The 106,852-nt window shown below is 72.0% G+C and carries 88 protein-coding genes (1 of these 88 only partly in view); 50 read left to right on the forward strand and 38 right to left on the reverse strand.

Annotation, left to right across the window (positions count from 1 at the left end):
* On the reverse strand, positions 1–1,257 hold the 5' portion of the coding sequence (locus FRCN3DRAFT_RS0209845; RefSeq protein ID WP_007511490.1) for a magnesium chelatase ATPase subunit I. It extends 132 nt beyond the left edge of the window; the window shows 1,257 of its 1,389 coding nt (coding positions 1–1,257); it begins with the start codon at positions 1,255–1,257; its stop codon lies off the left edge, out of view.
* Positions 1,258–1,619: 362 nt separating this feature from the next.
* Complete coding sequence (greA, locus tag FRCN3DRAFT_RS0209850; protein WP_007511491.1) at positions 1,620–2,105, reverse strand: transcription elongation factor GreA; 486 nt, start codon at positions 2,103–2,105, stop codon at positions 1,620–1,622.
* Between the two features lie 719 nt (positions 2,106–2,824).
* Between greA and mca the strand changes: the two genes are divergently transcribed.
* The 3 genes from mca to FRCN3DRAFT_RS0209865 all read left to right on the forward strand — a co-directional run bounded on the left by mca (position 2,825) and on the right by FRCN3DRAFT_RS0209865 (position 7,312).
* Complete coding sequence (gene mca, locus FRCN3DRAFT_RS0209855) at positions 2,825–3,685, forward strand: mycothiol conjugate amidase Mca (RefSeq protein WP_051466765.1); 861 nt, start codon at positions 2,825–2,827, stop codon at positions 3,683–3,685.
* A 101-nt stretch (positions 3,686–3,786) separates the two neighbouring features.
* Entirely contained in the window at positions 3,787–4,065 is a 279-nt protein-coding gene (locus FRCN3DRAFT_RS43660; protein WP_007511495.1) for a hypothetical protein, read from the forward strand.
* A 247-nt stretch (positions 4,066–4,312) separates the two neighbouring features.
* On the forward strand, positions 4,313–7,312 hold the full coding sequence (locus tag FRCN3DRAFT_RS0209865; protein ID WP_007511497.1) for a leucine--tRNA ligase: 3,000 nt from the start codon (positions 4,313–4,315) through the stop codon (positions 7,310–7,312).
* 17 nt (positions 7,313–7,329) lie between these two features.
* On the opposite strand, the gene FRCN3DRAFT_RS0209870 is transcribed toward FRCN3DRAFT_RS0209865, so the two are convergent.
* From FRCN3DRAFT_RS0209870 to macS, 3 genes are read right to left on the reverse strand one after another with little or no spacing between them, the layout of a single operon-like run.
* Complete coding sequence (locus FRCN3DRAFT_RS0209870; protein WP_007511500.1) at positions 7,330–8,499, reverse strand: DUF3616 domain-containing protein; 1,170 nt, start codon at positions 8,497–8,499, stop codon at positions 7,330–7,332.
* Positions 8,486–9,235, reverse strand: a complete 750-nt coding sequence (locus FRCN3DRAFT_RS0209875) for a response regulator (RefSeq protein WP_007511502.1) — start codon at positions 9,233–9,235, stop codon at positions 8,486–8,488. The genes FRCN3DRAFT_RS0209870 and FRCN3DRAFT_RS0209875 overlap by 14 nt, the downstream gene beginning before the upstream one ends.
* On the reverse strand, positions 9,222–10,577 hold the full coding sequence (gene macS / locus FRCN3DRAFT_RS0209880; protein WP_007511503.1) for a MacS family sensor histidine kinase: 1,356 nt from the start codon (positions 10,575–10,577) through the stop codon (positions 9,222–9,224). The genes FRCN3DRAFT_RS0209875 and macS overlap by 14 nt, the downstream gene beginning before the upstream one ends.
* A 132-nt stretch (positions 10,578–10,709) precedes the next feature.
* Between macS and FRCN3DRAFT_RS0209885 the strand changes: the two genes are divergently transcribed.
* Positions 10,710–11,003, forward strand: a complete 294-nt coding sequence (locus FRCN3DRAFT_RS0209885; protein WP_007511505.1) for a YiaA/YiaB family inner membrane protein — start codon at positions 10,710–10,712, stop codon at positions 11,001–11,003.
* A gap of 136 nt (positions 11,004–11,139) precedes the next feature.
* Here the strand turns inward: FRCN3DRAFT_RS0209885 and arfB are convergent, their stop codons facing one another.
* Positions 11,140–11,610, reverse strand: coding sequence for an alternative ribosome rescue aminoacyl-tRNA hydrolase ArfB (arfB, locus tag FRCN3DRAFT_RS0209890; RefSeq protein WP_083401410.1), 471 nt, complete (start codon positions 11,608–11,610; stop codon positions 11,140–11,142).
* A gap of 258 nt (positions 11,611–11,868) precedes the next feature.
* Positions 11,869–13,692: a phosphoenolpyruvate carboxykinase (GTP) gene (locus FRCN3DRAFT_RS0209895; RefSeq protein WP_007511511.1), complete on the reverse strand. Its 1,824-nt coding sequence runs from the start codon at positions 13,690–13,692 to the stop codon at positions 11,869–11,871.
* A gap of 317 nt (positions 13,693–14,009) precedes the next feature.
* Between FRCN3DRAFT_RS0209895 and trhA the strand changes: the two genes are divergently transcribed.
* The 3 genes from trhA (at position 14,010) to phoH2 (ending at position 18,915) form a co-directional block, all read left to right on the forward strand.
* Entirely contained in the window at positions 14,010–14,735 is a 726-nt protein-coding gene (trhA, locus tag FRCN3DRAFT_RS52880; protein WP_198535957.1) for a PAQR family membrane homeostasis protein TrhA, read from the forward strand.
* A gap of 354 nt (positions 14,736–15,089) precedes the next feature.
* Positions 15,090–17,111 carry a thioredoxin domain-containing protein gene (locus tag FRCN3DRAFT_RS0209905; RefSeq protein WP_007511514.1) on the forward strand — a complete coding sequence of 674 codons (2,022 nt, stop codon included), beginning with the start codon at positions 15,090–15,092 and terminating at the stop codon, positions 17,109–17,111.
* A 511-nt stretch (positions 17,112–17,622) separates the two neighbouring features.
* Positions 17,623–18,915 (forward strand): RNA 5'-3' helicase PhoH2, encoded by a 1,293-nt coding sequence (gene phoH2 / locus FRCN3DRAFT_RS0209910; RefSeq protein WP_007511516.1) that lies wholly within the window; start codon positions 17,623–17,625, stop codon positions 18,913–18,915.
* A 192-nt stretch (positions 18,916–19,107) separates the two neighbouring features.
* Here phoH2 and FRCN3DRAFT_RS0209915 read toward each other — a convergent pair whose 3' ends face one another.
* The 5 genes from FRCN3DRAFT_RS0209915 to FRCN3DRAFT_RS43665 all read right to left on the reverse strand — a co-directional run bounded on the left by FRCN3DRAFT_RS0209915 (position 19,108) and on the right by FRCN3DRAFT_RS43665 (position 23,639).
* A complete protein-coding gene (locus FRCN3DRAFT_RS0209915) occupies positions 19,108–20,445 on the reverse strand; it encodes a hypothetical protein (RefSeq protein ID WP_007511519.1) in 1,338 nt (445 codons plus the stop codon).
* A complete protein-coding gene (locus FRCN3DRAFT_RS0209920) occupies positions 20,442–21,086 on the reverse strand; it encodes a SigE family RNA polymerase sigma factor (protein ID WP_007511521.1) in 645 nt (214 codons plus the stop codon). The genes FRCN3DRAFT_RS0209915 and FRCN3DRAFT_RS0209920 overlap by 4 nt, the downstream gene beginning before the upstream one ends.
* Positions 21,087–21,229: 143 nt before the next feature.
* On the reverse strand, positions 21,230–21,778 hold the full coding sequence (locus FRCN3DRAFT_RS0209925; protein ID WP_007511523.1) for a DUF1990 domain-containing protein: 549 nt from the start codon (positions 21,776–21,778) through the stop codon (positions 21,230–21,232).
* A complete protein-coding gene (locus FRCN3DRAFT_RS0209930; RefSeq protein WP_232793990.1) occupies positions 21,775–22,752 on the reverse strand; it encodes a YndJ family protein in 978 nt (325 codons plus the stop codon). The genes FRCN3DRAFT_RS0209925 and FRCN3DRAFT_RS0209930 overlap by 4 nt, the downstream gene beginning before the upstream one ends.
* Before the next feature lie 62 nt (positions 22,753–22,814).
* Complete coding sequence (locus tag FRCN3DRAFT_RS43665; protein ID WP_007511527.1) at positions 22,815–23,639, reverse strand: TetR/AcrR family transcriptional regulator; 825 nt, start codon at positions 23,637–23,639, stop codon at positions 22,815–22,817.
* A 152-nt stretch (positions 23,640–23,791) separates the two neighbouring features.
* Here FRCN3DRAFT_RS43665 and FRCN3DRAFT_RS0209940 point away from each other — a divergent pair, with 152 nt between their 5' ends.
* Entirely contained in the window at positions 23,792–26,041 is a 2,250-nt protein-coding gene (locus FRCN3DRAFT_RS0209940) for an arylsulfatase (protein ID WP_007511529.1), read from the forward strand.
* A gap of 84 nt (positions 26,042–26,125) precedes the next feature.
* On the opposite strand, the gene FRCN3DRAFT_RS0209945 is transcribed toward FRCN3DRAFT_RS0209940, so the two are convergent.
* Positions 26,126–26,938, reverse strand: a complete 813-nt coding sequence (locus tag FRCN3DRAFT_RS0209945; RefSeq protein ID WP_007511532.1) for an HAD-IIA family hydrolase — start codon at positions 26,936–26,938, stop codon at positions 26,126–26,128.
* 120 nt (positions 26,939–27,058) lie between these two features.
* Between FRCN3DRAFT_RS0209945 and FRCN3DRAFT_RS0209950 the strand changes: the two genes are divergently transcribed.
* Positions 27,059–27,823 carry a class II aldolase/adducin family protein gene (locus tag FRCN3DRAFT_RS0209950; RefSeq protein WP_106410171.1) on the forward strand — a complete coding sequence of 255 codons (765 nt, stop codon included), beginning with the start codon at positions 27,059–27,061 and terminating at the stop codon, positions 27,821–27,823.
* Positions 27,824–28,117: 294 nt separating this feature from the next.
* Positions 28,118–28,750: a hypothetical protein gene (locus FRCN3DRAFT_RS0209955; protein WP_007511537.1), complete on the forward strand. Its 633-nt coding sequence runs from the start codon at positions 28,118–28,120 to the stop codon at positions 28,748–28,750.
* A gap of 88 nt (positions 28,751–28,838) precedes the next feature.
* Here FRCN3DRAFT_RS0209955 and FRCN3DRAFT_RS43670 read toward each other — a convergent pair whose 3' ends face one another.
* Complete coding sequence (locus tag FRCN3DRAFT_RS43670) at positions 28,839–30,602, reverse strand: hypothetical protein (RefSeq protein WP_232793991.1); 1,764 nt, start codon at positions 30,600–30,602, stop codon at positions 28,839–28,841.
* A gap of 293 nt (positions 30,603–30,895) precedes the next feature.
* Here FRCN3DRAFT_RS43670 and ppk2 point away from each other — a divergent pair, with 293 nt between their 5' ends.
* The 6 genes from ppk2 to FRCN3DRAFT_RS43680 all read left to right on the forward strand — a co-directional run bounded on the left by ppk2 (position 30,896) and on the right by FRCN3DRAFT_RS43680 (position 36,382).
* Positions 30,896–31,753 (forward strand): polyphosphate kinase 2, encoded by an 858-nt coding sequence (gene ppk2 / locus FRCN3DRAFT_RS0209965; protein WP_007511541.1) that lies wholly within the window; start codon positions 30,896–30,898, stop codon positions 31,751–31,753.
* A gap of 86 nt (positions 31,754–31,839) precedes the next feature.
* Positions 31,840–32,511 (forward strand): adenylate kinase family protein, encoded by a 672-nt coding sequence (locus tag FRCN3DRAFT_RS0209970; RefSeq protein WP_007511543.1) that lies wholly within the window; start codon positions 31,840–31,842, stop codon positions 32,509–32,511.
* A gap of 182 nt (positions 32,512–32,693) precedes the next feature.
* Positions 32,694–33,245, forward strand: coding sequence for an NUDIX domain-containing protein (locus tag FRCN3DRAFT_RS0209975; protein WP_232793992.1), 552 nt, complete (start codon positions 32,694–32,696; stop codon positions 33,243–33,245).
* A gap of 59 nt (positions 33,246–33,304) precedes the next feature.
* Positions 33,305–33,850, forward strand: a complete 546-nt coding sequence (locus FRCN3DRAFT_RS43675; protein WP_007511547.1) for an SRPBCC family protein — start codon at positions 33,305–33,307, stop codon at positions 33,848–33,850.
* A 297-nt stretch (positions 33,851–34,147) separates the two neighbouring features.
* Complete coding sequence (locus FRCN3DRAFT_RS0209985) at positions 34,148–34,945, forward strand: serine hydrolase (protein WP_007511549.1); 798 nt, start codon at positions 34,148–34,150, stop codon at positions 34,943–34,945.
* Between the two features lie 210 nt (positions 34,946–35,155).
* Complete coding sequence (locus tag FRCN3DRAFT_RS43680; RefSeq protein ID WP_007511551.1) at positions 35,156–36,382, forward strand: serine hydrolase; 1,227 nt, start codon at positions 35,156–35,158, stop codon at positions 36,380–36,382.
* 45 nt (positions 36,383–36,427) lie between these two features.
* Here the strand turns inward: FRCN3DRAFT_RS43680 and sthA are convergent, their stop codons facing one another.
* On the reverse strand, positions 36,428–37,837 hold the full coding sequence (sthA, locus tag FRCN3DRAFT_RS0209995) for a Si-specific NAD(P)(+) transhydrogenase (protein ID WP_007511553.1): 1,410 nt from the start codon (positions 37,835–37,837) through the stop codon (positions 36,428–36,430).
* 312 nt (positions 37,838–38,149) lie between these two features.
* Positions 38,150–40,822 (reverse strand): non-ribosomal peptide synthetase, encoded by a 2,673-nt coding sequence (locus FRCN3DRAFT_RS0210000; RefSeq protein ID WP_007511555.1) that lies wholly within the window; start codon positions 40,820–40,822, stop codon positions 38,150–38,152.
* 474 nt (positions 40,823–41,296) lie between these two features.
* On the opposite strand from FRCN3DRAFT_RS0210000, the gene FRCN3DRAFT_RS0210005 reads away from it, so the two are divergent.
* Positions 41,297–42,043, forward strand: a complete 747-nt coding sequence (locus FRCN3DRAFT_RS0210005; RefSeq protein WP_007511558.1) for an O-methyltransferase — start codon at positions 41,297–41,299, stop codon at positions 42,041–42,043.
* A 209-nt stretch (positions 42,044–42,252) separates the two neighbouring features.
* Here FRCN3DRAFT_RS0210005 and glpX read toward each other — a convergent pair whose 3' ends face one another.
* Entirely contained in the window at positions 42,253–43,239 is a 987-nt protein-coding gene (glpX, locus tag FRCN3DRAFT_RS0210010; protein ID WP_007511560.1) for a class II fructose-bisphosphatase, read from the reverse strand.
* A gap of 328 nt (positions 43,240–43,567) precedes the next feature.
* Here glpX and FRCN3DRAFT_RS0210015 point away from each other — a divergent pair, with 328 nt between their 5' ends.
* Complete coding sequence (locus tag FRCN3DRAFT_RS0210015) at positions 43,568–44,152, forward strand: DUF4245 domain-containing protein (protein ID WP_083401415.1); 585 nt, start codon at positions 43,568–43,570, stop codon at positions 44,150–44,152.
* 79 nt (positions 44,153–44,231) lie between these two features.
* On the opposite strand, the gene FRCN3DRAFT_RS0210020 is transcribed toward FRCN3DRAFT_RS0210015, so the two are convergent.
* A complete protein-coding gene (locus FRCN3DRAFT_RS0210020; protein WP_007511564.1) occupies positions 44,232–44,492 on the reverse strand; it encodes an exodeoxyribonuclease VII small subunit in 261 nt (86 codons plus the stop codon).
* Positions 44,489–45,796: an exodeoxyribonuclease VII large subunit gene (gene xseA, locus FRCN3DRAFT_RS43685; protein ID WP_051466777.1), complete on the reverse strand. Its 1,308-nt coding sequence runs from the start codon at positions 45,794–45,796 to the stop codon at positions 44,489–44,491. Before xseA ends, FRCN3DRAFT_RS0210020 begins: the two co-directional genes overlap by 4 nt.
* 302 nt (positions 45,797–46,098) lie before the next feature.
* On the opposite strand from xseA, the gene FRCN3DRAFT_RS0210030 reads away from it, so the two are divergent.
* Positions 46,099–47,058, forward strand: a complete 960-nt coding sequence (locus FRCN3DRAFT_RS0210030) for a 4-hydroxy-3-methylbut-2-enyl diphosphate reductase (RefSeq protein WP_007511568.1) — start codon at positions 46,099–46,101, stop codon at positions 47,056–47,058.
* 188 nt (positions 47,059–47,246) lie between these two features.
* Here FRCN3DRAFT_RS0210030 and FRCN3DRAFT_RS49350 read toward each other — a convergent pair whose 3' ends face one another.
* The gene (locus FRCN3DRAFT_RS49350) at positions 47,247–48,695 is read right to left on the reverse strand and encodes a glycoside hydrolase family 16 protein (protein WP_232793993.1); all 1,449 of its coding nucleotides are present in this window, start codon (positions 48,693–48,695) and stop codon (positions 47,247–47,249) included.
* Positions 48,696–48,934: 239 nt separating this feature from the next.
* A complete protein-coding gene (locus FRCN3DRAFT_RS0210040; protein ID WP_007511572.1) occupies positions 48,935–51,166 on the reverse strand; it encodes a hypothetical protein in 2,232 nt (743 codons plus the stop codon).
* Between the two features lie 801 nt (positions 51,167–51,967).
* Between FRCN3DRAFT_RS0210040 and FRCN3DRAFT_RS0210045 the strand changes: the two genes are divergently transcribed.
* From FRCN3DRAFT_RS0210045 to FRCN3DRAFT_RS0210055, 3 genes are all read left to right on the forward strand, one after another.
* The gene (locus FRCN3DRAFT_RS0210045; RefSeq protein WP_007511574.1) at positions 51,968–53,359 is read left to right on the forward strand and encodes a class II fumarate hydratase; all 1,392 of its coding nucleotides are present in this window, start codon (positions 51,968–51,970) and stop codon (positions 53,357–53,359) included.
* A gap of 869 nt (positions 53,360–54,228) precedes the next feature.
* Positions 54,229–56,160 carry a lipopolysaccharide biosynthesis protein gene (locus FRCN3DRAFT_RS0210050; RefSeq protein WP_007511578.1) on the forward strand — a complete coding sequence of 644 codons (1,932 nt, stop codon included), beginning with the start codon at positions 54,229–54,231 and terminating at the stop codon, positions 56,158–56,160.
* Positions 56,157–57,095, forward strand: a complete 939-nt coding sequence (locus FRCN3DRAFT_RS0210055) for a beta-1,6-N-acetylglucosaminyltransferase (RefSeq protein ID WP_007511580.1) — start codon at positions 56,157–56,159, stop codon at positions 57,093–57,095. Before FRCN3DRAFT_RS0210050 ends, FRCN3DRAFT_RS0210055 begins: the two co-directional genes overlap by 4 nt.
* 126 nt (positions 57,096–57,221) lie before the next feature.
* Here the strand turns inward: FRCN3DRAFT_RS0210055 and FRCN3DRAFT_RS0210060 are convergent, their stop codons facing one another.
* From FRCN3DRAFT_RS0210060 to FRCN3DRAFT_RS0210075, 4 genes are all read right to left on the reverse strand, one after another.
* On the reverse strand, positions 57,222–58,250 hold the full coding sequence (locus FRCN3DRAFT_RS0210060; protein ID WP_007511582.1) for a glycosyltransferase family 2 protein: 1,029 nt from the start codon (positions 58,248–58,250) through the stop codon (positions 57,222–57,224).
* The gene (locus tag FRCN3DRAFT_RS43695; protein ID WP_007511584.1) at positions 58,247–59,158 is read right to left on the reverse strand and encodes a glycosyltransferase family 2 protein; all 912 of its coding nucleotides are present in this window, start codon (positions 59,156–59,158) and stop codon (positions 58,247–58,249) included. The genes FRCN3DRAFT_RS0210060 and FRCN3DRAFT_RS43695 overlap by 4 nt, the downstream gene beginning before the upstream one ends.
* Positions 59,159–60,148: 990 nt before the next feature.
* Positions 60,149–60,709 (reverse strand): DUF6542 domain-containing protein, encoded by a 561-nt coding sequence (locus FRCN3DRAFT_RS43700; RefSeq protein WP_007511586.1) that lies wholly within the window; start codon positions 60,707–60,709, stop codon positions 60,149–60,151.
* A 74-nt stretch (positions 60,710–60,783) separates the two neighbouring features.
* Complete coding sequence (locus FRCN3DRAFT_RS0210075; RefSeq protein ID WP_007511588.1) at positions 60,784–62,178, reverse strand: DNA recombination protein RmuC; 1,395 nt, start codon at positions 62,176–62,178, stop codon at positions 60,784–60,786.
* Between the two features lie 203 nt (positions 62,179–62,381).
* Here FRCN3DRAFT_RS0210075 and ychF point away from each other — a divergent pair, with 203 nt between their 5' ends.
* Positions 62,382–63,458 carry a redox-regulated ATPase YchF gene (ychF, locus tag FRCN3DRAFT_RS0210080; protein ID WP_027140429.1) on the forward strand — a complete coding sequence of 359 codons (1,077 nt, stop codon included), beginning with the start codon at positions 62,382–62,384 and terminating at the stop codon, positions 63,456–63,458.
* Between the two features lie 331 nt (positions 63,459–63,789).
* Complete coding sequence (locus FRCN3DRAFT_RS43705) at positions 63,790–65,067, forward strand: glycosyltransferase family 2 protein (RefSeq protein WP_007511592.1); 1,278 nt, start codon at positions 63,790–63,792, stop codon at positions 65,065–65,067.
* An 81-nt stretch (positions 65,068–65,148) separates the two neighbouring features.
* On the opposite strand, the gene FRCN3DRAFT_RS49355 is transcribed toward FRCN3DRAFT_RS43705, so the two are convergent.
* Positions 65,149–67,206 (reverse strand): FkbM family methyltransferase, encoded by a 2,058-nt coding sequence (locus FRCN3DRAFT_RS49355; RefSeq protein ID WP_051466212.1) that lies wholly within the window; start codon positions 67,204–67,206, stop codon positions 65,149–65,151.
* Between the two features lie 1,233 nt (positions 67,207–68,439).
* Here FRCN3DRAFT_RS49355 and FRCN3DRAFT_RS0210095 point away from each other — a divergent pair.
* Positions 68,440–69,216, forward strand: a complete 777-nt coding sequence (locus FRCN3DRAFT_RS0210095) for a polysaccharide deacetylase family protein (RefSeq protein ID WP_007511596.1) — start codon at positions 68,440–68,442, stop codon at positions 69,214–69,216.
* Here FRCN3DRAFT_RS0210095 and FRCN3DRAFT_RS0210100 read toward each other — a convergent pair.
* A complete protein-coding gene (locus FRCN3DRAFT_RS0210100) occupies positions 69,205–70,455 on the reverse strand; it encodes a heparan-alpha-glucosaminide N-acetyltransferase domain-containing protein (protein WP_007511599.1) in 1,251 nt (416 codons plus the stop codon). The two genes, FRCN3DRAFT_RS0210095 and FRCN3DRAFT_RS0210100, sit on opposite strands and share 12 nt — an antisense overlap.
* 132 nt (positions 70,456–70,587) lie before the next feature.
* Between FRCN3DRAFT_RS0210100 and FRCN3DRAFT_RS0210105 the strand changes: the two genes are divergently transcribed.
* From FRCN3DRAFT_RS0210105 to FRCN3DRAFT_RS56045, 8 genes are all read left to right on the forward strand, one after another.
* Complete coding sequence (locus FRCN3DRAFT_RS0210105) at positions 70,588–71,586, forward strand: ABC transporter ATP-binding protein (protein WP_007511602.1); 999 nt, start codon at positions 70,588–70,590, stop codon at positions 71,584–71,586.
* A gap of 35 nt (positions 71,587–71,621) precedes the next feature.
* Positions 71,622–72,863, forward strand: coding sequence for an ABC transporter permease (locus FRCN3DRAFT_RS0210110; RefSeq protein WP_007511604.1), 1,242 nt, complete (start codon positions 71,622–71,624; stop codon positions 72,861–72,863).
* On the forward strand, positions 72,860–74,113 hold the full coding sequence (locus FRCN3DRAFT_RS49360; protein ID WP_131803449.1) for an ABC transporter permease: 1,254 nt from the start codon (positions 72,860–72,862) through the stop codon (positions 74,111–74,113). Before FRCN3DRAFT_RS0210110 ends, FRCN3DRAFT_RS49360 begins: the two co-directional genes overlap by 4 nt.
* Positions 74,114–74,345: 232 nt before the next feature.
* Positions 74,346–74,804, forward strand: coding sequence for a (deoxy)nucleoside triphosphate pyrophosphohydrolase (locus FRCN3DRAFT_RS43720; protein WP_007511607.1), 459 nt, complete (start codon positions 74,346–74,348; stop codon positions 74,802–74,804).
* 405 nt (positions 74,805–75,209) lie between these two features.
* Positions 75,210–77,105, forward strand: a complete 1,896-nt coding sequence (gene typA / locus FRCN3DRAFT_RS0210125) for a translational GTPase TypA (protein ID WP_007511610.1) — start codon at positions 75,210–75,212, stop codon at positions 77,103–77,105.
* Positions 77,106–77,199: 94 nt separating this feature from the next.
* Positions 77,200–78,249: a UDP-glucose 4-epimerase GalE gene (gene galE / locus FRCN3DRAFT_RS0210130; protein ID WP_007511612.1), complete on the forward strand. Its 1,050-nt coding sequence runs from the start codon at positions 77,200–77,202 to the stop codon at positions 78,247–78,249.
* The gene (mshB, locus tag FRCN3DRAFT_RS0210135; protein WP_035924594.1) at positions 78,246–79,196 is read left to right on the forward strand and encodes an N-acetyl-1-D-myo-inositol-2-amino-2-deoxy-alpha-D-glucopyranoside deacetylase; all 951 of its coding nucleotides are present in this window, start codon (positions 78,246–78,248) and stop codon (positions 79,194–79,196) included. Before galE ends, mshB begins: the two co-directional genes overlap by 4 nt.
* Positions 79,197–79,316: 120 nt before the next feature.
* Positions 79,317–79,841 (forward strand): DUF6113 family protein, encoded by a 525-nt coding sequence (locus tag FRCN3DRAFT_RS56045; protein ID WP_027140435.1) that lies wholly within the window; start codon positions 79,317–79,319, stop codon positions 79,839–79,841.
* Between the two features lie 43 nt (positions 79,842–79,884).
* Here the strand turns inward: FRCN3DRAFT_RS56045 and FRCN3DRAFT_RS0210145 are convergent, their stop codons facing one another.
* Together FRCN3DRAFT_RS0210145 and FRCN3DRAFT_RS57620 are read right to left on the reverse strand one after the other, a co-directional pair.
* Entirely contained in the window at positions 79,885–80,763 is an 879-nt protein-coding gene (locus FRCN3DRAFT_RS0210145) for a transglutaminase family protein (protein WP_007511617.1), read from the reverse strand.
* Positions 80,760–81,257 (reverse strand): putative acetyltransferase, encoded by a 498-nt coding sequence (locus FRCN3DRAFT_RS57620; RefSeq protein WP_007511620.1) that lies wholly within the window; start codon positions 81,255–81,257, stop codon positions 80,760–80,762. The genes FRCN3DRAFT_RS0210145 and FRCN3DRAFT_RS57620 overlap by 4 nt, the downstream gene beginning before the upstream one ends.
* 3 nt (positions 81,258–81,260) lie before the next feature.
* Here FRCN3DRAFT_RS57620 and fdxA point away from each other — a divergent pair, with 3 nt between their 5' ends.
* The 6 genes from fdxA (at position 81,261) to FRCN3DRAFT_RS0210175 (ending at position 86,908) form a co-directional block, all read left to right on the forward strand.
* Complete coding sequence (fdxA, locus tag FRCN3DRAFT_RS0210150) at positions 81,261–81,584, forward strand: ferredoxin (protein ID WP_007511622.1); 324 nt, start codon at positions 81,261–81,263, stop codon at positions 81,582–81,584.
* Between the two features lie 32 nt (positions 81,585–81,616).
* Complete coding sequence (gene dapC, locus FRCN3DRAFT_RS43725; protein WP_007511624.1) at positions 81,617–83,170, forward strand: succinyldiaminopimelate transaminase; 1,554 nt, start codon at positions 81,617–81,619, stop codon at positions 83,168–83,170.
* Positions 83,171–83,305: 135 nt separating this feature from the next.
* Complete coding sequence (locus tag FRCN3DRAFT_RS0210160; RefSeq protein ID WP_007511626.1) at positions 83,306–84,145, forward strand: 2,3,4,5-tetrahydropyridine-2,6-dicarboxylate N-succinyltransferase; 840 nt, start codon at positions 83,306–83,308, stop codon at positions 84,143–84,145.
* Between the two features lie 26 nt (positions 84,146–84,171).
* Positions 84,172–85,242, forward strand: a complete 1,071-nt coding sequence (gene dapE / locus FRCN3DRAFT_RS0210165) for a succinyl-diaminopimelate desuccinylase (RefSeq protein ID WP_007511628.1) — start codon at positions 84,172–84,174, stop codon at positions 85,240–85,242.
* A 150-nt stretch (positions 85,243–85,392) separates the two neighbouring features.
* The gene (locus tag FRCN3DRAFT_RS0210170) at positions 85,393–86,289 is read left to right on the forward strand and encodes an LOG family protein (protein ID WP_232793994.1); all 897 of its coding nucleotides are present in this window, start codon (positions 85,393–85,395) and stop codon (positions 86,287–86,289) included.
* 13 nt (positions 86,290–86,302) lie between these two features.
* Positions 86,303–86,908, forward strand: coding sequence for an LOG family protein (locus FRCN3DRAFT_RS0210175; RefSeq protein WP_007511631.1), 606 nt, complete (start codon positions 86,303–86,305; stop codon positions 86,906–86,908).
* 3 nt (positions 86,909–86,911) lie between these two features.
* Here the strand turns inward: FRCN3DRAFT_RS0210175 and folP are convergent, their stop codons facing one another.
* A complete protein-coding gene (gene folP, locus FRCN3DRAFT_RS0210180; RefSeq protein WP_483414347.1) occupies positions 86,912–87,853 on the reverse strand; it encodes a dihydropteroate synthase in 942 nt (313 codons plus the stop codon).
* 37 nt (positions 87,854–87,890) lie between these two features.
* On the opposite strand from folP, the gene FRCN3DRAFT_RS43730 reads away from it, so the two are divergent.
* The 3 genes from FRCN3DRAFT_RS43730 (at position 87,891) to FRCN3DRAFT_RS0210195 (ending at position 90,815) form a co-directional block, all read left to right on the forward strand.
* Positions 87,891–88,280, forward strand: a complete 390-nt coding sequence (locus FRCN3DRAFT_RS43730; RefSeq protein ID WP_051466789.1) for a DivIVA domain-containing protein — start codon at positions 87,891–87,893, stop codon at positions 88,278–88,280.
* Between the two features lie 309 nt (positions 88,281–88,589).
* Complete coding sequence (locus tag FRCN3DRAFT_RS51230; protein WP_007511639.1) at positions 88,590–88,757, forward strand: DUF3117 domain-containing protein; 168 nt, start codon at positions 88,590–88,592, stop codon at positions 88,755–88,757.
* A gap of 300 nt (positions 88,758–89,057) precedes the next feature.
* Positions 89,058–90,815 carry a leucyl aminopeptidase family protein gene (locus FRCN3DRAFT_RS0210195; protein WP_007511640.1) on the forward strand — a complete coding sequence of 586 codons (1,758 nt, stop codon included), beginning with the start codon at positions 89,058–89,060 and terminating at the stop codon, positions 90,813–90,815.
* A gap of 81 nt (positions 90,816–90,896) precedes the next feature.
* Here the strand turns inward: FRCN3DRAFT_RS0210195 and FRCN3DRAFT_RS43735 are convergent, their stop codons facing one another.
* The 3 genes from FRCN3DRAFT_RS43735 to FRCN3DRAFT_RS0210210 all read right to left on the reverse strand — a co-directional run bounded on the left by FRCN3DRAFT_RS43735 (position 90,897) and on the right by FRCN3DRAFT_RS0210210 (position 93,183).
* Positions 90,897–91,307, reverse strand: coding sequence for a hypothetical protein (locus tag FRCN3DRAFT_RS43735; protein WP_106410424.1), 411 nt, complete (start codon positions 91,305–91,307; stop codon positions 90,897–90,899).
* Positions 91,308–91,443: 136 nt separating this feature from the next.
* Positions 91,444–92,199, reverse strand: a complete 756-nt coding sequence (locus FRCN3DRAFT_RS49365) for a hypothetical protein (protein WP_007511642.1) — start codon at positions 92,197–92,199, stop codon at positions 91,444–91,446.
* A 321-nt stretch (positions 92,200–92,520) separates the two neighbouring features.
* Positions 92,521–93,183: an O-methyltransferase gene (locus tag FRCN3DRAFT_RS0210210; protein ID WP_007511643.1), complete on the reverse strand. Its 663-nt coding sequence runs from the start codon at positions 93,181–93,183 to the stop codon at positions 92,521–92,523.
* Positions 93,184–93,385: 202 nt separating this feature from the next.
* Here FRCN3DRAFT_RS0210210 and sigE point away from each other — a divergent pair, with 202 nt between their 5' ends.
* The 4 genes from sigE (at position 93,386) to tatB (ending at position 97,871) form a co-directional block, all read left to right on the forward strand.
* Positions 93,386–94,198, forward strand: a complete 813-nt coding sequence (gene sigE / locus FRCN3DRAFT_RS0210215; RefSeq protein WP_007511644.1) for an RNA polymerase sigma factor SigE — start codon at positions 93,386–93,388, stop codon at positions 94,196–94,198.
* Positions 94,195–94,905 carry a hypothetical protein gene (locus tag FRCN3DRAFT_RS49370; protein ID WP_007511645.1) on the forward strand — a complete coding sequence of 237 codons (711 nt, stop codon included), beginning with the start codon at positions 94,195–94,197 and terminating at the stop codon, positions 94,903–94,905. Before sigE ends, FRCN3DRAFT_RS49370 begins: the two co-directional genes overlap by 4 nt.
* 1,253 nt (positions 94,906–96,158) lie before the next feature.
* Positions 96,159–97,340, forward strand: coding sequence for a S1C family serine protease (locus FRCN3DRAFT_RS43750; RefSeq protein WP_232793995.1), 1,182 nt, complete (start codon positions 96,159–96,161; stop codon positions 97,338–97,340).
* A 75-nt stretch (positions 97,341–97,415) separates the two neighbouring features.
* A complete protein-coding gene (gene tatB, locus FRCN3DRAFT_RS0210235; protein WP_007520108.1) occupies positions 97,416–97,871 on the forward strand; it encodes a Sec-independent protein translocase protein TatB in 456 nt (151 codons plus the stop codon).
* A gap of 86 nt (positions 97,872–97,957) precedes the next feature.
* Here the strand turns inward: tatB and FRCN3DRAFT_RS0210240 are convergent, their stop codons facing one another.
* The gene (locus FRCN3DRAFT_RS0210240) at positions 97,958–98,632 is read right to left on the reverse strand and encodes a MarR family transcriptional regulator (RefSeq protein ID WP_007520105.1); all 675 of its coding nucleotides are present in this window, start codon (positions 98,630–98,632) and stop codon (positions 97,958–97,960) included.
* A 157-nt stretch (positions 98,633–98,789) separates the two neighbouring features.
* On the opposite strand from FRCN3DRAFT_RS0210240, the gene FRCN3DRAFT_RS0210245 reads away from it, so the two are divergent.
* From FRCN3DRAFT_RS0210245 to FRCN3DRAFT_RS52885, 3 genes are all read left to right on the forward strand, one after another.
* A complete protein-coding gene (locus FRCN3DRAFT_RS0210245) occupies positions 98,790–99,956 on the forward strand; it encodes an Mrp/NBP35 family ATP-binding protein (RefSeq protein ID WP_007520102.1) in 1,167 nt (388 codons plus the stop codon).
* A gap of 150 nt (positions 99,957–100,106) precedes the next feature.
* Positions 100,107–100,976 carry a PHP domain-containing protein gene (locus FRCN3DRAFT_RS0210250; protein ID WP_027140441.1) on the forward strand — a complete coding sequence of 290 codons (870 nt, stop codon included), beginning with the start codon at positions 100,107–100,109 and terminating at the stop codon, positions 100,974–100,976.
* Between the two features lie 322 nt (positions 100,977–101,298).
* Entirely contained in the window at positions 101,299–102,120 is an 822-nt protein-coding gene (locus FRCN3DRAFT_RS52885) for an LppU/SCO3897 family protein (RefSeq protein ID WP_007520098.1), read from the forward strand.
* Between the two features lie 159 nt (positions 102,121–102,279).
* Here the strand turns inward: FRCN3DRAFT_RS52885 and FRCN3DRAFT_RS0210260 are convergent, their stop codons facing one another.
* The 4 genes from FRCN3DRAFT_RS0210260 to FRCN3DRAFT_RS0210275 form a co-directional block, all read right to left on the reverse strand.
* Complete coding sequence (locus tag FRCN3DRAFT_RS0210260) at positions 102,280–103,260, reverse strand: diacylglycerol/lipid kinase family protein (RefSeq protein ID WP_007520095.1); 981 nt, start codon at positions 103,258–103,260, stop codon at positions 102,280–102,282.
* Between the two features lie 130 nt (positions 103,261–103,390).
* Positions 103,391–104,152, reverse strand: a complete 762-nt coding sequence (locus tag FRCN3DRAFT_RS0210265) for a DUF6758 family protein (protein WP_342435289.1) — start codon at positions 104,150–104,152, stop codon at positions 103,391–103,393.
* 108 nt (positions 104,153–104,260) lie between these two features.
* Positions 104,261–104,800: a MaoC family dehydratase gene (locus tag FRCN3DRAFT_RS0210270; RefSeq protein WP_335341689.1), complete on the reverse strand. Its 540-nt coding sequence runs from the start codon at positions 104,798–104,800 to the stop codon at positions 104,261–104,263.
* A gap of 215 nt (positions 104,801–105,015) precedes the next feature.
* Positions 105,016–105,621, reverse strand: a complete 606-nt coding sequence (locus tag FRCN3DRAFT_RS0210275; RefSeq protein ID WP_035924600.1) for a suppressor of fused domain protein — start codon at positions 105,619–105,621, stop codon at positions 105,016–105,018.
* Positions 105,622–105,965: 344 nt separating this feature from the next.
* On the opposite strand from FRCN3DRAFT_RS0210275, the gene FRCN3DRAFT_RS50620 reads away from it, so the two are divergent.
* Positions 105,966–106,852, forward strand: an 887-nt coding sequence (locus FRCN3DRAFT_RS50620; RefSeq protein ID WP_198535958.1) for a TerD family protein, incomplete at its 3' end; no start/stop codon positions are given.

Consider the following 106,852-nt stretch of genomic DNA (forward strand, 5'->3'; position numbering starts at 1 on the left):
GGTGAGCATGCCGGCGAGCCCGGGGACCGGGCCGACCCGGCGCAGCAGCTCGGCGGCCGGGACCAGGTCGCCGGTCTCCACCGGGCCGTCCGCGTCGAAGCGCTTCTGCAGCCCGGCCAGGTCCGTGCCGGCGAGCCGGGCCCGGAACGTCTCGGCGATCGCCCGGCGCAGCAGGTGGGTGAGGATCTCGTCCTCCCTGCCCTCCTCGAGCGCCTCGAACTCGACCTTGCCGCGCACGGCCGGCACGATCGATCCGAGGTCGACGACCCGGGCCGTCGGGACGTCCTCGCCGGTCAGCGCCGCTCGCCGGACCGCGGAGGCGGCCACCGTCTCGGCGGCGGCGACGGCGAGCCGGGCCGACACGCCGGAGCGCTGGTCCACCTGGGGGGCGTCGCGGACCAGCCGGGTGAAGCGGGCGACGATCTCGATCAGGTGGTCGGGCAGCGCCGGCGCGCCCAGCGGGGAGCCCTCCCAGGCCAGCACCGCCTCCTGGCGGATGAGCCGCAGCTCGTCGTCGAGGCGCAGCGGGTAGTGGGTGCGCACCTCGGCGCCGAACCGGTCCTTGAGCGGGGTGATGATCCGGCCGCGGTTGGTGTAGTCCTCCGGGTTGGCGGAGGCGACCAGCAGCAGGTCCATGGGAAGCCGCAGCAGGTAGCCGCGGACCTGGATGTCGCGTTCCTCCAGCACGTTGAGCAGCGCCACCTGGATGCGCTCTGCCAGGTCAGGCAGCTCGTTGACGCTGAAGATGCCGCGGTTGCAACGGGGAACCAGGCCGTAGTGGACGGTCTCCGGGTCACCGAGGGTGCGACCCTCGGCGACCTTCACCGGGTCCACGTCGCCGATCAGGTCGCCGACGCTGGTGTCCGGGGTCGCGAGCTTCTCCCCGAACCGGTCGTCGCGGTGCCGCCACGCCACCGGCAGCTCGTCGCCCACCTCGGCGTGCAGCGCGCGGCAGCGCCCGCAGACGGGCGCGTACGGGTGATCGTTGATCTCGCAGCCGGCGACCACCGGCGACCACTCGTCGAGCAGGCCGACGAGCGTGCGGATGAGGCGGGTCTTGCCCTGGCCGCGCTCGCCCAGGAAGACGATGTCGTGGCCGGCCAGCAGCGCGCGCTCCACCTGGGGCAGCACCGTGTCGTCGAAGCCGACGATGCCGGGGAACCGGTTCTCACCGGCGGCCAGCCTGGTGAGCAGGTTGTCTCGTAGCTCGGTACGCACGGAGCGGTACACGTGCCCGGACGCGCGCAGGCCGCTCACGGTCGTGCCCGCTGGCGTCGAGCCCGCGGCTCCCGCCGGATCGACGGCAAAACTCGTACCGGATCGGCGAAGCCGATCCGGTACGCCGTCGACTCGGGAGGCCCGAGACGGGACGGCCGCCGACGACGAGGCGGTGGGACGGGGCGGGACCGGCAGATCTACCACCCCACCGACGCTACCGCCCGGCTACGGCTTCGCCAGCCCGGTTGCCAAACTCACCCCGAATCGGGTCCCCTCCGCGTGCCCGCTGATCAGGGCAGTTCCGGAAGGTTCGAGAGCTGAAAGCCCCTGCCGGCGGGGGGCAGTCACCGGCGCAGTCACCGGGGGAGGCCCCGGTGGCGCGACTACCCGACCGCCGCGGCTCAGCGGGCGTACGGGGCGACGGAGACGATCTCGACGGAGGCGCCCCGGCCGTTCGGGAGGGTGTAGTTGACCTTCTCGCCGGCCTTGTGGCCGTTCACCGCGCCGCCGAGCGGAGAGGCGGGGGAGAAGACCTCGATGGCCGCGCTGTGGTCCTCCCGGGAGCCGATGAGGAACCTCTCGGTGTCCTTCTCGCCGGGGAAGCGGACCTCGACGACCATGCCGGGCCCAGCCACGCCGGCGGTGCCCGCCGCCGGCTCGCCCACCTTGGCGTCCCGCAGCAGGTCGGTGAGCTGGCGGATGCGGGCCTCCTGCTTGCCCTGCTCCTCCTTGGCGGCGTGGTAGCCGCCGTTCTCCTTCAGGTCGCCCTCCTCGCGGGCGGCCTCGATCTTGTTGGCCAGCTCGGTGCGGCCGGTCGTGGTGAGGTAGTCGAGCTCGGAGCGAAGCCGGTCGTAAGCCTCCTGGGTGAGCCAGGTCTGCTGGGTCACGCGTCACGCTCCTCGTAGCAAAGCAAATACTCAGATTATCAGGAAGATCTAGAAACTCCGGACGACACACGACGCACGCCCATCCGGCGAAGGGCGGTGATCCGGCGGTCCTCGACGTCCTGGACCCCGTCGGTCACATCCCCAGGTCCGGAGACGCTGACACCGACGGTCACGCGGCGCCTGCCCTGTGTGCCAGGACGGACAACGCCGACGTCACGCCGCGCCGCGACCGCGCGCCCCCTCGTCGGACCTCACTGTCCCAGGGACGCGTGCGCGGACGGTGCATTGTGCCACGGCGTTCGGTGACTTTTCCATAACGAACGTGAACTTGGCCACGGTCGGGGTCCGGTCGGGGCCCGGTCGTGGCAGTGGGCGCCCCGGCCTGTCGGGCGTCTGGCGGCCCCCTCGCGTGGTTCCGGATCGGAGCCAGCCGCCTGATGGTCTCGCTGGTGGGAGTTCGTGGCCCTGGCCCTGGCGGGCCGGGTCCGGTCGCGGCCGCGGCGTGTCGCGGGCGGGTCGCGTGACGTCGGACACATTGACGTGCATGGCCTGGTGAGACGCCGTGGCGAGTCTGGCCTGTCGGGGGTATCAGCCACAATGGCCCTATGCCGGTGAACCCCGAGGCAGCCTCCGCTGGCAGCGGCTTCGCCGCCGAGCGCGCGGTCGCCGCCGAGCCCCTGTCCGAGCCCAAGGCCGCGTCGGGCCGCGGTCTTCGGCTGATGGCCATACACGCCCACCCCGACGACGAGTCCAGCAAGGGCGCCGCGACGATGGCGCGCTACGTGAGCGAGGGCATCGAGGTTCTCGTCGTCACCTGCACGGGCGGCGAGGCGGGCAGCGTGCTCAACCCGGCGCTGGACAAGCCCGAGATCGTCGAGCGGCTGTCCGACCTGCGCCGCGAGGAGATGGAGCGGGCGCGGGCCATCCTCGGCGTCCGGCAGACCTGGCTCGGCTTCGTCGACTCGGGCCTGCCGGAGGGCGACCCGCTGCCGCCGCTGCCGGCGGGCACGTTCGCCACGCTCGACCCGCGGGAGGCGGCCGCGCCGCTGGTCCGGCTGATCCGTGAGTTCCGGCCGCAGGTCATCACGACCTACGACGAGAACGGCGGCTACCCGCACCCCGACCACATCATGACCCACAAGATCAGCGCGGTGGCGTTCGAGGCGGCCGGCGACCCGGAGCGCTACCCGGAGCACGGCGTGGCCGCGGATCTTGAGCCGTGGCAGCCGCTGAAGCTCTACTACCACCTCACCTTCCACAAGGCGCGCATCCTGGCGCTGCACGAGGCGATGCAGACCCGTGGCCTCGAATCGCCCTACGGGGAGCGGCTGGAGAACTGGATCGACCGAGCCGAGGACAGCGCCCGGCTCACGACCAGCGTCGAGTGCGCCGACTACTTCGAGGTGCGTGACCGGGCGCTGCTGGCCCACGCCACCCAGGTCGACCCGAACGGCCCCTGGTTCCGGGTGCCGATGGACCTGCAGCGCGAGGCCTGGCCCACGGAGGACTACCAGCTCGCCCGTTCTCTCATCGAGGTCGGCACCCTCCCCGAGGACGACCTCTTCGCCGGCATCCGGTAGCTTCCCCGGCCTCCGCGAGGTCCGCGGGTCCGGCGGGAACCCCGGGGGCCCCGCCTGGCTGTGCGCCGAAGATGCGCTGGTGATGGGCGTAAGGTCAGGTTGTGAACCAGGTGCTTGCTGGGCCGGTGCTTGCGGCCGATGAGGTCAGCGGTGGGACAGCTGGGCTGCTCATCGTGGTCTTCCTTGTTGTGGCGGCTGGTTTGGTCTTCTACTTCATGTTCGGCAGCCTCAAGCGGCTGCGCAGCAACGTCGACCGGGGCGCCTTCGGGGCCGCGAGGGCCGGCGCTCCTTCGGCCGAGGGCGGCGCCGGCGACAAATCCGGGCAGGTCGCCGTTCCCCGCCAGGCCGACGGGTCCGCGGACACCGACCGCAACGCATAGAAACGGGCGCGCGGGTCACGCGCCCCCGCCGACCAGCGCCGTCGCCCGAACGCCGGAGCCGCCCGCTTGATCTGGCCGGTGGCGGATGCCGACGGCCGGCGCGCCGGCTGGAAATTCGGTCGCCCCGGTACGCTCGGACGGAGACGATCGACACTGTCCGCGCCCGCGGCCGCCTGATGTGGAGCCGCGTGATCACACGCGCGCGTGGATCGCGTGGATCATGACCCGCCGAGTGGATGCGACGAGAATGACCGACAACGCTCAGGACATCACGACCCCACCCGCCACCGCGGCGGCGGAGACCGAGCCGTCGTTCCGGTACGGCGCGCGGCTCGCGGGTGAGATCGAGAACCGGTGGCAGACCTGGTGGCGCGAGCGAGGCACGTTCGCGTCCCCGAACCCGGTCGGACCGCTGTCCGACGGGTTCGAGGAGGTCAAGGGGCTGACCCCGTTCTTCGTCCTGGACATGTTCCCGTACCCGAGCGGCGCGGGGCTGCACGTCGGCCACCCGCTGGGCTACATCGGCACCGACGTGTATGCGCGCTACCTGCGGATGACCGGGAAGCACGTGCTGCACACCTTCGGCTACGACGCCTTCGGGCTGCCCGCCGAGCAGTACGCCATCAACACCGGCCAGCACCCGCGGGTGACGACCGAGGCGAACATCCGGAACATGCGACGCCAGCTGGGCCGGCTGGGCCTGGGTCACGACACCCGCCGCGAGATCGCGACCACCGACGTCACGTACTACCGGTGGACGCAGTGGATCTTCAAGAAGATCTTCGACAGCTGGTACGACGAGCGCCTGGACCGGGCCCGCCCGATCGCCGAGCTGGTCGCCGAGTTCGAGGCGGGCACCCGCGTCCCGAGCCAGGAGACGAACCCGTCCGGCCTGCCCTGGGGCGAGCTGGACGCCACCGAGCGTCGCAGGGTCGTCGACGGCCACCGGCTGGCCTACCTGGCCGAGGGCCTGGTCAACTGGTGCCCCGGGCTGGGCACCGTGCTGGCCAACGAGGAGGTCACCGCCGAGGGCCGCAGCGACATCGGCAACTACCCGGTGTTCCGCCGCCCGCTGCGCCAGTGGACGCTGCGGATCACCGCCTACGCCGAACGGCTGATGGCCGACCTGGATCTGGTCGACTGGCCGGACTCGATCAAGCAGATGCAGCGCAACTGGATCGGCCCCTCCGATGGCGCCCACGTCACGTTCCCGGCCTGGATCGGCGGCCCCGACGACCCGCCCGGTCCCGCGCTGGCGGTAGAGGTGTACACCACCCGCCCGGACACCCTGCCCGGCGCGACGTTCATGGTGCTGGCGCCCGAGCACCCGCTGGTCGAGCACCTGACGGCCGCCGCCTGGCGCGACGGCACCCCGGACGGCTGGAAGTTCGAGGAAGCTCGCCCGGTCGACGTCGCCGAGGCCGAATGGACCCCCGCCGCCGCCGTCGCCGCCTACCGGGACTTCGCCGGCAAGCGCAGCGATCGCCAGCGCGGCGAGGAGGTCGACCGCACCGGCGTCTTCACCGGTGCCTACGCCCGCAACCCGATCACCGGGGTGGCCATCCCGATCTTCCTGGCGGACTATGTGCTGCTGGGTTACGGCACCGGCGCCGTCATGGCCGTCCCCGCACACGACCAGCGCGACTTCTCCTTCGCCCGCGAGTTCGGCCTGCCGACCCCACCGGTGCTGGCGCCCAGCGACGACTTCCTGGCCGAGCACGGCCTGTCCTCGAAAGACTCGGTCGACGTCTGGCCGGTGGCGTTCTCCGGCGAGGGCGAGTACCTGCCCGCCCCGCCCGGCGCCCCGGTGCTGACCGGCCTGTCCAAGGCCGACGCGGTGAAGACCACCGTCTCCTGGCTGGAGGACGCCGGCCGTGGCCGGGCCGCCCGGTCCTACCGGCTGCGCGACTGGCTGTTCTCCCGGCAGCGCTACTGGGGCGAGCCGTTCCCGATCGTCTACGACGAGACCGGCCTGCCGATCGCCGTGCCCGACGAGGCGCTGCCCGTCGAGCTGCCGGAGATGACGGACTTCCGGCCGACCCCGATGGCCGACGACGACGCGTCCGAGCCCGTGCCGCCGCTGGCCCGGGCCACCGACTGGACGACGGTGACGCTGGATCTGGGCGACGGGCCGCGCCAGTACCGGCGCGAGACGAACACGATGCCGCAGTGGGCCGGCTCCTGCTGGTACTACCTGCGTTACCTGGACCCGACGGACACGGAGCGGTTCGTCGACCCGGAGATCGAGCGCTACTGGATGCAGGCCGTCAGCGGGCCCGCGGGGGACGGCGGCGTCGACCTGTACGTCGGCGGTGTCGAGCACGCCGTGCTGCACCTGCTGTACGCCCGGTTCTGGCACAAGGTCCTGTACGACCTGGGCCTGGTGTCGACGAAGGAGCCGTTCAAGCGGCTGTTCAACCAGGGCTACATCCAGGCCGACGCGTTCCTGGACGCCCGCGGCATGTACGTGCCCGCGGTCGAGGTGACCACCGACTCCGGCGGCGCCCTGCGCTACCAGGGCGAACCCGTCACCCGACGGTCCGGGAAGATGGGCAAGAGCCTGAAGAACAGCGTGACGCCCGACGAGATGTACGACGCCTATGGCGCCGACACCCTGCGCGTCTACGAGATGGCGATGGGCCCGCTGGACGCCGACCGCCCCTGGCGGACCGATGACATCGTCGGCCCGCACCGGTTCCTGCAGCGGCTGTGGCGCAACCTGGTCGACGAGGCGACCGGCGAGGCCAGGGTGGTCGACGCGGAGCCGGACGACGAGGCGACCCGGACGCTGCACCGCACGATCCTGGCGGTGCGCGCCGACTACGCCGGGATGCGCTTCAACACCGCCGTCGCCCGGCTGATCGAGCTGACGAACTTCGTCAGCAAGCACTACAGCGACGCGAACCGGCCGCCGCGCGCGCTGGCCGAGGCGATGGTCCTGATGGTCGCCCCGCTGGCGCCGCACATCGCCGAGGAACTGTGGGCACGGCTGGGCCACGACGGATCACTGGTCCACGAGCCGTTCCCGGTGGGTGACGAGGCGCTGGCGGCCGAGTCGTCGGTGACGCTGCCGGTCCAGGTCAACGGCAAGGTCCGCTTCACCCTGTCCGTCCCCGCCGGCGCCGGCGAGGACGACATCCGGACCGCGCTGACCGCCCACGCCGACTACGCCAGGCACACCGACGGCAAGACGGTGAAGCGCCTGATCATCGTCCCCGGCCGCATCGTCAACATCGCCGTCGCCTGACCCGATCCGGCCGGCTGTCAGGAGCCGGGGAGGGGGATCCGGTCGAGAAGTACCTCATGGGGGCGGGGACGGCGGCGGGGGGACGGGCTGTCGTAGGCGACCAGGAGCGTCCCGTCGTCGCCGGGGGCGTGGGTGATGCCCTCCGCGTGATCGACGCCGTCCCCATAGGGAATGTCGAGGACCTTCTCGAGTTGGTTGCCGGTGACCACGACGCTGGCGCGCGCATGGGCCGCGCCGCGCCAACGGTAGACGCGGACCGGGCCGTCCAGGTCCATCGTCGGGCCGGCGAGGAGAAGAAGGTCGTCGCCGTGCGCCAGGAGGTCGCGGACGCCGAGACCGTCGAGATCGAGGAAGTGCTTGCGGTAGGGCACGCCGGTCGCGCGAGGCCGGCGGCCGTCGACGGGGGCGAGCAGCAGGTGCTGGCCAGGGCCGTCGACCAGGCGCAGTTCGAGGACGACGGCCCACCCGCGCAGCACCGGGCCGCGCAGGCCGACGTAGATCCTCTCGCCGGCGACGGCGAGGCCTTCGACGTCCAGGCCGTTGTCCTTGCTGGGGATCTTCAAGAAGCGGCCGAGATGCTCGTCGTCGGCGAGCGCCGTCGTCAGCCGGGTCCGCCTGCGCAGACCAAGCGCGGCGGCGGTGAGCCGGGTGCCTGGCCGGGTGGGGTCGGGCGCGGACGCGACGAGCGTCGGCAGGCCGCCGGCCGTCACCACGGGGATGCGCCCGATCAGGAAACGGTTGCGGTTCCTGGCGACCTTGGCGAGCCGGAGCAGGGCCTTCTCGGTGGCATGGCCCGGCTTCACCCGCCTGCGGGTCAGACTGTGCGAGCCGACGAACCAGAGGTAGCCGCCGGCTCGGTCGATGCCCTCGATGTCTATCTCCGGCACGACGCCGTCATCGCCCGGCCCCTCGGGTAGCGGCAGGAAGTCTCCGATCGGGAACGAGACATGGCCGCCGTAGGCGTCGCCGGCGGCGTCGAGCGTCACCCGCTCGATCGCGACCGTCTCGTCCGCGCCAAGCCAGAGGCAACGCCCCTCCGCCTTGAGGGTCGACAGCGACTCGGTGGCGTCGACGAGGTCGGCGGCGCGCCCGTCGGGCCTGACGGTGTCGTCCCCGGGACCGCCGAGCCGGACGACCACCGTGGCGATGCCCGTGGCTGGAGGCGATCGGCGGTCAGGAGGGGTCATCGTAGCCCTCCCGGACGGCAAAACGGGCCAGTTCCACCCGGTTGCGAAGTTGAAGCTTGCTGAGGACGTTGTGGACGTGATTCTGCACGGTGCGGGGGGAGACCCCGAGGCGGTCGGCGGCGTCCCTCGCGGTCAGGCCCTTGGCGACGAGACGCAGCACCTCGACCTCGCGGGCGGTCAGCCGGGGCGCGGCCGCCGACCTCCCGGGGGCGGGGCTCGGTTCCCTGGCGGCGCGGGACATCTCGCCGAGGACCAGCGCCGCGAGGCCCGCGCTGAAGACCGGTTCGCCCGCGGCCGTCCGGCGCACCGCGTCCACGAGCTCCTCGGGACGCGCCGACTTGACCAGGTAGCCCGACGCCCCGGACTTGACGGCCGTCAGGACGTCCGCCTGCTCGCCGGACGCGGAGACGACGAGCACCGACCCGCGAAACCCGGTCGCGCCGGCCTGCGCCCGCAGGCCACGGATCACCTCGACCCCGGAGCCGTCGGGCAGCGAGAGGTCCAGCACGACGATGTCCGGCCTGGTCGCCGCCACCACGCGCAGCGCCTGCGCGACCGACCCGGCGGTGCCGACCACCCGGAAGCCCGAGGCGTCGAGGTCCCGGCTCAGCGCGTCGCGCCACAGCGGGTGGTCGTCCACGACCACGATCCGCCGCGGCTGCTCTGGCGCGGCGTCGCCCGGCGGTCCCGACCCCGCGGGTGTCGCGCCAGATCCCGCCGGCTCATCGGGGGACACGCAGCTCGACCTCCGTTCCCTGGCCGGGGCGGCCGGACACCGCGACCTCGCCACCCAGGTCACGGATGCGCCCGCGGACGCTGACCGCGAGGCCAAGGCGCCCCTCGGCCGCCGCCTGCTCGGGCCGTCCCGGCGCGATACCGACACCATCGTCGCGAACCGTCACGGCGACCTCGTCACCATCGTCTTCCAGCAGCACCCAGGCCAACGCACCAGCCCCGGCATGCCGGGCGACGTTGTCCAGCGCCGCCCGCACCGCCGCGACGACCTCGGCGGCCCGGTCCGCCCGCAGGAGCACCGGGACCCCAGGAGTAGCGACCGTCACCACCAGCCGCCGGGCCGGTCGCCCGGTGGCTGGCTCACCGGTGGCGTGCGCCAGGGCCAGCAGCGCCTCCGCGAGGTCGGTGCCAGCGGCACCGCTCCGGCCCACCGGCCCGTTCGACCTGCCGGGACCTGCCAGGAGGACGGGCGCGGTGCCCTGGGCGGTCGTCGCCGGCCCGCCGGGGCCTGGAGTGCGCAACAGGTCGCGCAGCAGGGCCTCCTGCTCGGCGGCGAGCCTCGCCACCTCCGCTGTCGGCATTCCTCGTGGTGCCTCCCGGGCGATCAGCGCGAGGACCTGCAGCACGCCGTCGTGCACCCGGCGTGCCAGCCGCTCGCGCTCGGCGTCACCGGCGCGCGCCTCCAGCACGTCGGTGAGCGCCGCCTGGGCGCGCAGCGCCGTGCGGCTGAGGTGCCCGGCCACCGCGCCCGAGACGAGGAGCAGCATGCTCGTGCCCACCAGCGCGTCGGTCAGCATCCGCCACTCGGCGATGAAGATGGCCGACATCAGCAGCCCGCTCGCGATCCCGCCCGCCGCGCCCCAGAGCAGCGCGGCGCTGAACACACCGCTCGTCACCCACATCATCGGCAGGGCATGGCTCGCCCGCGGGCCGACGAGCTCGGCGCCGGCCACCAGGCCAGCGCAGACCGCTACGTCGGCGAGGACGAGGCCGTGCAGCAGGCGAGACCGGTTCCCTCGGTTGGCACGGGGCACCAGCACGGACAGCGCCGCCGACCAGCCGACCATCACACCCAGCAGGCCGACGCCCAGCGCCGGCCGGTAGGCGTCGTCGAGCCGCGCCGCCCCGGCGACGGCCGCATAGCCCAGCGACACCCACCGGAACACCGAGAGCGACCGCCACAGCGCGCCACGCACGCCATCCGGGCCACGACCGGTGATCACCACGCCCAGCTCGGTCAGCCGGGTGCTCGAAGCGTGGAAGGGCTGCCGCCCACCGGGTGCCGCTCCCAATACCGCGCCGTCGGCGCCGTCCGACACCGTGTCGTCGGCGCCGCCCGCCATTGTCGCGCTCCTGCCGCCAGACACGGCGCCAGTCTCGCAGAAGCGGTCAGAACGCACCTGAGCGTACTTACTCAGGACATCGTGTGTGCTCTGGCTCAGGTCGGCCGCCGCGTTCGTCCCGACACTGGCCGCATGACGAAACCACCGGCTTCGCGGACGACCACGTCATTCTTCGTGCAGTCCATCCTGTCCTTCGCCGTCTCGACCGTCTCGGTCCTGGTCGCCATCGCGTATCTGCCCGGCGACGCCTGGATGCGCGGGCTCCTGGGGCTCGGCCTGCTCTACGTCGTCACCTCGACGTTCACGCTCGCCAAGTGCGTGCGCGACCATCAGGAGACGGCCAGCGTGGTCAGCCGGGTGGACCAGGTCCGCCTCGAGCGCCTGCTCGCCGAGCACGACCCGTTCCGTACGACCTCCAACACGTGACGACCACCCGTCGGCCGCTCGGACACCCGGATGTCGGGATGTCCGGGCGGCCCGGTGTCTGAGCAGTCGATCTCCGAGCAACCGGGTGCCTGAACAGGCGGGTGTACGAGCGGTCGACGTCCTACCCGTCGACGTCCTACCCGTCGGCGTCGGAGGCGCCCGGCCGGCGGGTGCGCTTGGTCGCCGAGCGGCGGCGTTTGGTGTCCAGGCGGCGCTCGACGGAGCCCCTGCTGGGCTTGGTGGGGCGGCGGCGCCGGGGCGGCGGCGCGGTGGCGTCGTGGAGCAGCGAGACGAGCCGGTCGAGCGCCGCCTCGCGGTTGCGCAGCTGGGAGCGCTGCTCGGAGGACGTGACGACGAGATCACCGTCCACCAGGCGCCCGGCCAGGCGGGCAAGAGCTCGTTCGCGCAGCGGTTCGGGGATGGCACGCGAGCGAGCGACGTCGAAGCGGACCTCGGCCCGGCTGTCGGTGGTGTTCACTCCTTGGCCGCCGGGACCGGACGAGCGGGAGAACCGCCAGCGCAGCTCGGTCTCGGGCAACGCGAAGCCCGGGCGGACCGCGCGCGCGGCCCGCTCCTGGGGCACGCGTGCGACAGGCTCCTCGGGCATGAACCCATGGTGCCAGGATCCCCCGCCCGCCGGAACCGGATAAACCGGACGCCGGCCGAGGCGGCGAGCGAATCCGCCGGCGGTAGCTTGACGCTGTCTGTGCCCTGCCGTGGTTGTGAACCGGCCCGCTCGACGACCACCGGAGGGCGGAAACGGCGATCGCCCCCGCCGATGGGAGCAGCGGGGGCGATCGTCGGGCGCGAGCCGGATCGGGCGTAGGGCGGGTCGGCCTGGGTCAGGCGTCGGCCGGGGTGGTGGCTAGCTGCCCAGTCGCTCCACCAGGGCCTCGTGCTCGGCCCAGAGCTCGGCGGGGAGGCGGTCGCCGAAGGTGTCGTAGTGCTGCGGGATCAGGGCGGCCTCCTGCTTCCACACCTCGGTGTCGAGGGTGAGCAGGGCCGTGAGGTCGGTCTCGGAGACGTCCAGGCCTTCCGTGTCGAACGACTCCGTCGTCGGGTGGACGCCGAGCGCGGACTCGACGCCGTCCGCCTCGCCCTCCAGCCGGCCGACGATCCAGGCCAACACGCGGCTGTTCTCGCCGTAGCCCGGCCACAGGTACTTGCCCTCGGGGCTCTTGCGGAACCAGTTGACGTAGTAGATCCGCGGCAGCTTCGAGGCGTCAGCCTTCTGCCCGACCGAGAGCCAGTGGGCGAAGTAGTCGGCCATGTTGTAGCCGCAGAACGGCAGCATCGCGAACGGGTCGCGGCGCAGCTGGCCGATCGCGCCGGCCTGTGCCGCCGTCGTCTCCGAGGAGACGATCGAGCCGAAGAACACGCCGCGCCGCCAGTCGGGTGCCTCCGTCACCAGCGGCACCGCCGTGGCCCGGCGGCCGCCGAACAGGATCGCCGAGATCGGCACGCCGCGCGGGTCCTCCCACTCGTCGGCGATGGTCGGGCACTGGCCGGCGGGGACGGTGAACCGGGCGTTCGGGTGCGAGGCGGGCTCGGGCGAGTCCGGCGTCCAGTCGCGGCCCTTCCAGTCGATCAGGTGGGCGGGCTTGTCCTTGGTCAGTCCCTCCCACCAGACGTCGCCGTCGTCGGTGCGGGCGACGTTGGTGTAGACCGCGTTCCCCCACAGGGACGCGATCGCGTTCGGGTTGGTGTCGACACCGGTGCCGGGCGCGACGCCGAAGAAGCCTGCCTCCGGGTTGACGGCGTAGAGCCGGCCGTCCTCGCCGAAGCGCATCCAGGCGATGTCATCGCCGACCGTCTCGGCCTTCCAGCCGGGGATCGTCGGGATGAGCATCGCCAGGTTGGTCTTGCCGCACGCCGACGGGAAGGCCGCCGCGACGTAGCGAACCTGGCCCTTCGGGGAGGTGAGCTTGAGGATCAGCATGTGCTCGGCGAGCCAGCCCTCGTCCCGCGCCATCACCGAGGCGATCCGCAGCGCGTAGCACTTCTTGCCGAGCAGCGCGTTGCCGCCGTAGCCCGAGCCGTACGACCAGATCTCCCGGGTCTCCGGGTAGTGCACGATGTACTTCGTGGTGTTGCACGGCCACGGAACGTCTTCCTGTCCGGGCTCCAGCGGGGCACCAAGCGAGTGCACCGCCGGCACGAAGAAGCCGTCCTCACCTAGCTGCTCGAGTGCCGGGGCGCCCATGCGCGTCATCGTGCGCATCGAGATCGCCACATATGCAGAGTCGGTGATTTCGACGCCGAGAGCGGAGATACGCGATCCGAGTGGCCCCATGCAGAAGGGCACAACGTACATGGTGCGGCCTCGCATACACCCGCTGAACAAGCCGCGAAGTGTGCCGCGCATTTTCTCTGGCTCGACCCAGTTGTTTGTCGGACCGGCGTCCTCGCGATTCTCCGAACAGATGTATGTCCGGTCTTCGACGCGGGCGACATCGTTCGGGTCGGAGGCGGCGTAGAAGCTGTTGGGACGTTTCTCCTCGTTAAGCTTCACCAAGGTCCCGCGCTCGATGAGCAGGCTGGTGAGCCGGTCGAACTCCTCGGCGGAGCCGTCGCACCACTCCACCCGGTCCGGCTGAGTGAGTTCGGCGATCTCGCGCACCCAGGCGATCAACCTGGCGTGCTTGGTCGGGGCGGCATCCAGCCCGGGAATCTGTGCCGCGGTCGTCACAGCTCACACCTCCGCTCGCGTCGAACCTGCCGCGTTCTCGCCTCGGTATACAGGTGCAGCTTGCGCACCCGAACGACCTCGTGTACCGGCGGTCACAAACCAACGGCTACAGTGGAAGCCGCTACCCTGTGAAGTCTGTACTGGGGACGCTCGAGGCCGCGTTCAGGATCATTAGACTGTACCGCTCTTTCCATGCACAGTCGCGCGGTACGCCGGGGGGCGGAAACGTTGGATCCATCACGCATCGGGACGGGCTGGCCAGGCCCGGTGCGCCGGGGCGCACCGCCCTCGGGGGCGGGTGCGGTTATCGTTCTGGCGTGGTCACTCACGCAGCGACGCAGCCGACCGGGCCGGGACCTGACGGCAACCGCGCCGAGGACGGCGCCGACAAGCGGGCTCACCCGCGTGACCTGACGCGACCGCGCATGCGGGGATGGCTACATGCGGGCGCATTTCCGGTAAGTCTGGCGCTCGGCGTGGTGGCCGTGGCGCTGCCGACGACGCTCGGCGCCCGGCTCGCGGTCGGCGTTTACGCGATCAGCATCACCGCATTGTTCGGGACGAGTGCGCTCTACCACCGGACCATGTGGTCGACCTCACGGGCGCGCGCGCTGATGAAGCGGCTCGACCACTCGATGATCTTTGTTTTCATCGCGGGGACGTACACGCCCTTCGCGCTGCTGGCCATGCCCAGACACATAGCGCAGCCGATCCTGGCCGTCGTCTGGGGCGGGGCGGCGCTGGGCGTCGTCCTGCGCATGCTGTGGTTGCACTCACCGCGCTACCTGATCGTGCCCCTCTACATCGCGCTGGGCTGGGTCGCGGTCTTCGTCTTCCCGGAGGTCCTGCACACCGCCGGCGTCGCCACGCTGACCCTGCTCGTCGTCGGCGGCGCCTGCTACAGCGTCGGCGCGATCATCTACGCGCTGCGCCGCCCGAACCCGTCGCCGACGGTCTTCGGCTACCACGAGGTGTTCCACGCGTTCACCCTCGTCGCGGCTTGCTGCCACTACGTCGCGCTGATGCTCGCCATCTACCGCTAGGGCGCTCCCGTTGCTGGACGCTCCGCGCCCACAACCGGGCAGCGCCTCGGGGTTCCTGCCGGATCGGCGGAGCTTGCGGAGCCGATCTGGGAGGTCCGGGGCGCTGAGCGCCCTCTCCACGTGGTTCCGGGCCGAGGCATATGGCGGTGGCTGGGCTGGATCGGGGGCTGACGAGGTGGCCGGGTTGGCACTGCGCTGATGCGCCGTCACGATCTGTGGCTGGGTTGGGGGAACGCGTCACTAGAACGAGGTCCCACCCGACGACGTCGGCCTGGTCGGCCCGCGCGGCGGGCGGGAAGGCGTCGTTGGGCAATAGCGTCACAGACTGTGTCGTGACCGCGTTAAGGAGCTTCTGTGGCGAACAGGCTGGCTGACCAGACGTCCCCCTATCTGCTGCAGCATGCCGACAACCCGGTCGACTGGTGGCCGTGGGAGCCGGCGGCGTTCGCCGAGGCGGCCAGCCGGCAGGTTCCGGTCCTGCTCTCGGTCGGATATGCGTCCTGCCACTGGTGCCACGTCATGGCGCACGAGTCGTTCGAGGACGACACCACCGCGGCCTACATGAACGAGCATTTCGTCAATATCAAGGTCGACCGGGAGGAGCGCCCGGACGTCGACTCCGTCTACATGGACGTCACGATGGCGCTGACCGGGCACGGCGGCTGGCCGATGACGGTGTTCCTGACCCCGACGGGGGAGCCGTTCTTCGCCGGCACCTACTTTCCGCCTACCCCCCGGCCCGGGATGGGCTCGTTCCGCCAGGTCCTCTCGGCGGTGTCGTCCGCCTGGGACACCCGCCGCGAGGAGATCGAGTCCTCCGGCGCGGACATCGCCCGCAAGCTCGCGGAGGCCGCCGAGGCGCCCGTCGCCGGTGGCCGCGGCCCGGCCATCCGGCTGGACGGCGAGCTGCTCGACACCGCGGTCGACCAGCTCGCAGCCAGGTTCGACCCCCGTCACGGCGGATTCGGCGGCGCGCCGAAGTTCCCGCCGTCGATGGTCGCCGAGCTACTGCTGCGTCACCACGCCCGCACCGGGAACGAGCGCTCGCTCGGCATGGTCGCCCTCACCTGCGAACGGATGGCCCGCGGCGGGATCTACGACCAGCTCACCGGCGGATTCGCCCGCTACAGCGTCGACGCGACGTGGACGGTCCCGCACTTCGAGAAGATGCTCTACGACAACGCCCAGCTGCTGAGGGTCTACCTGCACCTGTGGCGGACGACCGGCGACGCGCTCGCCGCGCGGGTGGTCCGCGAGACGGCCGCCTTCCTGCTCACCGATCTGCGCACCCCGCAGGGCGGCTTCGCCTCAGCCCTGGACGCCGACGCGGTACCGCCCTCGGACTCGGACACGGATGGCCACCCCCACCAGCCGGTGGAGGGGGCGAGCTACGTGTGGACGCCCGGGCAGCTGGCCGACGCGCTCGGCCCGGATGACGCCGCCTGGGCGGCCAACCTGTTCGAGGTCACCGCGACAGGCACGTTCGAGCATGGGTCATCCGTGCTCGCGCTGCCGGCGGACCCCGACGACGCGGACCGGTTCGCCCGGGTCCGGGCCACGCTCGCGGCCACGAGAGCCGCCCGCCCGCAGCCGGCGCGCGACGACAAGGTGGTGGCGAGCTGGAACGGCCTGGCGGTCGCCGCGCTCGCCGAGGCGGGCGCGCTGTTCGAGGAGCCGGAGTGGGTGACGGCCGCCGAGCGAGCGGCGGTGTTGCTGCGCGACGTGCACCTCGTCGACGGCCGGCTGCGCCGCACCAGCAGGGACGGCCGGGTGGGTCCCAATGTGGGCGTGCTCGACGACTACGGCAACGTCGCCGACGGCTTTCTCGCGTTGCACCAGGTGACCGGAGCCGTCGAGTGGCTGGAGCTCGCGGGCCAGCTGCTCGACGTCGCCCGAGCCCGCTTCCGCGCCGCCGACGGCGGCTTCTACGACACCGCGGACGACGCGCCGACGCTGCTGCGCCGGCCCCGCGAGGTCTCCGACTCGGCGACCCCCTCGGGCCAGTCGGCGTTCGCCGGCGCGCTGCTCACCTACGCCGCGCTCACCGGCTCGGCGGGGCACCGCGAGGACGCCGAGGCCACGATCGGCCTGCTCGCCCCGTTGCTCGCCAGGGACGCCCGGTTCGCCGGGCACGCGGGCACCGTCGCGGAGGCGCTGCTCGCCGGCCCGCCCGAGGTCGCCGTCGTCGGCCGGCCCGACCTGGAACGGCTCGCCCGGCTTGGCACCACGCCCGGCACGGTCGTGGTGACGGCCGGACCGCTCACCGTCGACCGTCCCGAGCCCGGGGTCTACGTCTGCCGGCATTTCGTCTGCGAGCGACCCGCGCGCACGGCCGAAGAGGTCCGCCGCCTGCTCGGCGCGCGCCTGCCGGCCTGAGCCTCCGCGCGCCTCGCCGGTAGCTGTCCGTGACCGGCTTGGGCGGGGGGACCGATTGAGTGATGATCGTCTTCTGTTGGGTATGAGCGGAGGGTGATAGAGCGCGGCGTGAGTTCGTGCTGGACAGCGATCGCGGCGTGGCCGGGGGGTGACGGGTATCACGTAACGGCAGCGCCTTCGGCCGCATCGCGCAGGCGTCGACGCGGCGACGTCATGGCTCATGGCGAATGCGCAGGGTAACGGTTCGCGTCCGATGTCGGCGGTCATGGTGATGCCGTGGCATCTGCGTTACGGAAGGCGTCGATGTACTTTCGCGACGTGTTCGGCAAAGTTGGTCGCCAACGCTCCGACCTGCGGCTACCGTGATGCCCTGACGTCTCAAGTCGTGGTCCGGCATTGGGCTGGACCGCTGGGAGGCCCCTACGTGCCGCAGTCGCGACAACGCCAGGAGGCCGGGACCCGGCCCCCTGTGGGGCTCTTCCCGGACAACTCCTAGTAAGCGGGTGGGCGTGTGCCACGAACGCATGTCGTCGACACAAGCGTGCTGTTGTCTGACCCTCGCGCGCTGCTGCGATTCGCGGAGCACAACGTCGTGCTCCCCCTCGTTGTGATTGGGGAGCTGGAGGCCAAGCGAAACCACCCCGAACTGGGCTGGTTCGCCCGGGAGGCGCTGCGCATCCTGGACGACCTACGCATAAAGCACGGGAGGCTTGACCACCCGCTGCCGCTGGAGACCGGCGGCACCCTGCGAGTAGAACTCAACCACACTGACCCGACAGTGCTACCACCGGGGTTCCGGGTCGGTGACAACGACTCGCGCATCCTTTCCGTCGCGCTCAACCTGGCCGCGGACGGCGACGACGTCGTCCTCGTCACCAAGGACATGCCGCTTCGCGTCAAGGCCTCCGTCGTCGGCCTCGACGCCGAGGAGTACCGGGCGCTGCAGCCGGTCGACACCGGCTGGGGCGGAACGGCGGAGCTCGGGGTGAGCCAGGAGGACCTCGACCGGCTGTACGCGGGCGAGCACCTGACCCTCCCGGCCGCGGCCGAGCTGCCCTGCCACACCGGTCTGGTGCTGACCGCCGCCGGCGGCAGCGCGTCCGCGCTCGGCCGGGTCTGCCCGGACAAGTCGGTGAAGCTGGTGCGCGGCGACCGGGAGGCGTTCGGGCTGCACGGTCGCAGCGCCGAGCAGCGCGTCGCCCTCGACCTGCTGCTCGACCCGGAGATCGGGATCGTCTCGCTGGGCGGCCGGGCCGGCACCGGCAAGTCGGCGCTGGCACTGTGCGCCGGCCTCGAAGCGGTGATGGAGCGCCGCGCGCATCGCAAGGTCGTCGTCTTCCGCCCGCTCTACGCCGTCGGCGGTCAGGATCTCGGCTACCTGCCCGGCAGCGAGAACGAGAAGATGGCGCCCTGGGCGCAGGCGGTCTACGACACCCTCGGCGCACTGGTCTCCGAGGACGTCATCGACCACGTCGTCGAACGCGGAATGCTCGAGGTGCTGCCGCTGACGCACATCCGCGGCCGCTCGCTGCACGACTCGTTCGTGATCGTCGACGAGGCGCAGTCGCTGGAGCGCGGTGTGCTGCTGACCGTGCTCTCCCGACTGGGTGCCGGTTCCCGGGTGGTGCTCACGCACGACGTGGCGCAGCGCGACAACCTGCGCGTCGGCCGGCACGACGGCGTCGCGTCGGTGATCGAGACGCTCAAGGGCCACCCGCTGTTCGCGCACGTCACGCTGACCCGCTCCGAGCGCTCGCCCATCGCCGCACTGGTCACGACGATGCTGGAGGACCTCGTCCTATAAGGGCTCCATAGGAACTCCAGAGGAAAGGGACACCTCGCCTGACGGCTCGGTTCGGGCTCACGGCGCACGACGGGGTGGCGGATCACGGGACAGCCCTGATCCGTCACCCTGTTCCGTTCCGTCGCCTTGTTCCGCCGTGCCGGGGAACGGCTCACCCGGCCCATCGGCCACCTGGGTCCGGCCGGCCGATGGTCAGGACGGGCAGCGCAGGTCCGGCGCCCCGAGAGAGCCGATCAGATGGCAGTAGCTCGTCCGGCTGATCTGCCAGCCGTTGGCGGTGTGCACCGCCTCGCCGAAGGTGTCGTTGGGCGAGGACGGCGCCCCGCCGGGGACGGTGGGCATGGATGTCCCCTGGCCGAGCCGACTTGGCACCGTTGGGTCGGTGAACGAGACCAGGAGCCAGGCGGAGACCGCATCCGGGGCGACGGTGAGCATCTGATCGACCCGTACCGAGAGCGTGGCGGCGAGCCCCGGATGCCGAGCCGCGATCTCGTCGTGGAGCGCGGCCAACGCCGGGGCGTCCTGGACCGCTGCGGCCCACCGGCTGTCGGGGACACCGGGGGCGAAGGCGTCGTGGAACGCCGCGCGGACCGCCGCCGCCGTCGTGTCGTCCGGCGGCGCCGGTGGGGCCGGCCGCTGGCCGAGCGTGAGCCTCGCGGCGATCCGGGCGACGACGGCCGGGTCCACGGGGCTCGGCCCGGCGGCCTCGACAGCCAGCTCGGTGTGGTCCGGCGCCGTCCACAGCAGTGCGGTGCGGTAGCGGTGGTCGGCGGGGCCCGGCCGGCCGCCGGTGTCGGTGTCGGCGCTGGCCAGGACCGCGGGCTGGCCGGCGACGGTCGTCGCGGTGACGTCGACCTTCCCGACCGGCCCGAGGGATGGGTTGGTTAACTGCGCGGCGATGCCGGCGGTGTCCCGCGGGCTGTAGCGATCCCAGGTGGCGGTCACCCAGACCAGCGCCGGGGGGGCGAGCGCGGCGGCCGGGGCGGTGGACGCGGACCCGGCCACCGCGTCCAGGTTGGTGGCGCCGGGCAGGGCGAACTCGCTGATGTAGCTGAAGGGGCCGAACAGGTCGGCCGCCGCGGTCAGCAGGGGAAGGTCGTCGAGCTCGATGGCGAAGGCCAGGTTGTTGGGCGCGACCCCACGCGGGCCGGCGTAGACCCTCGCGTCGGCGTCGGCGCGATGGGTCATCCCGGTGGGAAGCCAGGTCACGGTCACACCGCCGTGGGTGTGGAGTCCCGCGCGCGCCGGCGGAGGGGCCGACGACGGGCTGGTCGCGGGGACGACGGTACTGGCGGACCCGCCGCCGAGCAGGCGCAGAGGAATGACGACGCCGGCGGCGACGAGGACGGCCACGAGGCCGGCGACGACCGAGATCCGGCGACGGCGGGCGCGGGCGTGGACACCGGCGGTGAACGCGGCTGGTTCGACGGCGCCACGGCGGGAGAGCGGGCCGCGCAGGGCGTGGATGCCGTTGGCCAGGTCCTCGTCGGTCGGGGGGTGATTGGCCGGGGTGTGGTCGGTGGCGGTCACCGCGCCTCCCCACGGGAGCGCCGGATCGCCGGGGCGGCAGCGGTGGTTTCCCCGGTCTCGTTGGTAAGGATGTCGGCCCGCGGGCCGTCGGTGGGCGCGGGAGCGGGTGCGCGGCCCGGTGGGGTGAAGCCGTGCAGATGGTGGCTGCCGCGCAGCTTCGCCAGGCCGCGGGACGTCTGGGAGCGGACCGTGCCGACGCTGCAGCCGAGGGTGGCGGCGACGTCGGCCTCGGGCAGATCGTCGAAGTACCGCAGCACCAGGACGGCCCGCTGCCTGGGGGGAAGGGTGCGTAGCGCCCGGATGAGAGCCTCGTGCGCGGCGAGCTGGTCTGCCGGATCCGCACCTTGGTCGGCGGGGTTGGCGGCCCAGTCGTCGTCGGCGAGCAGCGGCACCTCGCTGACCCGTGCCCGCAGCCGGCGCCATCGCGAGGTGGCCGCGTTGACCAGGGCGCGGCGGACGTAGGCCTCCGGCTTCGGGTCGTTCATCCGGCCCCAGTGCCGGTAGGTGCGCTCGAACGCGCCCTGCAGCAGGTCCTCACCCGCGGCCCAGTCACCGCCGACGAGCAGCACGGCGCTCAGTAGCAGCCGCTCGGCGCAGTCAGCGACGAACTGTTCAAAGCTGGCGTCACCATCGGCCCGCACGCTTTGTCTCCCTGGAAGTCCGGCATCGCCTTGTCTCATACGCATCCGGCCCTGCCGGCAATGCCTGGCGATTCCGTACGAGTGCCTTGAAGATCCCTGCGGCTGCCTGGTCAGCGGTCGATCTGCGCCGCGGCGCCCAGCCGTCAGCGCGTGGCGTCAGATAGGCGGCGGAGGGCCTTCGCGAACCGGGTGGCGAGGTAGCGCTGGAGCATCGGGCCGATCGGGCCCGCGAGGCGGGGGAGGAGTGTCGCCGGCCGGCTGAACGCCCTGATGGTCAGCCACACGACGTCGTCGCCGTCCCGGGTGAGCACGAACGATTCCTCGCCCGACTCGGGATGGCCCGGCAGCGTCCCGTAGGCGAAGCCGGCGCTGTCCGCGTCCGGCTGGTCGTCGGCCCAGACGACCCGGCAGGGAGCGCTGATCCGGAGCGGTCCGAGCCCTAGCCGTGAGGTGACCGCCACCCCTGGCGCGGCTCTCGGCGCGGAAGTGGGTACGCGCAGGCCCGCCGCCCGGTGCATCTGCCAGGTGAGCACCGCGTCGGCCGCCGCGCGGAAGCCGGCGGCACCGCTGGCGACGGGCACCTGGTGAAGCAGGTGATGGTAGGCGGCGGGAAGAGACGTGTTCCTGGTCGCGCCGACCTCGTTGTACGTGAAGGGGCGGGGGTCGTCGTCGGGCCGGTCGCCTGCCGTCATGGTCGTGCCTCCCTAGAAGTCGCCGGGGTAGAAGTCGCCAGGGTGGGGCGGTCGAGCCTGCGCCAGGCGAGCAGGGCGCAGACCGCGAAGCCGAGTGCGTTGGCGATGCCGTGGGTGGCGATCATCCAGGTGACCGAGAGGTGGGGGAGACCCGCCGCTCGCCCCACCGCCCAACTGAGCGCGAGCGCCATGCTGAGGGGGAGCACCGCGCACGAGACGGCCACCAGGCAGCGCGCCAGCCGGTCGCCGCGCGGACGGATCCGCCGCCAGGTGAGCCAGGCGGCCAGCCACAGGCCGACCGTCAGGATCACGGCGCCGGCGAGCTCGACCCAGTCGGAGAGGAAGAACCCGGCGAGGACGACCAGGGTGCCGGCGGGAACGGACCAGGCCGCGGCCCCAGCGCGTGGGTCACCGGGCAGGGCGCGACAGACGAGGGCGGCGATGAGTGCGGCGGCGAAGCCGGCGTAGTGAAAGTGCGCGACGGTGAGCGCGAGGACGGTCGGCGAGTATCCGAAGAGCGGATAGCCCGCGCCCGTGGCCACCAGCGCGCTGGACGCGATCACCGGTGCGACCAGCGCGCTCGCCATGGCCGCCCGGACCGGGGCGGGCAGCCGGCCACGGCGCGGGTCGTCGCGCCCGGCGTCTCCGGACTCGACCCGCGCGAATCCGGGCTCGACCCGCGTGAACTCGTCCGTCGCGCGTCCCGCGACCTCGGGCAGGGCAGCCAGCAGGGCAACGGTCCCGGCGGCGTAGACGCCGGCCAACGCGGCCGCCACCGGGCCGCGCGGGACGAGGAACGACACCGCGCCGGGCAGCGCGGCCAGCGGCCACAGGCGGCGCAGCGGGTCAAGGGTGCGCAGGTCGAGCAGCCCGAGCCCCCACGGCATGACGACGAGCATGCCGATCGCGATCAGCAGGGCGAGCAGGGTCGCGCCATATGGAGTCAGCCCCGTCGCCGGGGCCGCGGCTGACACGACTGGCGGGACTGACGACGCGGACACTCGCGGCAGCGCGGCGAAGGAGGTCGCCGTCCGCATCATCGGCGCGAGCCCGGCAGGCGCAGCTCGGACAGCAGCGCGTGGAGGTCGTCGGCGACGGAGCGCAGCACGGGCACCCTGGTCAGCGCGATCGACCGGGCGATCAACGGCGCGATCGCGTCCACCAGCCGGCGGGTGCGAACCTGGCCGGGCGAGGTGTCGTAGACCCAGAACAGGGTGATGCCGAGGTAGGCGAGCCAGAGCAGCTCCGGCAGGTCCGGCGCCAATGGGCCGCCCGGCGCCTTGGACCGCGCGGCGCCGGGACGATCGGCGGGGCCTTCGAGCACGTCCCGGAACAGCCCGATCGCGGCGTCCCTGGCCGCCGTCGACTCCTGGCTGAACGGGCTGGCCGCCGCGCCTGGCGGGATGGCCACCTTGATGAACGAGCCGGCGAAGGAGTGGTACCGCGTCATCTCGTCGATCCCCGCGTGGATCACGCGGCGCAGCCGGTCCGCGAGGTCCGGCGACCGCAACGCCTCGGCCGCTCGCCGCCGGTGCCCCGCCTGGATGGCGTCATAGAACTCCTGGACCAGGTGTTCCTTCGAGCCGAAGTAGTAATAGGCGTTGCCCAGCGAGACGCCGGCCGACTGGGCGATCCCGCGCATCGTGGTCCGCTCGTAGCCCTGGCCTCGGAAGGAGGCCAGGGCCGTTTCGAGGATCAACGCGCGGGTCGCGGCGCCCCTGCCGGGGGGTTGCGCCCGCCCCGCGTCCCCCCCGGCCCCCCCGCCCCTCGTGTCCTCGGCGCGCTCGCCGTCATGGTGGTCGCCGTCACTGTGGTCGCCGTCGTTCTGATCATGAAGCTTCGCGCTGTCGTCGCCAGCCACCGGACGCCTTCCGTGGGGGTCTGCGGAACCCGTCGGCATCGACGTTAGCCAGGAACTTGAACGTGTTCAACTCGCGCGCTGGGTGGTGCGTTGGTAGGAGGTTGGCTGCCGTCAGATTGATCCGGTCGGTCACAGCATGGAGGCTGACAGACATGCCGCCCTCGTCCCGGCCGCCGGCAGGCGCGCCGAACGTCGTCGTGATCCTTCTCGACGACCTCGGTTTCGCCCAGTTCGGCGCCTACGGCTCCGACATCGCCACACCGGCCGTGGACAGGCTCGCTGCGGCTGGGTTGCGCTACAACCGCTTCCATGTGACCGCGCTGTGCTCGCCCACCCGCGCCGCGCTGCTGACCGGCCGCAACCACCACGCGGTCGGCATGGGATTCCTCGCCGACCTGCCGACGACCGACCCCGGCTACACCGCCCGCATCCCCCGCTCGGCCGCGACCCTGCCGCGCCTGCTGCGCGACGCCGGCTACAACACGATGGCGGTCGGCAAGTGGCACCTCGTCCCGTCCGGGGAGCGCAGCTCGGCCGGCCCGTTCGACCGGTGGCCGCTGGGCCTCGGATTCGAGCGCTACTACGGCTTCCTGCGCGGCGACGCCAACCACTGGGCGCCAGAGCTGGTCCGCGACAACTCCTACGTCGAGCCGCCCGCCGGCCCGCGCGACGGCTACCACCTGACCGAGGACCTCGCCGACCAGGCGGTCCGGATGGTGGTGAACCAGCAGGAGTCGGCGCCGGGCAAGCCGTTCTTCCTCTACTTCGCCACCGGCGCGATGCATGCGCCGCACCACGTCGAGCGGTCCTGGGCTGACGCCTACGCCGGCCGTTTCGACCTCGGCTGGGACCGCTGGCGCGAGGAGGTCTTCGCCCGCCAGCTCTCCTCCGGGGTCGTTCCGGCGGGCACGACGCTCACCGAGCGGCCGTCCTGGGTTCCCGGCTGGGCGGACCTGAGCGCAGACCAGCGCCGGGTCTTCGCCCGCATGCACGAGGTGTACGCCGGGTTCCTCTCGCACACCGACGCGCAGATCGGGAAGGTCGTCGAAGCGCTCGAACGGCTCGGCGTGCTCGACAACACGCTGCTGTTCGTGATGTCCGACAACGGCGCGAGCGCCGAGGGCGGCGTGAGCGGCACGTCCAACGAGCACACCTTCACCCACCGGGTCGTCGACGACCTCACCGACAACCTCGCCCGGCTGGACGACTGGGGCGGCCGGCGCGGCTACCCGCACTACGCCTGGGGCTGGGCCTGGGCCGGCAACACGCCGTTCCGGCTGTGGAAGCGCTACACCTGGCTCGGTGGCACCCGGGTGCCGATGATCGTGCACTGGCCGGCCGGCATCGACGCCGGTGCCGTCCAGGCGGCGAGCGGCGTGCGCGGCCAGGTCGGCCACGCGATCGACGTCCTGCCGACGGTTCTCGACGCCTGCGGGATCGAGCTGCCCGATTCGGTCGACGGTGTGCGCCAGCAGCGGATCGCGGGCGCGAGCCTCCGGCCGACCTTCACCGACCCGGCGGCGCCGAGCCCGCGCACGACGCAGTACTTCGAGATGCTCGGCTCCCGTTCGATCATCGCCGACGGCTGGAAGGCGACCACCGACCACGTCTCGGAGGGGGTCATCGACGAGGAACGGCTGATGGAGGGCAGCCGGCACTTCGACGACGACCGCTGGTCCCTGTTCCGGCTGGCGGACGACTTCTCCGAGGCGCACGACGTAGCCGACGACCATCCCGAGGTGGTGGCGCGGTTGGAGCGGCAGTGGTACGTCGAGGCGGGCGCGAACAACGTGCTTCCGCTGTACGACGGCATGCTCAAACGGATCGCTACGCTCCTGCCCCGCGCCTACCCGCCGGCGCAGACCGTGGTGCTTCGACCGGAGGGCGGGCCGGTCTCGGACGACTCGCTGCCGCTGATGTTCGGCGGCGCCCGGATCATCGCCGACGTCGAGGTCCCGGACCCGGCGGAACGAGCCGCCGGGGTGCTGTTCGCCCTCGGCGACTGGACCGGTGGGTTCGCCGCCTACGTCGTGGACGGGACGCTGCGCGTCGCGGCGGCCATTCCCGGCGCGGACCTCGAGGTGGTGGCCGGCCGGCCGCTGCCCACCGGCCGGCACTGGGCCGGGCTGGTGCTGCGGCCCGAGCCGGCGGGCGGCCTGCACGTCGACGCCGTCGTCGACGGTGAGGCGGTCGGGACCATCCACGTCGACCACACGCTGCCGTTCGTCTGGCAGCACGGCGGCACGTCGATCACGCTCGGCGCCGATCGCGGCCTGCCGGTCAGCGAGGGCTACGACCCGCCGTTCCCGTGGACCGGCACGCTGCACCAGGTGCGGATCGACGCCGGCTCGCAGCTGCCGCCCGAGCGCGACTTCCTCCGGATGGCACTCCAGGTCGAGTGAGGCACCGGTAAGGCGTGGCCTGCCCGTTGCGAGCGGTGGCCGGGACGAAGCGCTGCCAGGACGAGGCGCTGCCGGGACGAAGCGCTACACCTGTTCGACGTCCTGCGTCAGGGTGCGGACGTCCTGGCCGACCTGGATGTCGGCGACGCTGCCGACGACGGCGGTCGGGCGGAAGGGGTAGCGCCCGATGTCGGCGCGGGCGGTGATGCCGGACAGGACCAGGACGGTGTCCATGCCGGCCTCGAGGCCCGCGATCACGTCGGTGTCCATCCGGTCGCCGATCATGACGGTGGTCTCGCTGTGCGCGGAGAGGCGGTTGAGACCGGTGCGCATCATCAGCGGGTTGGGCTTGCCCACGTAGTAGGGCTCGACACCGGACGCCTTGGTGATCATCGCCGCGACCGAGCCGGTCGCCGGCAGCAGGCCCTCGGTGGACGGGCCGGTCGGGTCGGGGTTCGTCGCGATGAACCGGGCACCGTCGCGGACCAGCCGGATCGCCTTGGTGATCGTCTCGAAGCTGTACGTCCGGGTCTCGCCGAGCACGAAGTAGTCGGGCGAGCGGTCGGTGAGGACGTACCCGATCTCGTGCAGCGCCGTCGTCAGCCCGGCCTCGCCGGCGACGTAGGCGGTCCCGCCGGGGCGCTGGGCGTCGAGGAACCTGGCGGTGGCCAGCGCCGACGTCCAGATCCGGTCGGCCGGGATGTCGAGGCCCGAGCCACGCAGCCGGGCCTGCAGGTCCCGGGCCGTGAACATCGAGTTGTTGGTCAGGACCAGGTAGCCGAGGCCCGCGGCCGTGATCGAGGCGAGGAACCGGTCCGCGCCCGGGACGAGTTGCGCCTCGTGCACGAGGACGCCGTCCATGTCGATGAGGTAGTTCTCAATGACCCGAGTGCCCACGACTCGGGGATTCTGCCGTCAGTGACCTGCGGATGCTCGCACCGGGTCGACAGGCACGTCACCAGTGCCTTTGGCCGATCCGGTGTCGGGCTCATGGAGGCCATGTGGTGCGCTAGTGGCATGGCTGACAACCTGATCTTCCGGCTGCCGCCGACGTTCGAGACCGTCGAGCAGGAGCGCCAGCACCGCAAGGAGCGGCTCGCCGCCGCCCTGCGGATATTCGGCTGGTTCGGCTTCGAGGAGGGCGTCGCGGGCCACATCTCCGCGCGCGACCCGGAGCTCACCGATCACTTCTGGGTCAACCCGTTCGGCGTCTCGTTCTCCCACATCCGGGTGAGCGACCTGATCCTGGTCAACCAGGCCGGTGAGACGATCGAGGGCCGCTACCCGGTGAACCCGGCCGCGTTCGCGATCCACTCCCAGATCCACCAGGCCCGGCCGGACGTCGTCGCCGCGGCGCACAGCCACTCGCCCCACGGCCGGGCGCTGTCCACCCTCGGCCAGCTGCTCGAGCCCATCACGCAGGACGCGTGCGCGTTCTACGAGGACCACGGCCTGTTCGAGGAGTTCGGCGGCGTCGTGCTCGACCTCGACGAGGGCAAGCGGATCGCGGCGGCGCTTGGTGGGCACAAGGCCGTCATCCTCGCCAACCACGGCTTGCTGACCGTGGGCGACTCGGTCGACACGGCCGCCTGGTGGTTCATCACGATGGAGCGTTCGGCGCAGGTGCAACTGCTGGCGAAGGCCGCGGGCACGGTGAAGCACATCGCCCACGACAACGCCCGGCTCACCCACGACCTCAACGGGAACCCGCTCACCGGCTGGCTGAACTTCCAGCCCCTGTGGGACCAGATCACCCGGCGCGAGCCCGACCTCCTCGACTAGCTCGGCCAACCACCGCCCACCGCCCCGGGCGGCTCATATCCACTCCGAACCAGGTGGTCCAACGGGATGTTCGTCCCACTGGAGTGCCACTTAACCCATGGTTCCTGGAACGTCGGCAAAACGCCCAGCGTGGGACGAGACGGCGCCTCGCGTGGCGGGACAACGTAGACCCGAGGCCGCGCGTCTGTCCTGAGGGTGGCCGACTCCTGGGCCCGCGCTGGCGCGGTCGAGGCATGGTCGCGACCCTCGGTGACGCCGGGGGGCACGGGGTGGGTCTGATCGCAAGGAGCCGGGGTGGCGGGGCGGCGCAAGGAGTACCGGACCTGGGACGAGCTCAGCGTCTCGGAACGGCGCCGGGGACTGACGATCCTGGCCGGGGCCGGAGTCGTGGCGGTGGGGGCCGTGGTCCTGGTCTACGGCGGTACCGGCGGCGGCGGTACGCCCGTCGGCGCCCCGCCCCCGGCGACGGTCGCCGCAGCGGCTGTCGAGTCCCCGGCCGACACCGGTCCCGACCTCGACGAGTGGTACGCCGCGATCGACGGCTACCGCAAGGACATCGGCCAGGCCGAGGCGGACGTCCGCACGGCGATCGCCCAGGCCAACGGGATGGCGCTCCAACCCGCGTGCGCCCTGCTGGAGACGCACGCGACCGCCGCCGACGGCGCCGGCGTCGCGGCGCCGGCCGGCGACGCGGGCCAGGCATGGACGGACGGCCTGCGCGCGTTCACGCGGGCCACACGATCCTGCGCGCAGCTCTTCGACGGCACCCAGGTACCCCCGTCCACCCTGCTGACCGAGACCAGCACCTCGCTGGACGCCGCCGACACGGCCTGGGCGCGGCTGTCATCGCCCGGCACCCGCGTCGCGGATGCCGCCGCCGGGTCGGGAGGCTCGCCCGCGCCGACCGCGTCCGCGGTCGCGGGCTGAGACCCGGCTCAGGGTCAGGACCAGGCCCAGGGCGCGCCCGCGGGCCAGCCCCGCTGGGGCCGGCCCGCGGGCGCGGACGAACGGAACGTCAGGGCGTTGTCGTCGGCGTCGGCGCTGCCGCTCGCGTCGCGTCGGTGGACCTCGGGGCGGACGGCTGGGTGGCGGTCGCCGACGGCGACTTCCCGGGCAGGTTCAACGGCATGCTCGGGGCGATCGTGACACCGGGCAGCAGCCCGGTGTCGGTCGCCGACGGCGTCGCGTTCGGGTCGGCGGACCCCGTCGGGGACGCGCTGGTCCGGATGATCGGTCCGTTCGCGCGGTCGAGCAGGGTCACGGCCGGGCTTGCCGACGTGAGCGTGGCCTTTACCGGCGCGAACAGGAATGACTCCTGCGGCTTGTAGTCGGCGTCCAGGAAGAACGCCCGCTCGATCGACTCGACCTGGACCGTCGCCCTGCTGTCCCGACCGGTGCCGACGACCCGGATCGCGCGAATCTGCTCGATGTCCTCGGCCACAGATCCCGGCGGCAGCTCGATCGCGGTCGCGGCCGGCTCGTCGCGCCGAAGCGACCACTTCGCCACCCCGAGGTCCGACCGGTAGATCGTCGGGTTGCCGGCCAGCTTGACGCCGACCGAAACCCCTACCCAGGCCGCGTCGGTGTTGGGTGTGCCCTGGGTGGACTTGCGCAGCACCAGGTAGAGGTAGGACCGCGGGTCACCGGCCGACTCGGTCGGGCTCGCGGACGGGTCGTCGATCGGGTCCTCGGCGGTCTTGCCCTCGCGGACGAGTTCCTGCGACATCATCCAGTAGGTCCACGGATTGCGGTCCATGATCCCTTCGGGCGCCTCGCTGCGCGGGTCGAGGCTGTCGAGCGCGGACAGCGAGAAGCGCATCTGCCCGTCCGTCTTCCCGCACACGTTGTTGGCGAGCCCGCAGATCTGGATGACGGGGTGCGCGCCCTCGTAGCCGCCGGTGAACGGGACGGTGGAGCCGTCCTGGCCCTGGACGGCGGCGCTTCCGGGGACGGCCTGGCCGGCGGCGTTGACCTCCACCTGGTAGACCCAGGCGATGTCGGTGCTGCGCCCCCACTGGGCGAGCGTCTCCGGGACGGAGGCGGCGCCGTCCTCGTTCGAGTAGATGACCGAGTAGCGGTAGATCTTGTTGCCGGTGCTCGGCGAGGTGGCCTCGGTGTGGAACGCGACCATCGGCGTGTCGGTCACCGCGCTCTGGAACGGCCCGTTGACGTCCGGCGTCACTCCCTGGCCGCTGCGCCCGTAGATGATGGGGGCGTACTGGGTGGCGGCGAAACCGGCGTCGGCGGCGGTGACGGTGCGGAACTTCAGGCCGGTGAGGTTGGCCGTGTGCGTGGCGGCCGGGGAACGGTCATCGGCGAACCTCACCTTCAGCGTGTGGCTGCCGGCTGGCACGTTGCCCAGGTCGAGGCTGCGGGGGATCGGGAACGACGCCGGGATGACGACGTCCGTCGTGTAGGTGTCGTCGACGTAGAGCGAGATGACCGCGGACTCGCCGCCGTTCGTCCCCCAGGATGCCTCCGGCGACGCCGTGCCCAGGTCGAGGATGACCTCGCCACCCGTCGAGGTGAACGGCGTCGACACCTCCTGGCCACGGGTAACGGTGAGGTTGAGCGGCCCCGTCGGCTTGTCCTTGCCCCCACCGCAGGCGACCGCGGTGGTCGCCAGCACCGCCGCCGCGACGCCGGCACCCAGCAGCCGCAGCGTGGCCCGGCCGCGGGCCGCGGGCCGGCCGGGACCCGTCTCGGTGGTCGCCGTCGCCTCCGGGGTCCCGGTCTGATCGCCGACGCCGATCAGGGAGGTGTGCGCTGTCCCGGTCACTGGCCTCGCCTCCGCCTCCGTGCTATTGCCGTCCTTCATCCTGGACTGTCCTGGTGTGGCGGGTTCAGGCGGCTCCCGCAGGTCTGACCTCATTGGTCGCGAACGTCGCCGGGGACACGTCTTTGGGGGTGGCCCGCCGCAGTGGGCGAACGTCGGAGTGACTTTCCGTGTTTGATCCGGTACTCAAAGGCTTGTTCGTCGGCGTCGCCGGATCGCCGATCGGCTCCGGCGTCCGGGTGCTACGAAGGTCGGGGTGCCGGGAGTCGGGGTGCCCGGGAGAGGGAGGGACGGGCGTGCGCGAGGATCGCGGTGCGGACAGCGCCAGTGCGGACAGGGCCAGTGCGGACAAGGCCGAGGCGGAACGGCCGGCCCGGTTGTCGAAGTCGGCCGCGGACTCCGAGCTGGAGCGGCTACAGGTCGAACTGGTTCGTATGCAGGAGTGGATCGTTCATTCCGGCATGCGTGTCGTCGTGGTCATGGAAGGCCGTGACACGGCCGGCAAGGGCGGCACGATCAAGCGCATCACCGAGCGGCTCAACCCGCGGCACTACCGGGTCGTCGCCCTGACGACCCCGACCGAACAAGAACGCACGCAGTGGTACTTCCAGCGGTATGTCGCGCATCTCCCGCCGGCCGGCGAGATCGTGTTCTTCGACCGAAGCTGGTACAACCGCGCCGGGGTAGAGCGCGTGATGGGCTTCTGTACCGACGCCGAGTACGACGAGTTCATGCGCACCTGCCCGCAGCTCGAACGGGCACTGACCCGCTCGGGGATCATCCTGCTGAAGTACTGGCTGTCGGTCAGCGACGAGGAGCAGGAACGCCGCTTCCACGCCAGGATGAAGGACCCGGGAAAGCGCTGGAAGCTGTCGGAGATGGACCTGCAGGCCCGGGCGCACTGGGTGGACTACGCCGAGGCGAAGGACGAGATGTTCGCCTATACCGACATCCGCGAGGCGCCGTGGTTCGTCGTCGACGCGGACGACAAGCGCTCCGCCCGGCTGAACCTCATCGCGCACCTGCTGTCCCAGGTTCCCTACCAGGAGGTCCCGCACCCGAAGGTCGCGCTGCCGCCGCGCCAGCAGCGCGCCTACAAGCGCCCGCCGATCGACAGCCAGACCTGGGTGCCACGCCGCTACGCGGTCGACTGACCGGGAGACCGGGCACCACGTCCATCGACCGGCGGCACCGGGGACAGCACCGGCCGGGACGGCGCCAGGCCAGGGAGGTGGCACGCGTGCGCAAGTACGTCATCATGGGCGTCCAGGGCAGCGGCAAGGGAACCCAGGCCCGGCTGCTCGCCGCCGACCTGGACCTCGTCCACATCAACGTCGGCGACATCTTCCGCTGGAACGTTCAGAACCACACCAAGATCGGTGCTCAGGTGCGCCGGGCGGTCGAGCGCGGTCACCTGGTCGAGGACGACCTGGTCGAGCGGGTGGTACGGGAACGGCTGGCCAACCACGACTGGAACTACGGCTTCGTCGTCGACGGCTTCCCCCGCAACGCCCGGCAGGCCGAGTTCTTCCTGGAGAGCTACGACCTCGACGGAGTCATCTACCTCGACCTTCCGGATGAGGAGGTCGTGCGCCGGGTGCTCGCCCGCCGGCTCTGCTCCCGTTGCGGCCTGGACTACAACCTGATCGCCAGCCGGCCGAGGCACGCCGGGGTGTGCGACGTGTGCGGCGGCGCGCTGGTGGGCCGGGCCGACGACAACCCGGAGGCGCTCGCCGTCCGGCTGCGCGAGTACCACGGCAAGACTCGGCCTGTCCTCGAGATCTTCCAGCGCAAGGAGTACGTCGCGGCGGTCGACGCCCGCCAGCCGGTGCCCGCCGTCCAGGCCGACATCCGCGGGCGGCTGCGCCTGCCGCCGGTCGGCGCTGCGCCGGTCGTCACGCCCAGTCGGTAGCGGTATAACCGTGCATTTGCACGCGCATTTTCCACGGAAAGCCGCTCGGCGGTTTTTGGCGGTATTTGGCCATTAGTGTCACGATTGGTGACGCGTAGAGTTATCGGACCTAGACCTTAAAGTTTGCCCAGGCTGCCCGGTCGTGTACATGGATGAGGCAATGCGGGGGTACGTTGCGTGGCGTGTCCGTGTCGAACAACGCAGTGGTCAGCACCGCGCTCGGCTACGTAGAGGCGAACCCCTCTGAGCTGGATACGGTTCGCGACCTCGTCATCCTGTCCCTGCTCGGCCCGCCGATCACCTTGCGCGGCACGCTCCCGGCGCACCTCGCGTGCCGGGCGGTCGTGCTGACGTCCGACCAGCATGTTTTGACGATTCGTGACGGGGAGCGGCCGGGATGGCAGTTCCCGGGCGGGCACGTCGAGGACGAGGACTGCTCGCTCCTTGGCTCGACGCTGCGCCAGTTGCGCGAGCTCACCGGCATCGATCCGAACGTGCTGCGCCCGGAGTCGGCGCTGCCCTGCGATCTCGAGGCGGTCCCCGTCGACACGGTGCCCGGGCTCGACGAGCCCGAGCACGTCCACTACGACTTTCGCTACCTGCTGCACCTGCCGTCCCAGGAGCTCGGCTTCGACGTAGCGGTGGACGTTCGGTGGGTTCCGGTGGACGAGCTTCCTGGAAGACTGGGCGCGAAGCTCCGGCGCAGCTCCCGGACGCCGGCCGCTCTGCGCTAGCCGCGCGGTTCCTGGCCGCGGCCGCTGGCGCTTGCCCGGCCGAGGCGGGAGGTTCAGGCATGGCGCGGGACGACGGTGGCGCGGGTAGTGGTGGCGGCCGCGCCGCGAACGGATTGCAGTCCTTCGAGCTGGTCGTCGAGTCCTCGGCGCCCGCCACGGCCGTCTTCGCGTTGCTCGCCGACGGCGCGAGCTGGTCGTCCTGGGGCGGCCTGCTCGTCCCGCGCTCCCGCTGGTACCGGACGGGCACGCCCGCGCCGGGCGGCGTAGGCGCGGTGCGGGAGCTGGGCATGCGCCCCGTCCTGTCCCGCGAGGAGATCGTCGAGTTCGTGCCGCCCCACCGCCTCGTCTACACGATCGTGTCCGGCATCCCGGTCCACGGCTACAAAGGGATCGTCGAGCTCGATCCACTGCCGGGCGGCGGCACCCGCATCAGCTGGCGAGCGACCTTCGTGCCGGCCTACCGCGGCACGGGCCCCCTGCTGAGGCTCTTCGCCCTCACCGCGGTCGGCTCGTTGGCGCGCCACCTCGCCAAGGCGGCGGCCGCCGGCCGCACCCCCGGCGTGCCGACGGCGGTGCCCGCTCCCGGGACGACCCCGGACCGCTGAGGGCGCCAGCCGTCCGGCACCGGAACATCGGGCGGCGACAGATCGGGCAATACCCGCGCGAGCTGCGCCCGGTGTGACGGAAATGATCCGGCCCGCTGCTTCCCGTCGTAATTTCCTCATATTGACAAAATATCGCCACGGAGCGTGAAGAATAGTTTCGACAACTTTTACGGCGGGCAATCTCAGTGCTAGGGCGCCGTATGTATACATGCGGTCATGGCGCTTTTTCGTGGTCGTTCCGTTCCTTCGTGCCGTCCGGGTGGTGCCTCGCGCCTCCAGGTGCGTCTAGCCGGTTTGGTGGGTGCTGGGATCATTGCCGTCGCCCTGGTCACGGCCGGTCCGGCCGCCAACGCGGCCTCGGCGTCGACGACGCCGTCGTTCACCTCCGCCCTGGCCGCGAAGTGGCGTTCCTACCTCGCGACCAGGCCGGGTTCCGTCAGCGTCGCCCTTTATGACCGGAGTACCGGTCGGACCATCTACGTGACCAAATCCGTCGGTAACGGATGGGAAACGGCGAGCACGGTAAAACTGGACATCCTTGCCCACCTGCTCTCGAGAACCGGGCAAAACGGAAATCTCACGGCCGCGCAGCTGAAGCTGGCCAGGCCGATGATCTCGGTCAGCGACAACGCGGCGGCCAGTTCCCTGTGGAACCAGGCCGGCGGGCAGAGCGGGATGGACGCCTTCTTCCGCGAGCTCGGGACGACCGCGACGGCAGCCGGCGCCGGCGGCAAGTGGGGCCTGACGAAGACGACGGCCCTGGACCAGCTCAAGGTCCTGCGCGCGGTCTCCTACCCGGGCGCCGTCCTGTCCAAGAACGCGCGAGCCACCGCCACCGGCCTGCTGAACACGGTCGTGCCAGCGCAGCGCTGGGGCCTGACCGCCGGCGTGCCGACCGGCGTCTCCGTCCAGGTCAAGAACGGCTGGCTGCCCTACGACGGCGGCTGGGTGGTCAACAGCCTCGCCCACGTCCACGGGGCAAACAAGGACTACGTCATGGCCGTCTACACACGCAACAGCGCGACAGAGCAGACAGGAATCAACACCATTGCCGGCCTGTCGCGCCTCGCCTGGTCGACCGTGCCGGCCGCCTGACCCCGGCCGTCGGCTGTGCCCACGCCATCTGGGCACGGCCGATCGTCCAAGACCGGGAAGAGTTGAAGAATTTGTAACTATCCGGAACATTGCGCGTAGTCCAGGATATGTACAAATTCGGTCATGGTTTCCGGCCGCTCGGCCCGCCGACCCCGCACGCGGCGGCGTTCTCGCGCGCGGCTGGCGAGCCTGACGGTCGCGGTGGGGGCTGTGGCGCTCGCGACCCTCGGTGGCCCGCCCTTCACGGCCGCCGCTACCGCCGCTACCGCCGCTACCGCCACCGCGACGGCGACGGCGACCGACGGTCGCGCCGTGTCGACGGCCGCGGCCGTCGTCGTCGATCGGGCGGTATCGGCGAGCCCGACCGACGTCGCCGGCGACTCCGCGCTCGTGGGAGTTCTCGGCATCGACTTCGTGGTCGCGGCGTCGGCTGGTACCAGTTCGGCTGGCCCGGGTTCGGCCGGCGTGACGCCGTCGGCTCCCATCGCCGCCGCGACCGCTCCGACCGCCACCGCCGCGACCGCCACCGCCGCGACCGGAACCGCCCCGCCCGGAACCGCCCCGCCCGCGACGACACCCGCGTCGGCGCCGCCAGCGGCGACCTGGGAACCGGCGCCGGCCGGGCCGACGCCGACGCCGTCGGCGACCGCGAGCGGGCCACCCACCACGGCCGATCCGGACTCGTCGTTCGCGCCGGTCCTCGCGGCCGAGTTCCGCTCCTACCTGGCCACGCGTCCCGGCGCCGTCAGCGTCGCCCTGTACGACCGGACCAGCGGGCTGACCGTGGACGTCACGAACTCCACCCGGACCGGGTGGGAGACCGCCAGTACGGTCAAGCTCGACATTCTCACGGCGCTGCTCACCAAGACCGGTGAAAGCGGTCAGCTACCGGCCTCGCAGCTGCGGCTCGCCAAGCCGATGATCTCGGTCAGCGACAACGCGTCGGCGAGCGCCCTCTGGCGCCAGGCCGGTAGCCAGAGTGGGATGAACGCCTTCTTCCGCGCGTTCGGAATGACCGCGACCACGGCCGGCGGGAGCGGGGCGTGGGGGCTCACCAAGACGACCGCCTATGACCAGCTCCGCGTCCTGCGAGCCGTCTCGTACCCGGGTTTGGGCCTGTCCGCCAATGCCATGGCAACCGCCACGAGCCTGCTGGGCACGGTGGTCGGGTCGCAGCGCTGGGGCCTGACCGCCGGCGTGCCGGCCGGTGTGTCAGTGGAAATCAAGAACGGCTGGCTGCCCTATGGCGGCGGCTGGGTGATCAACAGTCTCGCGCACGTGCACGGGGCCGGCAAGGACTACATCATGGCCGCCTACACCCGCGACAGCCGAACCATGGGCATCGGCGTCGAGACCATCTCGGGCCTGTCCCGTCTCGCCTGGCAGTACGTCCCGGCAGCCCCGGTCCTGGACCCGAACGCGCCGCCGGAGCCCTGACCGCGCCGGCTCGGTTCCGGCGGCGCGGCGGCGATCGCCCAGGCCTCAGCCGCTGAAGCGAGCGACGGCGCGCATCTTGTTCATGGCATCCAGCGCGGCGACCTTGTAGGACTCGGACAGCGTCGGGTAGTTGAAGACGCTGTCGACGAGGTAGTCGATGGTGCCGCCACAACCCATCAGGGTCTGGCCGATGTGCACGATCTCCGTGGCGCCGGTGCCGAAGACATGGACGCCGAGCAGCTTGTGGTCGTCCGGGCTGACCAGCAGCTTGAGCATGCCGTAGGAATCGCCGACGATCTGGCCGCGGGCGAGCTCGCGGTAACGGGCGATGCCGACCTCGAACGGGATCGAGCTTTCCGTCAGCTCATCCTCGGTCTTCCCGACGTAGGAGATCTCCGGGATCGTGTAGATCCCAATCGGCATCAGATCGGCGCGCAGCCCGTGTACCTCCTCGCCGCAGGCCGAGTAGGCGGCGAGCCTGCCCTGCTCCATCGACGTCGCCGCGAGTGCGGGGAAACCGATGACGTCGCCGACGGCGTAGATGTGGTCCGCCTCGGTGCGGAAGTCGCTGCCGACCTTGATGCGGCCGCGGTTGTCCGCGGCGAGCCCCGCCGCCTCGAGCGCGAGCGCGTCGGTCAGGCCCTGCCGGCCGGCGGAGTACATCACCGTGTCGGCCGGGATCTTCTTGCCGCTTTCCAACAGGGTGAGCGTGCCGCCGTTGTGCCGCTCGACGGACACCACGGCCTCGCGGAACCGGAACGTCACGGCCAGGTCGCGCAGGTGGTACTTCAGCGCCTCGACGATCTCGAGGTCGCAGAAGTCGAGCATCCGGTCGCGGCGTTCGACGACGGTCACCTTCGTTCCGAGCGCGGCGAACATCGAGGCGTACTCGATGCCGATGACGCCCGCGCCGACGACGACCATCGAGCCGGGAATGCGGTCGAGGTTCAGGATCTGGTCGCTGTCGACGACGGTGCGGCCGTCGAAGGCGACCGTCTCCGGCCGCGCCGGCCGGGTGCCGGTGGCAATGATGATCTTCTCGGCGGAGATCCGGCGCACCTCGAGGCCGTCCAGCCCGGTGACGGAGACCGTGTGCGGGTCGAGGAACTTCGCCATCCCGGTCACGACCGTGACGTGGTTGCGGGAGAGCTGGCTGCGGATGACGTCGATCTCGCGGCTGATCACATGCTGCGTGCGGGCCGACAGGTCACCGACGGTGATGTCGTCCTTGACCCGGTAGCTCTGCCCGTACATCTCGCGCTGTGAAAGACCGGTGAGGTAAAGGACGGCCTCGCGCAGCGTCTTCGACGGGATCGTGCCCGTGTTGATGCAGACGCCGCCGATCATGTCGCGCTTGTCGACGATCGCTACGCGCCGGCCAAGCTTCGCGGCGGCGATCGCGGCCTTCTGCCCGCCCGGCCCCGACCCGATGACCAGGACGTCGTAGTCGAACATTCGGGCTCCCCCTCAGCGACCCGCCCCGGGTCCGTGTCGGCCGGCCCGCGTGCGTGCGTGCTGAGAGTATCCAGACTGAACGGGAAATAAGGCCACAGTGCTGGGGTTGTTACCCGCATTTTTCCGTCGCGGTTCCGTCGGCGACACCAACGGTGGGCCGCCGCCGGAGCCCGTAGCCCGCCAGCATGAGCCGGCGGCCCCCTGCCGATGCCGACGGAGGCGGCACGGGCCCCCGGAGTGGGGCCGGTCAGCCAGGCCGGACCGGGTGAGGTGGCACCCGAGGCGCGGGCTGGCGCCGTCGCGGGCTCGAGATCACTGCCAGTCCGGCAGGTACCACGACGCCGAGGCCAACTCGTCGCGCAGACTCTCGGCCAACGCCGCCACATGCGGTTCCCGCAACATGGTGTCGTGCGTGCCGGGCATTCGGTGAACGGTGGTGTGGCCCCGCAGCAGGCGTCGCCAGGCTGCTTCGTCCGCCTGGCTGTCCTGCTCGGCCATGTACAGCACAGTTCTGCCGTCGTAGGGACGGATACGGTAAAACGACGTCAGCAGCTCACTCTGCTTGAAGAAGCGTCGGTATGGGCTTGTGCCGGTCCGGATGTATCCCGTCAGCGCCAGTTCCGTCAACCAGCGCGGGGTCCCGCGGGTCGGACGGTACCCAGACGGCACGAGCCGCGGCCGCCGCGATTCTCGCCGGGATTCCTCCTCTGGCCGGGAAACCTCCCCGGATATCGGCTCCGCGTCGAACAGCGGCACCTTGCCGCCCGAGGCCAGGAAGGGAAGCCTGGTGTCAACGATGGCCAAAAGGGCAACCAGCTCGCCGGCGGCCGTCAGTCGTTTCGCGATGTCGTAGGCGACGAGGCCGCCGAAGGAGAATCCCACTAGGTGATATGGCCCGCGGGGCTGGACACGGCGTAGGTCGGCCAAATGCCGACGGGCATGCTGTTGCACGCTCCAGTCGGCCCGCGCGCGTTCTTCCAGGCCCCTTGCCTGAAAGCCGACCACGGTGCGTACGCCATCCAGACGGCGAGCCAGACGGAGAAAGCTCAATGCCATGCCGCCGCCGCCGGCGAAGCAGAACAGCAGCGGCGCGGAGCCATTCCCGACCAGGCGGACACAGGTCGCGCCTGGCGTGGCCGTCGGTGAGCGGTTGATCTTTTCCGCGAGTGCCGCGACCGTCGGTGCCGCGGCCAGGACCGACGGGGGGAGGTCGACGCGGAGGTTCCTGTTGATCTCGAGGATCAGCTGCTGCGCCACCACCGAGTCGCCGCCGAGTTCACCGAACTCCTCGAAGACCCCGATGTCGTCCAGGCCCAGCACCTGCCGCCAGACCTCCAGGAGGAGCGCCTCCGGATCCGTCCGCGCACGGGTGCGGTCCGCGCCAGCCCGTTCTGGGATGTCGGGCAGCGCCCGCCGGTCGATCTTTCCCCGTTCGGTGCGGGGTAGCGCGTCGAGCAGCAGGATCCCCGTCGGGACCATCCAGGGCGGGAGCTTCTCGCGCAGATGGCGGCGGATGTCGGCGATGGTCGTGCTCGCCTCCGGAACGAGCTCGACATAGGCGCAGAGCCGGGGCTCGCCGGTCGAAGGCGACGGCCGGCCGGTGGCCACGGCGGCGCGGACATCCGGCAGAACCAGCAGGGTGGCCTCGACCTCGGCCGGTTCGACCAGATAGCCGCGAATCTTGACCGCGGCATCGGCCCGCCCGGCGAGCCGCAGAAAACCGTCGTCGTCGACCTTGCCCAGATCCCCGGTTCGGTAGAACCGGCGGCCGTCCGGGGAGGCGCCGAAGCGCTCGGCGGTTCGCTCGGGGTCACCCAGATATCCAGAAGCGAGGTAGTCGGAGACGATGACGACCTCGCCGGTCTGACCTGGGCCGAGCACGGTGCCGTCTTCGTCCCAGATCTGCGCCTCGCGGTCCGGGACCGGCCTTCCCGCGGGCAGGGCGCCAGGAGGCATCGGCGACGTCCTGCCATACACGTTGAAGGCCAGGCAGCCGATCTCGGAAGCTCCCGTCCAGTTGGCGAAGACGGCCTCGTCGCTGAGGCGCGGCCAGAGCGCGGCGACGTCCCTCCCGTTGACCGGTTCGGTTGACGTCGTCACCAGTCGCAGATGGTCGAGGACACGGCCAGGCGGCAGGTCGGCCAGCAGCCTGCTCAGCAGCGAAGGAGCCATGTGCAACGTCGTCGGCCGCCGCTCGGCGAGCCAGGTGAGCGTACCGGCGGTGCCCGCCGAGCGCGGGTCGAAAAGACAGAGGGTGGCCGCGCTGCACAGCGCCCACAGGACGACCTCGAAGCCGGCCGCGAACGAGTACGGCAGCAACAACGCGACCCGGTCCGCCGGTGTGAAACCCAGCGCGGCGCATCCGGACCACGCGTCGCACATCACCATGCGCTGGCCGCGGATGACGCCCTTCGGGGCACCGGTGGACCCGGAGGTGAAGAAGATGGCGACGGCGCGGTCGCCTACGGGCGGCGTCGGTCCGGCGTGCGGGCCGTCATGGGCCGGGAGCGCGGTGTTCTCGGCCGTGGCCAGGGCCTCCGCGAGGAGGGCGACCCGACCGTTCGTGCCGGCGGCCGCGCGCGCCGCGTCCGCGTGCCTGGCACTGGTGAACAGAAGCGGCGCCCCGCTGGCCGCGAGCATGCTGGCCAGCCGCGCGGCGGGCGCCGTCGGGTCGAACTGCGTGAACGGCCGGCCGGCCTTTATCGCCGCAAGAAGTACGACAATCCCGTCCACGTCCTGTCCGAACAGGGTCGCGATCGGTTCCGTACCGGTGCCGAGCTGGGCCGTGATGACGTGGGCGAGGACGGTCGACCGGCGGTCCAGCTCGGCGTAGGTGATGCTGGAGTCCGCTGAGACGACGGCCACGCGTTCCGCCGCGGCCGCCGCGACCTCACCCACCCGGATCGCCAGCGAGCTTTTCTCGTATGCCTTTCCAAAGGGCGGGACCGAGATTCCCCAGGACTCCGTCGAGGTGACCGCGGTCATCTGCGGGTGATCCCTCCTTGGCATTACGTCTCGCTGGTGAGAACTGCTCCAGCCCCGACCACCGCGAACACCACGGGCCGACCGGCGGGCGCTATGCGTCAACAACGCGATGTTGATTCCTGTGTTGCGGCGTGATGCCGCGACAGATGGCCACGCCGGCGGCAAGCGTGGCCGGTCGTGGCGATACGTTAGCGCGTTGCGCTAGCGGAGCATAGCAGGCGGAGTTGACGCGCTGCCTGGATCTCTCCGCTCCGCGGCGAGGCGTTAGTCGTGTCAGTCGCCTCGTAACTAGTCGGCGGGTACTGGTCGGTGTCGGCGGTAAAAAGGATGTTGCGTGGGTCCCGCGGGCGGGAACATCCGCCGCGGGGCTCAAGGACGTCCTTCGCGCTCGGAGCATCCAACGCTCCCGGCCGGTCGGCGGCGGTGGCACGCGTGCTAGCGTCCGTCCTAGGTCAGGACGCGGTTGGGGGACACATGGCCGACGAGAATGCTCGCGGGGTTCTGGGGGAACTTCCGCGCCGTGCTATTCGGCGGCTGCGAGGGAACGATTCCCCTGAGGCCAAGACCCACTTCGTATGGAAAAGGGTCGTGCGCTATGCGCGCGGCCACACGACCCGACGTGACCCGGTCCTCGCGGATCTGGCCGCCGCGACGCGCGAGCTCGACGGGCCGAAATGGCTTCCCATGATGGAGGTCCCCCACGAGCAGGGAGTCCTGCTGACGATCCTGGTGGCGGCCGCGGCGCCCGCGCAGGCCATCGAGATCGGTACCTTCACCGGTTACTCGGCGCTCTGTATCGCCCGGGGGCTGCCGCCCGGTGGGCGGCTGCTGTGTCTTGATGTCGAAGACAGCTATACCGCGGTCGCGCAGCGGCACTGGAAGGCGGCCGGCGTCGATGACCGGATCGAGCTGCGCATCGGGCGGGCCGTGGACAGCTTGGCCGAGCTCCCCGAGCAGCCGACCTTCGGGCTCGCGTTCGTCGATGCCGACAAGGAGTCCTACATAACCTATTGGGAGCAGCTCCTGCCGCGGATGCTTCCCGGCGGGTTGATCCTGATGGACAACGTGCTGTGGCATGGGCGGGTGGCCTATCCGTTCCTTCTCGGGAAGAAGGAGCGGAAGCTGCGCCGGTTCAACGACCACGTCGCGGCGGACCCCCGCGTCGAGCACGTGATGCTGACGGTGGGCGACGGCATGACGGTGGCGCGGGTCCTGTCGTGATCTTCTCCGGGACGGGTACCGCGTTCACCTGACCGCGCGGAGGCCGCGCTCCGGAGTGGCACCTGGCCGCCCGCCGGCCGCGCGGGCGGGCGCGGGCGGGCGCGGGCGGCGGGCACCGACCGGCCGCGTCACCGGGTCGCCGCCATGATCGCGGCGTGGACCCCGTGGGGCGGGCGCTCTGATCCGGGACCGAGTACGGCCGGAGATCGTCAGAACGGGACCGTCGAGTAGGCCTGCAGTTTCGTGAGCTGGTGCTGGCTGTCGACGCGGCGAATGGTGCCGCTGCGCGAACGCATGACCAGCGACGACGTGTTCGCGCCGCCCGGCCGGTAGCGCACCCCGGCAAGCAGCTCGCCGTCGGTGATGCCCGTCGCGACGAAGAACACGTTGTCGCTGTTCACCAGGTCCAGCGTGGTCAGCACGCGGGTGGTGTCATGGCCGGCGGCCTCGACCTTGCGCCGCTCGTCGTCGTCGCGCGGCCAGAGGCGGCCCTGGATCACGCCGCCGAGGCAGGTCACCGCGCAGGCGGTGATGATCCCCTCCGGCGTGCCGCCGATCCCGAGCAGCAGGTCGACGCCGGTGTCCGCGGAGGCGGCCATCACGGCGCCGGCGACGTCGCCGTCCGAGATCAGCTTGACGCGCGCACCCGTCGCCCGGATCTCGTCCACCAGCTGGGCGTGCCGTGGCCGGTCGAGCACGACGACGGTGACGTCGCGCGGGTGAATGCCCTTGGCCTTCGCCACCGCGCGGACGTTGTCGTCGACGGAGGCGTCGATGTCGACGACGGCGGCGGCCTCCGGGCCCGTCACGAGCTTGTCCATGTAGAAGCAGACACTCGCGTCGTACATCGTGCCGCGCTCGCTGACGGCCATCACCGAGACAGCGTTGTTCATGCCCTTGGCCGTCAGCGTGGTGCCGTCCACCGGGTCGACGGCGACGTCGCACTCCGGGCCCTCGCCCGAGCCGACCTCCTCGCCGTTGAACAGCATCGGGGCCTCGTCCTTCTCGCCCTCCCCGATGACGACGACGCCGCGCATCGAGACGGTGCCCACCAGCCGGCGCATCGCGTCGACGGCGGCGCCGTCGGCGCCGTTCTTGTCGCCGCGGCCCACCCAGCGGGCGGCGGCGAGCGCGGCGGCCTCGGTCACCCGGACCAGTTCTAGAGCCAGGTTGCGATCAGGTGCCTGACCCTGCACGGCAAGCGGTTCGGGGACTGCCCGGCTGTCATGTGCCACAGCTGAAGACTAGTTCGCCGGCCCGGCCGCCGCCTGCGGTTGTGACCGCCATCCGATCTCGCCGCAAGGCGCGACGGACCGCGGGCGCCGCGGTTACGGGTGGGCACGGACGGGTAAGGGCGCGGGCGGCCGTCATGCCCCCTCCGCACGGCGGCCGCCCACGCGTCACGTCCGACGCGCGCCTCGCCGGAAAGGTTGCGCCGACGTTTTCGTGTCGCGCGCCACGCTCCGCCCGCCCGCCCGCGCTCCCCCGGCCGTCCGCCGTTTCGCCGACCAGCATCATGGGAGGGTGGCACGCAAGCGTGGTCAGGAGACCATTCGGGACATGGCACTCTCGCTCGCCGTCGTCATGGCGGGCGTCTTCGCCTTCGCCTTCTTCGTCCTTCCGCGCGGCGACGACGAACAGGCGGTCAAGGTCGTCGACAATGCCGACGTCTCGGTCACCTCGTTCGCGCGGCAGGCCCCTTACCAGGTGCTCGCGCCGGCCGGCCTCGCCGATGACCTGTGGAAACCCACCTCCCTGCGAGTCCAGGCCCCCGGCGCGGTCAAGGGCGTCGACACCGGCCTCACCGTGCTGACCATCGGCTATGTGGTCGACCGCAAGGGCGACCGGACGTTCGCCCGCTACGAGGTGAGCAACGCGCCGGACGCCGTGCAGCGTCTGCTGGGCAACCGCCCGGTGACCGGCCGGCGCACGATCGCCGGTGCGACCTGGGACGAACGCCGCGCCGACGACGGCCACCTGGCCCTCACCCGCACGGCGGGCGGCTCGACCGTGATCATCGATGACGGCGACGGCTCCGGCGGCGCGAGCTCCGCGGACCTCGAGGCGCTCGCTGGTTCGGTGCGCCCGGTCTCGACGTCCGCCGCCTGACCCTCGACCGCTTGACCATCCGGCCGTGACCGCCCTGGACCGCGCCCGCCGGCCGGCGGGCGCGGTAGGTCAACCGCTGTCAGGGCGACGGGCGCCCCGGCCCTGGCTGGGGTTCGGCGGCGGCGATGCGGGCCCGGGCGCCGTCGAGCAGGGCCTGGCAGGTTCTGGCCAGTTCCTCGCCGCGTTCCCAGAGCGAGAGCGACTCCTCCAGGGTGACGCCGCCCGCCTCCAGCCTGCGCACGACGTCCTCCAGCTCCGCGCGGGAGTCCTCGAACGTGGGTCCGCCCCCGGCGGGCCTGCCGGGCCGCGCGGCGGCCTGCTCGGTGCTCGGCTCGGTCAAAGCGGGGCTCCTTGGGGTTCTCGGGCGGGGGTGGGTTGGCTGGAGGCGGGGCCGGCTGGGTCGGGGACGGCGGCCGGGTCGGGGACGGCGGCCGCTTTGGTGACGACCGCTTCGAACGAGCCCGCCGCGACCCGGATCCGGAGCGCCTGGTCCGCGGTGAGCGTCGCCGGGTCGCGGACGAGGGCACCGCTGGCCGCGTCCTGTACGAGCGCGTAGCCGCGATCGAGGGTCGCCGCCGGCGAGAGGGCGCGCAGGCGGGCGGTGGCGTGGACGACGTCGCGGCCCGCGACGTCGACGGCGTGCGTCACGCAGCGCCGCGCCCGCCGGGCGAGCGCGTCCACGGCCTCCGCCCGCCGATCCAGCTCCCGGTACGGCGCGGCGAGCACCGGACGGCCGCGCAGGTCGGCGAGCGCCCGATGTTCCCGCTCGATCCGCTGCTCGACCACCCGGCGGGCGCGGGCGCGCAGCTGCGCGACGATCGCCCCCTGTTCCGCGACGTCGGGCACCACCCGCTTGGCCGCGTCCGTCGGGGTCGAGGCGCGGACGTCGGCGACGTAGTCGAGCAGCGGGCTGTCCTGCTCGTGCCCGATCGCCGACACGACCGGGGTGCGCGCCGCGGCGACCGCGCGCAGCAGCGCCTCGTCGGAGAACGGCAGCAGGTCCTCCAGCGAGCCGCCACCCCGGGCGATCACGATGACCTGTACCTCCCGGTCGGCGTCGAGTTCGCGCAACGCGTCGATCACCTGGCCGGCGGCGAGCGGCCCCTGCACGGCGACCTCGCGGGTGACGATCCGCACCGCCGGCCAGCGCCGCCGGGCGTTCTCCACGACGTCGCGCTCGGCGGCACTCGCCCGCCCGGTGATCAGCCCGATCGCCGTCGGCAGGAACGGGAGCCGGCGTTTGCGGGAGGCGGCGAACAGGCCCTCGGCGGCGAGCAGCTGGCGCAGCGCCTCCAGCCGGGCAAGCAGCGCGCCCACGCCGACCGGCCTGATCTCGAAGACGTCGAGCGACAGCGTGCCCCGCCCGGCGAAGAACGACGGCTTGCCCCACACCACCACCCGCGCGCCGTCGACCAGCGCCGGCCCGACGGCGTCACACACCGCTCGCGCGCAGGTGACCTGCAGCGAGACGTCCGCGACCGGGTCGCGCAGGGTCAGGAACACCGTGTTCATCCCAGGCCGGCGGGAAATCTGGGTCACCTGCCCCTCCACCCAGACACGCCCGAGCCGTCCTATCCACTCACCGAGCGCGCGGGACACCGTCCGCACCGGCAGCGGCTGTTCGGGGCTCGATGTCAACGCCACGCCCGCACCGTAGGACATACCGACGGGCAGATCCCGGCCCTGTCCTCCCTGGCGCGTGGCCTTGGCACGGTTTTCCACCTGGTGACGGCGTGTTCCCGGGTATGCCTTGCTCATCACACTGCGGGCCCGCCGTGGCACGACGCGCCGTCGACCGGCCGACACCCCCATCCGGAACTCTTCGCGGTCCAGGCCGCTGACCAGGCACGACAGGTGGAAGCGCTGAGTAGGACGGAAGCCGGCAACGCGTGACGCACCGGCAGCCGGTCTTCCCGCCGGGCCCGTGCCGCGTAGACTGCCGAGACATGGGGCGGGTCCTGCTGGCCAAGCCGCGCGGCTACTGCGCCGGTGTCGATCGAGCGGTTCAGACCGTGGAGAAGGCACTGGAGCTGTACGGCGTTCCGGTATACGTGCGCAAGCAGATCGTGCACAACGCTCACGTCGTCAAGACGTTGGAGGCGAAAGGCGCGATCTTCGTTGAGGAGACGGAAGAGGTGCCGCACGGCGCTACCGTCGTGTTCTCCGCACACGGAGTAGCACCCACGGTGCACGAGGAGGCGACGGAGCGGAAGCTCCGCACGATCGACGCCACGTGCCCGCTGGTGACCAAGGTTCATCATGAGGCGCGCCGGTTTGCCCGTGAGGACTACGACATCCTGCTCATCGGCCACGAGGGCCATGAGGAAGTCGTGGGCACGACGGGCCAGGCGCCGGACCGGATCCACCTGGTGGACGGGCCCGAGGACGCAGCTGGGGTGGCGGTGCGTGACCCCAAGCGGGTTGCCTACCTCTCCCAGACGACGCTCTCGGTCGACGAGACCATGGAGACGGTCGACGCGCTGCGCGAGCGGTTCCCGCACCTGACGGGCCCGCCGAACTCCGACATCTGCTACGCGACCCAGAACCGTCAGGTGGCGGTCAAGGAGATCGCTCAGGCGGTCGACCTGATCCTGGTCGTCGGCTCGCCGAACTCGTCGAACTCGGTCCGCCTGGTCGAGGTCGCGCTCGACGCCGGTGCGCCGGCCGCGTACCTCGTCGACAACAGCGAGCAGGTGCAGGAGCAGTGGCTCGACGGTGTGGAGACCGTCGGCGTCACCAGTGGCGCCTCGGTGCCGGAGGAGCTCGTCACCGAGCTGATGGCCTGGCTCGCTGACCGCGGCTTCAACGACGTGGACGAGGTCACCTCCACCGAGGAGCACCTCCTTTTCGCCCTCCCGCCGGAGCTCCGCCGCGACATGCGCTCCAAGGAACGCGCCGCCGGCTGAGCCACCGGGGTGACGCTCGCCCACGCTCACTGAGCGTGGGCGCGCCGCGCCGGCTGTTCGTGTGCCTGGACTGGTGCTTGTCGGCCGGGGCCGCGGTCGGGAAGTGCTCCGACGCACCTGTGGCAAGGACCAAGCCTCGAACGGGATGAGTACGCGGTCTTCCGTTCAGGGCGGTCGCCCATCGAGCGCTAGAACGGCACGCCGCCCCGCCAGATCGATACGGGCCCGACAGTCATGGTCTGGGGAAAGGCCGTCGACGCGGGGTTACCGGCGCCGATGGCGATGTTCAGCACGAGGTACTGCGGCTTGCTGAACGGCCAGTCCCATCCCGAGGCCCGCGCGTCGTCGGCCCAGATCCGCATGTGTTCGCGCCGGTCGACGTAGAACCGCACGGTCTGGCCATCGAAATAGACCCCGTAGGTGTGGGGACGGGCACGTAGGTTCTTCCCCAGGTCGACGGAGCCGCCGGCGTCGCCCCAGCCGAACTCGGCTTCGGTCCGCGGGTCGGCCGCCATGGACATATGGGCCGCGCTGTGCACCCAGGTCGTGTCCTCGCCGACGACCTCCATCACGTTCAACTCGCCGGACCGCGGCCAGCCGACCTGTCGAATGTCGCCCCCTACGAGCCAGAACGCCGACCAGACGCCCGCCCCCACGGGCACGTCGATCGATGCCTCGACGTACGAGCCCGGCTGCACGGCGACCTTGCCCTCGGTGCTGAGCCGGGCGCTTGTGTAGTGACGCGGGATGCCGTCCGGGCCGGTGGCGTCCTCGCGGTACGCGGTGATCCGGAGATGGCCGGCGCCATCGACCTGGGCGTTGGCGGCGCTCGCGGTGTACGTCTGCAACTCGTTGTTGCCCCAGCCGTTGCCGCCGATCTCGTGGTTCCACTCGGCCGGGTTCGGCGACCTGCCCGCCGGGCCGGCAAAGGACACCACTCTGGTCGGCGGGCCGTTCACCCGCGCAGGCCCGGGCGCGGCCACCCGCCGGACGCTCGCGGCGGCAAGCTGGAAGTGGAAGGACCCGGTCGCGGGCAGGTCCACGTACAGGGATGTGCCGGAACCGCCGGGCGCCGTGCAGACAAACGTCCGGGACAGCAGGTGCCAGGAGCGGTCCGCGAAGCCGCCGTACTGGCTGACCTCCGTCGGCCGCTGCTGGTAGTGCCCGTCACCGAGCAGCATCCCGACCTTGCCACTCGCGGCGTCGGCGTCGCGAACCCACAGCTGCATCCGGTAGGTGCGACCGATCTGGAAGTACTCTTCGGGCGTCCGGAGCGAGATCAGCGCCCACGCCCACGTCCCGTTCCCGCCGCGACGGCTGACGTCCACCGCGGTCGTCCCACCGGCGGGTCCGCTGATCCCGGTGACGCGCCTGAGCTGGACGGGGCCGGAGTCGGACTCGGCGCGCCAGCCCGACAGGTCGGTGCTCGCGGACTCGTTGAGGACGGCGTTCTCGGCGAGCACCGAGGTGGCGGGCGTCGGACCCGGGCCCGACGTGTCGGGGGCGCCCGCCTCCTGGCCATTCGCGGCCGCCACCGCCGAGGCACCCCCCGACGGCGCGGCTTCGCTGGCCGGAGAGACGCGGGTGCTCCTGGGGGCGCGGGTGACCTGCACCAGGACGACGGCCGTGGCCGTCAAGACGACGGCGATGGTGAGCGCGACGACTCTGCGCCGCTGACCGCGTCGGCGCCGGGCGACGTGCCTCGGTGAGGCAGGCGCCCCCACGCTCGCGGACTCGGGCGGAAGGCCGCCAACCATGGATCCTCCCGCCATTGGCCTGGTACGCCGGAAATAGTAGATCTATCTGGCGGGGGCTATGTAGGTGGTCCCGGTTCGCCCGTGGTGTCGCGGTCAGGATCGGGATCGGTCCAGCGCGGTCATCCCGCCCGCGCCGCAAAGCGGTCCGGTTCGAACCGGAACAGCACCGTCCCGTCATCCTCGCGGGTGACAGACCAGTACGGGGAGGCGCGGAAGGCTTCGCGAAGGGCGGCGAAGCGGTCCGGCAGGTCGGTCCCGTAGGCCCAGCCATAGTCCGACGACACCGGCGACCACACGGCGTACAGCTCGTAGGGCCCCGGCGACTGGTTCTGGACATACGTGACGAACCGGGCGGTGAGGCTTGCCATCTTCGCCGAGCCAGTGAGATTTTCGTCCTCGGGGTCGGCCGGCGTCGGCAGGTCCTGGACTCGCAGGCCGGTCGGACTGCCCGAACTGCGGGCCGGGGAAACCGGCAGGTCGCCTGGCCCCAGGCTGAACATGAAGAACTTCTCCTCGGGGTGGGCCTCCCCGTACGCCTGGAAGTACCGGACCGTTCTCAGGTCCCCGCCACGAATGACGTTCACCGCGTCCAGCCCGAACGCGGCCACCAGGAACGTCGCGGTCAGCAGCGCGGACACGCCGAACCACGGCAACCGCCGGAGGCCGGCGCGGGATCGAGGGAAGACGCTGGCCCCGAGCAGCGCGAGCCAGGGTATGGCGAACAGCATCGCCCGGAAGATGCCTTCGTTGCCGTACGGGTTCACGGCGACGAGGACCAGGCCGACCGCCGGGCAGCATGCCTGCGCCCACGCGGCCAGGTCGCGCCGTCTGCGGACCAGCGTGACGAGGGCCGCCACGCCGAGTAGCAGAACCCCACCGCAGAGCGCCCGCACCGTCTCGCCGACGATGGGCAGCCGGGCGAGTCCCGTCATGTTCGTCGTCGAGGGCGGCTTGAAGTTCTGCGACTGCCCGATCTCGCCCAGGTTGATGAAGCCGCTGACCGCGTTCCAGTGAACGAGTGCCCACAGCACCGCCGGTCCCAGGAACAACGCCGGGATCCAGAACGGGCGCGCCTGGCGGAACACGACCAGCACGACCAGGACGCCACCGACCACGTAGGGGCTCAGCTGGTGGGTGACCGCCAGCAGGCAGCCGGCGGCGAGCAGGAGGCCGGCGCGCGTCCTGGAATGGCGCTTGGTGAGCGCGAGCCCGAACACGGCGAGCCCCACGACGAAGCCGACGGACTGGGGCGAGAAGTAGTCCGCGCCGATCGGGTCCGCGAGCACGGCCAGCGTGACCGCGACCCAGCAGTGGTAGGAATTGTCGAGCACCTTCCCGGCGAGATAGCGCAGGGCGGCCACTCGGAACACGCCCAGCAGGGACGGCCAGAACGTGGCGAGCCCGAGCGGGTCGCGGATCCCGGTGACGTCGCAGAGCCAGGCCATCGCCGCGAAGAAGCCGGACCAGTAGTTGTAGACGTCGACGCTTGAGTCGAGCCGGTGGATCGAGCGGATCTGCTGTACCAGGTCGATGTGCTTCTCGGCCGACTGCGAGCGGGGCCCGTCGTAGACGAGCGAGGGCGTGAGCGTCAACACCACCGTCAGCAGCAGCACGGCGATGGCCAGGTCGCGTTCGTTCTCTCCGGAATGAAGGACGATCGCTATCAGAATGAGGGCCAGGCCCACGAACCACAGCGGCCCGATCAGCGGAACAAAGCCGTAGAAACCGGGGTCCAGATGGCGATGGGTGAACGCGGAGACCACGCACAGCAGAGCTCCCGCCGTCGCGCAGAGCACCGGCCAGGACTGGCCTGTCGATCGGCCGCCCGGCCACTGCCGGCGTAGCCAGCCGCCGATGCCCTGTGGCCCCAGGTCGCGCATGGCCAGCCGGATGCCGGCCGCGTGCGCCGGAACGCTCGCGGCCGCGACGATGACGAAGGCGGCTATCGGGTGCCAGGCATGGGTCTCGACCATGGCGACGGACACGAATACCAGCACGCAGAACCCGGTGACCATCGTGAGGGTCATCCGCGTCGCCAGCCGGACGAACCGGTTGAACGCCCACGGCGCGGACCCGGGACCCAGCAGGCAGAATGCCAGCAGCGCCCCGAGCCGTGGGCCGTCGGCGCCAAGCGCCGCGGCGACGCTCCCCACCGCCAGCAAGGCCAGACTTCCGGCCGACAACGCCAGCCGGGCCGCGGCGGTGCCGGCCAGGACGGCGTCATCCGCGAGCCCGGCGGGCGCTGGAGGCGCGCCCCGGCGCCCGCCTCGCCGGATGGTGATAGTCGCTGGTTCCGTGTAGCGGCTTCGCGTGGGCGGCGGCGCGTCGCCGTCGCCCACGCGAAGCCGCATCGTCGGCTCCGCGTCAGTCGATGCGGCCCGCGGCGCCGGATCCTGTGCTTCCTTGGACCCCGCCCACCGCGGCCGCTCGGTCTGCCCTGCGCCGGTCGCCGACGCGGCGTCGTGGCGAAGACCGCCTCGAGCGCGCCACGGCGGAGGCGGAATCCGAGCTGGGCCGGCGTCTCCCGCCGTCACCGGCGGCCGACCGCGCCGACGGCCGCTGGAAAGGCATGTTCGACCACGCGCACCAGCGGTCCCCACGGCACGACCAACATTGTCCCCCCGATTGGCTCATGCTTGCGCGCCCGTTTCTGCCACGACCGTTTCGTTTGGGCGGCCACATAACGACGGTGCGTGACCGTCGCCACTCGTCCGAATCGGGATCCGGTGCTCGCGCTTGTCCCGCTCGCTATGTGTTCCATATCACGGCTACCGGCCAGATGGCGGCGGGGTCAGCGTAGCAGGGGCACTCTCGCGCTGGTCCCGTGACTAACCCGCCGAGGAAGGTGATCGGTCGCTCTTCTCGCCAGGCATCACCCGTCCGCACCGACTTTGACGCGTCGATGAATCCGGATTGAGGCGTTGGCGCCGGGGGGTGGGCCGGGACACCGGGCCCGCTGGCCGGCGAGCGCTACCACAGCGCGGGGCTGGATGGCGTGAGACTCGTTAGCCTGCGGAAGGGCGGGACGCCGGCCGGGGGCGTGGCGCGGCCGCCACCACAAAGGCGGCGGCACCACCCGCACATGACCGAAGATAGCCGGGGCAGTGTCGAGGACGACGACGGCCGGTTCAGGACGAGGGGTATCGAGCAGCATGACCGAGCAGGAGTACCGGATCGAGCACGACAGCATGGGGGACGTGCGGGTCCCGGCCAGCGCGAAGTGGCGGGCACAGACCCAGCGCGCGGTCGAGAACTTCCCGGTCTCCGGGCAGCGCATCTCCCGGGCGCACATCGCCGCCCTGGCTCGGATCAAAGCGGCCGCCGCGACGGTCAACGCCAAGCTCGGAGTGCTCGACGGCGAGATCGCCGAGGCAATCGCCTCCGCGGCCGCCGAGGTCGCCCGCGGCGACTGGGACGACCAGTTTCCGCTGGACGTGTTCCAGACCGGCTCCGGCACGTCGTCAAACATGAACACCAACGAGGTCATCGCGACGCTCGCCAGCGAGCGGCTCGGCCGCCCGGTGCACCCGAATGACCATGTGAACTGCTCCCAGTCGTCGAACGACGTGTTCCCGTCGTCGATCCACATCGCCGCGACCCAGGGCATCGTCGCCGAGCTGATCCCGGCGCTCGAGCATCTGGCGGCGTCGCTGTCGCGCAAGAGTGAGCAGTTCGCCGACGTGGTCAAGTCGGGGCGTACGCACCTGATGGACGCGACCCCGGTCACCCTGGGCCAGGAGTTCGGCGGCTACGCCGCGGCGGTACGCCTTGGCGTCGAGCGGCTGAACGCGGCGCTGCCCCGGATCGGCGAGCTGCCGCTGGGCGGAACCGCGGTCGGCACCGGGATCAACACCCCACCTGGCTTCTCCGCGACCGTCATCTCCGAACTGGCGGCCAGCACCGGACTGCCGCTCACCGAGGCGCGCGACCACTTCGAGGCGCAGGCCTCCCGGGACGGCCTGGTCGAGGCATCCGGCGTCCTGCGGGTTGTCGCGGTGTCGCTGTACAAGATCTCCAACGACCTGCGCTGGGCATCCTCCGGCCCGCGCGCGGGCCTCGGTGAGATCCACCTGCCTGACCTGCAGCCCGGCTCGTCGATCATGCCCGGCAAGGTCAACCCGGTCATCCCGGAGGCGGTCTGCCAGGTGGTCGCCCAGGTCGTCGGCAACGACGCCGCCGTGGCGTTCGGCGGCTCGGCCGGCAACTTCGAGCTGAACGTGATGCTCCCGGTGATCGCCCGCAACCTGCTGGAGTCGATCCACATCCTGTCGACGATCAGCCGCCTTTTCGCGGACCGCTGCATCGACGGCATCGAGGCTAACGTCGAGCGCTGCCGCCGGTACGCCGAGTCGTCACCGTCGGTCGTCACCCCGCTGAACAAGTACATCGGCTACGAGGAGGCCGCGAAGGTCGCCAAGCAGTCGCTCGCCGAGGAGAAGACCATCCGCGAGGTCGTGCTGGAGCGAGGCTACGTCGAGGCCGGCAAGCTCACCCTGGAGCAGCTCGACGCCGCCCTCGACGTTCTCTCCATGACCCACCCCTAGCGGCGTGCCGGCGGCGGCGCCCCCGGCCGGCGCCGCCGCTCTGGTTGATGCCACGCCAACGCCAGGACCGTTGGCGTGAATCGCTCACGTCCGCTGGCATTCTTGCCACGATGGGAGTCGGCGGATCTCGCCGGCTCAGCCCGATCTGTCGAGCCGTCGTCTGTCATGTCCGTGAAACAAGAGCGGTAACGGCTGTCACCTCTCGGGTGCCGTCAGCCGCCGTGCCCGTGAGCCGCGCCCAGCCGTCATCAGGTCCTCGGCCGGTTGGGGCGCGGCTCACCCAGTCCGCCCGCGTCATCAAGGTGGCCGACCTGCGCTGCTGCTAGACTGACCGCGCCGGCAGCCGGCTGGAATGCCGTAGGCCGGCGCGCGACGGTTGGGGGAGTTCGTCGAAATTCCAACACCACTTGACGTCGCCACGTCGCCACCGTCCGGCGCTCTCGTCGAGGGTAATTGGTCGGCGCGGAATGTGAATATGGGCCGTGTCGCATAGCCCGGCCGGCACGTAAGCGACGTCGGTGGGGATCCCGGCCGGGGTGACGCGCATTCATCCAGTCCCTCACCCTGCGTCGGCCGCTTGTCGGGCTGCCAGTAGTCGGGGGCGAAATGGTGTCGGTTCCGCCGCGCGGCGAGCCGCTGAAGAACGGATCGGCTCCGGGTCGGCGGTCGCGGGTTCCGCGGGCCCGCGGAACCCGCGGTGGCGTCGCCGCCGCCTCTGGCCCCGGCTGGCTCACTCGGCCGAAGAGGACCGCGAAGCCCGAGCCGGCTCGAATCCGCGGTTCTTGCCCGACCGTGTCTGGCCGCGCCGGCGCTGACCTGGCCCGCCAGGGCGCGTCCGCGCGCCTGGCGCCTGGCCAAGGACCGCGGCGATGAGTTCTGGCGCCTCGGACGAGACAGTCTGGCTCCGGTCGCTGCCAAGGTCCGAGCCGCTGATTCTCGGAGCGGCCGACGCGACCATGTGGCTGCGCTGGCAGCCGCCGACCCGGCCGGCCGCGACCGCGACCGCGCCCGCGGACGGGCCGCGGGCCGGTCGAGCCGGAGCGGAGCCCGACTCGTCCGTGCTGCTCGAGCCGCTGCGGGAGGTGGGCGCCGGCGCGGGCCCGCGGGGAGTACCGGAGCCGCGGCCCGCCGCGGAGGCATCGAGTTCGTCCGACGACGCCGTCGCGCGCGAGGTCTCGGGGATGTTCGGGCGCGACTCCCTCTACATGCTGCTGTGGGCCGTCCAGATCGTCGGCGCTGCCGGGGTGACTCCCTTCGTGACCCGGCTGATGGGAGCGGACGAGTTCGGCGCGGTGGCCGCGGCCAATGCCGTCATGCAGGTGCTGTTCCAGGTGGCCGGGCTTGGCCTGCAGACGGCGATCCAGTGGAAGTACGCGGATTCGGCGGCTGGCAGCTCGGACGGCCCGGCCGAGGCCCGCAGGCTGCTCACCTTGTGCATCCTTGCGGCGACGGCGATCACCTGGCTCGTCGACACGACCGGCCGGTGGTGGGCCCCGTCGCTGGGATTCGAGCACTACGGCGGGGCGCTGCGGCTGGCGGTCTTCTGGGCGGGCATCGCGGCCGTGACCAACGCCCAGCTGGCGCTGCTGCGCAGCCAGGACCGGCTCCTGGGCTTCGGGCTGGTGAGCATGCTGCAGTCGGTCGTCGCCGAGATGGCGAGCCTCGCGCTCGTCGCCGTGACGACGCCGACCGCGACGAGCTTCATTCGCGGTCAGCTTGTCTCGCAGATCGCCGCCACCGCGCTCGCCGTGTTCCTCGTGGTGCCGGGACGGCTGGGACCGCGGGACCGGCGCCTCGTGGGGGCGAGCCTGGCCTATGCGCTGCCGCTGGTGCCGGCGGTGCTCGCCACGCTCGTGCTGAACGCGGGCAACCGCTTCATCGTCCAGAGCCATCTGGGCCCCGCCGCCGTGGCTCGCTACCAGATCGCCTACAACATCGGGTCGCTGCCGACGCTGCTGCTGTCGGTGCTCAACTCGGCGTGGATGCCCCGCATCTTCGCGGTCTCCGACCCGGCCACTCGGGCGGCGGTGCTCGCGGCGAGCCGGGACGCCCTCTACCGGCTGCTGTCGCCCGTGCTCGTCGGGCTCGCGCTCGCGGCGCCCCTGCTGCTGCGCACCTGGGCGCCCGCGGGTTACGGCCCTGGGCAGTTGCTCGCCATCACCTCGATCGTGATCGTCTGCGCGGTGCCGGCGACCGCCAGCCTCGCGCCCACGCGGGCGCTCATGGCGGCGGGCGCGACCGTCAGCATCGCCGTCGGGACCGCCATCGCCGCCGCCGGCAACATCGCCCTCAGCCTCGTGCTGGTGCCGAGGCTCGGCCTGTCAGGCGGTGCGCTGGCGACCGGTGCCTCCTACTGCCTGTTGCATGGCTTCCTGCTGGCAAGGGCGCGGGTGGCCGCGCCCACTGCCCGCACGAGCCCGCTGATCCTCGTGGAGCTGGGCCTCGTCGTCGCGGCGGTGCTGGGGCTGAGTCTTGTCCCGGCCGACGGCCCGGTGGCATTCGCGGGTCGGGCGGTCGCGATGCTCGCCGCGCTCGCCTGGTTCGGCGTCATCTTCCGAATGATCGCCCGTGGAAAGGGCGCCGCTCGCCCGGCGGGCCGCCGCCGGGCGAGCGGCCCGCGTCGGCACGAGGCGCTCGAGGCGGCCCCGAGGGCACGCCACCGCGCCGACAGCCACTCGCGGCCGGTCCCGACGGCCGGACCGGCCGGGCTGCGTGCCGACCTACCCGAGCAACCCAGCCGGCGCTACGAGGAGGCGCCGACCATGCAGCTGTCGTGGCGTTCGCTTGGAGGATGGAGATGACCTTGCTCGCGGCGGTGGTCATGGCGCACACCGACCCGACCCACCTACGGCGGCTGGTCTTGGCGCTCGACGACGTGCCCATCTTCCTGCACTGCGACGCGCGTACGCCCGAGGCCACGTACCAGCGGATGACCAGCCGGCTACCCCTGCGGGTGACGCTCTGCGCACGCCAGCCGACGACGCTGTCGAGCTGGTCGCTGGTGGACGCGGAGCTGCGCGCGCTGCGCGTGGCGCTCGCCCGTACGTCAGCCAGGCATATCGCGGTCCTCTCCGGCGCCGACTATCCGTTGCTGGCAATGCCGGAGCTGGAGCGTGAGCTCTCCCGGTGGGACGGTTTCTCCTGGCTGTGGAACGTGCCGTTGCCATACCGGCCGTGGAGCACCCCGAGGCATCCCGACGGCGGCCTGTGGCGCCTGCGGCGGAGGTTCCTCACCTGGCGTAACCAGGTGATGTTCGTCAAGGACGTGCCGTTGCGCCTGCCGGTCAGCCGGTCGATTCCGGCTGACCTGGAGCCGCGGGCCGGCTCGCAGTGGAAGATCTACGCCCGTCACCACGCCGAGGCTCTTGTCCGGCTGATGGACGGGCGGCCGGACCTCGTCCGGTACTGGCGCGGCACGCTGGTTCCGGACGAGACCTTCGCCGCGTCGATGCTGGGCAGCCGCTCGCTGCTTGGCTCGGACGCGCTTCCGGCCTGCTACAGCCATCCCTGGCACATGGCGTGGCCGGCGGGTGGCGCGACGCATCCGGGCTGGCTGACGATGGCGCATTTCGACGACCTCGCGCGCGCTCAGAAGGAGCCCCCCGCCGATCCGGTGACCTCGTTCGCGGCTGTCGCCGGCGAACCGCGGGAGCACCGCAGGCTCTTCGCCAGAAAATTCGGTACGGCCGTGGACACAGACGTCCTCGACCGCATCGACGCCGAGCTGCGAGCCTGACCAGCCCCGGCGAGGGCCGAGGCCAGGCGCCGCCTGGACGGGTGCGGTCCCGGCGCGAGCTCCCGGGGTCCGCCTCAGGGACGACTGGAACTGTCGTGGTCGGCCCGGCCCACCGGCTCGGCGGCCTCATCGTCTCGGTGGCACGCCCCCGGGCCTGGGTGCCCTGGCATTCGGGGTGCTCAGGCCACCGGTGCGCAACGCGACCAGGCCGCGGGCGTATCCGGCTCCGGTGACCGCGACCCCCGCGAGCACCGCGGCCGCTTGTGGCCACCTGGCCCGCTCCCGAAGGCCCCGCGCGACGGCGCGGGGGAGGGTTCGCCGGACGTAGGCGCGTTCCGCCTCGAGCGCGGCGGTCGCGCCGACCAGGTTCGTCACGACGGCCTTCGAGATTCCTTCGGCGTAGCACCGCCGCTGGAAGTAGGCCCACTGGGCACGCGTCCCGGGAACCTTGTGGTAGACCACCGCATCCGGCACGTGCAGCACGGACGCTCCCGGCAGGGCCCGGCGCAGACGGATGTAGAACTCGGTCTCCTCGCAGCCGAGCGGTGTGTTGCCGACGCGCCCAATTCCGTCGGTGAACCCCCCGACCAGCGGAAAGAACTTGCGGCGGAACGACATCGCGGCACCTATGGGGTTGCGGATCTCGCTCACCGTCGTGGGCAAGCCCACGTAGCTGCATCCGACGACCCAGTCGAACTCCGGGGGAAACCAGCCGGGGCGCGTCGTCAGCCAGTCCGCCGCGACGGTCCCGCCGACACCGACCACATTGGGATCCACGTAGGGCGCCGTCAGTTTGGCGAGCCAGTCCGCGGCGGCGCGCGCGTCGTCGTCGAGAAACGCGACGATCTCGCCGGTCGCCCGCTCGACACCCGTGTTTCGGGCGCCAGAAAGTCCTCGCGAGTTCTCGTTGGCGACGACGATGACGTCCGGGAACGCTGCCCGGGCACGTCCCAGCAGCGCATTGTTGTAGTCGACGACGAGGATGATCTCGCTGGCCGGCGGATCCTGTGCCCTGATGCTGTCCAGCGCGGCGGTGATGTCGCCGAACCGGTCCTCGGTGTAGGCGCAGATGATGACGGACACAGCCGGCTGGTCAGGCTGACCGGTCGACGGCGTCGCGCGTCCGTCACTCGCGATGGCGTCGCCCGTGGTCATGCCGGCTCCACCCGCGGGACGCCCGAGGTGAGGGTTGTGTCCTCCCGCGGGCGTGTGATCGGCGCGGCTGGCGCGCGCGCCGTTGTGGCGGCGCCGAGCTGGGCGGGGTCCGTCGTCGCGTGCCGCGACAGGTCGAGGCGACGGCGCACCGCCTGCCTGTCGAGGGCGACCTGGCGGCGTAGCCGGCTCGGCATGGGCCGGAATGCCTCGGCGAAGATCGTCCTCAGCACACGCAGCCCGTCCGAGAGCGCGTTGAGGTTGGTCACGCCCATGAGCCGCGGGTGCTCGAAGCTGGCGACCTCGACAATCTTCAGGCCGCCGCGGGCTGCCCGGATGTTGATGAGGGTCTCCACCTCGAAGCCGTCACCCCACTGGGGTTCGTCGCCTCGTTGCCCCGGCTGCAGGTCGAGCACCGGCAGGCAGTAGGCCCAGAACGCGTTGTAGCCATAGCAGAGGTCGGTGAACCGATGCCGCAGCAGGATGTTGACCAGGGAGCTCAGGGCGAGGTTGCCGCGGCTGCGTAGCTTGGTGATATCGCTGCTCCCACCGCCCTCGATGAACCGGGAGCCCTTGGCGTAGTCGGCGCCGCCGAGCAGCGCCTGAACGAAGTCCTCGATCTCCGCGGGGTCGGCGGAGCCGTCGGCGTCCAGCATGACGATGATGTCGCCCGTCGCGGCCGCGAACCCGCTGGCCAGGGCGTTGCCCTTGCCCTTGCGCGTCTGGTGCACGACGACGCAGTCGGGCCGCATGGACTGGGCGACATCCTCCGTGCCGTCGGTCGATCGGCCGTCGACCAGGACGACCTCCGCGTCGGCGGGCAGAATCTTGAAGATATGTGGAAGGTTGCGGGCCTCATTCAGTGTCGGAATGACGATGCTGACTCTTGGCCGCGGTTCCCCTACAGTCAACTTCCGTCCCCCTGGGATGCCTGGGCGCCGCCTGGCAGGTAGGCGGCGCGGCGCGCTCGATGCGCCTCAGAGGTGGCCGCGGCCCAAGAACCCCAAAAGGAATCGGCGCGGTATGGCTCTGTTGTTGCCCGGGCTGTCGATGTGGACGCTCTGGGCGCTCGGCGGTGTTGTCGTTCGAAACGAGAAGTAATTGAATCCCGCGGGTCATGTGTACGCAATATGCGGGAAATTGATCGATACCGACGCGCCGCCGACCCCCGATTCCAGTGCCTTTCCGCGCTTGCATTCCCCCGTTGTCCGGTCAAGCAAGACCGTCTGCCCGACACGGTAGCACTCACCCTCCGGCAGGGTTCTCGCGCTACGTCGTGTACCACTTGTGCGTCTCGCCAGGTTCGAACAATGCGCCGGAGCGTGACTCGGCCACCGCGCGGCGTGACTGATTGCGGGTCGACGGGCGGAGGTATTCACCCTGGTTCGCCAATTAGGGCGACGTCGACCGGGGGCCGGGGAACGGCTAGCTGCTGTGGTCGGGGGGCTGTTTCACGCCGCTGGGCGTGTTGCCGGAACGCCGCCTGGGGCCCGGTACCGATGCGCGCCCCCCCATTCGCCGCACCGAGGGGACCGATATTGGGTCGGCTGGTGGAGTGTCCCGGGCGGTGTCGGGCGAAGAGGGGCCAGTGTCGATCGGGGGCGGCTCTGGCTCGGTTGTCCGGCGTCTGGCGCGTCGCGGTTGCGCGAGCGGTTCATCGTGTGGATATCTGTGCCAGAAATGCGAAAATCGGACGCAGCCGCAGATACCGCAGTCGTTTCCGGAGCGGTAATGGCGGTGAACCTGGCGCGTGTGGCCGCAGGTACAGGTTCGCAGCCAGCTCGGCATCCGGGCCGGCTGCGAAGCGCTCGCGGACATGATTCGTTGATAACACGACGGCAGGGGTGGAAAGTCTCAGTTTTTGAATCCCGCGTGTCGGATGTCCGACCGGACCGCCTGCGTCACGGTCGGGTGTCGCGGCGGGCGCGGTTCGCCATCGTCCGAGCCCGCTCGCGGCGGACCACTGTCGCCCGGCGGGCCCGGACCAGCGCGATGATGATCACCAATAGCTCGGCGATCAACAGGCTCGGCGCGCGCAGGATCAGTTCGGAACCGATGTCGATTGCCTTCGTCTTCAGCCCGCCGTCGCTGCCGGTCGCCGGATGCAGGAAGCCGACCCCGGTGGTGATCGCCGCATAGACCAGCGGCGGCATGATGGCGACTCCGACCAGATCGTCCACATGCGTGCGCAGCGTGCTCGCGACGCAGGCCACGACGAACAGGACGCCGAAGATCCAACCCAGGTGCCCGAAGACTGCCACGTCCGCGGCGGCGCCCGCGGCCCCGATGATCAGCACGATCAGCGAGGCTCCGAAGGCGGTAAGCCCGCGGCGGTTGTTGCTGATGACGGTCGTCGGTTGCAGGGTCGAACGGCGCCGTCCCGTGGGGGCACGGTCGGCCGGTCCGCGCGGCCGGTCGGTGCGACCTCGGGGGCCGGCGGGTTGCCTGTCGGGCAGACTCACGTGGGCAAGGTACCGCCCCAGGTTTAAGAATGCGTCAGCACGATACGTCGTGGCTGTACCGGTGGCCGATTCCTTCAGCTCTCCGTGTTCGCTCCGGCACCCGGTGGAGCCGCCTGAATGTCCGCTGTGTCGGGTGCCTCCATCGGCGGCCTGAAGGGCGAGGATGGCACCAGCTCCAGCTCTTCGAGGGGTTCTCGTCCATCAGGAACTGAGAGGAGCTCGACGGCCGTCAGCGGGCGGACACCTGCCTCCACTGGCTTGGGGCTGGGCAGTTCGTCCTCGACGACCTCCATCGCGGCCAGTCGGCGGGCCGACACCAGCACCCGGCCCTCCAGCGACCCCACGGCCGCGTTGTAGTCCTTGACCGCGCGTCCCAGGGAAGCGCCGAGCCGGTCGACGTGCTCGCCGAGCGTGCCGATCCGGGTATACAGCTCACGGCCAAGCTCGTAGACCTCCTTGGCCCGGGTTGTCAGCGCGTCCTGCGTCCAGGCGTAGGCGACGGTGCGCAGCAGCGCGATGAGCGTCGTCGGCGTGGCGAGCACCACGCCCCGGCCAGCCGCGTACTCGAGCAGGCCTGGGTCGTGGTCGAGCGCCGGTGCCAGGAACGCCTCCGCCGGGACGAACAGCACGACGAACTCGGGTGAGTCCATTCGGCGCCAGTAGGCCTTCGAGCCGAGCTGGTCCACGTGCGCGCGCAGGTGCCGGGCGTGCGCGGCCAGCCGCTCGGCCCGCACGGTCTCCTCGGCGGCTTCGGCGGCCTCGAGGAACGCGGCCATCGGGACCTTGGAGTCGACGACGATGCTGCGCCCGCCGACCAGGTGGACGACCATGTCCGGCCGCTGTACCGACTCTCCCTCCTCACCGGCGACCGTGTGCTGCTCCGTGAAGTCGCAGCGTGCCAGCATGCCGGCGACCTCGGCGACGCGGCGCAGCTGCAGCTCGCCCCAGGCGCCGCGCGCCTGCGGCTTGCGCAGCGCGGTCACCAGCTGCGAGGTCTGGGTGCGCAGGGCGTCGGAGGCCTCGCGGGTGGCCCGAACCTGCTCGACCAGCGTGGCGTAGGCCTCGATGCGCGCGGTTTCCAGATCGCGCAGTCGTTCCTCCATCCGGGTGAGCGTCTCGCGCAGCGGCGTCACCAGGTTCTCCACGGCGGCGCGCCGCATGTCGAGGTCGCCGCGCGCCCGAGCGCCCGCCTCGTCGAGGCGGGCGGCCGCGAGCTCCAGGAACTGTCGGCTAGCCCCTTCCAGCGCCCGCGCCGAGAGCGCCTGGAAGGTGTCGGTGAGGCGTCGCTGGCTCTGCTCGACGAGCGCGACGCGCTCGGCCGCCGACTTGCGCTCATAGTCCAGCGCGGTCCGCATGCCGGCGACGTCGGCGTTCGCCCGCTGGGCTCCGGCCTGCCTGCCCGCGAGGTAGCCCCCCGCGGCCCCGACCACCAGGCAGGCCAGCGCCAGCAGCACCCCCGACGCATCCATGACCACAGCCAACCACCCCGGTCCGACATTTGCCCTGACCCGAAGCCACGCAAGGAGCAGGGTTCCTGCCGGATCCGGGGTTCCTGCCCGATCGGCGGAGCCGATCGAGGAGGTCTGGGAGCTTGCGGAGCCGATCCGGCAGGTTAGGCGCACCGCCCGACAGGATCGGGGCGCTTCGCGCCCCGATCCGTAGACTCAAAGCCATGGGTCTGTCGATCGGCATCGTCGGGCTGCCCAACGTCGGTAAGTCGACGCTGTTCAACGCGTTGACCCGCAATGACGTGCTGGCGGCGAACTATCCCTTCGCGACGATCGAACCGAACGTCGGCGTCGTCGGCGTGCCCGACCCCCGGCTCGAGCGGCTCGGCAAGCTGTACAGCAGCCAGCGGATCGTGCCCGCCGCGGTGAGCTTCGTGGACATCGCCGGCCTGGTGCGGGGCGCCTCCGAGGGGCAGGGCCTCGGTAACAAGTTCCTCGCCAACATCCGTGAGTCGGACGCTGTGTGCCAGGTGGTCCGGGTGTTCTCCGACCCGGACGTGGTGCACGTCGACGGCCGGGTTGACCCGGCGGACGACATCGCCACCATCAACACCGAGCTGGTTCTCGCCGATCTGCAGACCATCGACAACCGCCTGCCCAAGCTGACGAAGGAAGCGAAGGTCGACAAGACCAAGCAGCCCATGCTTGCGGCCGCCGAGGCGGCCAGGGCCGTCCTCGACCAGGGCAGGCCCCTGTCCGCCGAGCCCTCGATCGACCGTGCGCTGCTGCGAGAGTTGTTCCTCCTGACCGCGAAGCCGTTCCTCTACGTCTTCAACGTCGACGAGGACGCCCTCGCCGACGATGCCAGGCGTAAGGAGCTCGCCGACCTCGTCGCGCCCGCGGACGCCGTCGTGCTGTGCGCCAAGGTCGAGGCCGAACTGCTGGAGCTGCCCGAGGAGGATGCCGCCGAGCTGCTCGCCTCGCTCGGGCAGAGCGAGAGCGGCCTCGCGGCGTTGGCCAGGATCGGCTTCCACACGCTCGGCCTGCAGACCTACCTGACCGCGGGCCCCAAGGAGGCGCGCGCCTGGACCATCAAGAAGGGCGCCACGGCTCCCGAGGCCGCGGGCGTCATCCACAGCGATTTCCAGCGTGGTTTCATCAAGGCGGAGATCGTTTCGTTCGGCGACCTGATGGCGGCGGGCTCGATGGTCGCGGCTCGCGCGGCCGGCAAGGTTCGCATGGAGGGCAAGGACTACGTCATGGCCGACGGCGACGTCGTCGACTTCCGTTTCAACGTCTGACCCTTCCTCGGGCCGGAATGCCGAGGCTGCGGTGCGCGCGTTGATGGCCTGAGCCCGGCGGCGGTGGGAGAGCCGTGGCGCTTGGCATTGCTCATGGAAATCAGCGGCGGCCGGACGCGGCCGCGGCGCGCAATGTGGTAACGCTGCAACGTGGTCGTTCTACTCGCGGTGCCCAGATGGCCTACGTCGGCGTTAGGCGGAAGGACCGGATGAGGGGGCCCGACGGGCCATACACCGCACCAGCGAATCCGTGCCTCCGCTCGGCGAGATACGGGCCCGTCCCCGCCTACCGCTTACGATCGCTACTAGTGTGAACATCGGGACTGCCAAGATGACTCGTGCGTACCCTGGCCCGCGGCGCTGGGACGCGCCGCCGAGGCTGACCGCGCCGACCGCCGTCATCGAGGTAGAACTCTCGGCCGAGGCGCCGCGGTTTCCGTCCGCCCGCGCGGTCCAGGCGCTCATCCGCCTTCACGGCCACCCGATGGGTATTCTGCGGCTCTCGGGCGCTGATATCGCCGGGGGTCTCGGGACGCTGCGCGAGAAGATAGAATATGATCTTGGTCCGGCCGTGCGGGAGCATCTCGCCGCGGACGGTGTCGCGGTACCTCCCGGCCCGTTGGCCGCCATTCTTCCCAGCTCGGACGCATGCCGTAGGACGGCGCCGAAGGATTTTGGGGTCAGCGTCGTCGTCAATGCGTGTGAAGCCTCGCCGGAGCTGGTGAGGGCCCTGGCCAGCATCCAGGCACAGACCAGGTTGCCCGACGAGCTGATAGTGGTCGACAACCGTCCCACGACCAGCGGGATACCCGGCCTGCTCAAGGAGCTGGAGCTCGGGTCCGTGACCTATGTACCCGAGCCCGTCAAAGGACTCGCTCGCGCCCGCAACACCGGCCTGGCCGTGGCGTCCGGCGAGCTGGTCGCTTTTACGGACGACGACGTCATCGCAGACCCGTCGTGGCTCGAGGTTCTTGTCTCCGGATTTGAGGACGAGAATGTGGCTGCCGTGACGGGGTTGATTCTTCCGGCGGAGCTCGAGACCGAGCCGCAGATCCTGTTCGAGGAGTTCGGCGGTTTCAACAAAGGTTATGAACGCCGGCGTTTCGACCTGCACCTGAACCGCCCCGAGAATCCGCTCTTCCCGTTCAGTGCGGGCATGTTCGGCAGCGGCGCGAACGCGGCCTTCAGAGCATCGCTGCTGCGGAGGCTCGGCGGGTTCGACGTGAGTCTCGGCACCGGCACGCCTTCGCGCGGGGGCGAGGATCTGGATATCTTCCTCACCGTCATCCAGGCGGGGGAGGCAATCGTCTACGAGCCCGGCGCCATCATGTGGCATTCGCACCACCGGGGATACCGGGACCTGCGCCGGCAGATGCACAACTACGGGGTGGGCCTCGGGGCGATGATGGCCAAGCGCGTCCTGACCAGTCGTGCCGAGCGGCGTGAGCTCCTACGGCTGGCTCCCGAGTGCGCGCGCTACCTGCTGGACCCGCGCAGCCCCAAGAACGAGAAGAAGAACCCTGCCTACCCCAGGTCGCTCACGCTGTTGGAGCTCGTCGGCGTCGTGCGCGGCCCGTTCGCCTACCTCGCCAGCAGGCGATCATCCTGATGCCGGCGCCGCGGCATTCATCCGTCGACCACCGGCGGGACCGCCGATCGCCGGCCCTGACCGGCGCCGTGTCAGCGCCGGTCAGGCCGCCCTGGTGAGGACGGCGACCTCGAACGTTCCCGCGCCGGCCTTCACCACGCCTGCCACCCGGAAGCTCGCGTGGTTCTTGGCCAAAGATTCCAGGAGCTCGGCGGTCGTGTAGTCGTCGTGGCATTCGACGACGATGTTGCGAACCCGCCCGATCCAGCTTTCGCAGGAGTCGAAGAGCTCGCGTTCGGCGCCCTCGATGTCACATTTGAGCAGGTCGATCTCGCGCTCGGCCCCGGCCTCGTCGAGGATCGACTCGAGGGTGCGCACCGGTGCCTCAAAGGACGTCGCGTCCGCTCGGCCTGCCTCCCCGGAGGTGAGCCGGAAGGCGTACTCGCCCTGCGACGTCGTCAACGTGGCCATCCGTTCCCACCCGCCCACACACACCTGGTGGACCGTGGCTGAGGCGCCGGCGAGATTGGCGCGGAGTACGGCGGCGTTGCCCGGCTCGGGTTCCACCGCGACGACGTGGGCGTCCGGCCACCGTGCGAGGAACCATCGCGCGGACAAGCCGATGTTCGCGCCGAGATCGACGATCAGCCGTGGGGATGGTCCGACCACGGCGGAGACGGAGTCGTAGTCCCCGCGCTGGAAGATCTCGCGGAAGACCTCGAAGTCGGTGGAGTGGGTACGCAGGTGCAGCGGACCGCGCAAGGACTTCATCCGCAGTCGGACGGTCGCCGGGCGCGGCACGACCAGTGGCTCGAAGCGGGTGCCCGCGGACCGGAGGCGGAGGAGCGCCACGAGGTCGGCGGGGCCGGTCAGGTCTCGGGTGACCTTGCCCCAGAACTGGGCCAGCCCGGCGAGCTCACGCAGCCGTCGCCCTGGAACGGGCCGCGCCCCGCCCGGCGGCGAACCGGAGGATGGCGTGGCGAGCGGCGGTCGTGATGACGATGCCGCTGTGTCGATCTGAGCCCACGTGCGCGGTGGGCGCTTCCGCCGGGCGCGGACGTACAGCACCGGGCCCACGACGAAACCGCTGAACTCGGCTCCGATGAGCCGCCACCTGGCGCTGTTCGCTGTCGGGCTGACCGCCTCCCGGGTGCTCGTGCTCACCTTCCGGGACATCCAGACTCCGCGGGGCACCAACAGCGCCACGTCGGCGCGGTGCTCCGGTATGTAGAGATGTTTCATCAGATACGCCGTCATACCGGTGCCGTAGTGGTACATCTGGCGGCGCAGCGACGAGAGGCTGCTGCGGTGGGTGTGCCACACGATGGCAGAGGGCTCGTAGGCCAGCCAGTGCCCGGCGAGGACGATCCGGGCGAAGGCGTCAAGGTCCTCGCCGCCGCCCGGAAGGGTGCCCGCGCCGAGGGCCTCGTCGAACCCGTCCAGCGCCCGCATCACCGAGGCGCGCACGGCGAAGTTGGCCCCAGTTCCGAAAATGCCCGAGGAATAGGGGTACGAGGGAATGCCCGGCGGGCGCTCGGTGAGGTGCCATAGACGGGGCCGGAAGCTGCCGGCCCAGTCGAGGCGCGCATCGAAATACCGTTCCGGCATGCTCTCCAGCGTCGCCGTCGGGACCAGACCGGTCACGCAGGCGACGTCTGGCCGGCGCTTGAACCCGCGTACCAGGCCCTGTATCCATTCCGGGTCGACCCGGGCGTCGTCGTCGGTGTAGGCGACGATCTCGGTCGTCGCCTCGAGCAGGCCGCGGTTGCGCGCGCACGAGAGGCCGGGACGGTCTTCTCGGACATATTGAAAGCGGGGGTCTGTGCCCACCTCGCGGTCGAAGACCTGTCGGGTGGTCTCATCCCGGGACGCGTTGTCCACGATCAGGAACCGGAGCGGCTGGTAGGTCAGCGTCGACAGGCTGTGCAGCGTCTCGCGCAGCTGAGGGCCGCGGTCGCGCGTGCAGACGATGACGGTGACTTCGGGGCCGCCGTCGACGAGGGACACACAGGTCGCCGGGCGGGCCGGCACCGCGAGGCTCGGCGGGCCGGCCCACTCGAGCCCGTCGGCGCGCAGGTGTTCCGCGATCAGGTCGCGGAACTCCTCCGTCGATCGCGCCTGGACCTCGCCGAGGTCCAGGGCCCCCTCCCGGAGCGGCACCTCGATGAACCCCAGCGGGTCGCCATGAAGACGGACGAGAACGCGGGCATCCGCGTACCGAACGCTCGTACCCTCGGGCTGGCGAGGGTCGGACAGCTCGAGCTGACAGCAAAGAGTCGGCTCGGGTTCCGCCAGGACATGTCCTGCCTGCCCAAGGCCGCGCGCGGCTCCCCGTAGCCCCATCAGTGCCCAAACCTCTCGTCAAGTAGCCGGCGAGTCATTGTCGTACCGTCCGCGAACGATCGACTTCCGGGCCGTGGCTGATGAAGCCGGACGACCGCGGTCGGAGGCGCTGGCGGCGACCCGTCAGAACCTCCGCGGCCCGATCGTCGTGGGCGACCCGCGACGACGACCGTGGCGGCGCGCCGCTCGCGCGCCGCCAAAGACGGAGCACGGCCAGCTCGGCCGACACCTTCGCTCCCCGTCGCTGGTAGCCGATTAAGCGGTCCGTTCCTGATTTTCGGGCGGCGTCGGGCAACTCACAGAGGGCCTAATGTTTGTCACCAAATGATGGCGTCGTCGCCACGTGACGTGACAGTCGCGTGCCGGCCGGCCTCTCGTGGTGATCGTGTTCGGGCCGCGCTTTCTCGGCTATTTTTGGCCGAGTGTAGCAGGCTGAGACGAACTCATCCCTTGGGGGCGGTCCGCTGGTGAGTTCTGAGGTGGCGTGTGATCCACGACCTTCGCCTTGCTCCACTTTGCGGATCGTCTCTGGCGAACTCATGTCGCGGATCAGGGCGGAGCGATGGCCATCAGCCGGTCCAAGGAGGTCGAGGACAATATTTGTCGAGGGCAATATTTACAGGCGAGTAGAAGTCTGGTGTCCTGGATGCCGGGGGGCGCCGCGTTGGTGCTCATGAAGCGCGGGCGTTGGTCGCCTTCTCGCGCCATAAAGTCGCCGAATTGTGCGTATCGCCGTCATGTAAACAAAGACTGGCCGGATCGGGCCGGGCGACGGTGGAGGAGGGAAGAAGAGCGCGGATGGTCGCCTGGTGAACCGCTGCTCGCCGCGTTGGCAAGACAAGTACGTCATCACGGCGCGGGACTGGTGGGCCTATTCCCGTGTCGGCCCTGTGCGCGCCTGGCGGGTGGAGTCCCCGCCGCCCTCCGGGTCGCCCGGGCGCCGGATAGGATCGAACCTGCTGGCATATCCGTCCTGGGCGTCGTCCCGCCATTCGGGGAAGGTAGTTGACCACCGCGGGAGTTCGTGGAGAGGGCCATCTTCCGGTCCTCATGTTCCACAGCATCGGGCGGGGAGCGAGTCCGGACTTCCAGCGCTGGCAGGTGGATCCGGGGCTGTTCAGGGAGCAGATCGACGCGCTGGCCGGGGCGGGGTACCGGCTTGTCGGGCTGTCCGAGGCTCTCGACGGCCCGGATGACCGGACGGTCGGGGTCACCTTCGACGACGCCTACAAGGATTTCGTCGAGGCCGCGGGAATCCTGCGCGCCGCGGGCTGTGGCGCCACGGTGTACGCACCGACGCGGTATGTCGGTGGCGAGGCGGCCTGGTTGCCGGGGCCCGACGCCCAGTTGCGGATCATGGACTGGTCGGAGCTGGCGGAGGTGGCGGCGGCGGGCATCGAGGTGGGCTCGCATGGGCACGCGCATCTCGAGATGGATGTCCTGCCGGCAGGTCGGATGCGTGGCGACATCGCGTTGAGCCGACGCATCCTGAGTGACAGCCTCGGGCTGACGATCCGCAGCTTCTGCTACCCGCACGGGTACAACTCGGCGGCGACCCGCGCCGCTGTCCGGGCCGCTGGCTTCGACTCGGCCTGTGAGGTCGGTTTCGGACTGCACACCAGGCAGGGGGACCGGTTCGCGGTCCGCCGCCTCATCGTCACCAACGACACCCGGCCGCAGGACATGGAAACTCTGGTGCGCCATGGGCAGGGCATCCCGGACTCGCCCGCGCGGCGGGCCGCCCGCATCCCGTGGCGCCTCTACCGTGCGGGGCGGTACTACGCACGCACGTCGGGCGGACGCCAGGTTCGGGCATCAGGCCGATGACGAGCGCGGCGGCGGTTGGTAGACGGCGCGGCGGGCCAGCGCCGAGATGACGGCCTCCAGCGGGCCGCGGCGGCCGGTCAGGCGCCACAGGGACGCGAGGACCAGCATGGGGATCACCTGCTGGAGGTACAGCCAGGCATAGCTGTCACCCCGTGGCAGCTCGGTCGAGAGCACCCACGCGTGCAGGGTGTACCAGGTCAGCGTCATCGAGCCCACCGCCGCCAGCGGCCAGATCACGACCGCCGCGGCCGCCCCGAGCCGGGCGACGAGCAGGGCGGCGCCGAGCAGCGCCACGGCCGTGCCGGTGGTGTGCAGCAGATCGAGCGGCGCGGACGCGTGCGGGGTGTCGACGGCGAGCCACCACCAGGACTGCGTGGGCGTGCTGCCGTACAGCCCGCCTTCGAGCAGGGACGGCACCTCGCCGGGCGCGATCGGGCCGACGCCCGGCAGGACCGAGTCCGCGGCCAGCAGCGCGTCGCGGCCGCCGAGCGGGCCGAGCAGCAGCCACGACAGTGATGAGGCCGCCACCGCCACCGCCGCGCCCGCGCCGAGCAGCAGGCCGGCGACCCGTGTCGAGCGCAGGTCGAGCCGGCCGACGAGCATGCCGGCACTGAGGTAGCCGATCCAGGCCAGCGCGGGGTAGTAGCCGGTCAGCAGGATCGTGAGGGTGAGCCGCCATGGCGAGACGACCAGGTCGTCGAAGGACGGGTTGCTCATCAGCGGTTCGGGCAGATGTGGCCGGACCAGCTGGCTCAGCAGCGGCTCGGCGAGCAGGGCGCTCGCCGCGACCACGGCGAGCACCCACCGGGGGGCGCGCAGCAGCGGCAGCGCCAACACGAAGAACACCGCGTAGTACGGCAGGATCACGGCGACCGGCGTGCCCGTCAGGCCGAGCATCAGGCCGATGGCGCCGATGCACACCGCCCGGACGAAGGTCGAGGTACGAGGGTGGGCGGCTCGGGAGGTCACCAGCGTGAGTGCCACGCCGGCGAGCACGGCGAACGCCGCGGCCGCCCTCCCGGCCGCCACCAGGTGCGCCGTGGTCAACCGGCCCTGGTCGTCGAACGGCGGTATGACGTGCGTCGCGACCATTCCCAGCAGCGCCGCGCCCCGCGCCGCGTCAACCCCGATGATCCGCCCCCGTGCCGCCGAGACCACGCTCGTCGTGGCGCTGGGCGTCGCGGCCGCGGGAACGGCGCTGGCGCCGCCCCCCGCGACCCGCTCGGGAAAGTCCGACATGCACCCAGCCTCTCAGCCCGCCAGCTGCTGTGACCATTGGCCACGGCCGTCCGGGTCTCGCGCGCAGCGAGTCTCCGACGACCGGCCTGAGATGCCAGCAATAGGACGATTGGGGGCGGTACTGTCCACGCCATGGGCCCGACGGCGCGGGGTGAGGCTGTTCGGCCGCCGGGGCGCACCGAACCGTCAGCTGACGGCGATGTTCTCGAGTGCGAAGGGCTCGTCCGGCGGTTCGGGGAGCGGACCGCTGTCGACCACGTAAGTCTGCGGATCGCGCCGGGCGAGACCTACGGGCTGATCGGGCCGAACGGCGCGGGCAAGACGACGACGATCTCGATGATCGCCGGGATCCTCGCCCCGGACGAGGGACGGATCGCCGTCGCCGGGCTGCCGATGACCACCCGGTCCGCGGCGGCGAAGGCGCTCGTCGGTCTCGTCCCGCAGGACGTCGCGCTCTACGAGGACCTGACCGTGCGGGAGAACCTGCGGTTCTTCGGCCGCCTGCAGCAGCTCCCGCGCCGCGAGCTTGCCGCTCGCATCGCCGAGGTGCTCGACGTCGTGGGCCTGGCCGACCGAGCAGGGGACCGGGTGTCGGAGTGCTCCGGCGGCATGAAGCGGCGGGCGAACATCGCCGTCGGCCTGCTGCACGAGCCCCGGCTGCTGATCCTCGACGAGCCGACGGTCGGCGTGGATCCACAGAGCCGCAACCAGATCCTGGAGAGCATCGGGGCGCTCGGCGTCGCCGGGATGTCGGTCCTCTACACCACGCACTACATGGAGGAGGCCGAACGGCTCTGCGACCGGGTCGGGATCATCGACGACGGCCGGATCGTCGCGGAGGGCACGCGCCGCGAGCTCATCGCCCGCATCGGCGAGCACGACCGGATCAACGTGGCCGCGACCGGCCCGCTCGACCGCTTCGCCGCGGCGGCGGCAGGCCTGTCCGGCGTGGTGAGCGCCGATGTGGTCGAGGGCGGCCTGACTGTGGCGGCGGCCTCCGCGGCCGCGGTGCTCGCGCCACTGGTCGCCGCCGGCGAGCGGGCGGGGGTCGCCATCGGCGCTGTCGAGGTGTCTGAGCCCGACCTGGAAACCGTCTTCCTGCACGTGACCGGCAAGACGCTGCGTGACTGAGGCGGACCTGTGACCGAGCCGGCCGAGGCCGCCGCGTGAGTGTCGCTGGCGGCCGGCCCCGGCCTGGGTGGGGCCAGCGGTGGCTCGGCCCGGTGCTGGTCATTGCCGCCACCGACCTGCGCCGCCGGCTGCGCAGCCGGTCGGCGATCATCAGCGGCATCGTCGGCCCGCTGGCCATGGCGAGTGTCTTCGGGCTGTTGCTGGGCGGGACGTCGGACGTGACGTTCACCATCGGGATAGCCGACGCCGACGGCTCGCCGGCCTCACGTGCCGTCGTCACCAGCCTGACCGCTTCCGGCGGGGACGGTGACGGCGGAACGGTCCGCTTCCGGTCGGTGGCTGTGCCAGCCGCCGAGCCCGCGGTCGACGACGGCGACCTGGACGCCGCGATCGTCCTGCCCGCCGGCCTGGGCGCGGCCCTGGGCTACGAGCGGCCGCCCGCGGCCGGCTCGCCGGCGCTCGCCGTGGCTGTGTTCGGTGACCCGTCCCGGCAGGTCGCGGCCCAGGTCGCGCGGGCGGTCGCGGACGGCGTGACGGCCGAGGCCAACTGGCGGGCGCTGGTCGCCGCCGGCCTGGCGAAGGCAGGCACGCCGCCGGCCGAGGCCTCGGAGCCGGCCGCCTCGCGCGGGGACGTCGAGGTGCTGGAGCTGGCACCGGTCGCCGCCGGCGGCGAGGGGCCCGACATCATCGCGTACTACGGCGCCGCGATGTCGATCCTCTTCCTGTTCTTTACGGTCGGCTTCGTCGCCCGATCGCTCGTCGGCGACCGGGATGAGGGCGTTCTTGGCCGGATCCTGGCGTCTCCGGTGCGGCCGGGCCAGCTGATCGCTGGTCGGGCGTTCTCGGTCGCCGTGCTCGGCGTCGCCAGCTTCGTCGTCGTCTGGCTGGTGACGACGCTGGCCTTCGACGCCCACTGGGGGCCGCCTGGCCCGGTCGCGGCCGTGGTCCTCGCCACGGTGCTGGCGGTGGCGGGTGTCGGGATGCTGGTCGCGTCGCTGGGCCGGACCGAGCGCCAGGCCGAGTCATACACCTCGCTGTGCGCGTTCGTGCTCGCGCTGCTCGGAGGCAACTTCGTCGGCCCTGGCGTCGGCCCGGACCTGCTGCGCCGGATCGCGATGTTCACTCCGAACGGGCAGTCGCTCACGGCGTTCGTCGACCTCGGCGCCGACGCGGCGCATCCAGGCGCGATTGCCCGCGCTATCGGCATCCTCGTCGCGATCGGCCTGGTCACCGGCGCGATCGGCGTGCTGCGGATCCATCGGGCGGTGACGCGGTGAGTGGTGACGTGGTGAGTGGTCGCGGGATGGGCGGTGGCGCGATGGGCGGTGGTGGTCGGCCGGCCGGGCCGGCCGCCGGGCGGGGCCGGTTGGCCGCGTTGTTCGCGTTCACGGCGGTGGTGCTGCGCATCCTGACCCGCGACCGGCTCGCCCTGTTCTTCCTGCTTGTCCTGCCCGTGGCCGTGATCACAGTGATCGGGGCGGCGTTCGGCGGCGCGGACCGGGCGTCGGTCGGGCTGGTGCGCCCTGGCGACGGGCAGGTCAGCCAGGCCGTCGAGAGGGCCTTGCGCGACGCGCCAGGGCTGCGGGTCCGCGGGCTCGCGAGCCAGGACGCGGCGACGGACGCGGTGCGTCGCGGCGACGTAGCGGCCGCGCTGGTGCTGCCGGCGACCCTGGACGCCGACGTGCTCGCCGGCCGGAGCGTGCGGGCGAGCGTCCTCACCGAGGCGACCAGCGGCGCGGGCGTGACCGCGCGCCTCGCGCTGGAGGGGGTCGTGAGCCGCGCGACCCTGCCCTTCGCGGCGGCGCGGACCGTCGCCGCCCAGGCGGGGGGCACCGTCGTGGCACGCGCGGACGCGCTCGCGGACGTGCCGCCGCCGCTGACCGTCCGCGTCACGGATGCTGGCGGCGGCCCGGCTGGCGCCTCGGCCAGCCGGTACTCGATGTTCGCCGCCCAGAACCTGGTGGTGTTCGTGTTCATCAACGCGATGGCCAGCGCCACGCTGATCGTCGCGGCCCGCAGGCAGGGCGTTCTGCGCCGGGCGCTGTCCACCCGGACCGGCCTGCCGTCGGTCCTCGGCGGCCTCGGCCTGGGATGGTTCGTGCTCACCCTGCTCCAGTCGGTGCTCATCCTGCTCACCGGCACGCTGCTGTTCGGGGTGCGCTGGGGGAATCCGGCGGCTGCCGCGCTGCTCGTGCTGTCCTTCGCCGGGGTCGGCTGCGGCGCGGGCCTGCTGGTCGGCGCGATCGGGCGTGATCCGGACAGGGTCGGGTCGATCACGCCCGTGGTCGGCATCGTGCTCGCCGCCCTCGGCGGCTGCATGGTCCCGCCGGAGTTCTTTCCACCGGTCATGACGACCATCGCCCACGCGACCCCGCACTACTGGGCGGTGACCGCCTGGGAGAGCGTCCTGTTCGACGGGGCTGGCGTCGCCGGCGTCGCCACCCACCTCGGGGTGCTCGCCGCCGCCGCCGTCGTGCTTGTCAGCCTTGCCGCTGGCCTGCTGCGTCGCGACCTCGCCCGCGGCTGAGCCCGCTGGGGTGGTTGCCGCGGTTGGGTCATTGGTCCGGTTGAGCGAGGGTCACTACCCGCAGTGTGCCGGCGATCTGGGAAAGTCACCAGGTATGGAACCCGACCCGGATGCCGGCCCCGCGCCGGATAGTGGGTTCCAGACGCGCCCCGCGCGGGGCGGGCGGTCGCCGCGCCGCGGCGCTCCGGTCCCGGCCGCTCCGGTCCCGGCCGCTCCGGTCCCGGCGGCACCGATGACCGGCGCGGCCTCTGAGGCCGCGGAGGCGCGCGTGGGCCGCGGCCGACTGGTGGTGGCGGTGGCGCTGTTGGATGGCGAGCGCCGGGTGCTGGCCGCGCGGCGGACCTCGCCGCCCGCCTACGCCGGGATGTGGGAGTTTCCCGGGGGCAAGGTCGAGCCGGGCGAGGAGGAGCTGGCTGCACTGGAGCGCGAGTGCCGCGAGGAGCTCGACGTCCAGATCGAGGCCGGCCCGGTGCTCGGCCAGGTCGAGCTCGCGAGCCCCGGCTGGCGCCTGCGGGTGTGGCTCGGTCGGATCCGCTCCGGCACGCCGCGCGCGGTCGAGGGCGGGGAGCTGCGCTGGCTGTCCGCCGCCCAGCTGGACGACGTCAGCTGGCTGCCGGCGGACCTGCCGCTCGTCGAGACCCTGCGCCGTCGCCTCCTCGACCCGAACCCGCTGGCGTTCCCCGCCGCCTGACCGGCCCACGCGCACGAGAGGCCGCCGCCGCTGCCGTCACCGCGCGCCTCCGATCGCGTCGGCTCGCATTCGCTTTTCCCAAGGACTCGCGTCGTACTGTTGTTGAAATCTCGTCGGCGGGTGGGTGTCCAGGCTCTCGCCGGGCGTAATGCCGCCGTGGGAGTCCGTACCATGGAAGGGACGCCCGAGGCCGGACCCGGGGTTCCTGCCGGATCGACGGAGCTTGCGGAGTCGATCTGGCAGGTCCGGGATCCGCCCGGGCTGTCGGCACGCCTGGCGGGCGCTGAACCGACGGACCATGACACGACGGACCGTGGTTGCGCGCCACCGTCATCGGATCCGGGCGTTCCTCGTAACGATCATCTCGGGGTCGAGCGCCCCCTGTCCGCCCCGGAGCCCACCACCGTGCTGACCAGCACCGAGCACACCAGCGCCACTCCCACCGGCGTCGTCCGCAGCCGCGGCGACCTTCGCAACATCGCGATCATCGCTCACGTCGACCATGGGAAGACCACCCTGGTCGACGCGATGCTGCGCCAGTCCGGCGCGTTCAGCGCGCACGCGAGCGAGGACCTCACCGACCGGGTCATGGACTCGATGGACCTCGAGCGCGAGAAGGGCATCACGATCCTCGCGAAGAACACCGCGGTCCGCTACGGCGACATCACCATCAACATCATCGACACCCCCGGCCACGCCGACTTCGGCGGCGAGGTCGAGCGGGGCCTGGCGATGGTGGACGGCGTGCTGCTGCTCGTGGACGCCAGCGAGGGCCCGCTGCCGCAGACCAGGTTCGTGCTGCGCAAGGCGCTCGCCGCCCGGCTGCCGGTGATCCTGGTCATCAACAAGGTCGACCGTTCCGACGCCCGGATCGCCGAGGTCGTCGACGAGACCTACGAGCTGTTCCTCGACCTCGACGCCGACGAGGAGCAGATCGACTTCCCGATCATCTACTGCAACGCCAAGGCCGGCCGGGCGTCGATCACCCGCCCCGCCGACGGTGACAGCCCGGACTCCCCGGACCTCAAGCCGCTGTTCGACCTGCTGGTGGAGACCATCCCGGCGCCCACCTATGTCGAGGACGCGCCGCTGCAGGCGCTGGTCACGAACCTGGACGCCTCGCCCTACCTGGGCCGGCTCGCGCTGTGCCGGGTGCACAACGGCACGATCCGCCGCGGCCAGCAGGTGATGCTCTGCCGCGCGAACGGGACCCAGGAGCGGGTCAAGATCAGCGAGATGCTGATGACCCAGGCCCTCGAGCGTTCCCCGGCGGAGCAGGCGGGCCCCGGCGACATCATCGCCATCGCCGGCATTCCCGACATCACCATCGGAGAGACGCTGGCGGACCCCGAGGACCCGCGCCCGCTGCCGATCATCACCGTCGACGAGCCGTCGATCAGCATGACCGTCGGCGTGAACACCTCGCCGCTGGCGGGCAAGTCCGGCAAGAAGCTCACCGCCCGCCTGGTCAAGGCGCGCCTGGAGGCGGAGCTCGTCGGCAACGTGTCGATCCGGGTGCTGCCGACGGAGCGGCCGGACACCTGGGAGGTACAGGGCCGTGGCGAGCTGCAGCTCGCCGTCCTGGTCGAGCTGATGCGCCGGGAGGACTTCGAGCTGACCGTCGGCAAGCCGCAGGTCGTCACCCGCGTGATCGACGGCAAGGTGCACGAGCCGGTCGAGCGGCTGACGATCGACGCGCCCGAGGAGTTCCTCGGTACCCTCACCCAGCTGCTCGCCCTGCGCAAGGGCCGGCTCGAGCAGATGATCAACCACGGCACCGGCTGGATCCGGCTGGAGTACCTGGTGCCCGCCCGCGGCCTGATCGGCTTCCGCACCGAGTTCCTCACCGAGACCCGGGGCACCGGCCTGCTGCACCACGTCTTCGAGGGCTACGAGCCCTGGTTCGGCGAGCTGCGCACCCGGGCGACCGGTTCGATGGTCGCCGACCGCTCCGGCCCGACGACCGCCTACGCCCTGTTCAACCTGCAGGAGCGCGGCACGATGTTCGTCCCACCGATGATCGACGTCTACGAAGGCATGATCGTCGGCGAGAACTCCCGGGCGGACGACATGGACGTCAACCCGACCAAGGAGAAGAAGCTCACCAACATGCGCTCGTCGACCGGCGACGAGCTGGTCCGGCTGACCCCGTACCGCCAGCTCACGCTGGAGCAGGCGCTGGAGTTCTGCCGCGAGGACGAGTGCGTCGAGGTCACCCCGGCGACGGTCAGGATCCGCAAGGTCGCGCTCGCCGCCCAGGACCGCGAGAAGCTCCGCTCTCGCCGCCGGGCGGCCGTCTAGGCCGGGCGCTCGATCGGTACGGTCGGGGTCGGACATCGACGCCGTCCGGTGCGCAACGACGCCGCCGGACTCCAGACCAGGGAGACGGTGGGCTGTGGGCGCGACGCCAGGTGAGACGGTGCTGGTGACGGGGGCGGCGGGGTTCATCGGGTCGCACACGTGCGTGGACCTGCTGACGGCCGGCTACCGGGTGATCGGGGTCGACAACTTCGTCAACAGCTCGGCGCGGGCCGTGGACCGGATCCGGGAGGTCGCCGGCCCGGCGGCAGGCGAGCTGGAGTTCGTCGAGGTGGATACCCGTGACGTCGCCGCCCTCGGGAAGGTGCTCTCCGCGACGCCGGTCGCGGCGGTCGTCCACTTCGCCGCGCTCAAGGCGGTCGGCGAGTCGGTGACGATGCCGGTCGAGTACTACGACACGAACATCAACGCGACGCTGCGGCTCGTCGAGGCGATGCGCGAGCACGGCCCCCGCCGGCTGATCTTCTCCTCGTCCTGCTCCATCCACGGCGACGTCGACGTCATCCCGATCCGAGAGGACGCGCCGGCCCGGCCCACGAACCCCTACGCGCGCACCAAGTGGATGTGCGAGCAGATCCTGGCCGACCTGTGCGTCGCCGAGCCGGACTGGCAGGTCACCGCGCTGCGCTACTTCAACCCGGTCGGAGCGCATCCGTCCGGGCTGCTCGGCGAGGATCCGCGCGGCGTCCCGAACAACCTGATGCCCTACCTGCAGCAGGTCGCGATCGGGCGGCGTGAGTTCCTGTCGGTGTTCGGCGACGACTACCCGACCCCGGACGGCACCGGCGTGCGCGACTACATCCATGTCATGGACCTCGCCGAGGGCCACCGGGCGGCGCTCGAGCACGCCGGCGCCGCCCCGGGCTTCCGGGCCGTCAACCTCGGCACCGGCACCGGGACGTCGGTGCGCCAGCTGCTGGACGCGTTCAGCGCCGCCTGCGGGCGGCAGCTGCCGTACAGGGTGGTCCCGCGCCGCGCCGGCGACGTGGCCGAGCTGGTCGCCGACCCGGCGCACGCCGCCGAGGTGCTCGGCTGGCGCGCCAGCCGCGGCCTGGCCCAGATGTGCCAGGACGCCTGGGAGTTCCAGCGGCGAAACCCTGGCGGCTACGACGGGGCCGCGGCATGAGCGAGGCACCTGTGGCCGCGCCGGCGGGGCTGCCGCCGCGCCGGGTGCTGTTCGTCCATGCCCATCCCGACGACGAGGTGATCGCTACCGGGATCACGATCGCCGCGTACGCCGCGCGCCTCGACACTCATGTGACCTTGGTCACTTGCACGCTTGGCGAGCTCGGCGAGGTGCTCGCCCCAGAGCTGGTGAACCTGCGCAGCGATCTCGGCGACCAGCTCGGCGGCTACCGGATCGGCGAGCTGGAGCGGGCCTGCGCCGCGCTGGGCCTCACGGACCACCGCTTTCTCGGCGGCGCCGGCCGGTTCCGCGACAGCGGGATGATGGGCACCCCCGGCAACGACGATCCGCGCTGTCTCTGGCAGGCCGACCTCACCGAGGCGACGGTCGAGCTGGTCAGGATCGTGCGGGAGGTGCGCCCCCAGGTGCTGGTCAGCTATGACGCCAACGGCGCCTATGGCCACCCCGACCACATCCGGGCGCACCAGATCACGGTCGCCGCGTTCACCGCTGCGGCCGATCCGGCCTTCGCTCCGGAGGCCGGATCGGCATGGGCGCCGTCGAAGCTGTATGAGACGGCGGTACCGAAGTCGTTCGTCGAGCGCGGCGTCGAGTACTTCGCCCAGGACGAGAACAGCCCGTTCCACGGCGCGCTGAGCGCCGACGACATCCCGATGGGGGTGCCGGACGAGCAGATCACGACCCGGGTCGAGGCGCCGACGTTCCTCGCGGCCAAGCTCGCCGCGATGCGGGCGCACCAGACCCAGATCGCCGTCGACGGGTTCTTCTTCGCGCTGGCCGACGGCGTCGGCCAGGAGGCGTTCGGGATCGACCACTACATCCTCACCCGCGGCGCCCTGAGCCACGACACCCTTGCGGCCGACGCCGACGCCGACGCGGCCGGTGCCGGTCAGGAGACCGACCTGTTCGCGGGCCTCGAGCTGTAGGCGGGGGCCCCGGGGTGTAGCCCCGGCGGGGCCGCACGGTGTGCCCTGGCGCGCCGTGGGGCCGTCGGGAGCCGGCGTCCGGCATCGGGGTGCACCGCGAGCCGGCGCTACTGTCGAGGTATGCCTCGTCCCAGCACAGGTCCGCGCCCGCCGACGCCCGGTGCGTCCGGCGCGGGTGGCGCGGGCCGGCTGGCCGACTCGGTGGCGGCGAGGGTGACGGGGCTGGGCACGTCGTCGGTCGACCAGCGCGCGGAGCCGTCCCGGCTCTTCCTCGGCTGCGCCTACGCGTTCGGCCTGCTCGCGGGGGTCGTCCTGGGTGTCTACGGGGTGGCCGCGGTGCCGGCTGGCCCGCGGCCGGGCGGCACGCTGCTGTCCCTTGGCCTGCTGCTCGTCGTCGTCGGCAACGTCGGGGTCCCGATCCTGGTGCGCTGGCTGACGGGGACGCGGCTGGGCGCGTGCATCATGCTGATCGGCTGGACGCCGGTCGTGCTCGCGCTGGGCTCCACGCGGGGCGAGGGCGACCTGATGCTGCGTGCCTCCTCCACCGCCTACCTGTTCATGGGCGTGGGCGTGGTGGCCCCCCTCCTGGTGGCCGTGCTGCGCCCCAGCCGCCGTGGCCTGACCGCCTTTCCGCCCATGCCCTAGCTGGTTCTCCGGGGAGCCCTGGGCTCCTGGGCGCAGCGGTTCCCTAGTTGAGGCGGGCTCGGGCGGAGATGGCCGCTGAGCGGGCCGCCGCGGCGGCGGTGGGTTCGGCGACCTCGACCGCGTCGGCGAAGGTGACCAGATCGTGCGCGCCGCTGAGGAACTCGCCGCGACGGATCAACAGCTCGCCGCGTTCCCGGCGCAGGCTGGCCGGGTGGTGGGGGAGCAGCAGCGACAGCTCGACGGCCCAGAGCCGGGTCGCGGTGGCGTCCGTGCGGGCGGCCAGTACCCGGATGTTGCCGAGCACCCGGGCGAGCAGGTCCTCGAAGCTCATCGGCGCGAGCTGCGCGCGGCTGAACGGGACCCCGGCGGCTCGGACCCGGGCCGCCGCGTCGTGGACGGTGATCCGCCGGCCGCCGGCGAACGGGTCGACGAGGACGTTCTCCCTAGGGGTGCCGAGCGCGACCACCACGTGGCCGGGCAGCCCGACCGGGTAGGCCGGCACGCCGAGCCGGGAGGCGACATCGAGCCAGATGACCGAGAGCACGATCGGCAGGCCGTGCCGGCGGCGCAGCACCGATGGCAGCAGGGAGGCCCGCAGGTCGTCGTAGTCGCTGCTGAGGCCGGCGAAACCGGCCCGCTGGCCCAGCGCCTCGTGCAACGCCTCGGCGACGTCCATCGGGTCCGGGCCGCCGCCCAGCTCTCCAGCGGAGCCGCCAGGGGTGGCGCCGGAGGCCGTGGCGCGAGTGGTCTTGGCGGCGAGCACCGGGCGTGCCTCGTCGGCGAGGCGGTCCAGCGCGCCGAGCAGATCGGCCGCCTCCGCGTCCGGCTCGGCCTCGGCGGCGATCAGCTGGCAGGCGAGCGCGAGGTCGATCGGTGTCCGGCGCACGACATCTGCGAACCGGGCTCGGCTGCGGGCGCTCATGGGCGGGCCTCCACATCCTGGGCGTCCGGATCCTGGGCGTCCGGGCCGGGGGTCGCTCCCTGGTCGGTTCCCGCGACCGGCGGAGTCCGCGTTGGTCGCTCGAAACCGTCCGCTGACCTACCCTGGCGCTGACCTACCGGCAGACCTCCCAGTTCGGCGATCTGGGAGGGGCTCTGCCGTCGATCGGGCCGTGACCTGCGGATAGGCGGCGGAGGAATGACCTTGGCCGCTACGAGCTCGCCTTCAGGAACTCTGATGATCTCGCCGTTCGCGTGCACGACGGTCAGGACCCCGGCTGTCCATGCCTGGAGGGTTCCGATAACGTCCGTCAGCGGCACCGGCCCCGCGATGCGGCGCCGGATCACGACCCGCGCGCCGATGTCGGCCCGAGTGATGCGGACGACATACACGACTAGCGAACGCCCTTGCTGTCGACACGGAACGGTCGAGGTCGATACTAAGGACTCAGTCGCCCGTGAGCCGAGGAGGAACATCCGGTGACCTACGTCATCGCCGAGCCCTGTGTCGATGTCAAGGACAGGGCTTGCATCGAGGAGTGCCCGGTCGACTGCATCTACGAAGGCGGTCGGATGCTCTACATCCAGCCTGACGAGTGCGTCGACTGCGGTGCATGTGAACCCGTCTGCCCGGTTGAGGCCATCTACTACGAAGACGATGTGCCCGACCAGTGGAAGCCGTACACCGACATCAACGCCAACTTCTTCGAGGAACTGGGTTCGCCCGGGGGCGCGTCGAAGGTCGGTGCGTTGGACCACGACCCGCCTGTTGTCGCCGCGTTGGCGCCGCAGGGTGAGCACTGAGCGGGGAAGCGGGGGCGCCGGGATCCTCCCGAATGCCACATCCCGCCGCGGTCTTCGGCCGGCGAGCCCGGTCGAAGGTCCGGCTGCCTGACTTCCCGTGGGATCTCCTTGCCCAGTACAAGGAGAAGGCCAGCCAGCACCCGTACGGGCTGGTCGACCTGTCCGTCGGGACTCCGGTCGACCCGGTGCCGGCGGTGGTCCAGCAGGCGCTGGCCGCCGCCGCGGACTCGCCGGGGTACCCACTGACGTGGGGCACCCCGCGGCTGCGCGACGCGGCGGCGGGTTGGCTGGCCCGGCGGCTCGGGGTGCTCGTCGACCCGTCGGCGGTGCTGCCGGTGATCGGGACCAAGGAGCTGGTCGCCCAGCTCCCGGGCCAGCTTGGCCTGGGGCCTGGAGACCGGGTCTGGGTGCCGACACCGGCCTACCCGACGTACGAGGTCGGGGCGCTGCTCGCCCGTTGCGAACCCGTCTACGGGCCGGCGGACGGCGTGGCGCTGGTCTGGTTGAACTCCCCGTCCAACCCGACCGGCCGCTGCCTGGGCATCGACGAGATGCGGGCGGTGGTCGCGTGGGCGCGGGAGCGCGGCGCGATCGTCGCGAGCGACGAGTGCTACATCGAGCTCGGCTGGGAGTCCCGCGCCGTCTCGGTGCTGCACCCGGACGTCTGCGGCGGCTCGCACGAGGGCCTGCTCGCGGTGCACTCGCTGTCGAAGCGGTCGAACCTGGCCGGCTACCGCGCCGGGTTCGTCACCGGTGACCCGGCGCTGGTCCGCGAGCTGCTCGAGCTGCGCAAGCACGCCGGTCTCATGCTGCCGGACCCGGTTCAGGCCGCGATGACGGCGGCGCTCGCCGACGACATGCACGTGGCCGACCAGCGGGCCCGGTACGTCAACCGGCGTACCGTCCTCGGCGCCGCGCTGGCGGTCGCCGGGTTCACGATCGAGCACAGCGAGGCCGGCCTGTACCTCTGGGCCACCCGCGGCGAGGACGCCTGGGCGACCGTCGACGCCCTCGCCAGCGTCGGCGTGCTCGTGGCGCCCGGCACGTTCTACGGCGAGGCCGGTCGCCACCATGTCCGGGTCGCGCTGACCGCGCCGGACGCCCAGGTCGCGACGGTGCCTGAGCGGATGGCCATGCTGCCGCCACCACGGCAGTCCGGCCCGCCGACGGGCGGTCTGCGTACCGGGGGGTACGCGTACCCGCCCGCCGGGCAGGCGTCGCCGGCCAACCAGCAGCAGCAACAGCAGCCGGGCCACTCCGGGGCGTTCGGCTCGGGCTCGCCCGGGCCGGTACCGGCGTCCGGCCGCGGGTACGGCGCTCCCGGATCCGGTCCGCCCCGGCCGGGATATGCCCAACCTGGCCAACCGGCCGGATACGGCCAGCGGGGATACCCGGACCAGGGATACCCGGACCAGGGTCGCTCGGCCTTCGACCAGCGGGCCGACGGCCAGCAGCCGGGGAACCAGCAGCCGGGGAACCGGCAGGCCTCACCGGTGTTCGACAACATCGCCGGTCTCGCCGACACCTACGGGAACCCGTCAGCTCCCGACCCCACCTGGCCGGCGGAGCCACCCGACATCCGCTGAGGACGGACCTTCTCGGCAGCAGCCGCGTGATCACCTGGTGATCACGCGGCTGCCGGCTTTTCGGCGGGATCTTCGGCCGGATGCCTTCGACCTCCTCGGCCTGCTCCCGCGGCCAGGCCGATTAGGGTCGGTCGGGTGAGCACCTCTGAATCCTTCGCCTCTCCGCTTGACCCGGTCGTCGACGAGCTCTGGGAGCGCCGGGCGGAGCTGAACCCGGGCGACGCCGACGCCCGCAAGGCCGTGGTCGCGGCCGTCGACGCCATCGACGCGGGCGAGGCCCGGGTCGCCCAGATCGCGGCCAGCGGCGCGATCGTCGTCGACGAGCGGGCCAAGCGGGCCATCCTGTTGTCCTTCAAGGTGCTGCCGATGGTCGAGTCCGCGGCCGGCGCCTTCCAGTACCACGACCGGGTGCCGCTCAAGACCCGGTTCGACGGCGTCCGCGTCGTCCCGGGCGCGATCGTCCGCTGGGGCGCCCACATCGCGCCCGGCGCCGTGCTCATGCCGAGCTACACCAACATCGGCGGCTACGTCGACTCCGGCACCCTCGTGGACACCTGGGCGACCGTCGGCTCGTGCGCGCAGGTCGGCCGCAACGTCCACCTCTCCGGCGGGGTCGGCCTCGGCGGCGTGCTCGAACCGCCGAACGCCGTGCCGGTCGTCGTCGAGGACGACGCGTTCATCGGCAGCCGGTGCATGGTCGTCGAGGGCGCGCGGGTCCGCCGGGGCGCGAAGCTCGGCGCCGGCGCCATCCTGACCTCCTCGACGCATGTGTTCGACGCCACCACCGGCGAGGAGTACCCGCGCGGCGAGATCCCGGAGCGGGCGGTGGCGGTCGGCTCTAGCAAGATGAAGAGCTTCCCCGGCGGCGAGTTCGCGATGCCGTGCATCCTCGTGCTGCGCGTCCTCGCCGAGGGCGAGATCCACGACAAGCTGGCCCTCAACGACGTCCTGCGCGAGCACGGCGTCGCCACCTGACCGGAGACCCTGGCTAGGGTGCGGCCATGGAGCTGGACATCGCGGCGCCGCCCGGGGAGCTGACCAGGGCGCTGGTGGACGTCGAGTCGGTGAGCGGCGGCGAGGGGCCGCTCGCGGACGCGGTCGAGAAGGCGCTGGCCGGCCTGCCCGGCCTGAGCGTCGACCGGGACGGCGACGCGGTCGTGGCGCGCACCCGTCTCGGCCGGCCCAGCCGGGTGGTGCTCGCCGGCCATCTGGACACGGTCCCGGTCGCCGAGAACCTGCCGGCCCGTCTCGACGGTGGCCGGCTCTTCGGCTGCGGCACGTCCGACATGAAGGCGGGCGTCGCCGTGATGCTGCACCTGGCCGCCACCGTGCCGCCGGCCAGCCTGGCGCACGACCTGACCTGGGTGTTCTACGACAACGAGGAGGTCGCGGCGGCCCACAACGGGCTGCGCCGGCTCGCCGCGGCGCATCGCGACTGGCTGGACGGCGACCTCGCGGTCCTCATGGAGCCGACCGCCGGCGAGATCGAGGCGGGCTGCCAGGGCACGCTGCGGGTGGTGGCGGCCCTGCCGGGCCGCCGCGCCCACTCGGCCAGGTCCTGGCTTGGCGACAACGCCATCCACCGCGCGGGCGACCTGCTCTCCCGGCTCGCCGCGTACGAGCCCCGCGCGGTGGTCCTGGACGGATGCGAGTACCGGGAGGGCCTGTCCGCCGTGCGCATCTCGGGCGGGGTGGCCGGCAACGTCATCCCGGACCGGTGCGAGGTGACGATCAATTTCCGGTTCGCGCCGGACCGGGACGAGGCCGGTGCCCTCGCGCACGTCCGCGAGGTGCTCACCGGGTACGAGCTGGAGCTGACCGACAGCGTGGGCGGAGCGCCCCCCGGCCTGGCCGCGCCGGCGGCGGCCGCCTTCGTGGCGGCCACCGGACGCACCCCGCGGGCGAAGTACGGCTGGACGGACGTCGCCCGCTTCGCGGCCCTTGGCATCCCGGCCGTGAACTACGGTCCCGGGGATCCCAACCTCGCCCACACCCGCGACGAGTACGTGGAGCTTGCGCTGGTCGACGAGGCCGAGCGCGTCCTGCGGGCCTACCTCACCGCTGGCGCGTGACCGGCGGGATTGGCGGTGGGGCCGCGGTGGCTGGCCTCGGAGCGGGCCGCCCCCGGTGACGCCGATTTATGTGATCTATCTCATATGTCAAACCTGCGCCGTGCTGACCGGCCCCGCGGGTCCAGTATGCGCGTGGCCTATGGTTCCGGGGTGACACCCTTCCAGCCCGGTGAGCCGGCCGCGCCGCCCCACACCGCGGACGTGCTCGGCACGCCCGTACCCGCGGGGCGCAGCCAGGGCGAGCCCGACACGGACCGCCAGTCGTCACCGCCGCCGGAACAGCGGCGTGGCGCGCAGATAGCCCGGCGCGGTCAGGTCCGCCACTCCACCGCCGATCAACGGCTGCTGGCGAACCAGGACTCCGGTGACTTCGTCCACTCCGACCCGTGGCGGGTGCTGCGCATCCAGAGCGAGTTCGTCGAGGGCTTCGGCCTGCTCGCCGACCTCCCGCGGGCAGTGACCGTGTTCGGCTCGGCCCGGGTGCCGCGCGACCACCCCGACTACGCCGTGGGCCGCCGGCTCGGTGGCGCCCTCGCCGACGCCGGTTTCGCCGTGATCACCGGTGGCGGCCCCGGCGCGATGGAGGCCGTCAACCGGGGCGCGCAGGAGGCCGGCGGCCTGTCCGTCGGGCTCGGCATCGAGCTGCCGTTCGAGCAGCGGCTCAACGACTGGGTCGACCTCGGGGTCAGCTTCCGCTACTTCTTCGTCCGCAAGACGATGTTCGTGAAGTACGGCGAGGCGTTCGTCTGCCTGCCGGGCGGCTTCGGCACGCTCGACGAGCTCTTCGAGGCGCTCACCCTGGTACAGACCGGCAAGGTGACCCGGTTCCCCGTGGTGCTGCTGGGCACCGACTACTGGCGTGGCCTGCTGGACTGGCTGCGGTCGACGGTCGGGGCGACCGGACGGATCAAGGAGACCGACCTGGACCTGGTCTCGCTCACCGACGACGTCGATGAGGCGGTCCGGCTGGTCGTCGAGGGCACGGCGTCCCCGGGTGGGATGCGGCCCACGCCCCCGGCGAACGGCCAGGGCCGGGTAGCCCTATGAGGCTGTGTGCCCTGTGAGACTCTGCGTCTTCTGCTCGTCGTCCGAGCGGATCGACCCCGGCTACGTGCTGCTCGCGGCGCAGGTCGGCTCGGAGCTGGCCGCCCGGGGCCACGACCTGGTCTCCGGCGGCGGCTCGATCTCCTGCATGGGGGCGGTCGCGCGCGGCGCCCGCGCCGGCGGCGCGCACACCCTCGGGGTGATCCCGCGCAAGCTGCTGGAGCTGGAGGTCTCGGACACCGACGCCGACGAGCTGATCATCACCGAGACCATGCGGGAACGTAAGGCGATCATGGATGGCCGGGCGGACGCCTTCCTCGCGCTGCCCGGCGGTCTCGGCACGCTCGAGGAGCTGTTCGAGGTGTGGGTCGCCGCGATGCTCGGCATGCACGCCAAGCCGATCGTCGTGTGCGACCCCGACGGGGTCTTCGCCCACCTGCACACGCTGGTCGACGGCCTCGTCGACCGCGGCTTCGTCCGCCCCGACGCCCGTAGCCTGCTGCGCTGGGCCACGACCGTCACCGAGGCGCTCGACTTCCTGGAAGCCGCCGTCGAGGCCCACCACACCGCCGTACCCACGCCCGACGAGGCCATCGAGGCCTCCGCCCCTCCGGTCGACTAGGGCTCAGACCACGCCGCGGCGGGCGACGGCCAGGTCGGCGTCGCCGCGGATCGCCGCCACCATGCGCAGGACGCGACGGGTCGCTCCCACCTGGTGGGCCCGGAAGACGCGGGCGCCCAGCCAGGCGCTGACGGCGGTAGCCGCGAGGGTGCCCTCGAGGCGTTCCTCGACGATCGTGTCGAGCACCTCACCGACGAAGTCCTTGTTCGACATCGCCATCAGCACCGGCCATCCGGTGGCGACCAGCTCATCGGTCCGCTTGGTCGCCTCCAGCGAATGCCGGCTGTTCTTACCGAAGTCGTGCCCCGGATCGATGATCACCGCATCCGGACGTACCCCGACCGCGACGGCACGCTCGGCGAGCGCGCGGGTAGTGGCCACGATGTCCGCGACGACGTCCGGATAGCTCAGCCGGTGCGGGCGGGTCCGCGGCGGCAGGTGGCCGGCGTGTGTGCAGACCAGGCCCACGCCGCCCTCCGCCGCGACCTCGGCGAGCTCCGGCTCCACCCCGCCCCAGGCGTCGTTCAGCAGGTCCGCTCCCTCGCCGACCACCACGCGGCCGACCTCGGCCCGCCAGGTGTCCACGCTGATCACCGCGTCCGGGTGGGCGGCGCGCACCCGGGCGACGAACCCGCCGATGCGGCGCAGCTCCTCGGCCGGGCTGACCTCGCCGCCGGGGGCGGCCTTGACCGCGCCGATGTCGATGATCCCCGCGCCCTCGGCGATCGCCCGGTCGACGGCGGCCAGGGCCTCCGCCTCGCCGTAGGTGGCGCCGCGGTCGAAGAACGAGTCCGGCGTCCGGTTCACGATCGCCATGACGACCGTCTCGGTCGGCCCGAACACCCGGGTCCCGAGCCGCAGCGGCCCTGGCCGCCGTTCGGGACCCGCTGCCGCCTGGATGGCGGCCTGGGGCGGACCTGCGGGCGCGGCGACGTCACGAGACACCCCCCGAGCCTGCCAGACCGCCCGCTACGATCGGGGTGTGGTACTCGTCATCGAGGTCCTCGTGATCGCCGTGGTGGTCTTCGCGGTCGCGGCGCTCGCTGTCGGCTGGTTCGATCGGATGGCGCCCGCGCCGCCCGACGCCGTGCCGACCGGCCTGCCCGCGACCGGCCCCGTCGGCGCGCAGGAGGTCGCCGACGTCCGGCTCAACCTCGCCTTCCGCGGCTACCGGATGGCCGAGGTGGACGCGCTGCTCGCCAGGCTCGCCGGCGAGCTGGCCTGGCGGGACGAGGAGCTGGCTCGCCGCGACGAGGAGCTGGTCCGGCTGGCCACGTTCGCGCATACGGACCTGCCGACGGCTGCGCCGGCGGCGGGCACGACGTCCACGGAGACCTACTCGCCGACCGGCTCGCAGCCCCCGCTGGTCTAGCCGACCCGCATGCTCGCCTGAGCCGCCCCAGGCGCCTGTTTGATGCGCCTACCAGTCCGCCGATCTACCCTCAAACCGGGCATCCGTTACATACCGTTCGACCCCGGCCTACGCCTGAGCCGCAGTTGATCTATCTTCGCCCTGCCGCGTCACCGGACCTACCAGTCGGCGTCGGGTCTGACCTGGCAGATCGGTGGGGAGGCTGCGTCGACCGTTGTGGCTCTGCGGAGGGCCGTGTTTCGGTTTGCTGCCCCGGCTACGGGATAATCGTCGGCAGACGTACGTCCGACGGCAGGAAGAGGTGCACCGATGGCGGCCATGAAGCCGCGGACGGGTGACGGTCCGCTCGAGGTCACCAAGGAGGGGCGGGGGATCGTGATGCGTGTCCCGCTCGAGGGTGGCGGCCGGCTCGTCGTCGAGCTCACCGCCGACGAGGCGAGCGCGCTAGGCGACGCTCTCAAGACCGCGGTCGGGTAAGCGGGGGCGGTTGGCCCCGCTCGTCGCCCCCGCCAGGGCGGTGGCTTCCGCGGGCTCGTGTCGGTGCCCGTCGGCGAGCTTCCTCTGGACTACACCTCGGCGTCCGAACCGCCTGGACGTCGAGCTTCGCTCTGCCTCGGGGGTCGACGCCTCGGAGGTCGACGCCGGCGGATGTCGACGCCTCAGGGGTTGACGGCGATGAGCGGGGTAGAGCCGTCTCGGTCCGTGATAGCTGATCGCGATCAGGGAAGTGTGACTATCTCCATCCGTGATGGTGACCTGGGGCGCTGGAGCGTCCCGGTGGTCACCCTACGACCCGGCGGGCTGGCCGCGCCGGATTCGTCCGCGCTCGCAGTGGTCGTGCTGTCGTCCGGGGAGGCGGCTTCCGACGGCCGGGACGGCTCGGGCATGGCCGGCCCGGCCGCGGAGACCTACCGGGTCAGCCCGATGGCGAGCTCGGCCTGCGCCGAGCTCGGCATCGATCTCGACTCGCTGCTGACCACGCACGCCTTCGGCGGCGACGCCGGCTCGGTTCTGGTCGTTCCACTGGCCCGCGCCGAGTCTCCGACCCGACTTCTCCTGGTGGGCGCCGGCCTCGGCGGCGACGCCGACTGGCGTTCGGCCGGCGCGGCGCTCGCTCGCCGGGCCAGCGCCGGCGACCGGGTCGCCTTCGTCGCGGACCCGGACCCGGTGGCGCTCGCCGCGTTCACCGAGGGCCTGGCGCTGGCCTCCTACCGGCAGCCTCGCGGCCCGGGGAAGGCAGTGGTCGAGCCCGGCGCCTCGGCCGACGTCGAGGCTGGCGACCTCGCGGCCGGACAGACCGACCTGCCGGGCGACGAACGCGCCACCGACGCCGCGGACGCCGAGACCCAGACCGATGAGCTCTCGCCGGCGCGGGATCCGGCCACGCCGGCGGCGGCGGCGGAGCGCGGGCACGGCATCGACGAGGTCATCGTCTGGACGTCGCGCGCGCTGACACCGACGGAGCTGGCGGAGGCCACCGAGGCGGTCCGGCGAGCCGGTGTCCTCGCCAGGGCCGTGCTGACCGCTCGGGATCTCATCAACGTCCCGAGCCTGGTGAAGTCGCCGGAGTGGCTCGCCACCCGGGCCGCGGACGCGGCGCGCGCCGCTGGGCTGGAAGCGTCGGTGCTGGACGTCCGCGAGCTCGAGGCCGGTGGTTTCGGCGGGTTGGTCGCGGTCGGCGCGGGATCGGTGCGTCCGCCCTACCTGGTCGAGCTGCGCTACGAGGGGCCGCCGGCCGGTGATGGCGCCGAGCTGGGACATCGCGTCCTGGTCGGTAAGGGGATCACGTTCGACTCCGGTGGGCTCTCGCTCAAGCCGCCGGGGTCGATGGCCGCGATGAAGACGGACATGTCGGGCGCGGCCGCCGTTCTCGCCACCATGGTCGCGCTGCCGGAGCTTGGCGCGCCCGGCCGGGTCACCGGGCTGCTCTGCATAGCGGAGAACATGATCGGAGCCACGGCGATGCGCCCCGGTGACGTCATCACCTGCTGGGGCGGGCGGACGGTGGAGGTCCTCAACACCGATGCCGAAGGCAGGCTGGTGCTCGCCGACGGACTGGCATACGCGGCCGCCGAGCTCGGCGCGGACGTGCTGGTGGACCTCGCCACCCTGACCGGGGCGGTCTCGATCGCGCTCGGCCGTCGCACGGCCGGCCTGTTCGCGTCCGATGACGCGCTCGCGGGCGACCTCGCCACGGCGGCCGCGGCGGCCGGCGAGCGGGTCTGGCGGCTTCCGTTGGTCGAGGAGTACCGGCCGGCGCTGGAGTCGCCGGTCGCCGATCTCGCGAACATGGGCCGCGCGCTGGACGTGGGCGGCGGGTCGATCACGGCGGCGCTGTTCCTGCGCGAGTTCACCGACGGGCTGCCGTGGGCGCACCTGGACATCGCCGGCACCGCCCGGGCCGACTCCGACGACGCCGAGATCACCCGGGGCGGCACCGGCTGGGGCGTCCGTACCCTCCTGCGCTGGCTCACCACAGCCGGACCGTCGGCGGCCGCGGACTCCTCGGCCCCGGCCGGCGTCCTGGCCTCCTGACCGTCCTGGCCTCCTGACGCTCGGCCGGCGACGTCGTCCGTGGTCCTTCCTGGCCGGCGGCCCCGGCCCCAGGTCCAGGCGCTACCCGACGGCCTCGGGGCCGGACGCGCGGCCCGCGTCGAGTCCCCGTTCGGCCGGCTGGGGGGTGCGGCGCAGCCGTTCGCGCGCCCAGCGCAGGCTGTCGTGCTCGCCGACCCTCTCGCGCCAGCCGGCCAGTGCCTCCTCGACGCTCGCCAGGTCGGCCACGGCCAGGATTTCCACCTTCATCTCGTCGACGTCGGCCTGGTGGACGTTGTAGTGGTCGAAGACCGCGGCCAGCAGGCCGCCGCCCGGGTGGGGCTCGCGCACGGAGTAGATCTCGCCCGTCAGCGCGACCCAGCTCAGCCGGTAGGTCGACGACGGGTCAGTGTGGTCGGTCCACCCTTCACCGAACGAGATCTCTTCGGACTCTTGCCGGCGCGGGTCAGCCGTATAGAACTCATGGACGTTCACACGGGTGCGGTTCCCCACGGAAGCCGCCGGCAATCTGCCCCGTTGGTCCCCCTTCGCCATGCCGGATGGATGGGAAGGACGGCGGGACCGGCGGTCTCGGCGGATCGCTGGAGCTGATCGGGCGGGTCCGGATGGGTCAGCCGGCCGTCGCGGTGCCGAGAGGAACCGTGCCGACGGGCGCCGCTCCGGCCGGCGCGGCGAGCGCGGCGAGCGCGTCCCGGTAGCCGTTCGCGTCCGTCTCGGCGAGATAGCGCGACACCCGGAGCACCACGCCGCCCTGCTGGAAGTCGGACTCCTGGAGCAGCTGGCTCGAGGCGCTGGCCGTCCGCAGCCGCTGGACCCGGGAGCTCGCGGCGGCCTGATCGGCGAAGACCTCGATGCTGCCACCCTGGTCGACGGGGTCCTTGCTGGTGACGCCCGCCGGGTTGACGCCGGTCCTGGTGTCCAGGAAAGCGATCTTGCTGCTGTAGCCGCCCGGCTTGCCGAGCAGCTGGTTCGGGTCGCTCGACGCGTCGTAGACGATCGTGGTGTGCAGCGGGATGCCGGCGCCGAGCAGCCGGATGGCCACCTGTTCGGCGGTCAGCCCGGTCAGCCGGTCGGCCGCGGCGGAGGCACTGGCGGTCGGCGTGGCGGTGCCGGGGGTGCCGTCCTTCCCCGTCGTCACCCGGTTGAGGGTGAAGCCGATGAGCCCGGCGATGACGGCGACGCCGACCAGGAACGCGGCAAGCGAATTGTTGCTGCCCTGGTCACGGCCACCCCCGACGAAGGGCGGCCGACGCCGACGTGGTGGGCGACCGTGCCCCCTGGCGTCCTCGCCGGATCCGATTCGCCGATCCGGCGGATCCGGGTGCTCACCGCCGGAAGCGCCGTCACCGAACCGATTGCCCGACATGATCCTTCCCCCAGGTGCCGGCTTTATCCCGCGATGTGCGGTCGCCACCATCCGACACTAGTTCGCCGTCGCTTGCGCCTTGAACAGGGCCCCGCTAACGCCGGGGCCTGCGCCGCAGGTCTGTCGGAATGCCGACACGCTTACCGCGCCTTCAGGTGGCCGTAAGCCAACGGGAGTGAGCTGGAGAACGTGACAGTACCGCCACCAACCCGCGGGCCAGGACCTGCTGGCAAGCCTCCCCGGCCGCCGACCCGCCGCATGCATGGTGCGGGCTGGGCGGGAACCCCGTCGCCGATCCGGCGGGAACCCCGCGGACCTCGGCTACCCGACGGGCGAGGACTTCGCGACCGCGGCCACCAGCAGGCCGTCACCCGCGTTCAGCAACATCGGAGTGAGTCGGGCGTCGTCGCGGACCGCGGTCGCGAGCTCCCGGATGGCCATGATCTCCGGGTTGCGAACCGCCGGGTCGGCGGCGAGGCCGTCGAGAAGGATGCCCGCGAACACGACCACACCGCCCGGCCGCAGCAGTCGCAGCGCCTGGGTCAGGTACTCGGTGCCCTCTCGGCGGTCCGCGTCGCAGAACACCAGGTCGTAGGCGCCGTCGGTGAGCCGGGGCAGGACGTCCAGCGCCCGGCCGGTGATCAGACGGCTGCGGTTGGACGCCATTCCGGCGTCCGCGTAGGTCCGCCTGGCCAGTCGGAGGTGCTCGGCCTCCACGTCGATGGTGGTCAGCGTGCCGTCGGAGCGCATCCCGCGCAGCAGCCAGGTGCCCGAGACGCCAGTCCCGGTCCCTATCTCGACGACGGCACGCGCGCCAACGGACGCGGCGAGGAAACGCAGCACCGCGCCGGCACCGGGACTGACCGGGAGAATCCCGACCTCCTCGGCACGTGCGCGGGCAGCACGAAGGACGGGGTCTTCCAACAGGAAGCCCTCGGCGAAGGCGGCGGCTCGATCGGGTGCGCCGATGTCGGTGTCCGGCATGACATACAGAGCCTACGGGAACGGCGTACGACAGCGGCGCGTTGCTCCGGTCATCGAAGTTCGTGTCGAGCCATGTCGCACTCTGTTGCAGCCTTGTCCTGGCAGATCGAGAGGAGAAGGGCTCGTGTCCGCAGCGGGAATTACCGCGCCATGGCCCGCCCGTCGAGTACGGTCGTCGTTCAAAGTCGACCGAGAGGCAGCCGTGAACGGACCGGACGCCAAGCCGTCCGTCCCGACGGCCCCGCCGGCCTCGGTGGCCGTGGCCGCCCCCACGGCTGAGGTGGCCTGGGTGCCGCCGTCCTGGGAAGACGTGGTCAAGGAGCACGGCAACCGGGTCTACCGCCTCGCCTACCGGCTCACCGGCAACGCGCACGACGCGGAGGACCTGACTCAGGACGTCTTCGTCCGGGTCTTCCGCTCGCTCGCCGACTACACCCCTGGCACCTTCGAGGGCTGGCTGCACCGGATCACCACCAACCTGTTCCTCGACCGGATGCGCCGCCAGCAGAAGATCCGCTTCGACGCGCTCCCGGAGGACACCGAGCGGCTGGCCGGCCGCGAGGCGAGCCCGGAGGCGGTCTACGCCGAGACGCACCTGGACGCCGACATCGAGGCCGCGCTCGCCGCGCTGCCGCCGGACTTCCGGGCGGCCGTGGTGCTCTGCGACATCGAGCAGCTCTCCTACGAGGAGATCGCGCAGACGCTGGGCGTGAAGCTCGGCACCGTGCGCAGCCGGATCTCACGGGGCCGCGCGATGCTGCGCGCCGCGCTGGCGGACCGCGCCCCGCGCGAGTCGCGCCCAGGCGTGCCGGCGCAGGCTGTGGCCGCCGAGGCGTCCGCGGTGCTGCCCGCCGTGACGGCCGCGGCTGACGCGCTCCCGCCGGCCTCACCTCGGCCGTCGGATGAGGCCGCTGGGTCGCGGGAGGGGGGAACGCGGCCGCGTGGCCGCCGACGTCGCGCGACTGCGAGCGTGGGCGGTGCCGAGATCGGCGCTGTGCGGGAGAGGCGGGCGTGACGCCGCACCTCGGCGAGCGGCTCTGCCCGCTCGTGGACGGCCAGCTCTGCCACGACGAGCGTGACCGGGCGCTGGCGCACCTGGCGCACTGCGCGGCCTGCCGTGCGGAGGTCGCGGAGTACCGGCGGATGAAGCAGCGGCTGTCCGGCCTGTTGGCCCCGTCACTACCTGCTGGCCTGGCCGACCGGCTGGTCGGCCTCGGCGGGACGGACCGGGACCCGCTGGAGCCAATCGGCACCACGCGCGGCCTCGGCGGGGCGGTCCATCGTCCTGGGCTGGCGAGGCATGGCGGCGCGAGCAGGCGGGGCGCGGCGCACCCGCGCCTGCCGCTGGCCGCGCCGACCGGCCTGGCCGCCGTCGGGCGGTCGCCGCGGGGACGGTTGGTGGCGCCGCCCGGACGGGTGGAACTGGCGGCCGTCGCGCTCGACCTGACGCGGCCGCGGTCCGCCCGCGGCGAGAACGGCACGCGGATCCGCCGCCTGGAAGAAGGCCGGGTCGGCCGCGGCCAGGCGAGAGTGCGCCGGACCCTGGTCGGGTCCGCGGCCCTGATGCTGTTGACGGTGACGGGAGTCACCGTGGGGGATCAGCCGACCGTCGCGCGTGGGAACACCATCCGTCCGTCCGCTCCCGCTACCCAACTACCTGTGGTCAACAGGGGCGGAACCACTCCACTGGTCTCATCGGTCTCGTTCGCCACCCGAGGCTGAGCCGCCGCGGAATTCGGCTACCAAGGCCACCGCACGGCGCAGCTGGGTCACGTTGCGCCCTCCAGGTCGTGAATCGGCTACCTGATGTGGGTTGTCTGTCCATGCGCTGTGGGTAAGTTCACCAACAGGCTCTACCGTGTATTCCGCGCATGTCGCCCTGGGCAGGCGGGCCCAGGGGCTCGGGTTCCTTCCGAGTGGCATGGGCGTGATCGGAGGGCCCGTGGGCGTGACCGACGGCGGCGAGTCTCTGCGTCGCGACACCGCTGCGACGAGCGCCGTGGGCCGGGTCGCGCTGGAACGGGCGCAGGCTCCCGCGGATGCCGTCCGTCCCGCTGACCTGGGCGGTGGCCGGGACGCGGGCACCGATCGGTCATCCGACGCGCGAGCGTTGTCACGTGCCTCCGCCGCCGCGCCGGCCGTCAAGGAGTCCCCGGCCGATCACGGGTCCCCTTCCGAACCGGCGGGGCGGGCCGGGTCCCCCGCGTCGAAGACCGACGCGCCGGAATCCGCTCGGCCCGAGCAGGACTCGGACCCGCCGGACTCGGCGGACTCGGCGGGTGCCGCGCCGGCTGCCCGAGCCGCTCCGGCCCGCGGGCCGGAGCGACCCGGCTGGTGGCGCACCCGGGCCGACGAACCGGTGCCCGACACGCGGGACGACGCCGAGGAGACGCCGTCCGCGGTTGACCGGGCGAAGCCCACCACCGCGCCCGCGGCCGCGCCGGCTCCCGCCTCGAAGCCGCGCCCGCCCGCGTCGCGTCCGCCCGGTGACTTCCGCCGCGCGCCATCCACCTCCTCGGCGCCGTCGGCGGATGCCGCGGACCTGGACCTCGCGGGCAAGGACCGTCGCGAGCCGACGGCCCGTCCTGATGGCGCGCCGTCAGCAAGGTCCTCGGCCCCACGGCCGCCGGTGGCGCCTCCGTCCGAGCGGCGGTCACCGTCCCAGCCGCCACCGTCCCAGCCGCCACCGTCCCAGCCTCACTCGCCACGGCCGCGGTCGGCGTCAGCCCGCGCCCGACCAGGCGCCACCGTCGCAGCGCGCGCCGGCCTCTGCGGGCAGCCAGCCGGCGGCGCCGGCGCGGCCCGGGACGCCCGCCACGCCGGGCGCCCCGCGGCCCGGTCGTCCCGCTCATCACCACCGGCGTACCTCGTCGTCGGAGCAGGCACCGGCGACGGCCGCGCCCTCGAGACCCGCCCCCTCGGCGCCGAGGGCCGCCGCGGCCGGAGGGCAGCGCGGCGAGCAGGTGACGCCAGCCGTGCCGCGCCACCCGGCCGAGCAGGAGCGCCCCGACGGCGAGGCCGGCCGGCGGCGGTTCGGCGGCCGCGCGCTCGCGGTGGTCGCGCTCGTCGCCGGCGTGGTCGGCGGCGTCGTGGGCGGGGTGTGCGTCGCCTGGCTCGCCCCCGACGACGCTGGTTCCGACGGCGGTCCTGTCACCGCCGGCACCGGGATGGTGGTCGGCACGGACGCGCCGGCCGCAGGGGCGCCGGGATCGGTCGCCGACGCGGCTGCGCGGGCGCTGCCATCCGTGGTCACGGTCGAGGTGCGAGGCCAGCAGGGCAGCACCGGATCCGGAGTGATCATCCGTCCGGACGGCTACATCCTCACCAACGTCCACGTCATCGCGGCGGCGGCGAACGGCGGTGGCGAGATCGTCGTCACCCGCTACCAGGACGTCACCCAGATCCCCGCGCAGCTCGTCGGTCAGGACCCGAAGACCGACCTGGCCGTGCTCCGGATCGACGCGGGCGGGCAGCTGCCGGCGGCGACGCTCGGCCGTTCCAGCTCGCTGCGGGTGGGTACCCCGGTCATCGCCATCGGCGCGCCGCTAGGCCTGTCCGGCAGCGTGTCCACCGGGATCGTCAGCGCCCTCGATCGCAGCCCGTCCGAGCCGTCGACCGCGGGCGGGGGATCGGCGCTGCTGACCGGGGCGATCCAGACCGACGCGGCGATCAATCCGGGAAGCTCGGGCGGCGCGCTGGTTGACGGCAACGGACAGGTCGTCGGCATCAACACCGCCATCGGGTCGGTTCCCGGGGCGCCGGCCGGCGACGAGGGCCAGACCGGCAACATCGGCGTCGGCTTCGCCATCCCGATCGACTACGCGCGTTCGATCGCCGACGAGATCATCCAGACCGGTCACGCGACCCACCCCTACCTCGGCATCTCGGCCACCACCGTCACCCAGACGGACGCGGCGGCCACCGGGCGCGCGCCCGGGGCGCTGATCCGCGACGTCGACCCGAGCGGCCCGGCGGCCGCCGCCGGCCTGCGGGTCGGTGACGTCGTGACGAGGATCGACGACGCGGCGGTCTCCGGGGCGAACCAGCTCCTGGAGACGGCCCGGCGCCACCACGTCGGCGACCGGGTGACGGTGCAGTACCAGCGTGCCGGCCGCGACGCCACCGCCCAGGTGACCCTGACCGAGCAGAAGAACTAGGCCCGTCGCCGCTGGATACCTGCTTGTCACTCCAGAGTCCTACGCGGGCGAGTCTGGCGGAGGTACGCTCTGGCCGTGTTCAACGGGCTCGGATGGGGAGAAATCGCTGTCCTGCTCTTGCTCGGACTGTTCGTCTTCGGTCCGGACAAGCTTCCCCGGGTCGCCCGGGACGCAGGCAGGATGCTGCGACAGCTGCGGCAGATGGCGAACGGTGTTCGTGATGATCTGCGCTCCGAGCTCGGTCCCGAGATCGCCGATCTCGACATCCGTGACCTGCACCCGAAGACGTTCGTCCGCAAGCACCTGCTCGAGGACGGCGACGAGGACCTGTTCCCGACCTACCGGAACAAGCAGGGCAAGATCGACCTCTTCGGCGACGAGCCCTCGGAGAAGCCGTCGCTGACCAAGGACCGGGTGCCCGGCGGTGCCCCGGCCGCGCCTGGCAAACCCGCGAAGCCGGTGGACGCCAAGGCCACCCGGGTCCAGACCTCGGCGGACGCCGTGACCCCCTGGGACACCGACGCCACCTGATCCTCCGTCTTCCGGAAGCTCTGGCTTTCGGACGCGCGTCGCGGCGCCGTCGTCGAGGCGGTCGGTTCGCTGCTCCTGAGGCGGCGCTAAGCGCCGCAGGAGCCGGAATCGGTGGCCGGGGAGGCCAGCCGGCCGAGCAGGTCCCCGAGAAGCTCCAGCTCCTCGGGGGAGTAGTGGGACAGGACGTGACGGGCGACGCCGCGCAGGTGGGTGCCGGAGGCGTCCCGCAGCCGCGCCAGACCGGCCGGCGTGAGCACCGCCAGCGTCCCGCGCAGGTCGGACGGGCAGGACCTGCGCTCTACCAGTCCCTCGCGCACCAGGCGGTCGACGAGTCTCGTCAACCCGCTGCGGGACAGCAGCACCGCGTCGGCGAGCTCGCTCATCCGCAGCGCGCCGTCCGGCGCCTCGGTCAGCTGGACCAGCACGTCGTAGGAGGCGAGCGGCAGGTGGTGCGTCTCCTCGAGCTCGGCCTCGAGCACCCGGGTGACCTGCGCGTGCGCGCGCAGCAGACCTCGCCAGGCGCGCATCCCGCGTGCGTCGACCCGTTCGGCCGCCGGGTCCGCCGAACCACACCCCGGCTCGACCGTCCCGGCCACGACCGTGCCAGCCACGACCGTGCCGGGTAGGTCCGTCTCGGGTGGGGCCGGCAACGTGGCCCGAGGTTCGGCGGGCGTCGCCTCGCCGCTCGCGGCATCCGGCCGAGCGAAACCCAGCCCCGAGGGAGATCCGTCTCCCTCGACGGGCGACGCTTGCAAACTCACTGGATCAGCCTACGTCGATGGCGGGGCAGGTGCTTAGGGCACGTTGGGCGGGGCCAGCCGGCCGCCGCGCGGGCTATGGTGGAACTCCGTCCAGTTCAGGTCCACACACTGCCGGTACCTGCCGCTTCGCGGCGGTAGCCAGACGGCTGAGGTTTCGTTGCCAGCTCCTACTCTTACCTCTGACGCGGTCCAGACGGCGCTCGCGACCGTCCTCGACCCCGAGATCGGCCGGCCGATCACCGAGCTCGACATGGTCGAGGCCATCCAGATCCGCGGCGACGGCTCGGTGGACGTGGTGGTCCTTCTCACCGTGTCGGGCTGCCCGATGCGCGAGGAGATCATCACCAGGGTCGACCGCGCGGTCAGCGCCATCGAGGGTGTCACCGGCGTCCGCGTCGCGCTGTCCGTGATGACGCCGGAACAGCGGTCCGCCCTGCACGAAAAGCTGCGCGGCGGCGTGGCCCCGAAGGTGATCCCATTCGCCCAGGCGGGCTCGCTCACCCGGGTCTACGGGGTGGCGAGCGGCAAGGGCGGCGTGGGCAAGTCGTCGGTCACCGTCAACCTCGCCACGGCGATGGCCCAGTCGGGCTTGAAGGTCGGTGTTCTCGACGCCGACATCTACGGGCATTCGGTGCCGCGAATGTTCGGTATCGAGCGCGGGCCCACGCAGGTCGATAAGATGATCATGCCGCCGCAGGCGTATGGCGTTCGCGTGATCTCCACGGGCATGTTCACTCGGGGAAACCAGCCGGTCACTTGGCGTGGTCCGATGCTGCACCGGGCGCTGGAGCAGTTCCTTTCCGACGTGTTCTGGGGCGACCTGGACGTGTTGCTGCTCGACCTGCCACCCGGCACCGGCGACATCGCGATCTCGCTGGCCCAGCTGGTGCCGTCGTCCGAACTGCTGATCGTCACCACCCCGCAGGTGGCCGCGACCGAGGTGGCCGAGCGGGCCGGCACGATCGCCGCCCAGACCAGGCAGAACGTGGTCGGCGTCGTGGAGAACATGGCCTACCTGAGCTGTCCGCACTGCGACGAGCGGATCGACCTGTTCGGCGCCGGTGGCGGCGCCGCCGTCGCCGAGCGGCTCACCAAGGTGCTCGGCCACGACGTGCCGCTGCTGGCGCAGATCCCGATCGACGTCCGGCTGCGGGAGGGTGGCGACGCCGGCGTCCCGCTGGTCGTCGCCGACCCCGACTGCGAGGCCAGCAAGCAGCTGCGGTCGACTGCCGATCGGCTCGGCTACCGTTCCCGTGGCCTCGCCGGCCGTTCGCTCAACCTCTCGCCCGCCCGGGGCCTGGGCGCGCCCAAGCACGCGCACTGACCCGCGGGTCGAGCACAACAGTGGGTGGGTTCCCGCACGTCCTGACGTGCGGGAACCCACCCACTGCCGGTTCCCGGAACATCATGGGGGGCCGGGGCGCTGGGGTGAGGACAGGGCGGGCCCGCGCCCGCCGGATCTGGGGAGGTCGCGCTGGCCGGGATCGATCTGCACACCCACTCGACGGCGTCCGACGGGGTGCTCGCGCCCGCGGCGCTGGTGGCGGCGGCAGCCGGCGCGGGACTGTCGACGATCGCGCTCACCGATCATGACACCACGGCCGGGATGGCGGCGGCGGAGGCCGCGCTCCTGCCGGGCATGACGCTGGTGCCCGGGGCCGAGATCTCGTGCGAGGTCCGGGTCGCCGAGGACCGTGTGATCAGCCTGCACGTGCTCGCCTACCTGTTCGACCCCGACGAGCCCGAATTCGCCGCCGCCCGCGCCCACCTGCGCGACGACCGCGAGACGCGCGCCCGGCGGATGGTCGAGATGCTCGCCGCCGACGGCCACCCGGTGACCTGGGAGCGGATCGGGGAGCTGGCCGGCGGCACGGTCGGCCGGCCGCACATCGCCGCCGCGCTCCTGGAGGCCGGGGTGATCTCCCATCTCGACGAGGCCTTCACCTCGGACTGGATTGGTGGCCGCAAAAGCCGGTACTGGGTCGGCAAGGCCCAGCCGGACGTCGCCGAGGCGCTGCGGCTGATCCACCGGGCCGGCGGGGTAAGCGTGTTCGCCCATCCGTTCGCCGCGGCCCGAGGCCCGGTCGTCGGGCCGGAGGTGATCGAGGAGATGGCCAGGCTCGGTCTCGTTGGCGTCGAGGTCGACCACCCGGACCATCCGCCGGCCGCCCGGGCCCGGCTGCGCGCGCTGGCCGCTGACCTCGGCCTGCTCGCGACCGGCTCCAGCGACTTCCACGGCACCAGGGAAGGCCTGGGCCGCGGCATCGGCGCGAACGGCACCGACCCGGCCGTCCTCGCCGCCCTCGTCGACCGCGCCACCGGAGACACCCCCCGCATTCGCTAGTGCCGCGTCCGACAGCATCCGCCCAGCGCCCCGCCGCGCCGGCCCCGCCCCGCCCGGCACCGCCGGCGGTCGGTTGACCGCCGGCTGGGCCGCGGCGGGTACGTCTGGAAGCCCGCCGACGGGCACGGCCCGACCGCGGCGGTCACCAACGGGTGGTGATCGCCGGCCTCGTCCCGGGGGGCGAGGCGGCGTGATCCCTGGCTGAGGCGGCAATAACTCGGCTGGCGACGGGCCTCTTGGGCTGGTTGCTGCCGGTGAGCGGGGCTTGTCGGTTTAGTGATACCTTTTGCGCCGCTCCGCCCGACACGGTGAAGGGTTTGCGGTGACCGATTCCACTGGCGCGGCTCCCGGCGGCTTCCCGCCTGGCTATGGGCCGCCCGGCAACGGGCCGGCCGGATCGGGCCAGCCTCCCGGTTATGGGCCGCCCCCCGGTTATGGGCCGCCTGCCGGCTATGGGCCCCCTGGCTATCTCGCCCCCACCCCGCAGGGCCAGGCGCCGGGCCAGCAGCCGATGCCGGGACCTGGGCCGTACGGCCCGCCGCCGGGGCCGGTCTGCCGCATCTGCGGCGGCGGGCCCGCGGTCGCCGCGACCATCCGCGGCCATAGAGGCTTCATCATCGTCATGCGGTTCCTGAAGACGCCGGGACCGTTCTGCCGGACGTGCGGCACCGCGGTTGTTCGTGACATGTCGGCGAAGACTCTGCTCCTTGGCTGGTGGGGCATCGTCTCGCTCTTCGCCACGCCGGTCACGCTGATCATCAACCTGGTGCAGTGGCAGAAGATCAAAAAACTTCCGCCCCGGCTGCCGTACGGCCCAGGGCAACCGTTGGACCCCGGTAAGCCACTGCTGCGCCGCCCTGCCGCCCTGGGACTGCTCGTTCCGGCGGCGGTGATCCTCCTGATCATCATCGGCGCCGTCGCGAGCCGCAGCGATCCCAGCAACGCCTCGGTCGGCGACTGCATTCACCAGACGGGATCGACAAGCGCCAAGATCGTCGGTTGCTCCTCGGATGACGCCGAGTACATCGTGCTCGACCGGGTCAAGTCGGAGAGCCTCTGCGCTCTTGTCCCGGGAGTGGAGGCGACGTACAGCGAGATCGGGGGCAGCAGCGACTTCGTGCTCTGCCTGGGTGACGTTCCCTGATGTTCCCGCGCGCTGGCCGCCGCACCACCTCTCCCCGCCGCGCCGGCGCCTCGGGAGCCGGCGCTTTCCGCGGATCTCGCGCACAGGGAAGCCCGCCAGCTTCCTGAAGTCCGCCGGCCTGCCGCCGGGCGGGCCGGCGGCCAGCGCCCGGCGAACTGGTCAGTCGGCGGGCGGGGCGAGGAGACGCAGGGCGCCGGGGCGGATGACGATCTCGGTCGGGAGGTCCGCTACCGGGTCGCCGTCGGCGTAGACCTGGAACGGGCGGTCGGCGTCGACGGTGAGGCGGCGCGCCCGGAGCACGGTCACGTGCTTCGTGTCGACGTGGGTGCCCTTGAAGACCTTGTGGAAGAGCAACAGCAGGGTGAGCCGGCCCATGCGGTGCAGGAACACCACATCCAGCAGCCCGTCGGCGATGTCCGCGCCCGGGGCGTAGCGCATCCCACCGCCGTAGTACTGCGCGTTCGCCGCGGCGACCGACCATCCGACGACCTCGCGCGGCTCGCCGTCGTCGAGCCGGACGGTGAAACGCGCCGGCCGCCACGGTACGAGGGCCCGCATCGTCGAGTACGTGTAGACACTCTGACCACGCAGGAGCCGGGTCCTGTTGGCGATGACCTGGACATCCGAGTCGAAGCCCAGGCTCGCGATGCCGATGAACGGCGTGCCGTTCGCCTCCGGCAGGTCGACCCGGCGCTCCACCGCGCCCGCGAGGGCGCTGGCGGCGGCCACCGGGTCGCGGGGGATCCCGAGGCCTCGGGCGAAGTCGTTGCCCCGCCCGCCGGGCAGCACGGCAAGCAGGCCCCCGGCCTTCGCGGTGGCCCCCGCCACCCGTCCGACCAGCCCATCTCCGCCGAGCGCCACCGCGACCCGGCCCGAGCCGGCCGCCGCGGCGGCGAGCTCGTCCGCGTGGGCGATGTCACGGGTCCTCGCCACCTCGACCTCGGCCGCCCAGCCGCGCAGCGCCGCCGTGACGTCCTCGAGCACCCGCCCGGCTCGCCCTCCGCCGGCGCTCGGGTTGACGATGACGCAGAGTCGGTCACGCGCGACCGGTACCGTGGCGAACTCCGCCGACGCGGCCTCGCGCTCCGGGATCGACGGGATCGCCGGGCTCGCTGGAGCCTGGGGGGCGGTTTTGGTCATGGCGGCCGGTGCTCTTTCGCTCGGGGGCGCGTCCGGACCGGGCCTGCGGGCCCTCCGGGTGTGCAGAGCCTACGAGCGGACGCGGCGCGGCGGGAACCCCGGCGCGTCACCCGGCGGAAACCCCGGTGCGTCAGTGGCCGTCGCCCTCGGCGGAGTCCGGGCTCTCGAGCCCCGGCATCGGCGAGTTGAGCCGATCGGTCTGGGCACCGAAGAGCAGGCGGTCGGCAAGCGCCGCCTGGTCGCGCAGGTCCTCCAGGACCAGGTGCTCCATCAGCAGGAGGGCGGCATCCGCGGGCCACAGCAACAGCCACAGCCACACCCCGCCGGCCTCGCCGATGAACGCCGCGCGGTCGTGCGGGCATCCCACCGGCCACAGCGCGGTCGGATGCCCCGCCGCCTCGACCTTCGCCTCGGGCAGGGTGTCCAACTGCGCGGGGTCGGGCCCGGTGATTCCCGCGAGCCGGGCGCCCAGCCCCGTGCCGGGCGACTCGGCGACCAGCACCATGTCCGCCGGGCCGCCGACCGGCGACGGCCCGGCCGTCGCCAGCGCCACCGCCCGCGCGCCCGCGCGGTCGTCGCCGGCCCAGCCGATCCCACCTACATACCAGTGGACCGGCATCGGCGACGGTACCCAGATGGGTACCGTCGCCGTATCAGCGAGCTGGCGCAGTGCGTGCTCCGGTGCGGCGGTCGCCTGATGCCAGGGGAAGACGTCGCCGTGCTGTTCGCACCTCCACTGGTCGCTCCATAGGTCGGGCGGCCGTAGCCCACCCAGGCAGCGGGGACAGGTGGGTGCGCTCGTCACCTGGCTCCTCCCGAGCTCCTGGACCACCTCGCGGGCGGTCCGTTCCACCGCGTCCAGGGGACGCATCGCCGTGCGGACCGCAGCCAACGGCCAAATGTGGGTCCGCGCACGAAGTGTGCCCAGCCACGCGCTGACAAACCCGGCGCGCGGTCATGACGGGAGGAGCTGGGAGGACTGGCCTGGATGGGGTGAAGGTCAGGACTCGGCCGGGACCGGGCGACCGGGCTGCTCGCCGCCCCTGGCCACTCCGTAGGACTGCTTCGGAACCATCACCTTGCGCCGATAGACGCACACCACGACGCCGTCCTGGTTGTAGCCGCGGGTCTGGACGGTGACGATGCCACGGTCGTCCTTGCTCTTGGACTCGACCTTGTCGAGCACCGTCGACTCGCCGTAGATGGTGTCGCCGTGGAACACCGGCTTCACATGGCGCAGCGACTCGACCTCGAGGTTCGCGATGGCCTTGCCGGACACGTCCGCCACCGACATGCCGAGCAACAGCGAGTAGACATAGTTGCCGACCACGACGTTCCGCTTGAACTGGGTGGTCTCCTCGGCGTAATGCGCGTCGATGTGCAGCGGGTGGTGATTCATGGTGAGCAGGCAGAACAGATGGTCGTCGTACTCGGTGATCGTCTTTCCTGGCCAGTGCTTGTAGACGGCACCAACCTCGAACTCCTCGTAGTAACGGCCGAACTGCATCGTGCCCTCCCGTGACCTGGCGCATGGCGGAATGTCCCGCCCGGCGGGGATTCTGGCTTCGGCGAACCGCCGACCGCCCGGTTCCAGGGAGCGTAGGCGCGACTACCGGCGTCGCGCAGGCGGTCGCGAGCACCGTCACTTACCGGCGGCCCGGGCGCCTTCCCACCGACCGACGGACCCGGAAGGCAAAGGCCGGCCGCAAGCCAGGCACCGGGACGGAAGCCAGGTGTCAGGCCACGAGCCAGGCGTCAGATACGAAGGCCCCGCCGACGGGGATCGCGCAGGTCCATCTCCTCGGCGAGCCAGCGCTCCCGCAACGCCGCCGCACCATGGACCCGTTTGTAGGCCGATTCGTTCGGCGTCATCGGAAAGACCGGCAGAAACCGCACCGGCGCCGGAGTTCCGGCCGGACCCGCGCCACGATGCCCGGCCAGCTCGGCGAGCGGCAGATCCGGCACCAGGCCGCCCGGCTCGCCGACGAGCACCCCGTGAAACGGAGCGTCATCCCAGAGCGGCTCGCCCAGGTCCAGGCCGGCACCCGCGGCCACCGGGACACCCTCGACCGCGGGAATCGCGGCCAGCACCGCCAGCCGGCGCGCGACGCTGTCGCGCGGAGCCCGCAGCGACAGCACGAGCTCCACCCGCGGACCGGCCGGGTCCCGGATCGCCGCCGCCGGGTCACCCATCGGCTCGGCCGACATGCCCACCGTCGCGTACCGGAAGAAGCTGTCCGGATGCGGGCCGAACCGCAGCACGTCGATCGGCTCGGCGCCCAGGAAGGTGATCCCCGCGCGGCCACTGATCGGACCGAACTCGCCTACCAGGTGTCGCTCGACCGCGACGCGCACATCCACAACGCCCGATCGTAAGGTCGCCCCGCCCACGGCAGCCCCGCCGTGGGCGGCAGCCCACCCTGGCAACCCCGCCCTCGCGGCCCGTCCGCCTTGGCGGCCTGCCCGCCTCGGCGGCCTGGCCGGCCCGCCGGGGTGGTGAGCACCGTAACGTCGCATGGGGAGAGCGCCATGATGTAGTAGAGGCCGTTCGCGGTGCGTACGCCCCCGGAGTCGGGGATTTGCTGGCGCCGGGGATGTCCCTGCGCAGGCTCTATCTGGAACGATCGGGACCGGTGGCCACGCCCGCCCGGCAGCAGCCGGGTGAAAGCCGGGGCGAACCGGGCCGGCTGAGTACGGGAGGAACCATGGCTGGTGTGTTGAGCAAGGGGGCGAACGCGCCGCTGCCGACGCCGGACGTGCGGGTGGAGGTTTCCTCGTCGACGCCGCTCGACATCGCCGCGCTGTTGGTGACGCCGACGGGCAAGGTCCGTTCGGACGCCGACTTCGTCTTCTACAACCAGCCCAACGGCCCGGGCGTGCGGTTGACGCCGCCCTCGTCGCTGGAGTTCTCGCTGGCGGCCGTCCCGCCGGACATCGACAAGGTGGTCGTCACCGGAAGCCTCGACGGTTCGGGACCCGCGACGTTCGCCGCCGTCCGCGGGCTGACCGTCACCGTGCGGGACAGCCGGGGCGGCGCGGAGATCACCCGGTTCGCGCCGGAGGGCCTGGGTGCCGAGACCGCGCTGATCATGGTCGAGCTGTATCGCCGGGCGGGTGCCTGGAAGGTGCGCGCCGTCGGCCAGGGCTACGCCGCGGGGCTCGCCGGCATCGCCACCGACTTCGGCATCGCTGTCGACGAGCCCGGTCCGGCGGCCGCACAGCCCGCCCCCGCCGCGCGACCGGCTTCGCCCAGCCCGCGGCCGAACGCGGCCGGGCCGTCCGGCGGATGGCCGGCGCAGAACGAGGAGATGTTCGAGGCACCGACCCAGCTGGTGCGCCCGGAGGCGGCCGCGGCCCCCACCCCCCAGCCGCCGCAGGCCCCGCCGCGGCCGGGGCCGACGCCGCCGCCCGGCCAGCCCTGGGGCGCGCCGCCCCCCGGCGGTCAGCCGGGACACGGGCAGCAGCCGTGGGGCCCGCCGCCGCCCGCGCCGGGCCAGCCCCAGCAGTGGGGACCGCCGCCTGGCGGGTGGGCGCCCCCGGCCGGGCCGCCGTCGGCCCCCCAGCAGTGGGGCGCGCCGCAGGGGCCGCCGCC

It is taken from the genome of Pseudofrankia saprophytica (assembly GCF_000235425.2).
Taxonomy (GTDB): domain Bacteria; phylum Actinomycetota; class Actinomycetes; order Frankiales; family Frankiaceae; genus Pseudofrankia; species Pseudofrankia saprophytica.

Coding starts and splice junctions, on each gene's coding strand:
- mca (WP_051466765.1), top strand. CDS start 2,825: ATGGCCATACACGCCCACCCCGACGACGAGTCCAGCAAGGGCGCCGCG.
- FRCN3DRAFT_RS0209865 (WP_007511497.1), top strand. CDS start 4,313: ATGACCGACAACGCTCAGGACATCACGACCCCACCCGCCACCGCGGCG.
- FRCN3DRAFT_RS0209870 (WP_007511500.1), bottom strand. CDS start 8,499: ATGACCCCTCCTGACCGCCGATCGCCTCCAGCCACGGGCATCGCCACG.
- macS (WP_007511503.1), bottom strand. CDS start 10,577: ATGGCGGGCGGCGCCGACGACACGGTGTCGGACGGCGCCGACGGCGCG.
- FRCN3DRAFT_RS0209885 (WP_007511505.1), top strand. CDS start 10,710: ATGACGAAACCACCGGCTTCGCGGACGACCACGTCATTCTTCGTGCAG.
- arfB (WP_083401410.1), bottom strand. CDS start 11,610: ATGCCCGAGGAGCCTGTCGCACGCGTGCCCCAGGAGCGGGCCGCGCGC.
- FRCN3DRAFT_RS0209925 (WP_007511523.1), bottom strand. CDS start 21,778: ATGACGGCAGGCGACCGGCCCGACGACGACCCCCGCCCCTTCACGTAC.
- FRCN3DRAFT_RS0209940 (WP_007511529.1), top strand. CDS start 23,792: ATGCCGCCCTCGTCCCGGCCGCCGGCAGGCGCGCCGAACGTCGTCGTG.
- FRCN3DRAFT_RS0209950 (WP_106410171.1), top strand. CDS start 27,059: ATGGCTGACAACCTGATCTTCCGGCTGCCGCCGACGTTCGAGACCGTC.
- FRCN3DRAFT_RS43675 (WP_007511547.1), top strand. CDS start 33,305: ATGGCGCGGGACGACGGTGGCGCGGGTAGTGGTGGCGGCCGCGCCGCG.
- sthA (WP_007511553.1), bottom strand. CDS start 37,837: ATGTTCGACTACGACGTCCTGGTCATCGGGTCGGGGCCGGGCGGGCAG.
- FRCN3DRAFT_RS0210000 (WP_007511555.1), bottom strand. CDS start 40,822: ATGACCGCGGTCACCTCGACGGAGTCCTGGGGAATCTCGGTCCCGCCC.
- FRCN3DRAFT_RS0210005 (WP_007511558.1), top strand. CDS start 41,297: ATGGCCGACGAGAATGCTCGCGGGGTTCTGGGGGAACTTCCGCGCCGT.
- FRCN3DRAFT_RS0210030 (WP_007511568.1), top strand. CDS start 46,099: ATGGGGCGGGTCCTGCTGGCCAAGCCGCGCGGCTACTGCGCCGGTGTC.
- FRCN3DRAFT_RS0210040 (WP_007511572.1), bottom strand. CDS start 51,166: ATGCGGCTTCGCGTGGGCGACGGCGACGCGCCGCCGCCCACGCGAAGC.
- FRCN3DRAFT_RS0210045 (WP_007511574.1), top strand. CDS start 51,968: ATGACCGAGCAGGAGTACCGGATCGAGCACGACAGCATGGGGGACGTG.
- FRCN3DRAFT_RS0210050 (WP_007511578.1), top strand. CDS start 54,229: ATGAGTTCTGGCGCCTCGGACGAGACAGTCTGGCTCCGGTCGCTGCCA.
- FRCN3DRAFT_RS0210055 (WP_007511580.1), top strand. CDS start 56,157: ATGACCTTGCTCGCGGCGGTGGTCATGGCGCACACCGACCCGACCCAC.
- FRCN3DRAFT_RS0210060 (WP_007511582.1), bottom strand. CDS start 58,250: ATGACCACGGGCGACGCCATCGCGAGTGACGGACGCGCGACGCCGTCG.
- FRCN3DRAFT_RS0210075 (WP_007511588.1), bottom strand. CDS start 62,178: ATGGATGCGTCGGGGGTGCTGCTGGCGCTGGCCTGCCTGGTGGTCGGG.
- ychF (WP_027140429.1), top strand. CDS start 62,382: ATGGGTCTGTCGATCGGCATCGTCGGGCTGCCCAACGTCGGTAAGTCG.
- FRCN3DRAFT_RS43705 (WP_007511592.1), top strand. CDS start 63,790: ATGACTCGTGCGTACCCTGGCCCGCGGCGCTGGGACGCGCCGCCGAGG.
- FRCN3DRAFT_RS0210095 (WP_007511596.1), top strand. CDS start 68,440: ATGTTCCACAGCATCGGGCGGGGAGCGAGTCCGGACTTCCAGCGCTGG.
- FRCN3DRAFT_RS0210100 (WP_007511599.1), bottom strand. CDS start 70,455: ATGTCGGACTTTCCCGAGCGGGTCGCGGGGGGCGGCGCCAGCGCCGTT.
- FRCN3DRAFT_RS0210105 (WP_007511602.1), top strand. CDS start 70,588: ATGGGCCCGACGGCGCGGGGTGAGGCTGTTCGGCCGCCGGGGCGCACC.
- FRCN3DRAFT_RS43720 (WP_007511607.1), top strand. CDS start 74,346: ATGACCGGCGCGGCCTCTGAGGCCGCGGAGGCGCGCGTGGGCCGCGGC.
- mshB (WP_035924594.1), top strand. CDS start 78,246: ATGAGCGAGGCACCTGTGGCCGCGCCGGCGGGGCTGCCGCCGCGCCGG.
- FRCN3DRAFT_RS56045 (WP_027140435.1), top strand. CDS start 79,317: ATGCCTCGTCCCAGCACAGGTCCGCGCCCGCCGACGCCCGGTGCGTCC.
- FRCN3DRAFT_RS0210145 (WP_007511617.1), bottom strand. CDS start 80,763: ATGAGCGCCCGCAGCCGAGCCCGGTTCGCAGATGTCGTGCGCCGGACA.
- FRCN3DRAFT_RS57620 (WP_007511620.1), bottom strand. CDS start 81,257: ATGTTCCTCCTCGGCTCACGGGCGACTGAGTCCTTAGTATCGACCTCG.
- dapC (WP_007511624.1), top strand. CDS start 81,617: ATGCCACATCCCGCCGCGGTCTTCGGCCGGCGAGCCCGGTCGAAGGTC.
- dapE (WP_007511628.1), top strand. CDS start 84,172: ATGGAGCTGGACATCGCGGCGCCGCCCGGGGAGCTGACCAGGGCGCTG.
- FRCN3DRAFT_RS51230 (WP_007511639.1), top strand. CDS start 88,590: ATGGCGGCCATGAAGCCGCGGACGGGTGACGGTCCGCTCGAGGTCACC.
- FRCN3DRAFT_RS49365 (WP_007511642.1), bottom strand. CDS start 92,199: ATGTCGGGCAATCGGTTCGGTGACGGCGCTTCCGGCGGTGAGCACCCG.
- FRCN3DRAFT_RS0210210 (WP_007511643.1), bottom strand. CDS start 93,183: ATGCCGGACACCGACATCGGCGCACCCGATCGAGCCGCCGCCTTCGCC.
- FRCN3DRAFT_RS0210260 (WP_007520095.1), bottom strand. CDS start 103,260: ATGACCAAAACCGCCCCCCAGGCTCCAGCGAGCCCGGCGATCCCGTCG.